Annotated in this window: 100 protein-coding genes, 3 tRNA genes, 1 pseudogene and 1 riboswitch (1 of these 105 running past the window's edge); of the genes and pseudogenes, 48 read left to right on the plus strand and 56 right to left on the minus strand. The window is 47.9% G+C overall.

What is annotated here, in order from left to right:
- Positions 1-414: 414 nt before the first annotated feature.
- On the plus strand, positions 415-909 hold the full coding sequence (locus RDN79_RS05685) for a hypothetical protein (protein ID WP_298549504.1): 495 nt from the start codon (positions 415-417) through the stop codon (positions 907-909).
- Positions 910-1,043: 134 nt separating this feature from the next.
- On the opposite strand, the gene RDN79_RS05690 is transcribed toward RDN79_RS05685, so the two are convergent.
- Positions 1,044-1,838 (minus strand): hypothetical protein, encoded by a 795-nt coding sequence (locus tag RDN79_RS05690; protein ID WP_298549503.1) that lies wholly within the window; start codon positions 1,836-1,838, stop codon positions 1,044-1,046.
- A complete protein-coding gene (locus RDN79_RS05695; protein ID WP_374044487.1) occupies positions 1,828-3,117 on the minus strand; it encodes an ATP/GTP-binding protein in 1,290 nt (429 codons plus the stop codon). The genes RDN79_RS05690 and RDN79_RS05695 overlap by 11 nt, the downstream gene beginning before the upstream one ends.
- A gap of 54 nt (positions 3,118-3,171) precedes the next feature.
- On the opposite strand from RDN79_RS05695, the gene RDN79_RS05700 reads away from it, so the two are divergent.
- Positions 3,172-3,618 (plus strand): DNA-binding protein, encoded by a 447-nt coding sequence (locus RDN79_RS05700; protein ID WP_298549502.1) that lies wholly within the window; start codon positions 3,172-3,174, stop codon positions 3,616-3,618.
- Here RDN79_RS05700 and RDN79_RS05705 read toward each other — a convergent pair.
- Positions 3,577-4,173: a TlpA disulfide reductase family protein gene (locus RDN79_RS05705; RefSeq protein WP_298549501.1), complete on the minus strand. Its 597-nt coding sequence runs from the start codon at positions 4,171-4,173 to the stop codon at positions 3,577-3,579. The two genes, RDN79_RS05700 and RDN79_RS05705, sit on opposite strands and share 42 nt — an antisense overlap.
- Positions 4,174-4,315: 142 nt before the next feature.
- Here RDN79_RS05705 and RDN79_RS05710 point away from each other — a divergent pair, with 142 nt between their 5' ends.
- Both RDN79_RS05710 and RDN79_RS05715 read left to right on the plus strand, forming a co-directional pair.
- Positions 4,316-4,696: a GtrA family protein gene (locus RDN79_RS05710; protein WP_298549500.1), complete on the plus strand. Its 381-nt coding sequence runs from the start codon at positions 4,316-4,318 to the stop codon at positions 4,694-4,696.
- 175 nt (positions 4,697-4,871) lie between these two features.
- Positions 4,872-5,630 carry a polyprenol monophosphomannose synthase gene (locus tag RDN79_RS05715; RefSeq protein ID WP_298549498.1) on the plus strand — a complete coding sequence of 253 codons (759 nt, stop codon included), beginning with the start codon at positions 4,872-4,874 and terminating at the stop codon, positions 5,628-5,630.
- 82 nt (positions 5,631-5,712) lie between these two features.
- Here RDN79_RS05715 and RDN79_RS05720 read toward each other — a convergent pair whose 3' ends face one another.
- Positions 5,713-6,831, minus strand: coding sequence for a hybrid sensor histidine kinase/response regulator (locus RDN79_RS05720; RefSeq protein ID WP_298549497.1), 1,119 nt, complete (start codon positions 6,829-6,831; stop codon positions 5,713-5,715).
- A 201-nt stretch (positions 6,832-7,032) separates the two neighbouring features.
- Here RDN79_RS05720 and RDN79_RS05725 point away from each other — a divergent pair, with 201 nt between their 5' ends.
- The gene (locus tag RDN79_RS05725) at positions 7,033-9,483 is read left to right on the plus strand and encodes an alpha-L-arabinofuranosidase C-terminal domain-containing protein (protein ID WP_298549496.1); all 2,451 of its coding nucleotides are present in this window, start codon (positions 7,033-7,035) and stop codon (positions 9,481-9,483) included.
- 166 nt (positions 9,484-9,649) lie between these two features.
- Here the strand turns inward: RDN79_RS05725 and RDN79_RS05730 are convergent, their stop codons facing one another.
- The 5 genes from RDN79_RS05730 to RDN79_RS05750 form a co-directional block, all read right to left on the minus strand.
- Complete coding sequence (locus tag RDN79_RS05730; RefSeq protein WP_298549494.1) at positions 9,650-11,998, minus strand: family 20 glycosylhydrolase; 2,349 nt, start codon at positions 11,996-11,998, stop codon at positions 9,650-9,652.
- A 60-nt stretch (positions 11,999-12,058) separates the two neighbouring features.
- Complete coding sequence (gene glyA / locus RDN79_RS05735) at positions 12,059-13,339, minus strand: serine hydroxymethyltransferase (RefSeq protein WP_298549492.1); 1,281 nt, start codon at positions 13,337-13,339, stop codon at positions 12,059-12,061.
- Between the two features lie 107 nt (positions 13,340-13,446).
- Positions 13,447-13,770 (minus strand): type II toxin-antitoxin system RelE/ParE family toxin, encoded by a 324-nt coding sequence (locus tag RDN79_RS05740; RefSeq protein WP_298549490.1) that lies wholly within the window; start codon positions 13,768-13,770, stop codon positions 13,447-13,449.
- Positions 13,764-14,018: a hypothetical protein gene (locus RDN79_RS05745; RefSeq protein WP_308572972.1), complete on the minus strand. Its 255-nt coding sequence runs from the start codon at positions 14,016-14,018 to the stop codon at positions 13,764-13,766. The genes RDN79_RS05740 and RDN79_RS05745 overlap by 7 nt, the downstream gene beginning before the upstream one ends.
- A 94-nt stretch (positions 14,019-14,112) precedes the next feature.
- Positions 14,113-15,174, minus strand: coding sequence for a Gfo/Idh/MocA family oxidoreductase (locus RDN79_RS05750; protein WP_298549487.1), 1,062 nt, complete (start codon positions 15,172-15,174; stop codon positions 14,113-14,115).
- 328 nt (positions 15,175-15,502) lie between these two features.
- On the opposite strand from RDN79_RS05750, the gene RDN79_RS05755 reads away from it, so the two are divergent.
- On the plus strand, positions 15,503-16,117 hold the full coding sequence (locus tag RDN79_RS05755; RefSeq protein WP_298549485.1) for an HU family DNA-binding protein: 615 nt from the start codon (positions 15,503-15,505) through the stop codon (positions 16,115-16,117).
- A 3-nt stretch (positions 16,118-16,120) separates the two neighbouring features.
- Here the strand turns inward: RDN79_RS05755 and thiC are convergent, their stop codons facing one another.
- From thiC to thiD, 4 genes are read right to left on the minus strand one after another with little or no spacing between them, the layout of a single operon-like run.
- A complete protein-coding gene (gene thiC, locus RDN79_RS05760; protein WP_298549483.1) occupies positions 16,121-17,827 on the minus strand; it encodes a phosphomethylpyrimidine synthase ThiC in 1,707 nt (568 codons plus the stop codon).
- A gap of 17 nt (positions 17,828-17,844) precedes the next feature.
- The gene (locus RDN79_RS05765; RefSeq protein ID WP_298549482.1) at positions 17,845-18,582 is read right to left on the minus strand and encodes a thiamine phosphate synthase; all 738 of its coding nucleotides are present in this window, start codon (positions 18,580-18,582) and stop codon (positions 17,845-17,847) included.
- Positions 18,573-19,172, minus strand: a complete 600-nt coding sequence (locus RDN79_RS05770; RefSeq protein ID WP_298549480.1) for a thiamine phosphate synthase — start codon at positions 19,170-19,172, stop codon at positions 18,573-18,575. Before RDN79_RS05770 ends, RDN79_RS05765 begins: the two co-directional genes overlap by 10 nt.
- Positions 19,169-20,008 carry a bifunctional hydroxymethylpyrimidine kinase/phosphomethylpyrimidine kinase gene (thiD, locus tag RDN79_RS05775; RefSeq protein WP_298549478.1) on the minus strand — a complete coding sequence of 280 codons (840 nt, stop codon included), beginning with the start codon at positions 20,006-20,008 and terminating at the stop codon, positions 19,169-19,171. The genes RDN79_RS05770 and thiD overlap by 4 nt, the downstream gene beginning before the upstream one ends.
- A 20-nt stretch (positions 20,009-20,028) precedes the next feature.
- Positions 20,029-20,129, minus strand: a riboswitch (TPP riboswitch).
- Between the two features lie 129 nt (positions 20,130-20,258).
- Between thiD and RDN79_RS05780 the strand changes: the two genes are divergently transcribed.
- Positions 20,259-22,814: a DUF5686 and carboxypeptidase-like regulatory domain-containing protein gene (locus tag RDN79_RS05780; RefSeq protein WP_298549477.1), complete on the plus strand. Its 2,556-nt coding sequence runs from the start codon at positions 20,259-20,261 to the stop codon at positions 22,812-22,814.
- A 30-nt stretch (positions 22,815-22,844) separates the two neighbouring features.
- Here the strand turns inward: RDN79_RS05780 and RDN79_RS05785 are convergent, their stop codons facing one another.
- Positions 22,845-24,137, minus strand: a complete 1,293-nt coding sequence (locus RDN79_RS05785) for a BamA/TamA family outer membrane protein (protein WP_298549475.1) — start codon at positions 24,135-24,137, stop codon at positions 22,845-22,847.
- Positions 24,138-24,188: 51 nt separating this feature from the next.
- Positions 24,189-25,748 carry an ATP-binding protein gene (locus RDN79_RS05790; protein WP_298549473.1) on the minus strand — a complete coding sequence of 520 codons (1,560 nt, stop codon included), beginning with the start codon at positions 25,746-25,748 and terminating at the stop codon, positions 24,189-24,191.
- A 215-nt stretch (positions 25,749-25,963) separates the two neighbouring features.
- Between RDN79_RS05790 and RDN79_RS05795 the strand changes: the two genes are divergently transcribed.
- Together RDN79_RS05795 and RDN79_RS05800 are read left to right on the plus strand one after the other, a co-directional pair.
- Positions 25,964-26,503 (plus strand): hypothetical protein, encoded by a 540-nt coding sequence (locus tag RDN79_RS05795; RefSeq protein ID WP_298549472.1) that lies wholly within the window; start codon positions 25,964-25,966, stop codon positions 26,501-26,503.
- A gap of 315 nt (positions 26,504-26,818) precedes the next feature.
- On the plus strand, positions 26,819-27,319 hold the full coding sequence (locus tag RDN79_RS05800) for a thioredoxin-like domain-containing protein (RefSeq protein ID WP_298549471.1): 501 nt from the start codon (positions 26,819-26,821) through the stop codon (positions 27,317-27,319).
- 66 nt (positions 27,320-27,385) lie between these two features.
- On the opposite strand, the gene RDN79_RS05805 is transcribed toward RDN79_RS05800, so the two are convergent.
- The 7 genes from RDN79_RS05805 to RDN79_RS05835 form a co-directional block, all read right to left on the minus strand.
- Entirely contained in the window at positions 27,386-27,850 is a 465-nt protein-coding gene (locus RDN79_RS05805; protein WP_298549469.1) for a hydrogenase maturation protease, read from the minus strand.
- Complete coding sequence (cybH, locus tag RDN79_RS05810; protein ID WP_298549467.1) at positions 27,843-28,583, minus strand: Ni/Fe-hydrogenase, b-type cytochrome subunit; 741 nt, start codon at positions 28,581-28,583, stop codon at positions 27,843-27,845. The genes RDN79_RS05805 and cybH overlap by 8 nt, the downstream gene beginning before the upstream one ends.
- A gap of 12 nt (positions 28,584-28,595) precedes the next feature.
- Positions 28,596-30,317: a nickel-dependent hydrogenase large subunit gene (locus tag RDN79_RS05815; protein WP_298549464.1), complete on the minus strand. Its 1,722-nt coding sequence runs from the start codon at positions 30,315-30,317 to the stop codon at positions 28,596-28,598.
- Positions 30,318-30,364: 47 nt separating this feature from the next.
- Entirely contained in the window at positions 30,365-31,462 is a 1,098-nt protein-coding gene (locus tag RDN79_RS05820) for a hydrogenase small subunit (RefSeq protein ID WP_298549463.1), read from the minus strand.
- 176 nt (positions 31,463-31,638) lie between these two features.
- Positions 31,639-32,679 (minus strand): hydrogenase expression/formation protein HypE, encoded by a 1,041-nt coding sequence (gene hypE, locus RDN79_RS05825; protein ID WP_298549462.1) that lies wholly within the window; start codon positions 32,677-32,679, stop codon positions 31,639-31,641.
- A gap of 11 nt (positions 32,680-32,690) precedes the next feature.
- Positions 32,691-33,824, minus strand: a complete 1,134-nt coding sequence (hypD, locus tag RDN79_RS05830; protein ID WP_298549461.1) for a hydrogenase formation protein HypD — start codon at positions 33,822-33,824, stop codon at positions 32,691-32,693.
- A gap of 24 nt (positions 33,825-33,848) precedes the next feature.
- Positions 33,849-34,079, minus strand: coding sequence for a HypC/HybG/HupF family hydrogenase formation chaperone (locus RDN79_RS05835; protein WP_298549460.1), 231 nt, complete (start codon positions 34,077-34,079; stop codon positions 33,849-33,851).
- 192 nt (positions 34,080-34,271) lie between these two features.
- On the opposite strand from RDN79_RS05835, the gene hypF reads away from it, so the two are divergent.
- The 5 genes from hypF (at position 34,272) to ppdK (ending at position 42,930) form a co-directional block, all read left to right on the plus strand.
- On the plus strand, positions 34,272-36,554 hold the full coding sequence (gene hypF / locus RDN79_RS05840; protein WP_298549509.1) for a carbamoyltransferase HypF: 2,283 nt from the start codon (positions 34,272-34,274) through the stop codon (positions 36,552-36,554).
- 116 nt (positions 36,555-36,670) lie between these two features.
- Complete coding sequence (gene hypA, locus RDN79_RS05845) at positions 36,671-37,012, plus strand: hydrogenase maturation nickel metallochaperone HypA (RefSeq protein WP_298549458.1); 342 nt, start codon at positions 36,671-36,673, stop codon at positions 37,010-37,012.
- A 14-nt stretch (positions 37,013-37,026) separates the two neighbouring features.
- Positions 37,027-37,803, plus strand: coding sequence for a hydrogenase nickel incorporation protein HypB (gene hypB, locus RDN79_RS05850; protein WP_298549456.1), 777 nt, complete (start codon positions 37,027-37,029; stop codon positions 37,801-37,803).
- A gap of 79 nt (positions 37,804-37,882) precedes the next feature.
- Complete coding sequence (locus tag RDN79_RS05855) at positions 37,883-39,943, plus strand: acetate--CoA ligase family protein (protein ID WP_298549454.1); 2,061 nt, start codon at positions 37,883-37,885, stop codon at positions 39,941-39,943.
- Positions 39,944-40,209: 266 nt separating this feature from the next.
- On the plus strand, positions 40,210-42,930 hold the full coding sequence (gene ppdK, locus RDN79_RS05860; RefSeq protein ID WP_298549453.1) for a pyruvate, phosphate dikinase: 2,721 nt from the start codon (positions 40,210-40,212) through the stop codon (positions 42,928-42,930).
- A gap of 185 nt (positions 42,931-43,115) precedes the next feature.
- Here the strand turns inward: ppdK and RDN79_RS05865 are convergent, their stop codons facing one another.
- The 3 genes from RDN79_RS05865 to RDN79_RS05875 are packed head-to-tail and all read right to left on the minus strand — an operon-like array spanning position 43,116 to position 45,559.
- Positions 43,116-43,739, minus strand: a complete 624-nt coding sequence (locus RDN79_RS05865; protein WP_298549451.1) for a PP2C family serine/threonine-protein phosphatase — start codon at positions 43,737-43,739, stop codon at positions 43,116-43,118.
- Positions 43,726-44,601, minus strand: a complete 876-nt coding sequence (locus RDN79_RS05870) for a hypothetical protein (RefSeq protein WP_298549450.1) — start codon at positions 44,599-44,601, stop codon at positions 43,726-43,728. Before RDN79_RS05870 ends, RDN79_RS05865 begins: the two co-directional genes overlap by 14 nt.
- A complete protein-coding gene (locus RDN79_RS05875) occupies positions 44,591-45,559 on the minus strand; it encodes a type IV toxin-antitoxin system AbiEi family antitoxin (protein ID WP_298549448.1) in 969 nt (322 codons plus the stop codon). The genes RDN79_RS05870 and RDN79_RS05875 overlap by 11 nt, the downstream gene beginning before the upstream one ends.
- Positions 45,560-45,869: 310 nt before the next feature.
- Between RDN79_RS05875 and RDN79_RS05880 the strand changes: the two genes are divergently transcribed.
- The 13 genes from RDN79_RS05880 (at position 45,870) to RDN79_RS05940 (ending at position 59,328) form a co-directional block, all read left to right on the plus strand.
- Positions 45,870-46,262 carry a LytTR family DNA-binding domain-containing protein gene (locus tag RDN79_RS05880; RefSeq protein ID WP_115497672.1) on the plus strand — a complete coding sequence of 131 codons (393 nt, stop codon included), beginning with the start codon at positions 45,870-45,872 and terminating at the stop codon, positions 46,260-46,262.
- Positions 46,259-46,912: an FHA domain-containing protein gene (locus RDN79_RS05885; protein WP_298549445.1), complete on the plus strand. Its 654-nt coding sequence runs from the start codon at positions 46,259-46,261 to the stop codon at positions 46,910-46,912. Before RDN79_RS05880 ends, RDN79_RS05885 begins: the two co-directional genes overlap by 4 nt.
- Positions 46,913-47,046: 134 nt before the next feature.
- Complete coding sequence (locus RDN79_RS05890) at positions 47,047-47,286, plus strand: hypothetical protein (protein WP_298549443.1); 240 nt, start codon at positions 47,047-47,049, stop codon at positions 47,284-47,286.
- Positions 47,283-47,798 carry an FHA domain-containing protein gene (locus RDN79_RS05895; protein ID WP_298549442.1) on the plus strand — a complete coding sequence of 172 codons (516 nt, stop codon included), beginning with the start codon at positions 47,283-47,285 and terminating at the stop codon, positions 47,796-47,798. Before RDN79_RS05890 ends, RDN79_RS05895 begins: the two co-directional genes overlap by 4 nt.
- 14 nt (positions 47,799-47,812) lie before the next feature.
- Positions 47,813-48,616, plus strand: a complete 804-nt coding sequence (locus RDN79_RS05900) for a PP2C family serine/threonine-protein phosphatase (RefSeq protein WP_298549441.1) — start codon at positions 47,813-47,815, stop codon at positions 48,614-48,616.
- A 44-nt stretch (positions 48,617-48,660) separates the two neighbouring features.
- Positions 48,661-50,487, plus strand: a complete 1,827-nt coding sequence (locus RDN79_RS05905) for a serine/threonine-protein kinase (protein WP_298549439.1) — start codon at positions 48,661-48,663, stop codon at positions 50,485-50,487.
- 7 nt (positions 50,488-50,494) lie between these two features.
- Positions 50,495-51,442, plus strand: a complete 948-nt coding sequence (locus RDN79_RS05910) for a hypothetical protein (protein WP_298549438.1) — start codon at positions 50,495-50,497, stop codon at positions 51,440-51,442.
- Positions 51,443-51,454: 12 nt separating this feature from the next.
- Positions 51,455-53,671 carry a hypothetical protein gene (locus tag RDN79_RS05915; RefSeq protein WP_298549436.1) on the plus strand — a complete coding sequence of 739 codons (2,217 nt, stop codon included), beginning with the start codon at positions 51,455-51,457 and terminating at the stop codon, positions 53,669-53,671.
- Positions 53,672-53,673: 2 nt separating this feature from the next.
- Positions 53,674-54,561 carry a serine O-acetyltransferase gene (locus RDN79_RS05920; protein WP_298549435.1) on the plus strand — a complete coding sequence of 296 codons (888 nt, stop codon included), beginning with the start codon at positions 53,674-53,676 and terminating at the stop codon, positions 54,559-54,561.
- A gap of 222 nt (positions 54,562-54,783) precedes the next feature.
- Positions 54,784-55,182, plus strand: a complete 399-nt coding sequence (locus RDN79_RS05925) for a ferredoxin (protein ID WP_008157757.1) — start codon at positions 54,784-54,786, stop codon at positions 55,180-55,182.
- Between the two features lie 33 nt (positions 55,183-55,215).
- Positions 55,216-57,009: an NADH-ubiquinone oxidoreductase-F iron-sulfur binding region domain-containing protein gene (locus RDN79_RS05930; RefSeq protein ID WP_298549434.1), complete on the plus strand. Its 1,794-nt coding sequence runs from the start codon at positions 55,216-55,218 to the stop codon at positions 57,007-57,009.
- 27 nt (positions 57,010-57,036) lie between these two features.
- The gene (locus tag RDN79_RS05935; protein WP_298549433.1) at positions 57,037-58,827 is read left to right on the plus strand and encodes an NADH-dependent [FeFe] hydrogenase, group A6; all 1,791 of its coding nucleotides are present in this window, start codon (positions 57,037-57,039) and stop codon (positions 58,825-58,827) included.
- Positions 58,828-58,839: 12 nt separating this feature from the next.
- Positions 58,840-59,328, plus strand: coding sequence for an NAD(P)H-dependent oxidoreductase subunit E (locus tag RDN79_RS05940; protein ID WP_186931222.1), 489 nt, complete (start codon positions 58,840-58,842; stop codon positions 59,326-59,328).
- A 98-nt stretch (positions 59,329-59,426) separates the two neighbouring features.
- On the opposite strand, the gene aldA is transcribed toward RDN79_RS05940, so the two are convergent.
- The 3 genes from aldA to gyrA all read right to left on the minus strand — a co-directional run bounded on the left by aldA (position 59,427) and on the right by gyrA (position 65,285).
- Positions 59,427-60,863, minus strand: a complete 1,437-nt coding sequence (gene aldA / locus RDN79_RS05945) for an aldehyde dehydrogenase (protein WP_298549432.1) — start codon at positions 60,861-60,863, stop codon at positions 59,427-59,429.
- Positions 60,864-61,410: 547 nt separating this feature from the next.
- Complete coding sequence (locus RDN79_RS05950; protein ID WP_298549430.1) at positions 61,411-62,637, minus strand: tetratricopeptide repeat protein; 1,227 nt, start codon at positions 62,635-62,637, stop codon at positions 61,411-61,413.
- Between the two features lie 41 nt (positions 62,638-62,678).
- Positions 62,679-65,285: a DNA gyrase subunit A gene (gyrA, locus tag RDN79_RS05955; RefSeq protein ID WP_298549428.1), complete on the minus strand. Its 2,607-nt coding sequence runs from the start codon at positions 65,283-65,285 to the stop codon at positions 62,679-62,681.
- A gap of 370 nt (positions 65,286-65,655) precedes the next feature.
- Between gyrA and RDN79_RS05960 the strand changes: the two genes are divergently transcribed.
- The 5 genes from RDN79_RS05960 to ybaK all read left to right on the plus strand — a co-directional run bounded on the left by RDN79_RS05960 (position 65,656) and on the right by ybaK (position 73,292).
- Positions 65,656-68,241, plus strand: a complete 2,586-nt coding sequence (locus RDN79_RS05960) for an ATP-dependent Clp protease ATP-binding subunit (protein ID WP_298549427.1) — start codon at positions 65,656-65,658, stop codon at positions 68,239-68,241.
- Positions 68,238-69,152, plus strand: coding sequence for an ABC transporter substrate-binding protein (locus RDN79_RS05965; protein ID WP_374044489.1), 915 nt, complete (start codon positions 68,238-68,240; stop codon positions 69,150-69,152). The genes RDN79_RS05960 and RDN79_RS05965 overlap by 4 nt, the downstream gene beginning before the upstream one ends.
- Before the next feature lie 8 nt (positions 69,153-69,160).
- Positions 69,161-70,564, plus strand: coding sequence for an ATP-binding cassette domain-containing protein (locus tag RDN79_RS05970; RefSeq protein WP_298549423.1), 1,404 nt, complete (start codon positions 69,161-69,163; stop codon positions 70,562-70,564).
- Between the two features lie 98 nt (positions 70,565-70,662).
- Positions 70,663-72,804: a Tex family protein gene (locus RDN79_RS05975; RefSeq protein WP_298549421.1), complete on the plus strand. Its 2,142-nt coding sequence runs from the start codon at positions 70,663-70,665 to the stop codon at positions 72,802-72,804.
- A gap of 5 nt (positions 72,805-72,809) precedes the next feature.
- Positions 72,810-73,292 carry a Cys-tRNA(Pro) deacylase gene (gene ybaK, locus RDN79_RS05980; RefSeq protein WP_298549419.1) on the plus strand — a complete coding sequence of 161 codons (483 nt, stop codon included), beginning with the start codon at positions 72,810-72,812 and terminating at the stop codon, positions 73,290-73,292.
- 187 nt (positions 73,293-73,479) lie between these two features.
- On the opposite strand, the pseudogene RDN79_RS05985 reads toward ybaK, so the two are convergent.
- Positions 73,480-73,569: pseudogene (locus RDN79_RS05985) on the minus strand (transcriptional regulator); the annotation flags it as partial.
- A gap of 3 nt (positions 73,570-73,572) precedes the next feature.
- Positions 73,573-73,974, minus strand: coding sequence for a lipocalin-like domain-containing protein (locus tag RDN79_RS05990; protein WP_022321933.1), 402 nt, complete (start codon positions 73,972-73,974; stop codon positions 73,573-73,575).
- A 101-nt stretch (positions 73,975-74,075) separates the two neighbouring features.
- On the opposite strand from RDN79_RS05990, the gene RDN79_RS05995 reads away from it, so the two are divergent.
- A complete protein-coding gene (locus RDN79_RS05995; protein ID WP_298549418.1) occupies positions 74,076-75,188 on the plus strand; it encodes a glycoside hydrolase family 43 protein in 1,113 nt (370 codons plus the stop codon).
- Between the two features lie 82 nt (positions 75,189-75,270).
- Here RDN79_RS05995 and hisB read toward each other — a convergent pair whose 3' ends face one another.
- The 7 genes from hisB to RDN79_RS06030 form a co-directional block, all read right to left on the minus strand.
- On the minus strand, positions 75,271-76,398 hold the full coding sequence (gene hisB, locus RDN79_RS06000) for a bifunctional histidinol-phosphatase/imidazoleglycerol-phosphate dehydratase HisB (RefSeq protein WP_298549416.1): 1,128 nt from the start codon (positions 76,396-76,398) through the stop codon (positions 75,271-75,273).
- A gap of 11 nt (positions 76,399-76,409) precedes the next feature.
- On the minus strand, positions 76,410-77,441 hold the full coding sequence (hisC, locus tag RDN79_RS06005) for a histidinol-phosphate transaminase (RefSeq protein ID WP_298549415.1): 1,032 nt from the start codon (positions 77,439-77,441) through the stop codon (positions 76,410-76,412).
- On the minus strand, positions 77,438-78,727 hold the full coding sequence (gene hisD, locus RDN79_RS06010) for a histidinol dehydrogenase (protein ID WP_298549414.1): 1,290 nt from the start codon (positions 78,725-78,727) through the stop codon (positions 77,438-77,440). The genes hisC and hisD overlap by 4 nt, the downstream gene beginning before the upstream one ends.
- A 59-nt stretch (positions 78,728-78,786) precedes the next feature.
- Positions 78,787-79,638, minus strand: a complete 852-nt coding sequence (hisG, locus tag RDN79_RS06015; protein WP_298549413.1) for an ATP phosphoribosyltransferase — start codon at positions 79,636-79,638, stop codon at positions 78,787-78,789.
- Positions 79,639-79,922: 284 nt separating this feature from the next.
- Positions 79,923-82,460: a M1 family aminopeptidase gene (locus tag RDN79_RS06020; RefSeq protein WP_298549411.1), complete on the minus strand. Its 2,538-nt coding sequence runs from the start codon at positions 82,458-82,460 to the stop codon at positions 79,923-79,925.
- Positions 82,461-82,482: 22 nt separating this feature from the next.
- Complete coding sequence (locus RDN79_RS06025) at positions 82,483-82,938, minus strand: DUF4268 domain-containing protein (protein ID WP_298549410.1); 456 nt, start codon at positions 82,936-82,938, stop codon at positions 82,483-82,485.
- On the minus strand, positions 82,939-85,827 hold the full coding sequence (locus tag RDN79_RS06030; RefSeq protein ID WP_374044490.1) for a M16 family metallopeptidase: 2,889 nt from the start codon (positions 85,825-85,827) through the stop codon (positions 82,939-82,941).
- A 113-nt stretch (positions 85,828-85,940) separates the two neighbouring features.
- On the opposite strand from RDN79_RS06030, the gene RDN79_RS06035 reads away from it, so the two are divergent.
- Both RDN79_RS06035 and RDN79_RS06040 read left to right on the plus strand, forming a co-directional pair.
- Positions 85,941-87,110 carry a mechanosensitive ion channel family protein gene (locus RDN79_RS06035; RefSeq protein ID WP_298549408.1) on the plus strand — a complete coding sequence of 390 codons (1,170 nt, stop codon included), beginning with the start codon at positions 85,941-85,943 and terminating at the stop codon, positions 87,108-87,110.
- A 290-nt stretch (positions 87,111-87,400) separates the two neighbouring features.
- The gene (locus RDN79_RS06040) at positions 87,401-88,666 is read left to right on the plus strand and encodes a mechanosensitive ion channel family protein (protein WP_298549406.1); all 1,266 of its coding nucleotides are present in this window, start codon (positions 87,401-87,403) and stop codon (positions 88,664-88,666) included.
- 456 nt (positions 88,667-89,122) lie between these two features.
- On the opposite strand, the gene RDN79_RS06045 is transcribed toward RDN79_RS06040, so the two are convergent.
- The 3 genes from RDN79_RS06045 to RDN79_RS06055 all read right to left on the minus strand — a co-directional run bounded on the left by RDN79_RS06045 (position 89,123) and on the right by RDN79_RS06055 (position 89,633).
- Positions 89,123-89,210 (minus strand) — tRNA-Ser (locus RDN79_RS06045).
- A 77-nt stretch (positions 89,211-89,287) separates the two neighbouring features.
- Positions 89,288-89,372: transfer RNA gene (locus RDN79_RS06050), tRNA-Ser, on the minus strand.
- A 186-nt stretch (positions 89,373-89,558) separates the two neighbouring features.
- Positions 89,559-89,633 (minus strand) — tRNA-Pro (locus tag RDN79_RS06055).
- A gap of 220 nt (positions 89,634-89,853) precedes the next feature.
- Here RDN79_RS06055 and RDN79_RS06060 point away from each other — a divergent pair.
- A complete protein-coding gene (locus RDN79_RS06060) occupies positions 89,854-90,483 on the plus strand; it encodes a recombinase family protein (protein WP_298549404.1) in 630 nt (209 codons plus the stop codon).
- A 79-nt stretch (positions 90,484-90,562) separates the two neighbouring features.
- Here RDN79_RS06060 and RDN79_RS06065 read toward each other — a convergent pair whose 3' ends face one another.
- On the minus strand, positions 90,563-91,090 hold the full coding sequence (locus tag RDN79_RS06065; protein WP_298549402.1) for a DJ-1/PfpI family protein: 528 nt from the start codon (positions 91,088-91,090) through the stop codon (positions 90,563-90,565).
- 166 nt (positions 91,091-91,256) lie between these two features.
- Here RDN79_RS06065 and RDN79_RS06070 point away from each other — a divergent pair, with 166 nt between their 5' ends.
- From RDN79_RS06070 to RDN79_RS06080, 3 genes are all read left to right on the plus strand, one after another.
- On the plus strand, positions 91,257-91,619 hold the full coding sequence (locus RDN79_RS06070; RefSeq protein ID WP_298549401.1) for a helix-turn-helix domain-containing protein: 363 nt from the start codon (positions 91,257-91,259) through the stop codon (positions 91,617-91,619).
- Between the two features lie 78 nt (positions 91,620-91,697).
- Positions 91,698-93,122, plus strand: a complete 1,425-nt coding sequence (gene rlmD / locus RDN79_RS06075; RefSeq protein ID WP_298549399.1) for a 23S rRNA (uracil(1939)-C(5))-methyltransferase RlmD — start codon at positions 91,698-91,700, stop codon at positions 93,120-93,122.
- 10 nt (positions 93,123-93,132) lie between these two features.
- On the plus strand, positions 93,133-94,524 hold the full coding sequence (locus tag RDN79_RS06080) for a transglycosylase SLT domain-containing protein (protein ID WP_298549398.1): 1,392 nt from the start codon (positions 93,133-93,135) through the stop codon (positions 94,522-94,524).
- Here the strand turns inward: RDN79_RS06080 and RDN79_RS06085 are convergent.
- The 6 genes from RDN79_RS06085 to RDN79_RS06110 are packed head-to-tail and all read right to left on the minus strand — an operon-like array spanning position 94,521 to position 98,274.
- Entirely contained in the window at positions 94,521-95,048 is a 528-nt protein-coding gene (locus RDN79_RS06085) for an ATP-binding protein (RefSeq protein WP_298549397.1), read from the minus strand. The two genes, RDN79_RS06080 and RDN79_RS06085, sit on opposite strands and share 4 nt — an antisense overlap.
- On the minus strand, positions 95,045-95,785 hold the full coding sequence (locus RDN79_RS06090; RefSeq protein WP_298549395.1) for a PHP domain-containing protein: 741 nt from the start codon (positions 95,783-95,785) through the stop codon (positions 95,045-95,047). Before RDN79_RS06090 ends, RDN79_RS06085 begins: the two co-directional genes overlap by 4 nt.
- Positions 95,782-96,120: a DRTGG domain-containing protein gene (locus RDN79_RS06095; RefSeq protein WP_298549394.1), complete on the minus strand. Its 339-nt coding sequence runs from the start codon at positions 96,118-96,120 to the stop codon at positions 95,782-95,784. Before RDN79_RS06095 ends, RDN79_RS06090 begins: the two co-directional genes overlap by 4 nt.
- Positions 96,107-97,483, minus strand: coding sequence for a [Fe-Fe] hydrogenase large subunit C-terminal domain-containing protein (locus RDN79_RS06100; protein ID WP_298549392.1), 1,377 nt, complete (start codon positions 97,481-97,483; stop codon positions 96,107-96,109). Before RDN79_RS06100 ends, RDN79_RS06095 begins: the two co-directional genes overlap by 14 nt.
- A gap of 2 nt (positions 97,484-97,485) precedes the next feature.
- Positions 97,486-97,911 carry an ATP-binding protein gene (locus RDN79_RS06105; RefSeq protein WP_005643243.1) on the minus strand — a complete coding sequence of 142 codons (426 nt, stop codon included), beginning with the start codon at positions 97,909-97,911 and terminating at the stop codon, positions 97,486-97,488.
- A gap of 18 nt (positions 97,912-97,929) precedes the next feature.
- The gene (locus RDN79_RS06110) at positions 97,930-98,274 is read right to left on the minus strand and encodes a DRTGG domain-containing protein (RefSeq protein WP_005637954.1); all 345 of its coding nucleotides are present in this window, start codon (positions 98,272-98,274) and stop codon (positions 97,930-97,932) included.
- A gap of 95 nt (positions 98,275-98,369) precedes the next feature.
- Between RDN79_RS06110 and coaW the strand changes: the two genes are divergently transcribed.
- The 8 genes from coaW (at position 98,370) to RDN79_RS06150 (ending at position 105,329) form a co-directional block, all read left to right on the plus strand.
- The gene (gene coaW / locus RDN79_RS06115) at positions 98,370-99,212 is read left to right on the plus strand and encodes a type II pantothenate kinase (protein WP_298549390.1); all 843 of its coding nucleotides are present in this window, start codon (positions 98,370-98,372) and stop codon (positions 99,210-99,212) included.
- A gap of 339 nt (positions 99,213-99,551) precedes the next feature.
- Positions 99,552-100,928: an aminopeptidase P family protein gene (locus RDN79_RS06120; protein ID WP_298549388.1), complete on the plus strand. Its 1,377-nt coding sequence runs from the start codon at positions 99,552-99,554 to the stop codon at positions 100,926-100,928.
- Positions 100,929-101,051: 123 nt separating this feature from the next.
- Positions 101,052-101,456, plus strand: a complete 405-nt coding sequence (locus RDN79_RS06125) for a hypothetical protein (protein ID WP_298549386.1) — start codon at positions 101,052-101,054, stop codon at positions 101,454-101,456.
- Between the two features lie 86 nt (positions 101,457-101,542).
- Positions 101,543-101,983, plus strand: a complete 441-nt coding sequence (locus RDN79_RS06130) for a LapA family protein (RefSeq protein ID WP_298549384.1) — start codon at positions 101,543-101,545, stop codon at positions 101,981-101,983.
- A gap of 17 nt (positions 101,984-102,000) precedes the next feature.
- On the plus strand, positions 102,001-103,215 hold the full coding sequence (locus tag RDN79_RS06135; RefSeq protein WP_298549383.1) for a sodium ion-translocating decarboxylase subunit beta: 1,215 nt from the start codon (positions 102,001-102,003) through the stop codon (positions 103,213-103,215).
- A 76-nt stretch (positions 103,216-103,291) separates the two neighbouring features.
- Positions 103,292-104,518 (plus strand): phosphoserine phosphatase SerB, encoded by a 1,227-nt coding sequence (gene serB, locus RDN79_RS06140; RefSeq protein WP_298549381.1) that lies wholly within the window; start codon positions 103,292-103,294, stop codon positions 104,516-104,518.
- A 20-nt stretch (positions 104,519-104,538) separates the two neighbouring features.
- On the plus strand, positions 104,539-104,841 hold the full coding sequence (locus RDN79_RS06145; protein WP_298549380.1) for a Dabb family protein: 303 nt from the start codon (positions 104,539-104,541) through the stop codon (positions 104,839-104,841).
- Positions 104,842-104,855: 14 nt separating this feature from the next.
- Positions 104,856-105,329 carry a C-GCAxxG-C-C family protein gene (locus RDN79_RS06150; protein WP_298549378.1) on the plus strand — a complete coding sequence of 158 codons (474 nt, stop codon included), beginning with the start codon at positions 104,856-104,858 and terminating at the stop codon, positions 105,327-105,329.
- Positions 105,330-105,333: 4 nt separating this feature from the next.
- On the opposite strand, the gene RDN79_RS06155 is transcribed toward RDN79_RS06150, so the two are convergent.
- From RDN79_RS06155 to RDN79_RS06185, 7 genes are all read right to left on the minus strand, one after another.
- Positions 105,334-106,038 (minus strand): MgtC/SapB family protein, encoded by a 705-nt coding sequence (locus tag RDN79_RS06155; RefSeq protein WP_298549377.1) that lies wholly within the window; start codon positions 106,036-106,038, stop codon positions 105,334-105,336.
- A gap of 42 nt (positions 106,039-106,080) precedes the next feature.
- Positions 106,081-108,240 (minus strand): alpha-galactosidase, encoded by a 2,160-nt coding sequence (locus RDN79_RS06160; RefSeq protein ID WP_298549375.1) that lies wholly within the window; start codon positions 108,238-108,240, stop codon positions 106,081-106,083.
- A 203-nt stretch (positions 108,241-108,443) separates the two neighbouring features.
- A complete protein-coding gene (locus tag RDN79_RS06165) occupies positions 108,444-109,355 on the minus strand; it encodes a dihydroorotate dehydrogenase (RefSeq protein ID WP_298549373.1) in 912 nt (303 codons plus the stop codon).
- Positions 109,343-110,122 carry a dihydroorotate dehydrogenase electron transfer subunit gene (locus tag RDN79_RS06170; protein ID WP_298549371.1) on the minus strand — a complete coding sequence of 260 codons (780 nt, stop codon included), beginning with the start codon at positions 110,120-110,122 and terminating at the stop codon, positions 109,343-109,345. The genes RDN79_RS06165 and RDN79_RS06170 overlap by 13 nt, the downstream gene beginning before the upstream one ends.
- Positions 110,123-110,183: 61 nt before the next feature.
- A complete protein-coding gene (locus RDN79_RS06175) occupies positions 110,184-110,633 on the minus strand; it encodes a helix-turn-helix domain-containing protein (RefSeq protein WP_298549369.1) in 450 nt (149 codons plus the stop codon).
- An 846-nt stretch (positions 110,634-111,479) separates the two neighbouring features.
- On the minus strand, positions 111,480-112,502 hold the full coding sequence (gene holA / locus RDN79_RS06180; protein WP_298549367.1) for a DNA polymerase III subunit delta: 1,023 nt from the start codon (positions 112,500-112,502) through the stop codon (positions 111,480-111,482).
- 24 nt (positions 112,503-112,526) lie between these two features.
- Complete coding sequence (locus RDN79_RS06185; RefSeq protein WP_298549365.1) at positions 112,527-113,303, minus strand: AMP nucleosidase; 777 nt, start codon at positions 113,301-113,303, stop codon at positions 112,527-112,529.
- 54 nt (positions 113,304-113,357) lie between these two features.
- Here RDN79_RS06185 and RDN79_RS06190 point away from each other — a divergent pair, with 54 nt between their 5' ends.
- On the plus strand, positions 113,358-113,807 hold the full coding sequence (locus tag RDN79_RS06190) for a type I restriction enzyme HsdR N-terminal domain-containing protein (protein WP_298549363.1): 450 nt from the start codon (positions 113,358-113,360) through the stop codon (positions 113,805-113,807).
- Between the two features lie 372 nt (positions 113,808-114,179).
- On the opposite strand, the gene RDN79_RS06195 is transcribed toward RDN79_RS06190, so the two are convergent.
- Together RDN79_RS06195 and nqrF are read right to left on the minus strand one after the other, a co-directional pair.
- Positions 114,180-114,365 (minus strand): hypothetical protein, encoded by a 186-nt coding sequence (locus RDN79_RS06195; protein ID WP_298549361.1) that lies wholly within the window; start codon positions 114,363-114,365, stop codon positions 114,180-114,182.
- Between the two features lie 225 nt (positions 114,366-114,590).
- A protein-coding gene (gene nqrF, locus RDN79_RS06200) for an NADH:ubiquinone reductase (Na(+)-transporting) subunit F (RefSeq protein ID WP_374044491.1) crosses the window boundary here: on the minus strand, positions 114,591-115,343 show its 3' portion. 534 nt of this gene lie beyond the right edge of the window; only the last 753 of its 1,287 coding nucleotides appear in the window; the start codon falls outside the window, past its right edge; it ends in the stop codon at positions 114,591-114,593.

Here is a 115,343-nt window from a genome sequence, read left to right on the forward strand (position 1 = left end):
TGTCAACAAATTAAAGATGATTAAAAGAATGTGTTATGGACGAGGAAGCATAGAACTACTCAAAAGAATGATGATTTGTGTATAAGGCAGCAAAAGTGAACAAGACCCATTTGAAATAGATGGGGTATAAAATCAAAATAAACGCGATGGTGTTTCGATTTAGACTAATGGGGGTTGGGGGGAATGATACAATAAGGGGGAGGATAGGGATTCGTTCCGGCAGATTCGTCGGCTGTGTATATAAAGATTTGCAAATTCCATTGAACGGACTATTAGTTGTAATATGTTAAATATAGTAAATAATCGGTTGATCATATACAAAGGACTTGTAAACCCGTAAAAAATTTTATATATTTGAACAAAATCAAGAAATATTATTGAGGGCTATTCCAACTATCTTCTGAATTAAATCCTATGTCTAAATATTATTTGTTTTTATATGTCATCATAGTTTTCCTTTCTTGCTCGAAAGATGGAGATGAATATGACACACGTAGCTGTCGGGTAGAAATAAAAGAGGGATCATCTTTTCTATTATATACTAAATTGGGAAATCCCGTTGAAGAATTGGTTTTTGAAAAAAATACAATTTTGTTTGGAAAGAAAATAGCTTTTTCAGATAAAAATCAATGCTTATATCAGATTGATCATATAAATAAATATTTTAAAAAAAGTAAGGTTGATTTCGATGATCTTAATATTACGATCGTGAATGATAGCATAAGATGGATTAACAATAGTTCTGAAGCGAATTTTTATTTTGATAATATTGATTATTTCACAGTCAATGATTCTATTTGCCATTTCAGATGTTATGGTGAAAAACGAAGCCATATCTTTTTTTATAGCGGGTATGATACAGTAATTAGAATTAAAGCAGATATAAGTATAAACCTAATTAACAATTAATCTTTTAAATTGGGTAGCATCCGGCGTGCTGATGTACAACTTGAAAATAATCATGGGAGTCTTAACTGTCTAAATGTAATTTTGAATAATGCTGGATAGAAATATATGAAACAGGCTCTCCGAAAAGTAAGCCGTTACCTGCTCTTTAAAATATCGTTCGTTTTATTGCATCCGAAATAATCCAATACATAAAGAGGAAATGCACTCAATATAGCAACTTCAGGGCATTTATGAGAAATATGTTTCTCTAATTGTTTTGAGAAAATTTTTTCTTGTGATAATAAAGAAGTTGGTAAGGTAAAGACGTCATTTAAAAGGTAATTGGCCTTACACAAATGAGCTGTGATTAATTCTTTCCAAACAGTTTTTGTATATGAATTTACATTTGATAGTTGTGGTTTGCTATCGGTGGCTACAAATCGTTTGTAATGAGGTTCTTTTAAACAATTTTCCTTGTCAGGACATTCGTCAGTATATGGACAATTCTTTCGTTTGCATTTTACAGTTAGTGTCTTGAAACTTTCCATATCCTTATAGTGGCGTATGGCTTCTACCATGGGGTAACTAATATAAAGCATTCCTTCATTTGTTTCATTATCGAAAAATGAAAGCATTTCTTTTATCTTTTCATCGCTTGCTAATGTTGAATGGGCATCGTAGTCGAAAAACAGATAGATATATGCAAAACTATCTCGACTGTAATCTTTTAGGATCTCTGCGTTTTCGACTTTCCGTTCTTTTAATAAAGAAACAATATCTATTAAACCGTCCTCCTCTTTTATAGTACGATAAAGTTGGTATATTTCAGCATCAAATATACATTTTATGGCATGCCTGTCTCCTAAAAAATTACACTCTAATTTTTCTACAAGCTTGTCTTCTGTTTTAGCACCCTCAAATATGAATAGTGTTTTTTCTTTATTCTTCATAGAATATACCTGTACGATAAATTTTTTCGATGTTATGACCAAAACGCAGCTCCTTGTCCGTACAATCAGATAAACATTTAATTTTATTGTTGTTTAAAATGAAGTTGCAATCAGGACGTAATAAGTCGTTTGTCATCAGATATGTATTATGTGAAGATGTAAATATCTGGCAATCCATATCAAACAATTGTTTGCAGACTTCAAAAGCCAAACGGAAATGATAGAAAGCATCAAATTCGTCGATAAAAACAAATGATGCCTCGCACATACGCTTCATCCAAAAATATAATAATTGCAGGGATTGCGTGCCGGTTGATGCTATTAACCGAAATGGAACTTCGCTTTCATCTACTTTACAAAGAACTTGTTTATCTGTAGAATTATGTACGATAAATTGAAATTTCTGACCACTTACTTTATGTAAAAAATCAGAGAAATCTTCCAACAGATTATTTGTGATGATAAACTCATCAAGCATTGTTATATTCGTTTCAAGTCCTATAAATTCTCGAATATCAAGATTTCGGAACCAAAGCATGGAATTAACAAAACTATTGAGTTGTATTAAATAATGTTCTGCATTCAAAGGATAGGAGGTAAGCAGGAAATTAATTATAGATACATTGTTCGCATTATTCCCTAAATTTTTTTCTATATTTTCATCCATAGGAAATTGCTGCTTGTCGATACTGAATTTTCCTTTCTTTCGCTCGAACACATTGATATTGTTGACAAATAGGCTTTCTTCAACCAAAACTCCAACGGCATTTTTTGCATATATGTATGCCACTATGTTTTCTTCAAATTTGAATGTGTATTCAAATGTGACAAGTTTATCTCGGTTTCCGGCATAAACGAAATTTGTATAGTAATCTATTTTTTTCCATTTGGGAGATAAATGATTTTCAATATCGAAGAGTGCTAAACTGAAATTCGTTTTTCCTGATCCGTTTGGACCATATATAATGCCGTTTTTGATAATGCCGTTTTTGATTACGGCTTTATTAAATTCGTAATTGGCAGGATTAGACAAATCCCACTCGATACGATTGGCAAATCCTCTATAATTTGTTACTGCAAATTTTGTTAGCATATGACATTGCTGCTTGATTAGGTTACAAAGATAATGATAACTCTTCAATGATCCGTAATTTTTTTCCGGCATTTCTGATCTGAAATCGATTGCTTTTTGCCGACATCCGCCCACACATCCCCACAAATGCCGACCGATACCGACAGATGGCGACAGGGCTGTTTTTCCGGGGAGTATCTTTGTCATGTTTTCGAGAACAAAGCATTTCAAGTTATTCACGATTAAAAAAATTAAACAGTTATGTCAGTAAAGTATCGTTTGGTAAAAAAGAAGAATTTGGGTAAGGATCAGGCAGCGGTTCCTGAAAAGGTGTATGCACAGCCGGTCTATATGGAACTGGTCAGCTTCGAATCCCTTTTGGATGAGATTGTGGAAGCGGGTATCCCGACCAACCAGGTGAAAGGGGTGATCGATCGTATGAATTACCTGATCCGTAAACATTTGTCTGCCGGACGGCGTGTGCAGTTCGGAGAGTTCGGGAATTTCCGCTACGGTGTCGGTTCGACCGGAAGCGAGACAGACGAAAAGTTCGATCCGGAGATGATCAAGACTCCGCGCATCGTGTTCAGTCCGGGTTCGTTGCTTCGTAAGGCGAAACAGGATGCCCAGTTCGAACGGATCACTCTCGTTGTCAACGGTTCCGCATCAACCGGCGGGGGCGAAGAAGAGCGGCCCGGTGAATTGTAAGGGAAGCATCATACGGGGATGAGAAAGGAGAGCGCAGGTCACGAAAGAGGTCTGCGCTCTTTGTTTGGAAATGGCTGCCTTGATTTCCTCCGTATCCACCTTTTCCGTTTGTGTCAGGATAATCGTACCGTCCTTTCCGGCGAGGAATACGCGGGGGATAGTACTGTCGGCAAAGAGGGAGTAGACTTTCCGATCCGGATCGGCGAAAAACTTCATATCGTACTGATGCTCCCGGAAGTAGGCCGTTACTTGTTCTTCGGTTTCATCGCGTGCGATCAGGAGCACACAGACGGATGGATCGTCTTTATATACATCATATAAAGTGGAAATATCAGGGAAGGCTTTCCGGCAGTCGGAACAGGTCGTGCTGAAGAAGATAATCAGCGTGGACTTATTTTCTAAATCCTTATTCGAGACCGTGCCATACGGATTGGAAATGCTGAATTCGGGAAGCACGCCGCCTTCTTCCAAAGCAAAACTACCCGCAGGCAAGTCTTCGCGGATGCAGGCAGTGAGGGATAACAGGCTGATTATGTAAAATAATAAATATTTCATGACAGCAAAGATACGGGTTGGTCGCCATACTTTGTGACTTTTTGTATGGCTATTTGCATATTATCCTGTATATTTGTCCCGGGATTTTAAATATCAAAGAACAAAACAGCAAGAAGCAGACTTGGCCTTACAATCGAAAAATATGGTACGCGTAATCCGGTTTATACTGATCGGCACGTTGAATGCGTTGATTACAGTCTTGATTGTCTGGCTGATGATGGACAAGCTCGATTGCAACTATATCGCTACCAATATCACCGCCTATGTGATTGCGCAGATCAATAACTTCTTCTGGAGCAAATATTGGATATTTTCTTCCCGCACCGGTAAGTTCCGCCGCGAGATCCCCCTTTTCCTGATCGCTTTCGGGTGTGCCTATTGCGCCCAATTCCTCGCTCTGCTTATCATGGTGGAAATTTTCGACTTGAACGAATACCTCGCCCAGTTCCTCGGACTCTTCATCTATGGCGCAGTCAACTATCTGATGAACAAGAAAATCACGTTTCAATTGACATATGATTGAAGGTTTTCAAATCACAGATGAACCGGCCGGTCACGGTCTGATCAGAGACTCTGGGACAGATGAATGGGGCAACCGGATGATAGATTTACACAGAAAAAATATGTAACTTTGGAGGGTGGTTTGCAATTAGTTTACAGTTAATATGTAAATAGTTAGAAATTAATAGATTAATTATATGTCAGACAGTATTGTTATTATTCCCACGTATAACGAGAAGGAGAATATAGAAAACATTATTCGGGTTGTATTTGGGTTGGAGAAAGAATTTCATATTTTGATTATAGATGATGGATCGCCCGATGGCACGGCAGATATCGTAAAACGGCTGCAAAAAGAGTTCCCCGAACGCCTTTTCATGGTGGAACGTAAAGGCAAGTTAGGATTGGGTACGGCTTATATCTGCGGATTCAAATGGGCTATAGAGCATAAGTATGATTTCATATTCGAAATGGATGCGGACTTCAGCCATAATCCGAATGATCTTCCCAAATTATATGCTGCTTGTACGGAACAGGGTGGGGATGTCGCAGTCGGCTCCCGCTACTGTAACGGTGTGAATGTCGTGAACTGGCCGTTAGGACGTGTGCTAATGTCTTATTATGCTTCCGTATATGTCCGTTTTGTTACCGGAATGAAAGTACAGGATACGACAGCCGGCTTCAAATGCTACCGTCGCGAGGTGCTTGAGACGATCGATTTGGACCGCATCCATTTCAAAGGGTATGCGTTCCAGATAGAAATGAAGTTTACGGCATATAAGTGTGGTTATAAAATCGTGGAAGTCCCCATTATCTTTATCAACCGCGTATTAGGCACTTCCAAGATGAACTCCTCTATCTTCGGGGAAGCGCTGTTTGGCGTATTGAAATTGAAATGGTGGAGCCTGTTCCGTAAATATCCTCAAAAAGGAAGCCGGAAAGCAATTGCCGGATAATACCATTATAAATAAAGGCAATAAAAAAGCTGCATCTTTCAAAGGTGCAGCTTTTTTATTGCCTTTATATAAATGGTATTTGTTATTCTTGATTCAAGGCTTTTAAGGAGAAATGGAAAGTAGTGCCTTTCCCTTCTTCGGAATCGAACCACAATTTGCCACCGAGTTGTTCGACAAAGTCTTTGCACAGCATTAATCCCAAGCCGGATCCCTTTTCGTTATTCGTCCCATAAGACGTAAAATGGGTGTTTTGCTTCAGCAGCTTACCCTGGTCTTCCTTTTTGATTCCTTTACCTGAATCTTTCACACTGACAATGACAAAATCTCCGTCTGTTTTGGTCGATACCGTAATCACGCCTTTCTCGTAGCTGAATTTAACAGCATTGGAAACAAGATTGCGGACGATTGTCTTTACCATATCGATGTCTATCGATCCCATCAACTCTTTATCCAAACCTTCAAGCGCGATGGATATGCCTTTCTGGGTAGCCATCGGAATAAATATTTCGGCAGTGCTGTTGACTATGCTGTTGATGTCGACTTGTTGCCTGTAAATATTCTGTTTGTTCAGGCGGTTCTTTGCCCATTTCAGGAGGTTGTCGAGAAGCTGGAATATTTCTTCCGATGTCTTGTTCATCATCTGAAGCATTTCGTACACCTCGTCGCTGACCTGATTCTTGTCGACCATCATCAGGATGGCGTTATTCATCATCTTCAAGGAACCGAGCGGAGAGCGCAAATCGTGTGCAATAACGGAATAGAGCGTGTCACGGGATTCGATCGTGTTTTCAAGTTCCTGCTTGATGCGTTTAATGCTGAACAGTTCGTAACGGTGGGCGACGCGTTTTACCAATTCTTCCCGTTGGAAAGGTTTTGTTACATATTCCGTTGCCCCCAACTGGTAACCTTTGACGATACTTTGCATATCACTCAAGGCTGACATGATAATGACGGGGATGTTGTTGGTTTCCGGATTACTTTTCAGATGCTGCAGTACCTCGTATCCGTCCATCTCCGGCATCATGATATCGAGCAGAATAAGATTGGGATGCCTTTCCTGGGCGATACGTAATGCTTTAGCTCCGCCGTCTGTCGTCAGTAGCGTATAACCTTCTTTTTTCAGTATCGCTTGCACAAGCATAACATTAGTTGGCACGTCGTCTACCACTAATACTGTATATTGTGATGCTAAGTTTTCCATTTGATTCTGTACTTTTCTTGATATTCAAATACTATCAATGATACAAATGTATTTAATTCTATTGATATAATCGCGTTTTTCCGAAAAATAAATTCTATTTCGGAAAAATATTTCTTTTGCACATTAATTATGCACGGCTAAAACCGCTTGATATAGGATGAGATAAGGCTTTTTATTGAAATTATTCTTTAAGTTTGCACCATGAAATCGAATTTAGTTCTTTTAGCGCTTATATTAGTCAGCTGCCAGCCGGAAATGCCTGTCACCTCTTCTATTCTGGTGGATAGGGATGGGTTGACAATTCCTGTAAACAAGGAACTGTATGGTTTGACCATTGAGGAAATCAATCATGCGGTGGATGGCGGTATCTATGCGGAACTGATACAAAACCGGAGTTTTGAAGATGGGGTGCCTCCCTTGAACTGCCCGTACGACCCTGTCCGCCGGGTCCTGACTACCCCGAATGGATGGAGCATTCCCTTCTTGCGACCTGATTCGGTGCCGGGATGGCGTCGGTTTTCTGCCACATCTTATCTGTATCCCGACACAAAAGAGCTGATTAATGACAAAAACCGGCGTTCCCTGCTGGTTTCCGTGTCCGCTTCAGCCGAGTCGGGAAAAGGAGGTGTCGTTGCCGAAGGGTATGGAGGAATACCGCTTCGAAAAGGAGAGAAATATGATTTGTCTTTCTACATGAAAGGAGCCTCTATGGTTCCGAAGACCGTAAGCCTGACTTTGGCCGATTCTACCGGAGAGACGGCCTTCAGCGAAGTTTACCGTATGTCACCGGACTATGAATGGAGGAAGTACAAGCATACTTTTACCGCAACCTCGAATACGAATAAAGCCGTGTTGACGATAACGACTGACAGTTCGGCTGTTTTCTGGCTGGATGTCGTTTCCCTGCTTCCGCAAAAGACATGGAAAGGCCGTCCGAACGGATTGCGTCCGGAACTGATGGAGCTCATTGCCGCATTGAAGCCTGCGTTCATTCGTTTCCCCGGCGGCAGTTTTGTAGAAGGATATACGGCCGGGACCTATCCGGTCTGGCGTGAAACCGTAGGGGACATTGCCGAACGCAAACATTTCTGGAATGTATGGGCATACGGTACGACGAACGGCATCGGCTATCATGAATATCTCCAAATGTGTGAGGACTTGGACGCCGAACCTATCTATGTGATGAATAGCGGTGTGACCAGTCAAAGCCGCCGTCCGCGTTATGAAGACATAACGGCGATGGGGAAGTTGGTACAGGACGCCTTGGATGCCATCGCCTATGCCAATGAACCGGCCGATTCCGTCATGGGCGCCTTGCGGGCCGGTCACGGACATCCGGAACCTTTCGGATTGAAATATGTGGAGATCGGCAGTGAAAATTACGGGCTGGAATATACCAAGCGTTTCGAGTTGTTGAAGAAAGCGATCCGGGAGGCTTATCCGGACGTTACGGTGATAAGCAGTTCCGACATAAGAGGAAAAAACAGGAATGAATGGTCGGATACCCATTTTTATTCGAGCGAGTCGTTTCTGATCTCCAATCACAACCGTTTTGTTGCCGGACGACATACGCGCCGGATGCCTCCTGCCTTTATCGGAGAATTCGGCTTGTCCGGCGGGGCTGCCCCCGGAAGTTTGCGGGCGGCCATCGGGGAGGCTTGTTTCCTTGCAGGAGCAGAGAACGGGCAGGACATCGTGAAGCGCCTGGCTTATGCCCCGGTTCTGGGAAATACGAAATACAAGATAGAACGTCATCCGGCCATCTCTTTTGACGGTGAACAGACCGTCCTTTCTCCCTCTTACCACCTGCTGCAAATGTTCGGCAGCAACAGAGGAGACGAAGTGCTGAAGACCGAAGTCCGCACCTATCAGAAACCCCAGGTGACCTTCGGACGCGCCGGTATCGAAATGTTCGATAACAGCTATGAATTCAAGGAGGTAAAAATAGACAATTCGCCGGTTACGGAAGGAACTGTCATGACCGGAGGCTGGACGGTCGGACAGGGTACGTTGACGCCGGTTGCAAACAGGTGGAACTATATCCTTTTAGGCGATCCGTCTGCCTATGACTATACGTTCTCGGCGGATATCAGGCGGACGAAGGGGAGCGGACAAATCCAATTCCGTGTGCGTGACAACGGGCTTCCCGGAGAGCGGAATGACTATATCGGGTTGACGATCGGTACCGGTGTCGTCGAGTTCTATCGCCAGGCGGGAGGAGTGAGGGACACGTTGCGTGCGCCTGCCCTTTATCCGTTCCAGAGCAATCGCTGGTATAACGTGAAGATCGCTTGCAAAGGCGAACAAATCGGTTGTTTCGTGAATGACACGCTGGTTCATGAGGCGATACTTCCCGGCATACCTTCATTGGTTTCTACCGCGGCGTTGGATAAGGAGACTCATTCGATTATACTGAAGGTGATCAACACGACCCGTCACGAAGAGAAGACGGAGTTGGACCTGCAAGGTGTCAGTGTCAAAAATACGGCGGAAATTATTCAGCTCACAGGAGATCCCGAAGCGCGTAACACTTACGACCACCCCGGCGTGGTCGTACCGGAGACAAAAGAAATATCCTTCTCGCTGAGCGGTCCCAAAGTGTACAATTTCCCTCCTAACTCGATTACGATAATGAAACTGAAGATCGACTGACAGGGCGACCGGCATCGGATTCAAAACCGATGCCGGTCGCGTATTCAACCGATGCCAGTCGGGCGTCCAACCGATGCCGGTCCATTGACTGCCGGATGCCTGCCGGATGAAATAAAAAAGGCTGCCTCGGTATGAAGCAGCCTTTTTCCGTTTAGTATCGCATTGATTAATGGACTAACATTTCAGGAGTGATCTTGACAAACTTGTCGGAGTCGGCTTTGCGGAGCTTCACGCTTCCGTCGTTCCAGTTGGAAGGCCAGCCGCCGATGATATGTCCCAAGAATACCACCTTGATCTCGTGCAAGCCCTTCGACAATGCAGCCGAACTGTCGTGGCGGGAGAAGCGTTTCACTTCACCGCCGTTGTTCACTAACAATTTGCCGTCGATCCATACCTCTTCGTTGTCGGAAGAAATATAGTAAACACCGTCTTCAGGGATGTTGACGTAACCGGTTGCTATGGCAGCATATTGCTTGACACCGCGCATGGATTCGCTTGTTTTCACTACGCTGGTGATTTCACGCAGGTCTTTGATCACCGATTTCTTCCATTCTTTCACATCTCCTAATTTGGAAGAATTCAGGAACATGCCGTCGGTCACCTGCATTTCCAATCCCGGAGCAGTCTGTGCTACTTCCTTGGCAGGCGCCAATGCTTGTTTTTCAACCGTGATCGTACGAGTCTTGCTCATCTTGCCGGAAGGCAATACGGAACGGATCTTCAAGACGCCCGATTCCGTGAATTCGATAGGAGCCGTATAGACCGTCGATTCCGGAGTCGGTTCGGTTCCGTCGATCGTATAAACTACCTTGACCGGACGGGTGGTCTTGAATTCCAAAGAAGCCTTGTCGGTGAATGCAACGAAATTGCATGAGCCGTTCGGTTGCTCCGGTTGCGGGATATGGTAGTTGATGTTCAGTTCGTCCAGACGGACCAAGGCATTATCCAGGCGACGTTCGAAGTCTTTATAATCCTTGCGTGCCAATGGAGTCCAGCCGATTTCAGCCAATGCCAGCACACGCGGGTAGGCGCGGTATTCCAGCAGGTCCGTGTTGTACATATATTCGGACCACAGGTTTGTTTGTACCCCCTTGATCAAGTTCGCCTTTCCGGTAGCGACCAAAGTGTCGGGCGTCGGATTGTAAGCATACACTCTCGACAGCGGATCGTAACCGCCGATAGAAACCGGTTCGATCTTCGGATCGCCCTGGAACTGGTCGATGTACATGCCGCCGCTTCCCGGAGTCATGATCGCTTCATGGCCCATGTTGGCAGCAGCGATACCGCCTTCTTCACCACGCCAAGACATGACGGTTGCGGAAGGAGCGAGGCCGCCTTCGAGGATCTCATCCCATCCGATGATCTTTTTACCATGCTTTTCGGACAGGTATTTCTCCATGCGCTGAACGAAATAGCTCTGCAGCTTTTCTTCGGCAGAATGGTTCTTGTCGGCTTTCAGACCTTCCTCGCGGATGCGCTTCTGGCAGAGCGGGCATTCTTTCCAGCTCGATTTCGGGCATTCGTCACCACCGATATGGATATATTCGCCGGGGAAAAGAGGCGCGACTTCGTCGAAAACGTCCTGCAGGAACTCGAACGGTTTTTCCTTTCCGGCACACAATACGATGTCTTCTACCCCCCAGATGATACGCGGGGTGGTCGGTTCGCCCTTGCAAGACAATTCGGGATATGCGGAGATTGCAGCCAACTCGTGTCCCGGAAGTTCGATTTCAGGAACGATCGTGATAAAACGGTCTGCTGCATATTTTACCACTTCCTTGATCTGGTCTTGCGTATAAAAACCGCCATATTCCGTTCCTTCGCCATCTATGCGTTTGGAACCGACTTCTGTCAGTTTCGGGTATTTCTTGATTTCGATACGCCAGCCCTGGTCGTCCGTCAGATGCCAATGCATGCGGTTGATCTTGAACAAAGCCAGTACGTCGAGATGTTTCTTTACGTTCTCTACCGGGATGAAATGACGGCACGGGTCGAGCATGATGCCGCGGTATTCGAAACGCGGTTCGTCCTTCACCGTCACGCAGGGTGCAGTCCAGGCGATACCGTTCACGACTGCCGGGCTCTGGATCTCGGCCGGAAGCAACTGCATGAACGTTTGCATGCCGTAGAACAAGCCTTGCGGGGTCTTAGCCTTAACCGTCACGCCTTGCGGAGTGACATCCAGCGTGTAGCCTTCGTCGTTTACATCCAGCGTCCCGTCGATCGCCAGTGCAATGCCGTTTGAGGCGGCCTTGTCACTGACCGTTATCTGGTAGCCGGTGGCAAGATTCATCTGGGCGGCAAAATATTCGGCAACTGTTTTAGCTTCCGGAGTGGAGGCGGAGAAGGCTGTGTTTTTGCTTAGTTTAAAACTACCCTCGTTCTGTACGAGGCTTACCGGCGTCGGGATTACATTGATGCCCTGGTTGTAAGGCATCTGTTTGGCAGGCCCGTCGCTGCACGACGCAAGGATACAAAATGCTGCGCCGGCACACATCGAAATGAGTTTCATCATGTTTATTTAGGTGTTTTTTGTATGAATGAAGGGGCGACCGTAAAGGCCGCCCTTTTTTATTTACCAAGCGAAGATCGGATATTCCTTCATGATGCCGTTCACTTTTTCGCGAACAGCCGTGATAGTCTTGTCGCATTCGGGTGCTGCCAGTACGGTGTCGATCAGTTCGACGATCTCGGCCATCAGCGGTTCTTTAGCGCCGCGGGTCGTGATAGCCGGAGTTCCGACACGGATGCCGGAAGTCTGGAATGCCGAACGGCTGTCGAACGGAACCATATTCTTGTTTACGGTGATATCGGCGGCTACCAATGCCTTTTCTGCCACCTTGCCGGTCAGTTCGGGGAACTTCTTGCGCAGGTCGATCAACATGCTGTGGTTGTCCGTACCGTCGGAGATGATCTTGTAACCTTTGTCCATGAATGCTTTTGCCATAGCAGCCGCATTGGCTTTTACCTGAGCCTGGTAGGTCTTGTATTCCGGTTCCAGCGCTTCGCCGAAGGCTACGGCTTTGGCGGCGATCACGTGTTCCAGCGGACCGCCCTGTATGCCTGGGAATACGGCGGAATCCAGCAGTTGGGACATCTTCTTGATCTCTCCCTTCGGTGTCTTCTTGCCCCAGGGATTCTCGAAATCCTTACCTAACAGGATGATGCCGCCACGCGGACCGCGCAAGGTCTTGTGGGTCGTGGAAGTTACGATATGAGCATATTCCAGCGGGTTGTTCAGCAGTCCGGCTGCGATCAGTCCGGCAGGGTGAGCCATGTCGATCATCAAAAGGGCGCCGACCTTGTCGGCAATCTCACGCATCCGCTTGTAGTCCCACTCGCGGGAATAAGCGGAACCGCCGCCTACGATCAATTTCGGCTTTTCACGTAAAGCGACTTCTTCCATCTGGTCGTAGTCTACACGGCCGGTATCTTCTTTTACGTTATATTCTGTCGCGCGGTATAAGATACCGGAACTGTTTACAGGAGAACCGTGGGAAAGGTGGCCGCCGTGTGCCAGGTTCAGGCCGAGGAATGTATCGCCGGGATTCAGGACTGCCAGAAATACGGCTGCATTGGCCTGTGCTCCTGAATGGGGTTGCACGTTGGCCCATTCTGCATTGAAAATCTGTTTCAACCGTTCGATAGCGATGGTTTCGCTCTGGTCCACTACTTCGCAACCTCCATAATAACGCTTGCCGGGATATCCTTCAGCGTATTTGTTGGTCAGACAGCTCCCCATGGCTTGCATCACCTGGTCGCTTACAAAGTTTTCGGAAGCGATCAGCTCGATGCCTTTCAGTTGGCGCTGATGTTCCTTCTCAATGATGTCGAAAATGATATTGTCTCTTTTCATTACATGTAAAATTGGTTATTGCAATGAGTCCCCTTTTCTTTTGTGAGGATCGCTGGCAAATTTACGATAAAAAATCGTAAGGGGGATAAAATCATATCGAAATATCCTTATAACTTCAACATTGTATATAGGTTGGACGGATTTTGGCGACAATCGAAAATGGCCGCTATTTTAATAATATCTTTTCGTATATAGTAGATGATCTTATAGTCGCCGACAACAAAACTCCGGAAAACCTGACCATTTTTTTGGTCTACTATTTCAATTTTGCCCATAAACGGCTGATGAACTAAGCTGTTTGCAGCCTCTATGATCGGATCGATTCTTTTTCGAACAACTTTCCCATTTGACATGGGCTTGTAAAAAGTGTAAATTTCTTTCAGTTGTTTTTTGGCTTGGGGTAACCATGTCGGGTTTAGAGGTTTTACCATGTTTTCATTTCTTCTTCGAGTTCTTCTGTCGAGATTCCTAAACCATTTTTATCATCTTCCAATGACTGACGAAGTATCTCCATCTGTTCTTCATGCGTGTAAACGCAAGGACGTTTTATCGGGATGACATTCATGTCCTTGAATTTATCCAAGGCCTTTCTCAGGTAATCGATCAGTCTCGGATTGTCTGTTTTCAGGATCTCTTCGATCAGAAGCTGTTTTTGTGCATTTAATTCCATAGTTGTCATAATATATAATGTATTTATCTGTCGATGCAGTTGCAAATATAGGCATATCCCATTAAAAAGCCCGCATCGAACCGGGCTTTTTAACGGGACTGTCTTATTTTTTCAATTTCACCGTTTCCCACATTTCACTGCTATCGCAGGCCGCCTCGATCAGGCGGATGACAGGCAGTACGTCGGCGGCATCCGTCAGGAGCGGTTCGCCGAAGCGGAGGTGGCGGTGGATGTTGTCGTAGAAAGCGGCATAGTTTCCGGCGAGGCTGGGATATTTGCGGCGGACGACATGGCCGTCCTTTTCCGTGTGGAGGAGGCCCCAGGTGCTCTCGTCTTCCACTCCCCATCCCGGCGTGCCGGGGAGCAGGCCGTCGTTGAGGTCGGCTTCCTGCCGGTCCAGGCCGTATTTGACAAACGAGCCTTCCGTGCCGTGCAGGACAAAACGGGGCTCCGGTTCGCACATCAGGTAGCTGGATTTGAGGGTCACCTTGATACGCGGCGCTTTTGAGGGGCGGAGCAGGTGGATCACGAAATAATCATCTACACTGCTGCCCTTACGAAGGACGTCGACATCGGCAAAAACGGCTTCCGGCATGCCGAACAGTTGAACCGCCTGGTCGATCAGGTGCGATCCCAGGTTATAGATCAGGCCGCCGCCCAGCTTTCCGGTTTCTTTCCATGTATCCGGTTTTATGAAGTTACGATAGCGGGGAAAAGTCGACTCGAACTCGACAAGACGTCCCAGCAGTCCTTTGTCCAGTATCTCCCGGACCGTCAGGAAATCCGAATCCCAGCGCCTGTTCTGATATACGCTTATGGCCAGTCCTTTGGACCGGGCGAGGTCGACCAGTTCCTGCCCCTGTTCTACTGTTGTCGTGAAAGGTTTCTCGACAATCACGTTCTTTCCGGCCTCCAGTGCCTTGCGTGCGTACTCGTAGTGCGTACTGTCCGGCGTATTGACAACGACCAGTTCCAACTCGTCCAAGGCGATGAGTTCCTCGAAACTGCGCACAATCCGGGCTGAAGGATAACGTTCTTTCGACAGTTCCTTGCTGCGTTCCGTGATTGCCGCCAGGCAGAAAGCCGGGTTCGTACTGATAAATGGGGCGTGGAATATTTGCCCTGACATGCCGAAGGCTGCCAATCCTGTTTTGATCTTCTCCATTTTTATGAAAGTTTGTTTTTGCGAAGATATGAATTTATCGGTTACAATGTCCATTAGACGCCTTTTTGATTCTTTGGACGGGAAGAAAGTTGTTGTTCCACATTATATTTCGTATATTTGATGCCAGTGTAATTTGTTTTCGACAATGCCGTGTATATATACGACAACGTCGAAGATATTCCCGACAATGCCGGAAATATGCATGACGACGTCGGAAACAAATTACACTGGCATCCGATACCGGATACATTGTCAGGAAACAGTAAGGACATCGGATGGCGACGAGCGATAGACGGGGTTTTATTATCAATCAAATTGGAAAGAGGAAATGAAACGGGTGCAATTCGGCATTTACGAAGTGCCGGCAAAAAATGAGCGGGGAGCAAGCGGGAAGCGTGCGTATGCCCGGTTGATCAGTAAAGAGACGAAGAAGATGGAGGAGATCTGCTCGTTTATCAATGAGTGCTGTTCGGTCAACTCGGCCGACATCAAAGGGGTTTTGGATGCCTTGTCAAAATATGTCGGGCGGGAACTGGCGTACGGTTCCTGCGTGGAACTGGACGGACTGGGATTCTTCTCGCCCGCATTGAAGACCTTTAAAGAAGGTGTGAACGAGAAAGGGAAGGAGGTGTATAACGTGAGGGTGGACGGCGTGAATTTCCGTTGCGCGAAGAAACTGAAAGAACAGGTATGCAAAAGCCAGCCTCAGAGGGTGAAGCGGACGAACGTGTCGAAGTTCGATTACGATGGACGTAAAGCCAAGTTGATGGCTTACCTGGAAATGCATCGGTTTATCAACCTGACCGATTACCAAAGGTTTGTGGGGTGCACGTATTATGTGGCGAAAAGCGATTTCAAGAAGTTTGAGGAGGAAAAGCTTGTACAGCGGCAAGGATATAAGACACATCGTGTGTATATCCTCGCCACGGTACAGGAGGAGTGAGCTTTATTTATCGCAGTTTTCCTTATGCAAATCCTTGCTCAACCGCATGGCACAGAAGTTCGGGCCGCACATCGTGCAATATTCGCCGTCCATCACGGCGCTGTCCAGGTAGTATTGCAGGGCGCGTTCCGGATCGAGAGACAGGTTGAACTGGTCTTTCCAGCGGAATTCGAAGCGGGCTTTGCTCAGGGCATTGTCGCGGACTTGTGCTCCGGGATGTCCCTTTGCCAGGTCGGCGGCGTGGGCGGCGATCTTATAAGCGATGACACCTGTGCGGACGTCTTCCTTGTCCGGCAAGCCGAGATGTTCTTTCGGGGTGACGTAGCAGATCATCGCCGTGCCCTGCCAGGCGATCTGGGCGGCTCCGATCGCCGATGTGATGTGGTCGTAGCCCGGAGCGATATCCGTTGTCAGCGGGCCTAAGGTGTAGAACGGGGCGTTATGGCAAGCATATTGCTGTTCCTTCATGTTCTCCTGAATCTTATTCATCGGGACATGCCCCGGACCTTCGATGATGACCTGCACGAACTGCCCCCAGGCCACCTGGGCCAGCTCGCCCATCGTATGCAGTTCGGCAAACTGGGCGGCGTCGTTCGCATCGTAGATGGAACCCGGACGAAGTCCGTCGCCGATCGAAACGGCGACATCATACATTTTCAATATCTTGCAGATCTCGGTGAAATGCGTGTACAGGAAATTCTCTTCATTATGGATCTGCATCCACTTGGCCATGATTGACCCCCCGCGTGAGACGATACCGGTCAGGCGCGTCTGCGTCAGTTCGATATGCTTTTTAAGCAGGGCGGCGTGGATGGTGAAATAGTCGACTCCCTGTTCGGCCTGTTCGATCAGCGTGTCACGGTAGATCTCCCAACTCAGGTCCTCGATCTTTCCGTCCACTTTTTCCAGAGCCTGGTAGATGGGGACCGTCCCCACCGGAACCGGGCAGTTCCGGATGATCCACTCGCGGGTTTCATGGATATTGTCTCCCGTCGAAAGGTCCATCAAGGTGTCGCCTCCCCATTTGCAGCTCCATACGGCCTTTTCGATCTCTTCGTTGATGCTGGACGAGAGGGCGGAGTTGCCGATGTTGGTATTGATCTTCACCAGGAATTTGCGGCCGATGATCATCGGTTCGGCTTCGGGGTGGTTGATGTTTGCCGGAATGATGGCACGCCCGGCAGCGATTTCTTTGCGGACAAATTCGGGAGTGATATAGGATTTCAACCCCAACGCCTCGATCTGCTGGTTTTCGCGGATGGCGACATACTCCATTTCCGGAGTGATGATGCGCCGTTTCGCATAATACAACTGTGTGATGTTTTTCCCGGCTTTGGCCCGATAGGGCAGGTAATGTTGCGGGAAACGGATGCGCTTCAGCGAAGGGTCGTCCAGGCGTTGACGGCTATACTCGGAAGTCGGTTCCTTCAGGCGGATCAGGTCCTTGCGTCCTGCGTACCAGGATTCGCGGATACGGGAAATGCCTCTTTGCGTACTGATCGGGATTCTCGGGTCCGAATAGGGGCCGCTGGTATCATACACGATGACGGGATTGTTCCTCTTGTAAACCAAATTTTCGTTCTCATCGCGTGTGACGGTATCCAGTATTTTGATCTTTCGCATACCTACGTTTATATCATGTATTTTGCCGTGTATGTAGATCTTTTCCGATGATGGATACGTGATGCGCATCTTGTTTTTTCTTGCCATAGTTATATCATTTATTTTTACATATCTGAATCATCTCTGCAAGGGTCCGGTTTATGCTTGTTGATCTCCCGGATGAAACGGCGCGTCTCTTCGACCGGATCTTCGGCGTTGATGATCGCACTCGAAACGGCGATCCCTTCTATTCCTGTTTCCATCAACGGGGCGATGTCTTCAAATTCGATCCCTCCGATGGCAAAGATAGGAATTTCGAGGCCTGCTTCCCGGTATTGTTCCATGATTTTTCGATATCCTTCCAGACCCAGCACCGGGCTCAGGTTCTTTTTGGTCTCGGTATGGCGATAAGGGCCCAGGCCGATGTAGGAAGCTCCTTCCCGGTCTGCATTCAGGATATCTTCGAACGTGTTGGCTGTTGCTCCCACAAGGAAGAGATCTTCTTTCCTTTTCTCGATGATGCGGCGCCAGGCTTCGGAGACCGGCATGTCGTTTTTACCTAAGTGGACGCAGTGGATGCCGGCTTTGAATGCCATTTCCAGATCGTCGTTCAGGCAGCAGGCGCAATCCGTGTCGCAGTTGAACAGTGTAAAATGCGAGACTGCCTTGGCTACTTCCAGGTTCAAATTCTCTTTCATGCGGAGCTGCACCCAGGTGCAACCGCCTTTGGTCACCATTTTGACCTCATCCAGTTCTGTGTATTTGTCCGTACGCTGTGTGATGAACATCAACCGGTTTGTACCGGTAAAACAGGCATACCTGCCGCAGCCTGCATTTCTATATAAGAAATCGTCTAATTCCATGCTTGTAATTTTTTATATTGATTAATAATAGAATTCTCTTTATCCGCCGAAGGGTGGTTTCCCCAAAGTGCTCCCAGCACGGCTGCTCCCCCGAAGCGGAAAGGACGTAGAAGGGGAAGGGTCGTCAGGTCTATGCCCCCTAAGGCTATGACTTTATCATGGATGATCCCGGCGTCGGAAGCCTGCCTGAGTGTTTCCGGCTCGAAGCCGTTCCCGTAGCCTTCTTTGGATATGCTTTGAAAAATCGGACTTAGAAACAGATAATCGAGTTGTCCGAACTGTCCGAGTTCCCCGATCGAATGGCACGAACGGCTGATGGCGCCTGTAAAACCGTCCGGAGCCTGCCGGTTGCGTCTGTTCAGGTGTACGCCGCCCAGGCCATACTCCACCGCCAGCCCGAAACAGTCGTGAAGCACGACTTTCGGATAGTGAACATCCGGAATCCGGTCCAGCAGCTTGCGCAATTCATTTGCATCGCTGTCCGGTTTGCGCAGATGAAGACGTTGCATCCCTTCATCAAACAGATGTGAAAGGATGGTACTTTCTCCTTGGAAAAGGCGGGGGGATGTAATGACGATCAGCTTTTTCATATTCCTATTTTTATGAGGGGGACCGGATCGAAGAAATGATTGAGAGGCCCGTGTCCATGCCCGGTCCTTACATCGGCCCCGGCATGAAGGGCTGTCGTTATGTAATCTTTTGCCGCACGTACGGCATCCGGCAGCTCTTTCCCTAAGGCCATATAGGCGGCAATGGCGGACGAGAGCGTGCAACCTGTCCCATGTGTGTTTTGAGTATGGATGGCCGGTACGGCCAACCGGAGCGGGGCTTCACCGCGTGTGAACAGGACATCGGCCATCTCTTTACCTTCCAGGTGGCCGCCCTTCATCAACACGGACCGGCATCCCGAAGCCAATAGTTGTTGTGCGGCCATTTCCATTTCTTCCTCGTTGCGTATCGGCATGCCGGAAAGAAAAGCCGCTTCGTCGATATTCGGGGTAATCAGCGTGACGCGTTGAAAAAGTTCTTTCACGATGACTTCGATGGTTTCATCTTCTATCAGCTTGCTGCCGCTTGTCGAGATCATAACCGGATCGAGAATGATGTTCGCCGGGCAAAAACGGTCGATCGAGCGGGCGACGATCCGGGCTGCTTCCCGGTTATGCAGCATCCCGATCTTAACGGCATCGACAGCCAAGTCCTCGAATACGGCATGGATTTGTCCTTCGACGATCTCCGGGGAAATGGCTTGTATCCCTCTTACCCCTTGTGTGTTCTGGGCCGTGATCGATGTGATGGCAGAGGCTCCGAAGACGCCTAAAGCCGAAAATGTTTTCAGATCCGCTTGTATCCCGGCACCGCCGCCACTGTCTGAACCGGCAATAGTAAGCGCCACCGGATAGCGAAACATCGTGTTTATATTCATTTTTACATACAAAAGGAGGGAAAAAGCCTTCTCTGTTCTTTCCTACGGCGGCATTACCCGCATCAGGTTCGCGAGGGTATAATCTCAGCCCGTTAACAGTATGGCACCCCTTTCAGGACACAAAGGTAGGAAGATTTTTTGTAATTGGAATATAATGTGCGTGTTTTGGAACACTCTGTAAAAAGAATCTGTTATACTTTTGCAGCGTTTTATTAGGGATAAAGTAAAAATAAAAGGATAAGAAGTTGTGATGGGGAAGAAGATTGTTTTTTTGCTGGCATCCTTGTTTACGGTATGGATAGCAAACGGACAGAATACGATTATAAAGGGAATTGTAACCGATTCGATTACAGGGGAGGGATTACCCTACGTTTCTCTTATATTTAAAGGGACGACAATAGGAACAGCAACTGACGGGGATGGGAACTTTTCATTCTCCGCATCGACCGGTGTCAAGAATCTGGAAGTATCTTATTTGGGATACGACACGAAAGAAGTCAAGATCATTCCGGGTAAAACGAATAATCTGAAAATAAAATTGGCTCCGAACGGGATCGCTTTGAATGAAGTCGTCGTAAAGCCCAAGAAGGAGAAATACAGCAAGAAAGAGAATCCGGCCGTTAAGTTCGTAAAGCAGGTCATCGCCTCACGGGAAAGCAATGATCCGCGTAACCACGATTACTTCCAATACGACCAGTATGAGAAGATGGTCTTTGCGATGAACGATTATCATCCCAAACCCAAAAAGAACGGAAAACCGGGCAAATTCGATTTCCTGGTCGATTTTGTCGATACGCTGGATGTCGGCACGACTATCCTTCCGGTGTCGGAAAAAGAAAAGGTGGAATCTGTCTATTACCGTAAAGAGCCGAAGTCGGAGAAGCGTATTGTGAAAGGGAACAAATCATCCGGTGTGGATGAGATATTCTCGCGTGACGGTATCCAGCAGTTTTTGAATGAGGTCTTCCGGGAAGTCGATATTTTCAAGAATGATATTCCTTTGTTTTTACAACGGTTTGTCAGCCCGCTGTCCACCATCGGGCCGAATTATTACAAATATTACTTGCTCGACACGTTGAATGTGAACGGACAGAAGTGCGTGGATTTAGGGTTTGTCCCTTTCAACTCGGAAACATTCGGTTTCACCGGCCATCTGTTTGTCACGCTCGATTCCACATTCTTTGTACAGAAGGCAATTCTGAATGTCCCTAAAGACATCAACCTGAACTTCGTTTCCGGAATGACGATCGAACAGACCTTCGAACGCACGCCCGACAGTACCCGGATCATTACGAAGGACGACATCAATGTCAACTTCAAATTGAGCGAGAAATCGAAAGGCATGTATGCGCGGCGACTGAACATCTACAGCAACCATTCTTTCGATGAACCCGATGCCGAACGGGCGCTTGTGTTTAAGGAGAGCGCCCCCGTCATCACGCTGAAGGACGCCTATCAGCAATCGGAGGATTTCTGGACAAGCAACCGTCCGGAAGAGGCGATAAAGAAAAATCCGAACTCGGTCGAAAAGCTGATGGCTAAATTCCGTTCCGTTCCGATCTTCTATATAACGGAGAAAGTCGTTTCGATCCTTGTGTCCGGCTATATCCCGACCAATAAGGACCCGCTGAAAAGCAAGTTCGAGTTCGGCCCCATGAACACGGCGATCAGCGGCAATGCGATCGAAGGGGCGCGTTTCCGCGTGGGAGGGACGACGACGACGGCGTTTAGCAAGAACCTGTTCTTTGACGGATATATGGCGTATGGGACAAAAGACGAAAAGCTGAAATATGACGCGCTTGTCGAGTATTCGTTCAATGACCGCAAAGAATACCGCAAGGAGTTCCCGCTGAACTCGATCCGCCTCGAATATATGTACGATATCAACCAGTTAGGGCAGCAATATATGTATGCCAGCAAGGATAATATGTTCCTGGCCTGGAAACGCCAGAAAGATACGCGGGCCACTTATCTGCGGCAAGCCGAACTGACCTACTACCACGAACATTATAATGGTCTGGCTTATGGGGCTGTCGTCCGTAACCGTCGCGAATATGCGACCGAATATGCGGTGTTTGACCGGATCGGGCCGGATGGGACCATCAGCCCGGTCAAGAGCTATGATATGACGGAACTGGAATTGAAGTTCCGTTATGCTAAGGATGAAAAGTTCTACCAGACACGCAACCTTCGCTACCCGATTACTTTCGATGCGCTGATCTTCAATCTCAGCCATGTAATGGCAAAGAAGGATTTGCTGGGATCGTCGTATGATTATCACCGTACGGATATCGGTATCCAGAAACGTTTCTGGTTCTCGGCTTTCGGCTACATCGACCTGATCACGAAAGCGGGAAAAGTATGGAACAAGGTTCCCTATCCTTTGCTGATCCTGCCGAATGCCAATCTTTCTTATACGATCCAGCCGGAATCTTATACGAATATGAACGCGATGGAGTTCATCAGCGACGAATATGCCTCCTGGGATCTGACGTACTACATGAACGGAAATTTGCTGAACCGCCTGCCGCTTGTCAAGAAGTTGAAATGGAGAGAGGTCTTTTGTTTCCGTGGCATGTGGGGACATCTGACCGACAAGAACAACCCTGTGAACGGGGGAGACGGCCTGTATCTTTTCCCTGACGGTTCGTACACGTTTGGCAAAGCTCCTTATATGGAAGCCAGTGTCGGCATTGAAAACATCTTTAAGTTCCTTCGTCTTGATTATGTCTGGCGTTTGAACTATCGCGACCATCCGGGTATCCAGACGAAAGGGGTTCGGTTCATGATGCGAATGTCATTCTGACATCACGGCTTTTCAGGCACGGGTTTATCCTTAAAAAGCCTCGGTCATATTCATATAGACCTGCATGCCCGGCTGGCCGGGCTCTTTGCCTATGTCCAGCCTGAAGTTCTTTCCCGGCTGCATCTGAAAGCGGAGGCCGGCTCCGAAATTGAGTTTCCATTTGTTCCAGTCGAAAGGAGTTTCCCCGATCGTCCCGGTTCCGACCCATGCCACGAACCCGCATTTCGCCCAGAAGTTCCCGCTTTTGTATTTCGCCGGGGAACCGAACATATGGCGGTATTCTACGATTCCGTAAGCCATCGACTTGTCACGGTACTTGCCCATATAATAACCGCGAAGGTCGAAAGGAGAACCGAAAGTCGGGAGTTCCGTAAAAGGAACTTCCCCTAAACCGATCTGGCTCTTGGCAATCCAGGCAAGTGTACTGCGCGGGCGGAATACGTTTTTAAACTGCCGGTATTCAAGCTCGATAATCTCGTAGTTATAAGCGCCTCCCAAATATTTGCCGAACAGTTTGAAATTGGTTCCCAACAACATGCCGCGCGTAGGTGTCGCCACATCATCGCGGGTGTCATATTGGATAAGTCCGCCGATACCGACGTTGAAGTATCTGCATTCATCCGAATCCTTGCTTTTGAATTTCTGGTAATAGGGATCATTTTTCATTACCGGATTGACATCCGAAACCTTTGTGTAGTTCAGATCAAACAAGCCGCCTAAATAGAAATGCGGACGGACTTCCCATACGAATCGCGGATACAATTGAAAATAACTTCGATGAAAGCGGGTAGTGGAATCGCCCCTTTCGAGATTCTCCGCCTTTTCAAAACCTTTCCCGTAATAGTGTGAAGGCTCGTTCCGGTAACCATAATTCATATAGATACGGAAACGGTTCTCATTGAAGAAAAACGTTCCGGCGCCTGCGACAACAATGGTCCCGTTTATAGACAGGTTCAAACCGGCAGGCAGGAAAGAGCGTTGGGAAATCGTGTCCTGTTTATTCATCCGGAAACTGGCAAGGACGGCGCCGCCCACGCCGAACGAGGCTTCCGGCGTATAGGAGGGGCCACCCAGCACGGACCACCATATAGTTTTGTGAGCCCGGATGGAATCTTTACGCAATTGACGGTAGTAGCGTTTCAATTGCTTTTCGTTCAATTCCACTCCGTCTACGATGACAGCCTCCTTTCGAGGCACGGTATCTGAAGGAGCTGTTATTTCTTCAGAGGAGAGCGCAACGGTATCGCGTTGCTCCTGAGCCTTTGCCGGCAAAGAAATTGCAAGCAAAGAGGCTCCCGCAAATACAACAAAATATTTAAGCATTGACTAATCCTATTAATGAAGGCAAAAGTATAAAAAATAATCGGATTTATTTCAGAAGGGCAAACGGAACCAGAAGGTCGACCCTTCACCTTCCTGGGAATCAGCACCGATTGTTCCCCCGAATTTGTCGACAATCATGGCGCATATAGGCAGTCCAAGCCCTGTCCCCTGCACGAAAGTGTTCAATTTGACGAAGCGTTCGAAGATCCGGTCTTTCTTGTCTGACGGTATTCCGATTCCGGTATCTTTAACAAAAAAGTAGATGTCTTTTTCGGATTTTTCATAACCGAAGGTAATGCTGCCCCGTTCTGTAAATTTCATGGCATTCGTCATAAAATTGATCATGACTTGCATGATGCGGTTACCGTCCGTATTGATGATACATTCGGGCTGCCTTTGTGTGAATTCGATTTTAACGGTATCCGGCCTTGTGTTTTTCAGCTTCATCTGCTGGCAAAGGTCTTCCATCAGCTGATTGATATCCGTGTCGGAATAAGTAAAGTCGAGGGTTTCGGATTCTATTTTGGCCATATCGATAATATCGTTGATCAGTTGCAGCAACAGTTCGTTGTTAGAGGTGATGATATGGACAAATTCCTTTTTCTCTTCCGGATCGTCCGTTTCGGCCAATAGGTTGGAAAAGCCGATGATTGCATTCAAAGGCGTACGGATTTCATGGCTCATATTGGCCAGGAAAGCCGATTTCAAACGGTTGGCTTCGTCTGCCTTTTTTATTTCGTATTGCAGGCGTTCGATACGCTTTTTATCCGAGATATCTTCGATCTTCATTAGGCCGCCTTGTATTTCGCCGGTATTTGTACAGACCGGTATGGCACTGATCTCGATGACCGTGTCTGCTTCGGTGAACTCATGGCGTACAGGTTTCCCGGTTTCTATCGCTTCGCTCAAAGCGCACTTCATACAAGGTGCTCCACGCCCCATGGCTGTCTGATAACACACTTTTCCGGCGCTATAACGCCTGCCCTTGGCGATCTCGTGCAAGTTGGCTGTCGATTCCCATTGGACGACATAGTTTTTATCGACAAAAACGAGCCCGAAATTGATGCTGTTCAGTACCAGGTTTTGGGTCTTGATCGCATTTTCCAATTCTTCTTTAGCTTGGATCAATTCTTTCTCGTACTCTTTTATCTGCGTGATGTCCCAGCGGACTACCAAAAGCCAGTGATTGTTTCCCAGTGTTATAACAGATTTGTTTACGATCGTATTGTGCAATGTTCCGTCAGGCGTGATATAATCGTCCTCTGCCTGGTACTCGACTTTGTTTTTTACCAGTTGCTCGTCTATCTGGCGATACTTGCGGCCGCGTTCTTCACCGTATATTTCAAAATCGGAATGCCCCAAAATAGCATCCCGGCTTGTCCTTGATTCTTTTTCGGCTTCTTTGTTCCAAAGTTTATACTTGAAATCGTCGTTGATGTCCTTGACAAATACGGGAAAAGGGAGATTGTCCAATATGTTCAGGCAAAACTGCTGGGAGTCTATAATTTTAGCTTCCCTGGCTTTATATGAGGTCTGCTTCCTGTTACTTCTGACCAAAAGCAATAGAAGAAAGATACAGATTATCGTTTCTATGATTAGTATTAGTTCCATAAGCAAACATTATACTTTTACCCTGATACACAATATTTAATTATTATCCATCGCAAAGGTAATATTTAAAATCAAATTCCGATAGGCAGGCCATGAATAAAAAAACGATTGTTTTGTAAACAAATCACGTGCGTTTATTGTTACTAAATTAGACACATTATATTAATAACAGAACCTGGCAACCTTAAGAAGTCCTGACTGGCAGGCACACGAAGATGAAGATTCAGTTTGAAATTAAGGAAAAATTGCCTGAGATTATTGCTGAAATTATGCATTCAGACAAATGGCAAACGAAAATCCTGGAAAAGATGCATGGACTGGAACGGGTAACGATCAAGGATCCGAACTACGATTCGGAAGCCTGTATTGAAATCTGGCAACATGAAATCCACATCCGGACGGCATGGTCCAATTACACCTATCGTATTTTTACCCGCGGAAATTCCGTTTGGTGTGAATATATCGGGGCTTATCGCGGTTTACTCGAACAGAGACTTTTGCCGTCTCTCACTCCGAAAATGAATATTTTGGATTCGGAAGTAGTGGAAAGTTCCTTAACCGGGAATAAGAGGCAGACTTTGCGTACTTATAGTTCGGAAAATCTGAAATTGAAGAACTTCCGTCGCGATAACTTCAAAGAGGAGTATAATGTTGCTTCTCCACAAGACCATCCGACAGTTGTATATGACGAATATATAAAGGAAGGGATGCCGATGCCTTCGCCGTACGGTGATGGCGGGCAGGGGAAACGATAAAATAAGTCGGCTTGACACTACCTGCTTGGGCTTATCGACGGACGAGTATATGTGAAATAAGATTAACGATATGCTGCAAAACATACTATTTTCGTTCTATTGATGCAATAAAACATATAAAAAATCTTGCTTTTGGTCTGAAAAGTGTTATATCGTTTGGTTGAATAGGGCTTTTACCCGTATATTTGCAACCGTTAAGAACAAGAAAGCGATTCCTTAGCGAAGGTGAAGCCCTTGTTTACTTCCTGAAAATCAGGAGTCGGAGAGGAATTTTCAAAATAATGCTCCGATTAAGTTTAACATAAAAATGATGATATGAAAGTAAGAGCTTATGTTCTCTTTGTTGCGGTTGCGTTGCTTGCAATGTCTGCCGGAACTAAAAACGCAAAGCCGACAGTCGGTATTAACCCTGGCGACCTTGCTCCGAGAATAGAGTCTTTAGGAAACGAGAGCAATTTCAGTTTCCAAAATCATTCGGGACGTTACACATTGCTGAATTTCTGGGCAGCTTACGATGCTGAATCGCGGGCCCGTAACGTTCAATTATGGAATGAAGTCAACAAGTTGAGTTCAGACAAGATTGCGATGTATTCGATCTCCTTGGACGAGAAAGAATCCATTTTTACCGAAACGGTAAAAGCCGACAAACTGGAAGGCACCAAGCAATTTCATGAAGAACTCGGCAGAAAGTCAGAATTGTTTGGGAAGTTTAATCTGCAGAAGGGATTCCGCAACTTCCTGATCGACGACAAGGGAGTTATTATCGCCGCCAATGTAACCCCGGAAGATCTGACAAAGGTTTTGAAGAAGAGTTAATCAGAAGATTATTAGCAAAAAAGAGCTGCTCCTGTCAAAGGGGGCAGCTCTTTTTTTTGAGGGTTCTCAGCGTTCTATGGGATCTTTTATAATCTGTTTTATCATTTCCACCACTTCGGGAACAGCCGCTTCGACCGCAGGGGTCAGTTCCATCCCGACCTCGCTGATGTCTTCGGCCGAGACGACGATCAGTTGTATATCCGGCAGCTTCTCTGTTAAAATCATCGCTTCGATCATGTCGCGGAGGCCGATTTCATGCGCACTCATCAGAGGCGGAAAGTCTGTCGCATAGCGGGGGCGGATCAGGCGGATCGTCCCCGGAGGATTCCGATCGAGAGTGGCGTCGACCATGATGATCCGATTGTAATCCTGTATCCAGCTTATCAGATGCAGCCCGCCCGTGCCGCCGTCCATCAGGGAGACGTTAGGAGGGAGTTCTTCCTTTTCGAGTGCTTTTATGACATGGATGCCGACTCCTTCGTCTTTCAACAGCAGGTTGCCGACACCCAGTACCAAGATGTCCTTATTCATTCTTGCGGGCGGATTTGGTGATGACTTCTGCATTTTCCGTTACCTCTTCCTTGTCGGCAATCTCTTCTTCGATGAACTTCCAGCCGCCGATGATGGAGGAGGTCTCACCGCGCTGTTCGATATAGTCGTGGTAGAACACCAGGTAAACATGCACGATAGCGAAAAGGATGAAGAACCACATCAGGAAATGATGGATCTCGCGAGCCATCAGGTCGCCGCCCATCAGGGGAACCGTCCAGGCGAACAACTGCGGGAAAGCCGATTCGCTCATCTTGGCATACAAGCCGAACCCGGTAATGGATTGCAGCAGGAACGCCCAGAACGTACCGAAGTAGATGACGCTTGCCAGCGCATTGTGCCCGATGCTGTCCACCGGCTTGTTCTTGATCATCAGGATGTCCACCTTGATCACTTCGAGAATCTCCTTCCACTGCGACTTTTTCAGCGGGATGAAGTTGTTCCAGCGTGCATACCGGTTCCCGACGAACCCCCAGTACAGGCGGAACACGAAGTTGAAGAAGAACACGAACGCCGCCACGAAATGGATGAAGCGCACCGTGCCGAACCAGTAGCTGAAGTTCGCCTCCGTCTCCGTCATGATGGCAGGCGGGTCGGCTATGATAAAACCGGTGATGCAGAGTATCACGATACAAAGTGCATTCAGCCAGTGGTAGATACGCACGGGAAGCTCCCATACATATACTTCTCTTAAACGTTTCTTACGACTTTTCATTGAACTGTTTTTTTAGAACGTATCCATTTGATGCACATATTTCCCCTCTTCGTCATACAGGTGCACGGCACATGCCAGACAGGGGTCGAACGAGTGGATGGTACGGAGGATTTCCAACGGCTGCTTCGGATCATGTATCGGCGTGCCGATCAAAGACGATTCATAAGCGGACAGTTTGCCTACTTCGTCGCGGGGAGAAGCGTTCCAGGTGGTCGGCACGACCATCTGGTAGTTCTTCACCTTGTTGTTCTCGATCACGATAAAATGGGCCAAAGCACCGCGGGGCGCTTCCGTCAGGCCGACGCCCTGGGCATGTTTCGGCCATGCTTCGCTTTCCCACATGTAATGGTTGACCATGCGCGAGTCGCCGTTTTCGAGGTTCTTGATCAGGCGGTCGTAAAACTCAAGCGCCCAATCGGCCGTGAGCTTCGTTTCCAATCCGCGGGCAGCCGTGCGTCCGAGGGTGGAGAAAAGCGCTTCCGCCGGCAGGTCGAGTTGCTTCAACGTGTCGTCGATCAATGATTTCTGCGGTTCCTTGCCGGCGGCATAGGCAACGATCATGCGGGCGAGCGGACCTACTTCCATCGGTTCCTCCTTCCAGCGCGGCGTCTTGATCCAGCTGTATTTATCCTCGACGTTCAGGTGCGTGTAGGGGGGGCGGGGACCTGTATAGTTCAAGTTCGTTTCGCCGTCGTACGGGTGCAGGCCGGCTTTATCTCCCTGCGTGTAGTTATACCAGGAGTGGTAGATATACTCTTTTATTTCTTCCGGAGAGTTGGCATCGACCGGATGCACCTTCGACAGGTCGCGGTCGAGGACGATCCCGCGCGGCATCTTGTAGTTGTCCGTTTCCCCGTATTCGTACATCGGGAAATCCCCGTAGGCGAGGTAGTTCTTCACGCCGCCTCCCAACTTGCTCCATTCGTCCTTGTAGACATTGGCGATCATCAGCAGGTCGGGGATATACACCTGGTCGATGAAGGTCTTCGCCTCCTGCAACTTCTGCTTGACCAGGTCCAGGCGTTCGGTGTTGATCGCGTTGGCTTCGTTCAGGTCGATGCTGCACGGCATACCGCCTACCAGGTAGTTCGGATGCGGATTCTTACCGCCGAACACGGCATGCACCTTGACGATTTCCTTCTGCCATTCGAGGGCTTCGAGATAGTGGGCGACTGCGATCAGGTTCTGTTCGGGAGTCAGCTTATAGGCCGGATGCCCCCAATACCCGTTGGCGAAGATACCAAGCTGCCCGCTTCCCACGAACTTCGTGAGCCGTTCTTTCAGCGCCGTGAAATAGCCGGTGGAGCTTTTCGGCCAGGGAGATAATTTACGGGCGAGAGCCGAAGCCTCGGCCGGATCGGCTTTGAGGGCGGAAACGACATCCACCCAGTCGAGCGCGTGCAACTGGTAGAAATGGACGACATGGTCGTGCATGTACAGCACGGCAGTCATGATGTTGCGCACCATCTGTGCGTTAGGCGGGATGACGATATCGAACGCATTCTCCACCGCCCGTACGGAACAAAGCGAATGGATGGAGGTGCACACCCCGCAAACGCGCCCTACGAACACCCAGGCGTCACGCGGGTCACGGTCTTTCACGATCGTCTCGATTCCGCGCACCATCGTGCCGGAGCTATAGGCGTCTTTGATCTTTCCGTTCTCGATATCGGCCTCGATCCGGAGATGGCCTTCTATACGGGTAAGCGGATCTACTACTATTCTTTCTGACATGGCTTTTTTGAATTAATAAGTAAGAATTAATAATTAAGAAATGGGGATCAGATGGTCGACTTGCTTTCGGGCTCGTCGTTGTCGATCAACTCTTTCTTACGGATATTGGTGGCTACGGCATGTACGGCGATACCGGCAACCGTGGCGGCACCGACAGCCAGGCCGATCTGGTCGGCAGTCGCTTCGATACCGAAACCGTGCACATCAGGCAACCGCTTGTAGAAAGGGCTCATGTCCCAGAACCCCGCTTCGCTACAGCCCAGGCAGGGATGTCCGCTCTGGATCGGGTAACTGGTGCTTTCGTTCCATTTGATGATCCCGCAGGCATTATAGGTATTCGGCCCTTTGCAACCGACCTTGTACAGGCAGTATCCCTTTTTCGCATTCTCGTCGTCGAAACTTTCGACAAACAGGCCGGCATCGAAATTGGCGCGGCGGTAACAGGTATCGTGCACGCGGCGGCTATAGAACATCTTCGGGCGTCCGAGGGCGTCGAGCTGCGGCATCCGGTCGTAGGTCAGCATATAGACAATGACGCCCGTCATGACATCGGCGATGGGAGGGCAGCCCTGCACGTTCATCAGCGGTTTGCCTTTGATCAGCTTGTGGATGGCTTTTGCCCCGGTGGGGTTCGGATTGGCAGCCTGCACGCAACCGGCGGATGCGCAGTTGCCCCACGCAATGATGGCTTTGGCCCCTTCGGCACACTCCTCGACGATCTGCATGGCGCTCTTTCCGCCGACGCAGCAATACGCCTCGTCTTTGGTCGGAATGGAACCTTCGATCATCAGGATGTATTCACCCCAATACTTCTTCATGGTCTCCTCCTTGCAGGCTTCGGCCTGGAAGCCGGAGGCGGCCATCAGCGTTTCCGTGTAGTCGAGCGAGATATTATCGAACAGCAGGTTGCCTACCGTGGGATGATAAGAGCGGATGAACGATTCGCTACAGCAGGTGCATTCCTGCAAGTGAAGCCAGATGACAGGGAGCCGGGGCTTCGTTTCCAGTGCTTTTACTACTTGTGCCACACCGCTGGATTCGAGTCCGATCAGGGCGGCGACGGTGGTACAGAATTTCAGGAAATCCCGGCGGGAGATGCCTTTCTTCAGGCATTCTTCGTAGATAGACGGTCTTTTATTTTCCATATCTTAACTTGTTAATGTTTTAACATTTATTAGTCCACATGGTGTCAAAGCCTCGGTTGATACCTGTGTCGAAGCCTCGGTTGACACTGGTAGGAGTCCCTCGGTTGACACGGGTAGGGAAGCCTCGGTTGACACAGGTGCCGATCGCCCGTTCGCTTCAGGTGTCGAAGCCGGCGTCAGCATATCCTCGGCAACTGCTCTCCGCTGAGCATATCGACAATCCGGTAGTTCCCATACTGCGTTTTCATTTTAACCAAAGGATGGCCCTTTTCCTGAATACGGCCGATGATAGCGGCGTTCTTCCCTTCCGGGCAGTTTTGCATGATGGCAAGAGCCTGTTCGGCCTTTTCTTCCGGAAGGATCACCAGCACCAGCCCTTCGTTGGCGACATAGAGCGGATCGAGCCCTAAGATCTCCGAAGCGCCGCGCACGGCATCGGGGATGGGGAGAGAGGCTTCATCCAGGACGATTTCCACACCGGCAGCCTGGGCAATCTCGTTCAACGTGCCGCTTACGCCGCCGCGTGTCGGATCGCGCAGGACATGGATTTCCTCTATATATTTTAACAACTCGCCAATCATATTGTTTAACGAAGCTGTATCACTTTTCAGATTTGTTTCAAAACCCAGACTTTCACGGGCGGAAAGGATGGTGATGCCATGCACGCCGATCGGTCCGCTACAGATGACCGCATCGCCGGGCTGCGCCCTCTCAGGAGCAATGCGGATACCTTCGGGAACGATGCCGATGCCGCTTGTGTTGATGAAGAGCTTGTCGCATTTGCCCCTTTCCACCACTTTCGTGTCGCCGGCGACGATCTGCACGCCGGCATGTTCGGCAGCCGCTTTCATCGACAAGACGATTCGCCGCAGGTCGGCGAGAGGCAAACCCTCTTCGAGTATGAACCCGGCGGTCAGGTAGAGCGGACGGGCGCCGCAACAAGCCAGGTCGTTCACCGTGCCGTTGACAGCCAGGTCGCCTATGTCGCCGCCGGGAAAGAAGACGGGGTCTACCACGAACGAATCGGTCGAGCAGGCCATCCGTCCGGCTTCTACCCGGAAGACGCATCCGTCATGGTCTTGTTCCAACAAAGGATTGCGGAAAGCAGGATAGAAGATGCTGCTTATCAGCTGGTGTGTCATCCGTCCGCCACCGCCGTGCGCCAGCAGCACGCAATCGGTATCGGATAGAGGAATGGGGCAATTTGTCGTTATCATATTCTCTGATTCTATTTATATCTATAGTAAGCTGCACAAACCCCTTCCGATGAAACCATCGGCGCACCGACCGGATGATCCGGGGTACAGAGCGTTCCGAAGAAGGGGCAGTCTTTCGTTTGTTTCGTCCCTCGCATAATAGCACCGGCGATGCACTGCCTCTTTCCCGCGCCCGACGTTTTTTTGTCATGGCGGGCTTGATCCGCCCACTCATCTCCGGTTTTACCGACCGCGCCGGGCGCGGAGAGAAGGCGTGAGGCGTCTTGCCGTGCAAAGGTCTCTTTCAACCGTAATCCGCTTTGCGGGACAATTCCGATGCCCCGCCACTCCTGGTCGCAAAGTTCCAACATCTCTTCCATCAAGGCGCGGGCCGCCGGATTCCCTTCTTCGGGTACGGCGCGCTTATAAGCATTCTCTACCTTATAGCTGCCTGCTTCCAGTTGAAGCAGGCAACGGTAAATGCCTAAAAGCAGGTCGGCCGGTTCGAATCCCGTCACGACCATCGGTGTTTTATATTTTTCGGCGAGGAGATGATACGCCCCGTTTCCGGTGATGGCGCAGACATGTCCCGCCGTCAGGAAGCCGTCGACACGCGATTCGGGATCGGACAGGATCGCTTCTATAGCGGGCGGCACAGTGAACAGGGAGGTCAGCAGGTAGAAGTTTTCCAACTTCCTCCGCATGGCCTCCTTTAATGCCATCATATGCACGGGGGCCGTCGTTTCAAAACCGATCGCAAAGAATACGATTCTCTTCTCCGGATGATTAGCTGCCAGATCGACCGCATCCAACGGAGAATAGAGCATACGGATATCCGCCCCGCGGGCCTTGACCTGCAACAGGTCTTCCCGGCTCCCCGGTACGCGCATCATATCGCCGAAAGAAGCCAGTATGACATCCGGCTGTTTGGCCAGTTCCAGTGCCCGGTCGATGATTCCGACCGGAGTGACGCAGACCGGACAGCCCGGCCCGTGAAGCAGCTTGACTTCCTCCGGCAGCATCTCCTCCAAGCGGTAGCGGGCGATGGCATGCGTCTGTCCTCCGCATATCTCCATGATATGCCAGGGCCGCGTCACTACCTGCCGGATAGCCCGGACGAGCGATTGCACTTGCTCTTTATCTCTGTATTCGTCTATGTATTTCATGGCAATGGACAATTTGATTCGTATTTAACAGTCAATTGTCAATCTCTTCAAGTCTTCCAGCGTCCCTTCCGCTTCCTCCGCATTGACGACGGAGATAGCCATACCGGCATGGGCCAGCACATAGTCGCCGATGGATACGTCGACCCACTGGACACATATATTCTTCACGATTCCGCTAAAATCCACTCTGGCCATTTTAAGCTCAGGGACGGAGTCGTCGATGCTTACTATTCTTCCGGGTATTGCAAGACACATATTAGTAAAATCTTTGTTATATTTATCTAACTTCAAAAGTAGGCAATATGTTCTGAAGAAATGTACGATATCACACATTTATATTTATCTTTCGAATAGATATAATTTATAAAGGCTATAGAAAATTGCCATCCGGCATGTTTGTGTATTCCTCGGAAAGGGATTACATTTGTCAAAACGTAAATGAAGAAGATGAAAGAAGAGGAAGTTGCCATATCGGTCCTGACCGTCCAAGGTTTAGTGCAGGGAGTAGGCTTCCGCCCGTTTATCTATCGGATAGCCAGCGAAATGGGGATATGCGGGGAAGTGGACAACCGGAATAACGGAGTCTGCATCCGGGCCGTCCTGACTTCCGGACAGCGGGATCTTTTCATCGAACGCATCCGTCGTGAACATCCGGTGGTGGCATCTATCCACCGGATAACCGTTTCGGAAAGAATCGGAACAGAAAATCCCTATACCGGCTTTCGCATTACTCCCAGCCGTTCGGAATCGGACGAAGTGACGCAGGTCGCGCCCGATATTGCCGTCTGTCCCGAATGCCTGCGTGACCGGAAGACGCAACCGCACCGCCTGCAATATCCGTTTATCAATTGTACGCACTGCGGCCCGCGCTTTTCCATCATCCGCGACCTGCCTTATGACAGGAGCCAGACGACGATGTCGGCTTTCCCGATGTGCCCGGATTGCCGGAAAGAATACACGAGGGTCAGTGACCGGCGTTTCCATGCCGAACCTGTTGCCTGCAATCGTTGCGGGCCGTCCTACTATACATTATATAATAAGGTAAAGATTACGGACTATGCGGAACTGCTCGCCCTGTCTTCCCGCCTGCTCCGGGAAGGCGAGGTGATTGCCGCGAAAGGGATAGGCGGATATCACCTGATCTGCGACGCGGAAAACGGAAAGGCGGTCGCCCGTCTCCGGGAGATCAAGATGCGGGATGGCAAACCTTTTGCCGTCATGTTCCCGGATCCGGAGAGTGCCGGCCGCTACGCTTCCTTGAATGAGGCGGAAGAAGCGTCCTTGCTTTCCTGGCGCCGCCCGATCGTCCTGGTGAAACAAATCCGGCCGTTGGCTCCGGCTGTCAATCCCGGGATGGAGACGTTGGGCTGCATGCTCCCTTATATGCCGATCCATTCCGATTGGTTCGAACAATCGGGCATACCGGCATTGGTGGTGACGAGCGGCAATATCAGCGAATGCCCGATAGCCATTACCCCCGAAGAGGCAGAAAGGCAACTGGCCGGCAAAGTCCCCCTTTTGCTCCATCATAACCGGGATATCCATAACCGCGTGGACGACTCGGTGCTACAGGTCTGCGGCGGTCAGCCCTGTTTGATACGCCGCTCACGGGGATATGTGCCGGAACCGTTCTTTGCCGATGTTCCGGTTGAAGGGATCCTGGCTTTCGGGGCCGAAAAGGTAAATACGTTTGCCTTGGGAAAGGGAGAAACGATTCTGCAAAGCCAGTATATCGGCGACCTGAAGAATTGGGAGACGTACCGGTTCTATAAGGAGTCGCTCGAACGTTTTCAGCATCTTTTCCGTTTCCGGCCGTCCCTTTTGGCCTGCGATCTGCATCCTGACTATCTTTCTTCCCGTGAAGCGGAACGCTATGCGTCGGATCTGCATCTCCCGCTGTTGCATGTGCAGCATCATCATGCGCACGCTGCCGCCTGCATGTTGGAATACGGGTTGGACGAGCCGGTAATCGCGCTTGTCCTCGACGGAACGGGATTGGGAGATGACGGCAAAGCCTGGGGCGGCGAGATTTTCCTTTGTGACCGCCGGACCTATAAACGGCTTTCGCATCTGGAATATGTACCGCTTCCCGGCGGGGATAAGGCCTCGACCGAGCCTTGGCGCATGGCGGTCGCCTGCCTGTGGCACTATTACGGAAATGAGATCCCTTTTCCTGCCGGTTTCAAGGAACGGGTAGGGGAAGCGAAGATACAAATGCTTCTGAAGATGATGGAGAAAGGGGTTAATACGCCTTATACATCCAGTGCGGGCCGGCTGTTCGATGCCGTCTCGTCCTTACTGGGTGTCTGCGATATTTCCACGCATCAGGCGGAAGCTCCCGTCAAGCTGGAACAACTGGCTTCCGATGAACATCAAAGCCGTTATTCTGTTATAATGAAAGGGGAGTCTATTTCCATGCGTCCCGTATTGGATGGGATATTGGAGGATCTTGCAGCCGGAATCCCGGTTGCGGAACTATCCGCCCGTTTCCATAATACGTTGGCATGGCTCCTGGTGGAGCAGGCTGAAACGTTCAGAAAGCAGACCGGAGCGGACAAAGTCGTGGTCTCCGGCGGCTGTTTCCAGAACAGGCGTTTGACGGAACAATTGCAGCGCATGTTTGCCGACGCCGGTATCCCGCTGTTCGTGCCGGGACGTATTCCCTGCAACGACGGAGGCATATCGGTCGGGCAACTGGCAATTGCCGCATCGCAGCCATTGGACAATTGAAAATAAATTTCCACCTTTTCCATAGGCATGAAAATTTATTTTCACCAGCATGAAACAAAAGTTTCTCCCGCATGAAAATTTATTTTCACCGGTATGAAACGATAAAAAAAACAGGTATGCATGAATTATCGATCGCTCAAAGTATTGTTCAGCTATCCGAACAACAGGCCCGCGAACATCATTCTTCGCAGATAGAAGAAGTGGAACTCGAGATTGGCCGTCTTGCCGGAGTGGAGTTGCAGACATTGGAGTTTGCTATGGAAAGTGCAGTGAAAGGCACTTTGCTCGAAAAGGCAAAGATAACCCGCCGCTATATAGACGGGGAAGGACAGTGCAGCGATTGCGAAACGGTCTTTCCTGTCGGGAATTTGTTTTCTCCCTGCCCCAATTGTGGCTCTTATCTGATAAATATCACAAAGGGGCGGGAACTTCGGATCAAATCAATTGTTATAAAATAAAAAGACAAACGCTTATGTGTGGAACTTGCGGATGCGGAGAGCATCATCATCACGAACATCATCATGACCATGATCATGAACACGGACATGAACATCATCACCATCATCACGATGAAGGAAAAGTAATAACGCTGGAACAGGATATCCTCCAGCGCAACAATCTGCTGGCCGAACGTAACAGAGGCTATTTCGAGGCGAAACATATTTTCTGCCTGAACCTGATGAGTTCGCCGGGCTCCGGCAAGACGACCTTGCTGGAAGAGACGATACGCCGGTTGAACTCCGGTGCGGTTCGCGGATTGCCCTCGCAAATCTGCGTCATCGAAGGAGACCAGCAGACCTCGAACGATGCCGACCGCATTGCCGCCCTTGACGTCCCCGTTTTCCAGGTCAATACCGGAACCGGTTGCCATCTGGAGGCCGATATGGTGAATCATGCCGTCAAGCATCTGAATCCGTCCGACGGCTCTCTCCTGTTTGTGGAAAACGTGGGCAACCTCGTCTGCCCTGCCATGTTCGATCTGGGAGAAGCGAAGAAAGTCGTTATCGTCAGTACTACCGAAGGGGACGACAAACCGTTGAAATATCCCCATATCTTTCTGGAAGCGGATATCTGCGTGATCAACAAAGTCGATCTGGCGCCTTATCTGGACACGGATGTGCAGACGCTACGGAATAATGCCTTGAAGGTAAACCATCACTTGCAAATATTCGAAGTGTCTGCGACAAAAGGCACGGGAATGGATGCCTGGTGCGATTGGTTGGTGGAAGAATGTGCAAAATGTAAATAATTTACCCCGGATTTAATGGATAAACGGATAAATAAACTATATTTGTTCCCATTCATTGAACCAAATTAATCAAAATGTCATGATTAACCGAGAATTAATTAATCCTCAGAGCATCGTTGTGGTGGGAGGATCCAATAATGTGCATAAACCGGGTGGCCGTTTGGTCCGTAATCTGCTGGACGGGAAGTATAAAGGCGATCTGTATGTCGTAAACGCCAAAGAGGACGATGTGCAGGGCCTGAAATCCTATCATTCGGTGCACGATATCCCGGAGACGGAACTGGCAGTCATCTCCATTCCCGGTCCGGCCTGCCCGGAAGCGGTGGATGTGCTTGCCAAACAGAAAAACGTTAAGGCGTTCATCGTCATTTCGGCCGGTTTCGGAGAGGAAACGCCTGAAGGGGCGGTCCTGGAAGAACAGATGCTGAAGAGTATTAACGAAGCCGGTGCTTCATTGATCGGCCCGAACTGCATCGGTTTGATGAATATGCATTATCATGGCGTCTTTACCCAGCCGATTCCCGAATTTCATGCGGACGGAGTCGATTTCGTTTCCAGTTCCGGCGGTACGGCGCTTTTCATTATCGAATCGGCATTGACGAAAGGACTTCGTTTTTCTTCGGTATGGTCTGTCGGCAACTCCAAGCAGATCGGAGTGGAAGAGGTGATCGAATATATGGACCGCAACTTCGACCCGGTCCTTGACTCTAAAATAAAGATGCTCTATATCGAGCAGATCAAAAATCCGGACAAGCTCTTGTACCATGCTTCTTCCCTGATCCGCAAAGGCTGTCATATCGCAGCCATCAAAGCGGGCAGCACGGATGTCGGCAAACGTGCCGCATCTTCCCACACGGGAGCGATCGCCAGTTCGGATTCGGCAGTGGAAGCCCTGTTCCGCAAAGCCGGCATCGTGCGTTGTTTCAGCCGTGAAGAGTTGACGACCGTTGCCAGCATCTTTACATTGAAAGAAGTGAAAGGCAAGAACTGTGCGATCATCACGCATGCCGGAGGTCCTGCCGTCATGCTGGCGGATGCCTTGGAAAAGGGACGGCTGAACGTTCCCAAACTGGACGGCCCGCTTGCCGCGGAATTGAAATCCAAGCTTTATCCGGGAGCCGCCGTCGGCAATCCGATCGATATCATCGGTACAGGTACTCCCGAACATCTTGCCACCGCTATCGATTTCTGTGAAAACCGTTTTGAAGACATCGACCTGATGATGGTTATCTTCGGCAGTCCGGGATTGGTAAAACTATACGATACTTACGAAGTGCTTCATAAGAAAATGGAAGAGTGCAAGAAACCGATTTTCCCGGTATTGCCATCCATCGTAACGGCTGGCCCGGAAGTGAAAAGCTTCGTGAAGAAAGGGCATGTGAATTTTTCGGATGAAGTGACGCTTGGGACGGCCCTTTCACGTGTGATCAATACGCCGAAACCGATGAGCACGGATATTCAGTTGTATGGCGTCGATGTTCCCGAAGTCCGCCGTATTATCGACCGTTTGCCGGGCAGCGGCTATTTGAATCCCGAAGAAGTCCGTACCTTATTGAAAGCGGCTCACATTCCTTTGGTGGAAGAATTCACATCGACCGACCGCGACGAACTGGTTGCTTTCGCCAAGAGGGTGAAGTTCCCGGTTGTAGCCAAGGTTGTCGGCCCTATACATAAGAGCGATATGGGTGGCGTCGCCCTGAATATCCGCAGTGAAGAACATCTGATTTTCGAATATGAACGGATGATGCGTTTGCCGGATGTAAAGGCCGTCATGGTACAGCCGATGTTGAAAGGGCAGGAGTTGTTCTTAGGGGCCAAGTATGAAGATCGTTTCGGTCATGTCGTGCTTTGCGGTCTGGGAGGCATTTTTGTTGAAGTGCTGAAAGACGTGTCGTATGGCCTGTCGCCTTTGTCGTATGATGAAACTTATTCCATGATCCGTTCTTTGCGCGGTTATCCTATTATAAAAGGTACGCGCGGCCAGCAGGGAGTGGATGAACAGCAATATGCGGATATCATAGTCCGCCTGTCCACCTTGCTCCGCTTTGCATCCGAAATCAAGGAGATGGACATCAATCCGCTTGTTGCCACCCAGCGCGGGCTGTTTGCCGTTGATGCGCGTATTCGGATCGAGAAGTGACGAAAACGGTGTAATGCCCTGATATTAAACAGCCTGTATTCCGAAAGTCTGACAGAATGCTTTCGGAATACAGGCTGTTTCTTTTAGGCTTTAAAAATTCCCGCACGCAAATGTAGTAATTAACCGGATATGATGGTAAAAAAGAGTTGTAAAACATCTAAAATTAATTAACCATACATGCAAATGCGATCTTTAAATAGCATATATTTGCAGCATTGCAATCTGGAGATAGCAAAACTAAAATCTAAAATTAAATACTGTCGAATATGGAAAGAAAAAGAGTTTACACGTTCGGAAATGGAAAAGCCGAAGGTAGAGCGGATATGAGAAATCTGCTGGGGGGCAAAGGTGCTAACCTTGCCGAAATGAATCTGATTGGTGTTCCGGTTCCTCCGGGATTTACCATTACCACTGAAGTATGTTCCGAATACTATGATTTAGGAAAAGACAAAGTGGTTGAACTGTTGAAATCAGACGTTGAAAAGGCAATCGCCAATATCGAGACGTTGATGAATTCAAAGTTTGGAGATGTTGCCAATCCGTTGTTGGTATCCGTCCGTTCCGGTGCACGTGCGTCTATGCCGGGTATGATGGACACGATCCTGAACTTAGGTTTGAACGATGAAGTGGTGGAAGGATTGAGCCGTAAGACGAACAATCCTCGGTTTGCATGGGATTCATATCGCCGTTTCGTACAGATGTACGGAGACGTCGTGTTGGGTATGAAACCGACCAACAAGGAAGACATCGATCCGTTTGAAGCCATCATCGAAGAAGTCAAGGAAGCGAAAGGCGTTAAGCTGGACAATGAGCTGGATGTGGAAGACCTGAAGGTACTGGTCGCTAAATTCAAAGCGGCTGTCAAGACTCAGACCGGTAAAGATTTCCCGACTTCCGCCTATGAACAGCTTTGGGGCGCCATCTGCGCTGTGTTTGACAGTTGGATGAACGAACGTGCCATCCTCTATCGTAAGATGGAAGGGATTCCTGCCGAATGGGGTACGGCTGTCAGTGTGCAGGCTATGGTGTTCGGTAATATGGGCGATACTTCCGCCACCGGTGTATGTTTCTCTCGCGATGCCGGTAACGGAGAAGACCTCTTCAATGGCGAATACTTGATCAACGCACAAGGCGAAGACGTTGTGGCTGGTATCCGTACACCGCAGCAGATCACCAAGATCGGTTCGCAGCGTTGGGCGGAACGTGCCGGTATTTCAGAAGAAGACCGCGTAGCTAAATATCCTTCGATGGAAGAAGCCATGCCGGAAATCTACAAACAACTGGACGAACTGCAGACAAAGCTGGAAAACCATTATCATGATATGCAGGATATGGAATTCACCGTGCAGGAGGGAAAACTGTGGTTCCTGCAAACCCGTAACGGAAAACGTACCGGTGCTGCAATGGTGAAGATCGCAATCGACTTGTTGCATCAGGGCATGATTGACGAGAAAACCGCATTGAAACGTATCGAACCGAACAAGCTGGACGAACTGCTCCACCCGGTATTCGACAAGGTGGCCGAAAAACAGGCGAAAGTCTGGGTGAAAGGTCTGCCCGCTTCTCCGGGAGCCGCTACGGGACAGATCGTGTTCTTTGCCGAGGATGCGGCGAAATGGCACGCTGACGGCAAAAAAGTCGTAATGGTCCGTATCGAAACATCGCCTGAAGATTTGGCAGGTATGGCCGTTGCCGAAGGTATCCTGACTGCTCGCGGCGGTATGACTTCGCACGCAGCCGTTGTTGCTCGCGGTATGGGTAAATGCTGCGTGTCCGGTGCCGGAGCTTTGGAAATCGATTATAAGAATAAGACTGTCGAAGTCGATGGCGTTAAGCTGAAAGAAGGCGACTATATCTCTATCAACGGTACGACCGGTACGGTTTATGTCGGAAAAGTAGAGACGAAGGCCGCCGAACTGTCCGGCGATTTTGCCGAGTTGATGACGCTGGCTGATAAATATACGAAGTTGCAGGTACGCACGAATGCCGATACTCCGCACGATGCCACGATTGCACGCAAATTCGGAGCCGTAGGTATCGGTTTGTGCCGCACGGAACACATGTTCTTCGAAGGTGAAAAGATCAAGGCCATGCGTGAAATGATCCTGGCGGAAGATGCGAAAGGACGCAAAGAAGCATTGGAAAAGATATTGCCTTATCAGAAAGATGATTTCAAGGGCATCTTTAAAGCAATGGCAGGTTGTCCGGTAACCGTACGTCTGCTCGATCCTCCTTTGCACGAGTTCGTCCCTCATGATCTGAAAGGCCAGGAAGAAATGGCGGAAGCAATGGGCGTATCGGTCAAAGAAATTCAGAAACGCGTGGAATCGCTTTGCGAACATAACCCGATGTTGGGACACCGTGGTTGCCGTTTAGGTAATACATATCCTGAAATCACGGAAATGCAGACACGCGCTATTTTGGGAGCCGCCCTTGAACTGAAGAAAGAAGGCATCGAAGCCAAACCTGAAATCATGGTGCCGCTGACAGGTATCTTATACGAATTCAAGGAACAGGAAAAAGTGATCCGTAAAGCTGCCGCACAGCTGTTCGAAGAAATGGGAGACAGCATCGACTTCAAGGTCGGTACGATGATCGAAATTCCGCGTGCGGCATTGACTGCCGACCGTATTGCTTCTTCTGCCGAGTTCTTCTCGTTCGGTACAAACGACTTGACACAGATGACCTTCGGCTACTCTCGCGACGATATCGCTTCCTTCCTGCCTGTTTATCTGGAAAAGAAGATCCTGAAAGTCGATCCGTTCCAGGTGCTCGATCAAAATGGAGTGGGGCAATTGGTCCGTATGGCTACCGAAAAGGGCCGTGCCATCCGTCCGGACTTGAAATGCGGTATCTGCGGCGAGCATGGCGGTGAACCTTCCTCTGTGAAGTTCTGCCACAAAGTAGGATTGAACTATGTATCCTGTTCACCGTTCCGCGTTCCGATCGCACGTATCGCGGCTGCACAGGCAGCGATAGAGGAATAACGGTAGTTTCGACTTAGTTATTGAATTAGGCTGTAATAACTTGAAAATAAGGCATTACAGCCTAATCTGTTTTCAGGCGGTTCGTTCATTTGATCGCATAAGAAGTGCGATAGCGGAATATAATGATGAAGAGCGTGACATAGCATTGAAGAAAATATAAACAGCAGCCTATACTTGGCATGCCATTATAAGACTATCTTTATGAGAGAAGCATCGTCTTCATATTCCTTGTTTATAAGAAATGTTGTGTCTGACATTTGATTGACTTCTGTTTGCTTGTAGAATCCGTCAGTGCAAAGAAGAAGTACATTTCCTGCATCAACTTCCCTGCATTGATAGGGTATATCTGCTCTTATGCCTGCGCCTTTTATACATCTGGTAAGCAGATACTTGCCATATCCAGCATCCAAGATATGGTCTGTGGTTAATTGTTCTGCTTTATCGTGATCGAAAAGGTTGATTCTGACATTACCTTGCCAAGTATAGTGAATGTTATTGCCATCAATGAAGGCTATAGCAACAGCTGCTCCCATTTTGCTGTGAGTTTCCATGCTCTTTTGACAAATAACTTCATCGGCATATTCCAACGCTTTGCCTAACAAATCTTGAACAGGCAATTTTTCTACATGCTCACAAATAAAGGCAGTGATTGCATTTACAATCAGATCTGCCACTTCCCTGCCAAAGGTTAAGCCACCCATACCGTCTGCCAATACTGCTACAGCCTTATTGGGGGTTAATTGGTGGACAGACAAACTATCTTCATTAGAATAATGTATACCTTCTATTGAAAAACTATCTATCTTCATCGCTTTCTCCTTTCTTTAATACTTCAACCATTCCAATAAGTGCATTTCTGACAATTTGATGCGCACCGCTTCCGGAGTATCTGCTACTCATAGAGTTGATTAATGGGCTACTTTCATCCAACTCAATCTGTTCTTGTAGTTGGTCGGTATAGAATCGAAGATGTTCTTTAGTAAGAAAATCTCTCATTTCACAGGCAATCCATCTGGCTCCACCAGTCAAGAGGTCAAAGTTTTCACTTGTATCTTGAACTTCGTTAGGAATGGGTTGCTTGAATGAAACATATGCCAAATAGAAGTTATCAATTATATAGAGCATATCGGCAACATCTTTGTCAGTAAGCAAATGCCTATCGAGCCAAGTGTCAAACTTTATTAGAAATTGTCCGGACAAAGGAGCCATCTTTATAGTAATAGCATCATCGATTATAACTGTATCGGCTATGCTCATTACATCTTTGAAGCATTTGACCGACATTTCCGGATTGCCTTCAGGTGGCCATGCCACTTTCTCGTCAGCTTCCAATTCTCCAAAAGGTACGATGTCGATTTCATAATCATTGTTACCAGCTGCTTCTATGTAATAAAATCGCTGTTTGGGTTTCCCTTTAATGAAATGGTTTCCCAGTAAATGTTTCTTCAATAAATCAAACTGGCTCCAATCTTTCAATGCGATTGCCACATCAAGGTCGACCGTTCTTCGAGGCGAAGGCGGCATTTTAAGAATTTCCATAGCAATGTCTCTTGCCAATGCACCTACAACATACACATCCAGTTGAAGCCCTTTCATCACTCTGCTCAATGCCTCAAGGGTGTCATAAAGCAGATTATTTTGTAATGTGTCTCGCGTAATTTTATATTCCATTTTCTTTGATTCTTAAAGCGGCTTCATGGCATCGACTATCACCGGTGCCCATCAAGTCTGCATATATAACTAAGGTAGGGGCAAGATTTTCTTTGTCATTTCCTATCCAAAATTTCTTGTAAATACGTATTTCTCCATTAGGGTCAGGCATCACCGCACCAGTCCGAAGAAGTAATGAACTCACAACCTCGGAATAAATTTCAAATTCGCCCGGAATCAAATACTTGTCCACTAAATTGGCACCGCAATCGCCTCCCCAATACATTCCTTCGGGAAGTATCATTTCTTTCCATTTCTTTCTGGCGTCCGGAGTACGGAAGCTCATCCGATTAATGAGTAATTTAGGCTTCAAGAACTCATTGTACTGTTGTTGCCACCACTCAATAAGCTCTTCACGCTTAGCAATCCGTCTTCCCTTATCGGTTTGCACTAAGTATCGCTTCGTCTTCAACAGGTCAAAAGCTTTTGTGATAGTACCAAGAGATAATCCGACTTTTTCCTGAATTTCACGATATGACCAGTTTATGCTTTCGGGATTCTGCAGGAAGAACAAGATAAGTTTGATGTTTGTCTCACTTATTTTGGAAACAGTGCTTGCACTACCAGAGGTTGTATTTTTTTGTCCGGCAATCTTGATGGTTAGATTTTCATGCCTGATGTCACAATTACCTGCCTTGTCTATCCAGTTTATGTGATTATCCGCAAGAGTATTGGCTAACTTAGGGTAGAGTTTGTTGGTTATTAAAATCATAGGCATACCTTCATCGTTCTTGATACCATCTATGACAGAAAAGATATTGGCGTTGCTTATGGTTTTCTTGATTTCACAACAAAATCCTATGCCATTAATGCAAACGGATTTATCCATTTTATCATTAATGGCAATATTGTTATTTCCTGTTGCTACTTTCAAGTTATTAATAGCTTCATGAAATAATTCCATATAGTCAGTTCCCATATTTATATTCTTTTGTTCATTGTTTATACACTGTTCATAAATTCGTGAACAGTGCAAATTTAATGAACATTTCTTGTTTGAGCAAGTCTTGCGTTCACTAAATATTGCTTGTAGAAGTGTCCGGCAAACCACTTGGAAGCAGAATTGTAAATCAGTTCTGTTTCAAGCCCAAATCATGGGCATGGAATTCTTATTTTATCATAGCATCCGATGGCTTTCGAAAATAATTTATGTGAAAAAGTACCGAAGGAATCACAAAATAGTGTACATTTGTTTTTTGATGATGAACGAATATAAACAATATCTACGTATGGAGCGGTATTTAATAATTAAGACAAGAGATGAATTATTGCGTATCAAAATAGGGCAGATCCTCTATTTTGAAGCAGATAGAAATTACACCAAATTACTATTATCCAACGGAATTCAATTCACATTTGCAATCAATATAGGAAAAATTGAAGAAATATTGGAGAAACAGGTGGCTGGCTGTAACGCAATCTTGATGCGTGTAGGCAAAAGCCATATTATCAATAAAAATCACATCCTGCAGATAAACTTGCCTAAGCAGAAGCTTTTATTGCTGACGCAGGATGGCAAACCGAGAGAACTGGTGATATCCAAAGATCCTTTGAAGGTGCTGAAAGATACGCTCGAAAAGGAAATGGGAAAACCTGAAGAACCAAAAGCTGTTACGGAATGATCATTAAGATTGGAAAAGCGAACGATAATGATTTTGTAATAAACGACCCTCATGTGAGCCGGTATCATGCAAAACTGGTCCGTGAAGAGGGGGGATGTTGGCTGCTTGAAGATTTGGGGTCGACAAACGGGACATTTGTCAATGGTGCCCAGATCGTTAAGAAACATGTTACTCCCAGCGATACGATCAAGCTGGGAGATAATTATGTGTTAAACATATCCGAAGCCTTGAAGTCCAACAATGATTATAGCGAGGAATTTGCAGCGTTGAAGCAGGTTTACGATCATTACATTCAAGCAAAGGTTAAGATTCAGTCTTCTAATCAATTTAAAACCAGGCTGTTCCAATCCCTTCCGTTTGCTCTTCCCGGTGTAGTGGGAGTTGTGATCGGTTTTCTTGGAAAAGGAAGTCCGGAATTGTTCGGATTGAGCCTGTTCATCACGATCTGCGCCCCGACGGTAGGGATCTATCTGGGTGCGAAGCAGTCGGCCAAGATCCCGCAACTGCTGCAAGATTTGACCAATCAATTCAAAATCGACTATGTTTGTCCCAAGTGCGGAACGTTTTTAGGTGAAATACCCTGGGAATCATTACGCAACAAAAAACAATGCCCGATGCCCTCTTGTAAGGCAAAATGGGTAAGCGAATAGGATTCCGTTTCATATACTAAAAGTAACACTTTCGTACAGTAAACCCAAACATTTGATTATAAGGCACTATTTTATGTTCGGATGTCAACCGGTTTCCTTACTTTTGTTTCCAGAAAATTTAATTATAACATTTTATGCAAGAAGAGGATTACACATTCGTGACTTTAGACAGCGACGAGGCAATGCTGACCGACGCTGTTATCGTGGATGTGGACGGGGGAAACGACTTGTCGGATGTTGTAATGATTGACGAAAGTATTGATGCTTCCGATTTTATTACATTATCTGACGACACTGTTATGTTGTCCGATGCAGACATGCTGGACACATATTCAACCGATATTGACGGATCTGATATATCGTTTATTTTATGATTTCCGTTAAATGTCCACATTGCCATGTTGGGTTAAAGGTAGACGAGGGGAAAATTCCCCTCGATATCACCTCTTTCAAATGCCCGAAGTGCAAACAACCGATTCCTGTCTCTTTGCTGTCGATGGAGAAAGGAAGTGTCGCATCCGAATCGGAAACGGTTCTGATACAGCCTCTTCGTATGACAACCGGACGTCTCTCTGTAATTGCAAATGCTGATACGCCGGAGCAAACCTTCCCCCTTCAGGAAGGTGTCTATGTCATCGGACGAAAATCCAATGCATCCACTGCTACGATCGGTATTGTGACGGCCGATAAATCAATGAGCCGTGAACATATTCGGATTGAAGTAAAAAAAGATGCCAAAGGAGGCTATAAACATTATCTTTCTGACAATAATAGTAAAAATCATACGTTATATAATAGCAATTACTTAGAGAATGGAGAAATTGTCATACTCAATAATAATGATGAAATTATTATCGGTCGTACAGTTCTCCGGTTTAATGAATAAAAATAGTCTATGCTATGAATATAACGATCGGCAAACCTTGGGCAGTCAGCGAAAAAGGAGGCAGGTTGAATAACGAAGATTCCATCTATCCTCTGCCGGAAACGGCAAACTCCAATCAAAATTTATTTTTGGTGTGTGATGGTGTCGGCGGCGCTGAAAAAGGGGAGATTGCAAGCTCGTTGGCCTGCGAGTCTTTCCAGACTTTTTTCTCGACTTTTCGTGAAGGTGAGCCGAGTGCCGGTTTCATAAATAAAGCTATTCGTTATACCGAAGCACGTTTTGATGACTATGTGGCGATTCATCCGGAAGCCAAAGGAATGGCTACCACTCTGACCATGACCTTTTTGGGCACGACCGGTATAACCTTGGCGCATGTGGGGGACAGCCGGATTTACCATTTCCGGAAGGGAGAAATCTTGTTCCGGACGAAAGATCATTCATTGGTCAATTCGTTGGTGGAATTAGGAAAAATCACCCGCGAAGAGGCTGCACACCACCCGCAGCGTAATGTGATCATACGGGCTATTCAAGGAACGAACCATCCTACGGAGGCCGATGTCGTGCTTTTGGACGATATCAAGGCAGGTGATTATTTGTTCATGTGCTCGGATGGCGTACTCGAACGTCTGAGCAATGAAGAACTTTCTGATATATTCAAGTATTCGGGCAGCCCGGAAGAAATTAAAAATGCAATCATGTCCGCTTGTAGCGGCAAAACACGCGATAACTTTTCTTTTTACATCATACCGATACAAAATGTGTTAGATTCGGCAGGAATTAAGCAAAATATTCTTTCTTTCCTTTATTCTTTTATATAAATAACGTAATTTTGGCAGATTAATAGAATTCGCATAGTATAGTTATGAATTTGCCAAACGGACATGTTCTTCAGAATGGAAAATATCGGATCACTCATGTAATTGGTCAGGGCGGCTTTGGTATAACATACAAAGGCGTCTGGTATACGGAAGTGAAGGGCTCGTTAGGAACTGTGCAAACAGAGGTGCCTATTTGTATAAAAGAATACTTCTTTAAAGACTATTGTTACAGGGAAGCAGCATCATTCGCTGTCAAGGTGCATTCTGAGACAGGGAGGGTTCTTTTCGATAAATTCAAGGAGAAACTTATCAAGGAAGCCAAGATACTTTCAGAAGTCCATCATCCCCATATAGTGAATGTGCTGGAAGTTTTCGAAGAAAACGACACGGCTTATATCGCTATGGAATATATTTCCGGCTGTTCGCTCAAATATATGATGGACAGGGAAGGCGTATTGCCGGAAACGAAAGTGCTCAGATATGTTCGCCAGATTGGAAAAGCACTCCAGTTTGTACACGAAAAGAACATTCTTCACTTGGATATCAAACCCAGCAATATCCTGATCGACTCGTCAGGGAAAGCGCGGCTGATCGATTTCGGCGTAAGCAAGCGGTACGACATCGAGCAGCAGGAGACAAGTACGACCATGCTTACCTTGTCAAAAGGATTCGCCTCGATCGAACAATATGATAACGAAGGGACACAGAGCTTTTCTCCCTGTCCTGACATCTATTCGCTTGGCGCTACCATGTATAACCTTTTGACAGGAAAGATTCCGACCGAATCCATTTTGCGGGCAACACGTCCTTTGCAGAATCCGTCGGAGCTGAATAAGGATATATCTCCTAAGACGGAATCCGCCATAATCAAGGCAATGCAGATCATTCCGGCCGATCGTTTCCAAACGGTAGACGAAATGATGGATGCATTAGATTTTCCTGCAGAAGAGGAAACACCCGCGAATGAATTACAGAATACAGACGGACAGGAAGCGGATGATGAGACAACGGTGATACATCACAATGAGCAATCGCCTCAGAATGAGGATGACGAAGATCGTACGATTGTAAACAGCGAAGAAATTCTTACTCAGCCTCGTAAGAAAAAGAGAAATGGGGTGCTGATATCCGTGGTTATTGCTATATTTGCCTGCGTAGGATCTGCAGTCGCTTTCTTGGTGCAGGGGAACAAGGCTTCTACAAAACCGGATGGAACGGAGTTGATTCGTCCGGTCGAAGAGGAGAAAGATTCGGTAGACATCCTTCAAGGCACGACTGTTTCGGAGGTGAAAGAAGAATCTATGCTTGGCGAGGATGATAAGAAAACGGAGACAGCCATGCCCCGACAACCGGAAACGGTTAGGCCCATTGGTGTTGATGAACCCCGGAAACAACCGGAGACAAAGCAGGTCCCGGCTGAAGAGAATAGAATAACAATACAGCCCGCGCAGCCTACTGTGGAAGAGATTGATGCGGAATATGCCGCTTTAATAGCTTCCGGCAAGGAGAAGATGGGAAAAGCGGACTTTACGAATGCAAAGATAGATTTCACAGAAGCGAAAGAAACCAAGTTGACGGAAGAGGTCGTACGACTTTTGATTTCTTGTGACGAAAAGGAAGCCGCCAAACTTTTGGCCGACAGGAAAGCCCAGTATGAGATGAAGAAGACTTTCGGGAACTTTACAATTGTACGAAAGAAATCGACCATGTTATACGGGGCGATCGATGCGGATGCCAACGAACGCATTCCATGTAAATACCGGAATGTCGGAATTGCAGAAAATGGCCGTGCCTTCGAACGTAAAGATGGTTTGTTCGATATCTATAATGCTGATGGCGTATTGGTAAATGAAGGATCAACGTATTATTAACGTGTTTATGAAAAGACTTTGGATTTTAACTCTTTTTGTTGTGTTGCCGATGTGCTTGCCGGCCCAACAAAAAACAGAATATAACAGAAAAGGTGACGAGGCGATGAAACGCCTGGACTATAGCGATGCAAGGATGTGGTATGAAGAAGGTGTCGTGCAATGCGACCCTTACAGTATCGGGCAGCTCACGTCGATTTGGTTAGCCAACCAGCGGATGCGTCCTTCGATGCACAGTCTGATGAACAAGTGCCGGGCTTGCTTGGAACTGATGGCCAATAATGAAGATACGACAGCTATTTCGCGGTTGATAGTCTATTATACCGAAGGCATAGGAACTTCCAAGAATGAGACTTTGGCAAAATCCTGGCAAGACCGTCTGGAAACACTCCGCAAACCGGTGGAGCCTGTCTTTTATCCCTCTGCCAACCCAACAAAGCCGGACAAGCCCAAAGAACCGATGAAGTTCTTTGTGGGTTATGCCTATTCCATAGAGGCTCCTTATGGCCTGACAGTGGGAGGCGTGAAATCCCGTTTGGGCTGGTTCCTGCGTTTTAAAACCAATCTGGGTTTTAAGGATTATGACGGGGAATGCCGGGGAACAGATGAGTATGTCGGTTCCGCACCCGATCATTCCTTTCATTTCACGAACAGGAAAAAGGTGAATAGCTATGCCGGGACGGCTGGTTTGGTCGTTAAATGTACTTCCTGGTTATATACATCCGTAGGTTTGGGATATGGCAGTCGGGAATTATTATGCGAATACATCACAATCGACAATTCGGATTATAGAATAGAAAAATCCTTTTGGGCGAAGAATTTGGATTATTCTTATAGCGGGTTGGCTGCTGATCTGGATGTAATGGTCAAATTCGGTCCTGTGTTTGTAAGTGCAGGGTGCAATACGTTGAATTTTAAATATGTTGATTTGAATGCCGGTGTCGGTCTGTTTTTCTAATAAGAATAATTTATGAAATACATATACTTGATCTTTTTATCAGCAGTTTCCTTTTTATGGATGTTTTCCGGATGTGTGGAAGATCCGGATATGGATACGCGCTTGCAGAATGCAAAGGCGCCGGAGGTTTCCGAGACTTCAATGGAAGGAGAAGCATATGCTTCTTCGATCACGTTAAAGGCTCAAATAATGAAAGAAAACGGTTTGCCAATAAAAGAATGCGGGGTGTGTTGGAGTACCCGGAAAGGGACGGAACCGCTTGATAACATGCGTAACCAACGATATGCAAAAGCTGATAAAATCGAAAATCATAATTTTACAGCTACCATGTCCAATTTGAAAGATAGTACAAAATATTATGTATATGCCTATGCCATTAATGATGTAGATACTGCATTTTCAAAGACAGAAGGAGCATATACGACAATCAATGGTATTGGAGAAGTTGCGACTCTGGAAGTGGATAGTGCTACAATAAAAGCAACATCCACCTGGGTGAAAGGAAAAGTCAAGCACAAGGGAGTCGGCATTGAAAAATTAGGTTTCTACTACAAGAAAAAGGAACAAGCCGGAGATATCGAACCTTCGGATCAAGATTCCGTCATCACATACGAAGGGAGTGACTTGGCAACTGTCGATACTTTCTCCTGCCAGATTACGAATCTGGAGCCGGAGACTTGGTATTACGTCCGTGCTTTTGCCAAAAATCAGTTTGGCGAGTTCGCTTTTAATGTGGATTCTTTTAGGACTACGGATGGCAAACCTTTGGTGGGTAACTTGAATCTGATAAAAGACAGTACGACTTTCACCACGGCCGATCTGTCGGCTTTCTTGATCAATGAGGGAGATGCGCCTGTCAGTGCCTATGGCTTTTGCTGGAGCGTAGAGGAAGGGCCGACGATAGAAGCCGACACGATCACTTGTACGAATCTCGCGGATGATGGTAAGTTTACCGGAAGGATCCGGGGATTGGAATCAGCCAAAAAATATTATGCACGGGCTTATGCCGTGAATGACTTCGGCACGGTATATAGCGAAGAAGAAATTACGATTTCGACAAAAAGCGAGAAACCGAATATTATAACATTCCCCATCACCTCTGATTCAATCAAAAGCGACGGAACGGTTCATATTGGCGGGGAGTTGCAGAATGGAGGAAACAGTGCTGCCACCGAGTGGGGAATTTGCTGGTCTTCAAGCAATAAGGAACCGAGTATCAAGGATAATCATGTGATTGTAGAAGATACGCTTTTCATGTATGCATTACCTTCATTAAAGGGGGCTACGGTCTATTATGCCAGAACTTATGCTACTAATAAAAGCGGTTTGACCGGCTATGGAGAGGTTAAATCTTTTACTACTCCGGATATTTTTGAAAGTAAAAATATTTATCCGGGGGCTAATAGACAATTTTCTGCCGGGTTTGTCCTTGAGGATCAAAACTCAGTTCCTCGTATCTATGTCATAGGGGGAGATTTAGGCGGCGAACGGAGTAAAGAGATGTTCGGATATAATGTAGAGGCCGATGAATGGATTCCTATGGCTGAGTGTCCGAATGCCTACTCTCAAATGAGTGCAGCCGTGTATAAAAACCAGGCATATCTCTTCGGTGGTATAGACAAACAAACAATAGGGAAAAATTGCCAGATTTACAATTTGGACAACAATTGGTCGGAACCTGCCCAATTTTCGCTACCGGGAGGCCGTTTCGGTTCTGTCAGCTTCGTCTATCGGGACTCTTTGTATGTTCTGGGGGGATCGGATGGAAGCAATAATATGAATGAGATATTGCGCTACGACCTGTCATTGCAAGAAGGAAGTTGGGATGTAATCGCTGAATTCCCGGCTCGTCAGCGCGGTGGTATTGTCCAGGTTGTGGGAGATAAGGTTTATGCCGGATTGGGAGAAGGCGGAAGTGGCATAAGGAACGGTTTTTGGGAATCTTCCGATAGTTTGAAGTTATGGACCCCGATCTCTATTCCTGACAAAATAGGAAGTGTCTCATCCGGTGTCTATGATGAACAGCGAAACAGCTTTTTTATGATTGATAATAACGGGAAGATATGGGAATATAATTTGTCAAGTCGTGAATGGACAGCTCGTTCATTATTGGGTTATCGCATGAACAATTACCATATGTTTATGTTGAATGGCATAATCTATATTTTGGGACAGGATCTATATTATGCCAACAAGTTTATCATGTATAATCCGATATGGGATAATTAATCATGAACAGGACAAAGATATTAGAAGAGATTCAAAAAAACGTAGAGCTTTTATCGACTACAGGTGTAGCGGAGTATAAATACATTCCGCTACACCAGAAACCCTCACCGTCGGTGACGGCGCTCAGGGAGATCATGAGTTTGCTCCGCAAGGTTATTTTCCCCGGTTTCTTCGGGACGGAACAGGAGGCGCAGACGGATTCCATACAATATTATACAGGCGTATATCTGGAGCAGGCCTACGACCTGTTGCAGGAACAAATCTATAACGGCCTGTGCTTCGAGGTCGAACGTTGTTGCGACTCCAAGGATCGTGCTTCTGAAATAGCGATTGCTTTTATCAATAAGATCCCGCATATCAAATACCTGTTATCGACGGATGTGAAAGCAATCTTGGATGGCGATCCGGCAGCCAAAAGCCCCAGCGAGATTATTTTCTGCTATCCGGCCATTCATGCCATTCTTTATCAGCGGGTAGCGCATGAACTATTGAAACTCGGCGTACCTGTGATTCCGCGTATTATAACGGAAATGGCTCATTCGGACACGGGAATAGACATTCATCCGGGAGCGCAAATCGGAGAATATTTCAGTATCGATCACGGTACGGGTGTCGTGATCGGACAGACGGCCGTAATCGGGAATCATGTCCGCCTCTACCAAGGTGTGACATTGGGAGCGAAGAGCTTTACCCTGGACGCCGAAGGGTTGCCTCTGGACGTGCCGCGGCATCCGATTATCGAAGACTATGTTACGATCTATTCCAACGCCTCTATTTTAGGAAGGATCACCATTGGCCACGGCTCCGTGATCGGTGGGAACATCTGGCTTACCCATAGCGTTCCGCCTAATTCCAAAGTATTGCAGACACGTGCTGTCGAAGATAAATAGCAGAGGGCGGCATATTGTTTTCACTTTCATTTCAAAACCCATAGCTTTAGACTCCCTAACTCATAGCTTTAGGGTCTCTAAAGCTATGCATTAGGGGTCCCCTGACTTTTTTTATACAATAGCCTTGGGATAAAAGAGAAAAGATGGGCTTTATTCCGGAAAAATATGTATGTTTGCGATATAGCTTTTTAGAGCGTAGAATACCTTAAAATAGTGTAGACCATGAATAAAGTGAAAACATTAGATGACCTTCGGAAGATGCGTGAAACCTTGCGCTCGACCCTGGACATTAGAGAGAAAAGTAATCATCCTGAACAAATGGTGCAGATCCGGGTATCTATGGCTACTTGCGGGATTGCCGCCGGAGCCAAAGAGATCATGAATTATTTCATTGAAGCGCTGGATCGTGAAAAAGTAGATGCATTGGTGACACAAACCGGATGCATGGGATATTGCTATGCCGAACCGACTGTCGAAGTTACCCTGCCGGGTAAAGAACCTCTTGTTTTCGGACATGTGAAGAAAGCGAAGGTGGATGAAATCATCGACCGGTATATCCGGCACGGAGAATTGCTGGACGATATCATCCCGGTCACTTACACGGCTGTTAAACCGGAATAACGAAAACTTCCTTAAACATTTAATACTTACATAATGGCACAGTACAGTAGTTATATACTGGTGTGTGGCGGTACCGGCTGCCGTGCATCGCAGAGTGAACTTATACTTCAAAATCTGAAAGAGGCCGTCGAACGACATGGGTTGCAGGAGACCGTACAGGTGATCCGCACCGGTTGCTTCGGCTTTTGTGAAAAAGGGCCGGTGGTTAAGATGGTCCCCGACAATACGTTTTATGTCCAGGTAAAACCGACGGATGCCGAAGACATTGTCCGGGAGCATTTGGTGAAAGGACGCAAGGTGGAACGGCTTCTTTACGTCAACCCCGAAACGAACGAGCAAGTGCCCGATTCCAAGCATATCAATTTTTACAAGAAACAGCTCCGCATCGCTCTAAGGAATTGCGGTTTTATCAATCCCGAAAATATAGACGAATATATCGCCCGCGACGGTTATGTGGCTTTAGGTAGAGCCTTGACCGAGATGACGCCCGAATCGGTGATCAAAGAGATCATGGACAGTGGCTTGCGTGGCAGGGGAGGAGGCGGTTTCCCTACCGGCTTGAAATGGCAGATAACCCGTAAAGTGAAAGCTCCCCAGAAATATGTCGTCTGTAATGCGGATGAAGGTGATCCGGGGGCATTCATGGACCGTTCCATCCTGGAAGGTGACCCGCATTCCATCGTTGAAGCGATGGCGATCAACGGATATTGTACGGGAGCCACGAAAGGGCTGGTTTATATCCGGGCCGAATATCCGTTGGCCGTAGAGAGGTTGAAGATTGCAATCCGGCAAGCCAAAGAATATGGCCTGCTGGGTGAAAACATCTTCGGGACGGATTTCTCTTTCGATATCGAGATACGCTATGGGGCAGGGGCATTCGTTTGTGGTGAAGAAACGGCTTTGATACATAGTATGGAGGGACTTCGCGGAGAAGCGACCGTTAAACCTCCTTTCCCAAGCGAACAGGGCTACAAGGGATGTCCGACCAATGTGAACAATGTGGAAACATATGCCAATGTGCCGGTTATCCTGTTAAAGGGCGCCGAATGGTTCAGCAGCATAGGTACGGAGAAAAGCAAAGGGACGAAAGTCTTTGCCCTTGCGGGAAAAGTAAACAACGTCGGGCTGATAGAGGTCCCGATGGGAACGACCCTACGCGAAGTGATCTTTGGCATCGGGGGAGGCATAAAGGATGGAAAGAAGTTTAAGGCTGTGCAGACTGGAGGACCTTCGGGGGGCTGCCTGACCGAGAAGCATCTGGATTTGCCGATCGATTATGACAATCTTTTAGCCGCCGGTTCGATGATGGGATCGGGCGGTATGATCGTGATGGATGAAGACGATTGCATGGTGGCTATGGCCAAATTCTATCTGGATTTCACGGTCGAGGAATCATGCGGCAAATGTGCTCCCTGCCGGATTGGCAACAAACGCTTGCACGAGATGTTGCAAAAGATTACGTCCGGCAACGGAACGATCGAGGACCTGAACCGGCTTCGCAACTTGGCCGGCGTGATCAAAGACACGGCCTTATGCGGCCTGGGGCAGACATCGCCCAACCCGGTTTTGTCTACGATGGATAACTTCTATGATGAATATCTGGCCCACGTAAAGGAAAAACGTTGTCCGTCCCATCAGTGTCGCGAACTGACGCAATATTTCATCAATCCGGAGAAATGCAAGGGATGTACGCTTTGTGCCCGCATGTGCCCGGTGAATGCGATCACGGGAGACAAGAAAGTTCCGCATGTGATCGACCCGCAGACTTGTATCCGGTGCGGTTCATGTATAGAGAGATGTAAGTTCGGAGCCATTTATGTGCACTAAAACAAGGGACAATTGTCAATTAAAATTATGGAAACAGTAAAACTTATTATAGATAGAAGACCCGTGGAAGTCCCCAAAGGAACCACGATCCTGGATGCCGCAAAAGGAATGGGCATCCGCATTCCGACTCTTTGTTACATGAAGTTGGAAGATTTGCATTATGAAAATAACCCGGGTGCCTGCCGTATCTGCGTGGTCGAAATAGAAGGCCGCCGTAATCTGGCTCCTTCTTGTAAAACGGAGTGCACGGAAGGGATGGTCGTACAGACACACAGTCCGCGTGTGATGAATGCCCGGAAAACCGTGATGGAACTGATCCTGTCCAACCATCCGGCAGAATGCCTGACTTGCAGCAGTAACGGGCATTGTGAACTACAAACCATCGCCCATGACTTGGGGATACGCGAGATTCGCTATAAAGGCGAGATGTCTACGTTCCAGATAGACCGTTCACCCTCTATCGTGCGCAACATGAACAAATGCATCATGTGCCGCCGTTGCGAGACTATGTGTAATAATATCCAGACCGTCGGGGCTTTGACTGCTGTCAATCGGGGCTTTAACGCCGCCGTCTCTACGGCTTTCGAACGGGATATTGCCGGTAGTACGTGTTCCTATTGCGGCCAGTGCGTATCGGTTTGTCCGGTAAACGCGTTGAGCGGACGGAATACGCAACAGCCGGTATTGGATGCGCTGGCCGATCCGGACAAGATCGTGATAGCCCAGACAGCTCCGGCCGTGCGTACGGCTTTAGGACGCGATTTCGGGTATGAGCCGGGCACGCTGGTGACTGGCAAGATGGTTTCCGCCCTCCGCGGGTTGGGCTTCGATTATGTTTTCGATACGGATTTCGCCGCCGACCTGACTATTATGGAAGAAGGGACGGAACTGTTGCAACGGATCGGGAAATACCTGAAAGGCGATCAGGAAGTAAAAATGCCGTTGATGACGAGTTGCTGTCCGGGGTGGGTCAGCTTTGTCGAGCAGCATTTCCCGGAATTATTAGACAACCTGTCGACGGCTAAGAGCCCGCAGCAGATGTTCGGCGCGATTGCCAAAAGCTATTTTGCCGAAAAATTGGGAGTAGACCGGAAGCGGATCGTTGTCGTCTCGATCATGCCTTGCCTGGCAAAGAAATATGAAGCCAGCCGTCCGGAATTTGCGGTCGATGGCAATCCGGATGTCGATATTTCGATCTATACGCGCGAATTGGCCCGCCTGATCCGTTATGCAAACATAAACTTCGCGGAACTGCCGGATAGTGATTTCGATCGTCCGTTAGGCGAATCGACAGGAGCCGGCGTTATCTTCGGAACAACCGGAGGTGTGATAGAAGCGGCTTGTCGTACGGCGTACGAGCTATATACGAAAAAAACTCTTCCTAAAATTGATTTTGAAGAACTTCGCGGGTTAGAAGGCATTCGCAGTGCAACAATAGACTTCGATGGGACACCGATAAAAATAGGAATTGCACATGGTTTGGGCAATGCCCGCAGATTGGTTGAAGAAGTCAAAAACGGCACGTCGCCCTATCATGCCATCGAAGTTATGGCATGTCCGGGCGGTTGTATCGGTGGTGGCGGTCAACCGTTCCACAGGGGCAGGATGGAGGTACTGCGCAAACGTGCGGCGGCTCTCTATCAGGAGGATCGCGGCAAGACGCTTCGCAAGAGCCATGAGAATCCTTATATTCAAGCTCTTTATGCCGACTATCTGGGAGAACCGTGCGGACCGCGTGCCCACAAGTTGTTGCATACGCACTATTTCGACCGTAAGGAAGCCATTAATATGTTTACGCAAGAAAATCAGGAGGGATAAACGATGGATAAGATGAAAATACATTTGATTCAGATAAAGATCAATGAATTGTTGGCTGTCTGTGATGAACATAATAACGATCCGGGAGAGTTGATCAACATATTGCATGCCGCCCAGGGCATATTCGGTTATCTGCCTCGCGAAGTGCAGGAGATCATTGCCGGCCGGTTGCATATCCCGGTTTCCAGGGTGTACGGGGTGGTCACGTTCTATTCGTTCTTTACCATGACTCCGAAGGGGAAATATCCAATTTCCGTCTGTCTGGGAACGGCCTGCTATGTGCGGGGAGCCGAGAAAGTCTTGGATGAATTCCAGCGCCAGCTGGAGATCAAAGTAGGAGAGACTACACCCGACGGCTTGTTCTCATTGGATTGCTTGCGTTGTGTGGGTGCTTGCGGACTGGCTCCGGTCGTTACGATTGCCGGAAAAGTCTATGGACGCCTGACTCCGGAGAAAGTGCGGGATATCCTTTCCGAATACTACCTGCTGGAACAGGTATAATCTATTTTTCTTTTGTGCCAATGCAGTGACACGACAGTGCCATCGCATTGGCACAATTGTGTCACAACGATGGCACGGGTCATATAATGGCGATTCTTCTATTCCTTGGTTTCTATATAAACGACATGCGTCTGTAAATATTCTTCAAGACCGTGTTTTCCATCTGCACCGCCGATTCCGGACTTACGCCAACCTGCATGGAAACCTTGCATAGCCTCAAAGTTCTCACGATTGATATATGTTTCGCCAAACTTCAGCGAGCGCATGATCTTGAATGCGTGGTCCAGATTTTGGGTATAGACGGAAGATGTCAATCCGTAGTCACAGTCATTTGCCCATGCAATCGCATCGTTGATATCCGTATATTCGACAACGGGCAGGATAGGACCGAAGGTCTCTTCCCGTATGATATCCATTTCTTGTGTGGCGCAATCCAGTACTGTCGGTTCGAAGAAATATCCTTTTGTTCCGATCCGATGACCGCCGCACAGAAGTCGGGCTCCCTGCTGAACCGCCTTCTCAACTTTTTGTTCCATGGCAGCCAAGGCATTTGCTTCGATCAGCGGTCCCATATCCAAGTCGGCGATCTCGTTCGGGTTGCCGACTTTCACCTGCTTCATGCCGGCCACAAGTTTTTCCATAAAGAGATCTTTGATCTTTTTATCTACATAAACACGTTCCGCACAGTTACATACTTGTCCTGTATTGATCACGCGTGAAGCGATAATCGACTTCACCGCCAAATCCATATCCGCGTCTTCCATCACGATTGCCGGAGCTTTTCCACCTAATTCCAAAGACACTTTTGTTATGTTAGGAGCAGCTGCCGCCATTGTCTGTTGTCCGGCACTCACACTTCCCGTAAGGCTGACCATGCCGACTTTCGGATTCGCTGCCAGCTCATGGCCAATCACCGAGCCGCGCCCGTTCACCAGATTGAAAACTCCGGCCGGCAAACCGGCTTCTTCTACAATTTGTGCAAAAACGTATGCATTTTCAGGTGTAAGCTGACTCGGTTTTACCACGATCGTATTACCGGTAATCAAAGCCGGAGCAGCCTTGCGTGCAACCAGGAAGAAGGGGAAGTTCCAGGGGAGAATACCGGTCGTTACACCAATTGCTTTCTTGAACAGGAATATGCTTTCACGCGGACGGTCGCTGGGGATGATTTCACCTTCATACCGGCGGGCCCATCCAGCCATATAATCGATATAGTCTGCCGTAAAAAGGACTTCCACATTAGCCAGGCCTTGCGTCTTTCCACCTTCACGAACAATTATATCAGTCAGTTCCTTTTCTCTTTTACGGATACCTTCTGCAATTTTGGTCAGATAAGCGGCCCTTTCTATAGAAGGTGTTCTTTCCCATTGATCCTGAGCTTTTTCTGCAGCATCGATCGCTCTTTTAGCATCTTCGACCGTACCGTCCGGCATTAACGAGATCACTTCTTCGGTAGAAGGATTCAATACCTTAATCCATTTTCCAGATTCGTTTTCTATGAATCTGCCATCAATAAACATTTTCAATTCCTTCATGGTAATATCTTTTTAGGTTGAATTTTGATTTTAAAAGTACATGAAAGAAAAGAGGATCATGTTTTAAAAATGATATTAGTTATTTCATAAATGATATATTTCTGTAATACAGGATTATATGGCTTATGATGCATATTTAAGCTTACCGGAAGTGAATTTTTTTTCATTATTTCTGAACCAAACTGAATTGCGTGCTGTTATATGATAAAATGAGTTAGGAATTACATCCAAAGAAATTCCCGACATGATTAAGTTAGTAGTATTTGTTTTTTCATATAAGTAGAGTTTGTTATTTGTTTGGTCCGTATGTAACTGTGAAGTTGGATACGGGCTTTTTTTGTGTTCCTTATATATAACCCATCTATGCCTCAGATGTTTACTTTAGATAATTACGATTATGTTTAATAGTATTATTGGAATTCTTTGCCGAACCCGTCTGATCCCGGTAACAGCCTGTCTTTTCTCTCTATGAACAAGAGCTTCTTAAAATAAAAAGGAGCTCTCCGATTCAGAGAACTCCTTTTTTGATTAAATCTTATCCGATCTATTATTTATTCATTTCAGCTTCGATGGCTTCCAGTTCCGGACCCATGTTCAAATTGTAATAGATACCTCTCAAAGCGATCATGTTGTCCATTTTTTCAGGTTCTGCTTCATGAGCTTTTTTATAATAAGGCAGCGCTTTTTTGAACAATTCTTTTGCCAGGGCTAATTCTTCCTGATATTTCTTGCTATCATTGATCATATTAGCCTCGCTTAATTTGTTTACGCCCTGGTTGTAGTAGATACGACCGATATTAGAAAGTGCATCTGTCAGATTCGGGTCTTTTTCCAAAGCGATTTTGAAATACTTTTCAGCATTGGCATTATCTTTCAATCCGGTTTCATAAACACGTCCCATTACGTTGTAAAGGTTGGCATCATTCGGATTTTTCTGGATTGCGACATTCAACATTTCCAATGCTTTTTCATTTCTATTGGAATAGATGTATGTATTGATCAAGTTGTTCAGGAAGAAAGCCGAATCCGGGAACACCTGCATACCTTCTTCAAATGTCTTTTCCAACATGACAGAGTCCTGAGCCGTTCTTGCTTCACCGTATTCATAGCAAAGATACTGGAAAACATCATATTGACGATAAGGAGTATTCTTGGCACGTTCCAAAGCGGCGATAGCCAATTTGGAATCTTTGGCTAAGGAAGCCGCTGCGGCTGCATAGAACTGGACCGTCATGAATGTAGAGTCTTTTTCAGCAGTCTGAGTCCCTGCGAACATCGGCAGTTCGGATATTTCCACATACTGGTTGAAGAAATCGTATGCTTTCTTATACTCTTGTTTATCAAAATAATAGGCACCACCGTTGAACAGGTACACATGATTTGCACTCAAGATACTTTTGATATCTTTTGAATATTTAGGTTTTACTTTGCCTTTTTCATTCGGCAACTGATCCAGTTCGTAGGCTTTCTGGAAATAAGGTAAAATACCATACAAAGCTTCGTACATAACCGGTTCGTTAGGCTGCTGTCCCAAGATTTGTTTAGCTCTTTCGGCATTGAACTGCTGATCTTCAATAAAACCTGCTACATACCAAGTTTTAGCGTCGTCTTTGGTTTCCGGATTTTCCAACGCACCTTTGATCAAGGTTCTGGCTTCTCCGAAATCTGCGTTACTTCCTTTCGCAATACTCTGCGCCTCGTTCACAACTTTTTTCTGTGCGAAAGAGGCAGATGCTGCAACACATAGTGCAACTGTCAATAATACTCGTTTCATTTGTGATAGTGATTTGAGATTAATATTTCTATTTGTTTAAATTATTCCTCCGTTGTTTCTTCTGTATCGTCCGCATTTTCATTGCTTTCGACATCATCAGAGACATCTTCGAAATCGGTATTCCCTATTGGATGTTCATGGATTGCCGCATCTTCTAAAGCTTCACGCTGTGCTTTTTCTTCAGCGATCTCTTCTTCAGTCTGTGACAGCACTTTACATACAGAGGCGATTTCGTCATTACGTTTCCCCAAATTGATCAGGCGTACCCCTTGTGTTGCACGTCCGATGACATTCAGGTCAGATACCTTCATACGGATCGCGATACCGGATTTATTAATGATCATAATATCGTTTTCCTCCGTAACATTCTTGATAGCTACCAGTTTACCGGTCTTTTCCGTAATATTGATGGTTTTGACGCCTTTACCTCCACGGTTCGTAATACGATAATCTTCGATGTTGGAACGTTTGCCGTAACCTTGTTCGGACACCACCAGTACAGTTTCCTTTTCTTTGTCCTTGATGCAAACCATTCCTATCACTTCATCGTTGGAATCGTCGAGTGTCATCCCTCTCACACCGGATGCCGTACGGCCCATGACACGTACTGCACTCTCATGGAAACGGATGGCGCGTCCGTTGCGGTTTGCAATCAGAACCTCGTTATTGCCATTTGTCATACACACTTCGATCAGGCCGTCGTCTTCCCGTAATGTGATGGCATTCACACCATTCTGACGAGGACGGGAATATGCTTCCAGCAGGGTCTTCTTGATCACCCCTTTCTTTGTGCAGAACAAGAGGTAATGGGAATTGATAAACTCCGTATCTGTCGTCAGTTTCTTGACGCGGATGAAAGCGTTGACCTTGTCGTCCGGTTCGATGTTCAACAAGTTCTGGATCGCTCTACCCTTCGAGTTCTTCGCCCCTTCCGGAATTTCGAATACTTTCAGCCAATAACATTTTCCTTTTGCCGTAAAGATCAGCAAGGTGGCATGCATGGAGGCCGGATAGATGTATTCCACAAAATCTTCATCACGCGTTTCGGAACCTTTGGCCCCTACTCCGCCACGTCCCTGTGCACGGAATTCACTTAACGGCGTACGTTTGATGTATCCCATGTGGGAGATGGTAATGATCATCTCGTCATCTGCATAGAAGTCTTCCGGATTAAGCTCTTCGGAGGCATAGACGATGTCTGTTTTACGTTCGTCTCCGTACTTGTCCTTGATTTCCTGCAATTCGTCTTTGATGACTTTCATACAAAGATCGTCATTTTCCAGAATTTCCTTCAAATATGCGATCAATTTTTCGATTTCTTCATACTCTGCACGGAGTTTATCCTGTTCCAGGCCCGTCAATTGGCGAAGTCTCATTTCTACGATGGCGCGAGATTGTATATCCGACAGGGAGAAACGTTCCATCAAACGTTCGATGGCTTCGGCCGGGCTTTTGGACGACTTGATGATTGCAATGACTTCATCGATATTGTCGGAAGCTATAATCAGGCCTTCCAGGATATGGGCACGCTCTTCGGCCTTACGCAATTCGTATTTGGTACGGCGGATCACGACTTCATGGCGGTGATCGACGAATGCCTTGATCAGGTCTTTCAGGTTAAGCTGGCGCGGACGCCCGTTCACCAATGCAATGTTATTGACACTGAAAGAAGACTGCAAAGCCGTCAACTTATAGAGTTTGTTCAGCACTACGCTCGAATTGGCATCTCTTTTGACATCCACGACGATACGCATACCGGTACGGTCCGACTCGTCGTTTACATTGGAAATGCCTTCGATACGTTTTTCATTTACCAGATCAGCGATATATTTGATCAATTCCGCCTTATTGACAAGGTAAGGAATCTCGGTGATAATGATCTTCTCATGATTGCCCTCCGTTTCGATTTCTGCTTTTCCGCGCAGGATGATCCGTCCCCTGCCTGTCTCAAAAGCATCTTTAACACCGGCATATCCATAGATAGTCGCGCCGGTCGGGAAATCCGGAGCTTTGATATATTGCATCAAATCAGCCACTTCCATTTCCCCATGGGCATCGATGAAGGCCATACAGCCGTCCAGCACCTCGCTAAGGTTATGTGTAGGCATGTTTGTCGCCATCCCGACGGCAATACCGGAAGCGCCGTTTACCAGCAGATTCGGAATACGAGTCGGCAATACGGTCGGTTCTTTCAGCGTATCGTCAAAGTTCAGCTGGAAATCAACCGTATCTTTGTCGATATCGCGCAGCATTTCTTCGGCAAGTTTGCTCAATCTTGCTTCCGTATAACGCATGGCGGCAGGGCTGTCGCCGTCCACCGAACCGAAGTTTCCTTGTCCATCCACCAGCGTGTAACGCATAGACCATGTCTGTGCCATACGAACCATTGCGAAATAAACGGACGAGTCGCCGTGTGGATGATATTTACCTAAAACTTCACCAACAATTCTCGCAGATTTTTTATAAGGTTTGTCGGATGTGTTACCCAATTCATTCATTCCGAACAAAATACGACGATGAACCGGTTTGAAACCATCCCTAACATCCGGAAGGGCGCGTGAAACGATGACAGACATTGAATAGTCAATGTATGCCGATTTCATTTCCTCCTCGATGTTAATCTTAATAATTCTGTCTTGATCAACCATTTAGTTTTATATTAATTACACTCAATATCTCACCTTTCAAAAAGTGCACTAAGGTAAGGCTTTTCCGTGTATCACGAAAGTTTTTGGCTCGAAATTTTAGAATTTACTTGTCGGGAGGCATCCGGTTCCGAACTATCAAAATGAAACCACCACCCCATGAAAATGGGATTAATAGGGCGTGTATTTTGAATTACACTTGCGGGTAATATTTTTTAACATTCCTATATGACAGGATTAAGCCGTTTTTCGTACCAATATGACAACTCCGTATTTGATACTTTATTTTCTTTTAAGGAATAATGGCATGGATTTTGTTAGATATATAACGAGAGTTTATTACATTTGCATGATCACAGTACATTATTATAATATGAAAAATAACTATTCAAAGAGATTAATGGACGTTATTGAATATAGCCGCGAAGAAGCTGTAAGGCTTCAGAACGGTTATATCGGACCGGAACACTTAATGCTTGGAATTATCCGCGACGGCGAAGGGAAAGCCGTGCAGGCCCTGCGCGAACTGAATGTCGACGAATGGGATATCAAAAGAAAGATCGAACGAGAAATTAAGAATACAATCGATGCCGAGGAGGCTGTCCAGCATGATATCGCAATCAGTAAAACAACCGAGCGCGTACTGCGCATGAGCATGCTTGAATCGCGCTTGTTCAAGAAAGAAGAAACCGGAACGGAACACCTGCTTCTGGCCATTCTGAAAGAAGAGTTCAATATTGCGGCAAAGGTGCTGAACGAAATCGGCATAACGTACCGCAGTATATACAACTACCTGGTGAGCGGTACCGGCTTGAAGCGCATGGATGATTTTGCCGGAGAAGAAGACGCCGGACATTTCGAAGGGATCAGCGATGGCTATACCGACGACGATGAAGACGAAGACGATGATTTCTCTTCCCGCCGGGAGTCTCCCCGCTCCTCTTCCGGAGCCGGCTCCGCACAGCCCAAATCGCCCAACGACACGCCTGTATTGGATAACTTCGGTACGGATATGACGCGTGCGGCCGCTGAAAACCGTCTCGATCCGATTGTCGGGCGCGAGAAGGAGATCGAACGCCTGGCGCAGATACTGAGCCGCCGCAAGAAAAACAATCCTGTCCTGATCGGCGAACCGGGTGTCGGCAAATCGGCGATCGTGGAAGGCTTGGCCTTGCGTATCATCCAGCGCAAAGTTTCCCGCGTTTTGTTCGACAAGCGTGTGATCAGCCTGGATATGGCATCTATCGTGGCGGGCACCAAATATCGCGGCCAGTTTGAAGAACGTATCAAGGCGATTCTGAACGAGCTGTCGAAGAACCCGAATATCATCCTGTTCATCGATGAGATCCATACGATCGTCGGTGCCGGTTCGGCCTCCGGTTCAATGGATGCCGCCAACATGCTGAAGCCGGCCCTGGCCCGTGGTGAAATACAATGCATCGGCGCTACGACCCTGGATGAATATCGTAAGAACATCGAGAAAGACGGAGCTTTGGAACGTCGTTTCCAGAAAGTGATCGTCGATCCGACAACTGCGGAAGAGACGTTGCAGATCCTGCAGAATATCAAGGCCCGCTACGAAGAACATCACAACGTGATCTATACGCCCGAAGCCCTGCAGGCTTGTGTGAAACTGACGGAACGTTACATCAGCGACCGCAACTTCCCGGACAAGGCAATCGATGCGTTGGACGAAGCCGGTTCTCGCGTACATATATCTAACATAACGGTTCCGAAGAGCATCGAAGAACTGGAGGCGAAGATCGAGGCGACCAAAACAGAGAAGTTCGCTGCCGTCAAGTCGCAAAACTTCGAGCTGGCCGCCAGCTTCCGCGACAAGGAACGTCAGTACCTCTTGCAGTTGGAAGCCGCCAAAGCCAAATGGGAACAGGAATTGCAGGAGCATCGCGAAACGGTGGACGAAGATAAGGTGGCAGAAGTCGTAGCCATGATGTCAGGTGTCCCTGTTCAGCGTATCGCCAAAGCAGAAAACCTGAAACTGCTCGAAATGGCCGAGAACCTGAAGAAGAAAGTGGTCGGCCAGGATGATGCCGTCCAGAAGATCGTAAAAGCAATCCAGCGTAACCGCGTCGGCCTGAAAGACCCGAACAAACCGATCGGGACCTTCATGTTCTTGGGACCGACAGGTGTCGGCAAGACTCACTTGGCCAAGAAACTGGCGGAATATCTGTTTGACTCGGCCGACGCCCTGGTCCGTATCGATATGAGCGAGTACCTCGAAAAGTTTGCGGTGTCCCGCCTGATCGGTGCGCCTCCGGGATATGTCGGTTATGAAGAGGGCGGCCAGCTGACCGAGAAAGTTCGTCGCAAGCCCTACTCTGTCGTCCTGTTGGATGAGATCGAGAAAGCGCATCCGGACGTGTTCAACCTGCTGCTGCAAGTCTTGGACGAAGGACGTCTGACTGACAGCCTCGGCAGACGGATCGACTTTAAGAACACGATTCTGATCATGACGTCCAATATCGGTACACGCCAGTTGAAAGACTTCGGCCGTGGTGTCGGTTTCAGTTCGCAGGCTGCCGGCGAACCGGATAAGGACTTCTCCCGCAGCGTTATCCAGAAAGCGTTGAATAAGGCGTTCGCTCCGGAGTTCCTGAACCGTGTGGACGACATCATCATGTTCGACCAGCTGGACAAGGAAGCGATCCATAAGATCATCGATATCGAGTTGCAAGGTCTTTACAAACGTGTGGCAGGCCTGGGGTATTCCCTGGAACTGACAGACGCCGCCAAGGATTTTGTTGCCACCAAAGGCTATGACATCCAGTTCGGTGCACGTCCGCTGAAACGCGCCATCCAGAAATATCTGGAAGACGAGATGGCGGAAATGATCATCCGCGCCTCTGTCGGAGAAGGAGATACGATCGTTGTCGACTTCGATAAGGACAAACAGGAGATTGTCACGAATGTAAAGAAAAGCGAGCCGGCTGCCGAATGACATTTTTCAGATGCTTTTGCATGCTACTTATTTTATGCTGCTGCAATAGTAAACCGAATACAGAAGCGGAAGCGATACACGTAGCTGTTTTACGTGGTCCTTCCGCTATTGTCTTTGCACACTGGATGGAAGAAGCGCCCGTTATCGACGGCAAGCCGCTATCCGTCCGGATAATCGATTCTCCCGACTTGATGCAGGCCGCCCTGATAAAGGGCGAAGCGGATATAGCCGTTTTGCCGATGATCAGTGCTGCCAACCTGTATAATAAAGGCATCCGGTACCATCTGGCAGGTTGTCCGATATGGGGAACCCTCTATTTGGCCGGTAGAAACGATAAAGGACTTTCCGGTGCTGCCAAGCCGGTTTTACATATTTTCGGAGCCGGAACGACACCTGACATTCTGACCCGTCATTATCTCCGGCAACACAAACCCGATTACACGCTGAATTATTCATTTACTACCGCACGGGAGATCATGCAGGGGCTGTTGGCCGGGAAAGTCGATCATGCCGTTTTGGGAGAACCGTTCCTGAGTATCGCGTTGCGGAAAGACAGCACGTTGCACCTATTGGCAGACCTGAACAGTCCCGATTCAACCTCTTTGGGATTTGCCCAGACAGCCATACTCTATGCACCCGCTTTGGAAAAAAGCCGGGAAACGATCGACAGCCTCTTGGATCTTTCTTGCCGCTTTGCCGTGGAGCAGCCGGAACAGGCGATCCGCATATTGGAAAAAGAAAACATTTTTGCATCCGGCATGTTGACGCCCGAAAGTATCGAACGCTGCAAGATCGACTACAAAACGGCATCCGAAGCCCAAGAGAACATACTCCGCTTCTTGCAACTGATCGGGCAGTATGAACCGAAGGCATTGGGAGGAAAGATGCCCGACGAGCAATTCTATAAATGACCCGGAAAATGAAGAAGAGCATCTTTACCCTCCTGTCGATAACCTTCCTCTTGCTGGCCTGGCAACTATTGTCGATGCTGGTACGTTTGCCGGATTTGGTTCCGTCCGTACCCCGGCTGTCAAGCACGCTCGCCGCACTTTTCACATCCGGCTCATTCTATCGATCAGTCATGGCGACAGTGTTGCGCGGAACCATCGGGATGTCCGTCTCGCTAATGGCGGCCGTGGGAGTCTCTTTCCTTTTCGACAAATGCGGGTGGATGTATGAACTTTTCCGTCCGTTACTGGCAATCATGCGTTCCATTCCGGTCATTTCATTCATACTCCTGGCTTTGATTTTCCTGAATGCGGAAAGTATTCCTTTGATAATCGCTTTCCTGACCATGTTCCCTCTCCTTACGGAAAACCTGACGAAAGGAATACGGAGCCGGCGGAAAGGGCTCTCGATAATGGCCCGCCAATTCAGGATCGGACGTTGGAACAGGCTGGCACAAGTGACCTATCCGCAATTGAAGCCATTCCTGTACAGCGGTCTTGCATCCGCAGCGGGCTTCGGTTGGCGGGCTATCATCATGGGAGAGGTTCTGGCGCAATGTTCGCCCGGCATCGGCGGGGAAATGAAGCAGGCACAAGTTTTTATAGCCGTTCCCGAATTGATCGCATGGACAATTGTCGCGATCCTGATCAGCTATCTTTTTGACAGAGGGATCAACCGGTTGGCAAGGCAACGATTCCCGATACATTTTAATGAGCATTCCAGCAAATTGCCTGCGCCAAAAGGAAATTGCGACATACGGATCCGCGATGTTTCATACCGGTATGGCTCGGATACGGTCCTATCCCGCTTCAGCTATACTTTCGAAAAAGGATTCATATATGGCATAACCGCTCCGTCGGGAACCGGCAAAACGACCTTGTTGAACCTGATCGGGAATATTTTAAAGCCTGTGCAAGGAGAGATCGAGACAGACTGTAAAACCGGAATCGCTTATGTATTCCAGGAACCCGAATTGCTCAGCCAGTTGACGATTGCCGAAAATATCGCCCTCCCCTTGGCGGCCTGCCTGAAAAAAGAGATTGCTTTCGAACGGGCGGCCTCAGTATTGCGAAAGATGGAGTTGGGAGACTTTGCGAATCGTTTCCCTGATGAACTGAGTTTCGGACAGCAACAACGGGTCGCGATTGCACGTGCCCTGGCCTATCCTTCGCCGCTCCTGCTTATGGACGAACCTTTTAAAGGTTTGGACGAGGCTTTAAGCCGCCGAATTATCGAGCGTATCCGCGAACGGCAAGCAGAAAGCGGACAGACGATTCTCTTCACCTCCCATCATCCCGAAGAACTGCGTTTGTTCGCAGATAAGACAGTCCGTTTGGATCAAACCGGCCGTCAGGAGACTCTTACCGGTGTGTAAGGAATTGCAAGTATTTGGATAAAGAACTCGTCGGCTGAAGCAAAATAAAAGCCAAACTATTATCTTTGTGACTCGAATATAAAGAAACGACCCATATTATGGTAACATCATTTCATACGCTGATTTCCCGTATCCTGGACATTCCCGCCGGACAGGTGGAACGAACCGTCGGGCTGTTAGGAGAAGGAGCGACAATCCCCTTCATCAGCCGGTACCGCAAAGAGGTGACCGGAGGGCTGGATGAAGTCCAGATCGGCAACATCAAAGACCAGTTGGACAAGTTGACCGAACTGAAGAAGAGAAAAGAAAGTATCTTATCCTCCATAGAAGAACAAGGCAAACTGACTCCCGAACTGAAAAAGAGGATCGAGGATTCGTGGGACAGTACCGAGATAGAAGACATTTATCTGCCTTACAAACCCAAACGGGTCACCAAAGCGGAGATCGCCCGCAAGAAAGGGCTCGAACCTCTTGCCAAAGTCGTGATGATGCAGAACGAAAGAGACCTGTCCGCCCGTGTGGCAGCTTTTGTCAAAGGGGAAGTGAAGGACGCGGAAGAAGCGTTGCAAGGGGCGCGTGACATCATCGCCGAATGGGTGAATGAGAACGAAGAGGCCCGGGGCGCCGTCCGTAATTCTTTCTCGCACACGGCGGTTATCACGTCCAAAGTCATCAAAGGAAAAGAGGAAGAAGGCGCCAAGTACCGCGATTATTTCGAATTCAGCGAGCCTTTGAACCGTACGAGTTCACACCGCCTGTTGGCCCTGCGCCGAGGGGAAGCGGAAGGTATCCTGCGCGTAGGCATTTCGCCCGACACGACGGGCTGCCTGGACCGTCTGAAACGCCGTTTCGTGAAAGGACGGGGCGAAGCATCCGAACAGGTATCGATGGCCGTGGACGACTCTTTCAAGCGTTTGTTGAAACCCTCCATCGAAACCGAATTTGCCAACCTGAGCAAGGCGAAAGCCGACGAAGAGGCGATCCGTGTATTTGCCGAGAACCTGCGCCAGTTGTTGCTGGCTCCGCCATTGGGACAGAAGCGCGTGTTGGGTGTCGATCCCGGCTACCGCACGGGTTGCAAGCTGGTTTGCCTCGATGCGCAAGGGACATTGTTGCATAACGAAGCGATCTATCCCCACCCGCCCAAGAACGAGAAGAGCAAAGCGGCTGCCAAAGTGGCACAATTGGTAGCGACCTATGCTATCGACGCCATCGCAATAGGAAACGGGACGGCCAGCCGGGAGACGGAACAGTTCATTACCAATATCCGCTACGACCGTAAGGTTCAGGTGTTCGTGGTCAGTGAAAACGGTGCTTCCATTTATTCGGCTTCCAAGATCGCCCGCGATGAATTTCCGGAGTACGATGTGACGGTCCGTGGCGCCGTCAGCATCGGCCGTCGCCTGATGGACCCGCTTGCCGAGTTGGTCAAGATCGATCCGAAAAGCATCGGTGTCGGGCAATACCAGCATGACGTCGAGCAGGGCGCCCTGAAAAAGAGCCTCGACCAGACGGTGGAAAGCTGCGTGAACCTGGTTGGCGTGAACGTCAATACGGCAAGCAAACATCTGCTTACCTATATTTCCGGATTGGGCCCGGCACTGGCACAGAACATTGTCGACTACCGTACCGAACACGGGCCTTTCCAGTCCCGCCGCGAGCTGCTGAAAGTGCCCCGCATGGGAGAAAAGGCTTTTGAACAAAGTGCTGGTTTCCTTCGTATCCAAGATGGTGAGAACCCATTGGACAACTCGGCCGTCCATCCGGAAAGTTATCCGATCGTCGAACTGATGGCAAAGGACTTGAAATGTACTGTCACCGAACTGATCAGCCATAAAGAACTGAAGAAAAAGCTCGACTTGAAGAAATATGTCACGGATAAAGTCGGAATGCCGACTTTGTTGGATATCATGGAAGAGCTGGACAAGCCGGGACGCGATCCTCGCCAGACCATCCAAGTATTTTCTTTCGATCCAACGGTGAAGACGATCGAAGACCTGAAAGAAGGGCAAGTGCTGCCGGGTATCGTCACCAATATAACGAATTTCGGCTGTTTCGTCGACGTCGGCATCAAGGAGAACGGGCTGGTTCATATTTCCGAACTGGCAGACCGTTTTATCAGTGATCCGACACAAGTCGTCTCGATCCATCAACATGTGAAAGTAAAAGTGTTAAGCGTCGACCTCGTTCGCAAACGGGTTCAGCTTTCTATGAAAGGAATAGAAGAAACAATTTCTTAATAGCGATGAAAATCAACAAAACAAACGTAGCACGCCTGCTGGACAAAGCCAAAGTGGCTTACCAGCTGGTTCCATATGAAGTAGATGAAAACGATCTGAGCGCAACGCACGTTGCCGACCAGTTAGGCGAGAATGTCGCGCAGGTATTCAAGACGCTTGTCCTCCACGGCGACAAAAGCGGCTATTTCGTCTGTGTCATTCCCGGCGCCGACGAGGTCGATCTGAAAAAGGCCGCCAAAGTCTCCGGCAACAAAAGCTGTGAAATGATACCAGTCAAGGAACTTCTGCCTCTCACCGGCTACATCCGTGGCGGCTGCTCCCCCATCGGCATGAAAAAGCATTTCCCGACCTACATCCACCACACCGCCGGACAATTCGACCATATCTATGTAAGCGCCGGACAACGGGGCTTGCAGATCCGGATCACACCGGGGGATTTGATCCGGGAGGCACGGGCGGAGGTGGCGGATGTCATACGTGAAATATGAATCAATACTGTAAATTATCGAAGGTGTGTCAAAAGAAAATCCTGCTTACAATAGACATAATTTAGGCACGGATTTCACGGATTTACACGGATAAATTTATCATCTTTCCGTGTAATCCGCGTAATCCGTGCTAAAGATCGTGATAAAGGAGTTTTGACACACCGCCTCTTTTCTTCTTTCTTTAATTTTATACACCTAAGACGATATCAGCATCGATATTCAATTTCCGGCTGATCTCACGAACAACTTTCAAAGTCGGCTCGCATTTCTTATTTAATCTTTAGAACTTCCGGAACGTATATGTTTTCCCCTCGCGGCTTAAGATCAGTTGCTTGGATTCCAGTTTATCGATTGTATAGGTTTGTTTGGAAGAATTCCAATCGGTATAGGGCAGGAATTTACTGATCGGCCCCGGATTGTTCTCCAATTCCAGCAGCAATGTTTTTTCACCTTCCAACGTGTTGTAGCCATATTGATGGCGGAAAGAGTCGATTTCCGTAACGTACACCTGGTACATAAACAAAGAATGTTCAAAATTAAAATAAACCGTATCGACATTCTGCACGTCACCGCTTGCTTCTACCTTCTGTAATTGCCATTTACCGAACAACTTGGATTCCGTGTCCTTGCTGCACGAGACGAACAGGATCACACAAAATGCTATCAATATATTTCTAACCATACTCTTTTTCTGCTTAAATCGGACATCAAAGGAAAGGAAATAATTTCAAATTTGTATATTTGCTGTCATTTATTATGTGTTTTTAATTTTATAGACAATCTATGAGACAAATGAAACAATTTGTAGTACTGCTTTCAGCGGTATTTACTTTTTCTTCCTGCGTACACAAAGTGCAGAAGGAACAACAGGAAAAAAGTATCGTGCATACCAATCCCCTTCCCGTACAGTTTGGTGATCCGTATGTATTGCTGGCTTCGGACGGCATATACTATATGTATGGAACAGGCGGAGGCGCCGTCGACGGCTTCAGTGTGTATTCCTCTCCCGACTTGGCCAACTGGAAAGCCGAAGGACAGGTATTCCGGGGTAACGTTCCGGGATCATGGGGAGTCGCCAACTTCTGGGCCCCGGAGGTGTATGAACGGGGTGGCAAGTTCTATATGCTGTACAGTGCCGACTGGAAAGAAAATCCGACAAATGAACTGGAAAATTTCCGTATCGGAGTGGCTGTTGCCGACAAGCCGACAGGACCTTTCAAGGAATTATCCGACAAACCTTTGTTTGATCCGGGCTATCCGGTTATCGACGGGAACCTGATCGACGATGAGGATGGACGGACCTATCTGTATTTTTCCCGTTGTTGCTACAAACATCCGGTGGAAAGCGAAATTGCCGAACAGGCTAAAAAAGAAGGGAAGTTCGACGAGATAGAGGAAAGCTGGATATATGGCATCGAGGTAAAGCCGGATTTGACAGAAGTGATCGGTGAACCGGTCCTGCTGCTCCGTCCGCCAGTAAAACTGGACGACACGCAATCCGAATGGGAAAGCCGCTCCGTTACTTCCGGTGAGATCAACCGCCGTTGGACGGAAGGCCCTTATACATTGAAAAAGGGCGATACCTACTATATGATGTATTCGGCCAATTATTACAAAGGCAAGAATTATGCTGTCGGCTATGCAACGGCAAAAAGTCCGCTCGGCCCGTTTGTCAAATCGAACGACAACCCGGTACTTCAAAAGAATGTGGAGCAGGGAGGCATCGTTACCGGTACGGGGCATAACAGCGTGACCTGGTCGAAAGACGGCAAGCAGATGTATTGCGTTTACCACGGCTACACCCAGAAAACAGGAAACGAGCGGGTTGTCTTTATCGACAAGATGGGAATCGATGAGAACGGCAAGCTCTATGTGGAAGGACCGAACGCGGAGTAAATTAAAAATTAAGAATTAAGAATTAAGAATTAAAAAATTACGGTCGATGATATTTTTTAATTCTTAATTCTTAATTTTTAATTTACAAAGCCCCCTTTGTACTCGGCAGTTCAAACCTGTAGATGTCGCGGCGGATAGCCATCTTGATGGAGCGGGCCAAAGCCTTGAAGATTCCTTCGATCTTATGGTGCTCGTTTGTGCCTTCCGCTTTAATGTTCAGGTTCATGCGGGCGGCATCGCTCAGGCTTTTAAAGAAATGCAGGAACATTTCGGTCGGCATATCCCCTACTTTCTCACGGTGAAAGGCTGCATCCCAGACTAACCAGGGACGTCCGCCGAAATCAAGCGCCACACTGCACAGGCAATCGTCCATCGGCAGGCAGTAACCGTAGCGTTCGATCCCCCTCTTGTCGCCTAAAGCCTTTAACAAAGCTTCTCCAAGCGCAATAGCCGTATCCTCTATCGTATGATGTTCGTCTACTTCCAGATCCCCTTTCACCCGTACCGTCAAATCGATACCCGAATGTTTTCCGATCTGGTCGAGCATATGGTCGAAGAAGCCGAGACCGGTGGAAATCTCCGTCCGTCCATGTCCGTCCAGATTCACTTCCACTAAAATATCCGTCTCCTTTGTCGTACGTCGGATAGTGGCCCGGCGTTCTCCGGCAAAAAGATATTCCGTGATCCGGTCCCAATCATCTGTAATCAGGACGGGAGAAATAGCCGTATTCTCCGTGAGCAACTGTCGCGCCTCGTCGTCATCCGGACGAAGCCATATCCCTTTTGCCCCTAAATTGGCCGCCAGCTGCATATCCGTCAGCCGGTCACCTATCACGTAACTGTTTGCCAGGTCATATTCGCCGGACAGATAGCGGCCTAACATACCTGTACGGGGTTTCCGGTTCGGAGAGTTTTCTTCCGGAAAAGAACGGTCGATCAGGATATCGTCGAAACGGATCCCCTCGCCTTCCAAGGTCTTCAACATCTTGTCGTGTGCCGGCCAGAAAGTGTCTTCCGGAAAGGAATCCGTACCCAAACCGTCCTGGTTCGTCACCATCACAAACTCGAAATCCAACTGTTTACGGATAAAGTACAGGTTACGGAACACCTTCGGATAAAACACTAACTTCTCCAGGCTGTCCAGCTGATAGTCCACCGGCGGCTCTATCACAAGCGTTCCGTCCCGGTCTATAAATAAGGCTCTTTTCATTTCATAAATCTTTACATTTTTTTAAGCGCTTCGAGCAAAGCATCGTTTTCATCCGGCTTGCCGACCGTGATGCGAAGGCAGCCATTACACATGGTCACATTTGTCCGGTTACGGACGATAATACCCTGTCTGACCAGATTTTTATAGATCGTATCGGCATTCGTCACTTCGACCAGGACAAAATTTGCATCCGTAGGATAAATCTTGCGCACGCAGTTCAACTCCGGCAGTACGGCCTGCAGACGAATCCGCTCGGAAAGGATCGAACGAAGCTGTTTTTCCATCTGTTCCTTGTTTTCAAGTACATACAAGGCACGTTCCTGAGTCAGCAGATTTACATTGTACGGGTATTTGATCTTATTGAGGATCGCAATGATTTCGGGAGAAGCAAAAGCCATTCCCAGCCGGATTCCGGCAGCCCCCCACGCTTTGGACATGGTTTGCAGGACGATCAGATTCGGGAATTTATCCAACTCGCCTAAGAAAGAAGGCTCGATGGAGAAATCGACATAAGCCTCGTCAATCACAACGATCCCCTGGAAAGTATTCAATACTTTGTAAAGGCGGTCACGGCTCAGGTTATTTCCTGTCGGGTTGTTGGGAGAACACAGGAATATCACCTTCACCCAGTCGTTTGCCGCTTCCAGAAGGCTGTCGGTATCCAGGTCGAACTTTTCGTCCAGCTTGATCTTCCGGAACTCTACGTTATTGACATTGGCCGCGACTTCATACATGCCGTAGGAAGGCGCGATGCTTACGATGCTGTCGATAGACGGTTCGCAAAACGCACGGATAATCAGATCGATCGGTTCGTCACTTCCGTTCCCCAGAAAGATAGACTCGCGTTTCACCCCTTTGATCTCCGCAATCTTCTTCTTCAGTTCCCATTGCAAAGGATCGGGATAGCGGTTGTACGGTCTGTTAAACGGGTTTTCGTTTGCATCCAGGAAAACGGAGGCATTACCTTGAAACTCATCTCTGGCAGACGAGTAGGGCTTCATGTTCCAGACATTGGGTCTGACTAAATCTTTTAAGTCTTTCATAATGTGTTCAATCTGATTGTTACTGCATTCTTGTGCGCATCCAGCTGCTCGTTGGCCGCCATTGTCCGGATCGTCCCGCCCAACAGCCGGATGCCGTCGGCCGTGATCTCCTGGAACGTGATCTTCTTGATGAAGCTGTCCAGGTTCACGCCACTGTAGGCTTTTGCATATCCGTTGGTCGGCAACGTATGGTTCGTACCGGAAGCGTAGTCGCCAGCGCTTTCCGGCGTATAGGGTCCCATGAAGACACTGCCTGCATTTTCGACCTGCCCGGCAATATCTGCATAATCGGTCGTCTGGATAATCAGATGCTCCGGAGCGTACAGGTTGGTGAAGTCGATCACTTCCTGTTTATCCTTCAGCACGATAAGACGGCTGTGGCTCAACGATTTTTCCGTGATCTCCTTACGGGGCAGCCGGTCCAGCTGTTCCCGGATCGCTTGCATGACCGGTTCGACGATGCTTTCGGATGCCGTCACCAGCATGGCCTGGCTGTCCACTCCATGTTCCGCCTGGGAAAGGAAATCCGCGGCGATAAAGGCGGGATTGGCCGATTCGTCCGCAATCACTTCCACTTCGGAAGGACCGGCAGGCATGTCGATGGCCACCTCTTTCAGGCTGACCAACTGTTTGGCCGCCGTCACATACTGGTTACCGGGACCGAATATCTTATAGACCTTCGGAACCGATTCCGTTCCGTAGGCCATCGCCGCTATGGCCTGGATACCTCCTGCCTTGAATATCTTGCTGACGCCTGCCGTTTCCGCGGCAAACAGGATGGCGGGGTGTACCTTTCCATCCCTGCCCGGAGGCGTACAAAGCACGATTTCCTTACAGCCGGCAATACGTGCCGGGACAGCCAACATCAGGACGGTAGAGAAAAGAGGAGCCGTTCCGCCGGGAATGTATAAACCGACTTTTTCTATCGCTACCGCTTTCTGCCAGCAGGTGACACCGGGTGTCGTCTCTACCTTCTTTCCCGTAAAACGCTGTGAGGCGTGAAATATCTCTATATTGTTCTTTGCTTGACAGATAGCCTGCTTCAGGTCTTCGGGCACGAGCTCCTTTGCTTCCGCTAATTCCTGTTCTGAAACCTGCAACCTTTTGAAGGTAGCGGGATCTATCTTGTCGAACTTCTCCTCATACCGGATAACGGCGGCATCTCCTCCCTCCCGGACTTCATCCAGCACCGTGCGAACCGTATCGAACAGTGTCGTGACATCCAGCGCCGGACGCTGGGCCAATGAGGCCCATTTTTCTCTTGACGGATATTTGATTACTTCCACTTTATAAATTAAAAATTAAGAATTAAGAATTAAAAAATTAAGAGGTAATACTTATTAATTTACAAAATCATTTTCTCGATCGGCAGCACCAATATGCCTTCCGCTCCCAACGATTTCAGTTTACCGATGATTTCCCAGAAATGTTTCTCCGCTATGACAGATTGGACAGACACCCAGTTCCCGTCGGCAAGCGGCGTGATGGTCGGGCTCTTCATGCCCGGCAGCACTTCTATGATCTCGTCCATCTTGTCTTTCGGAGCGTTCAGCAATACATATTTCTTGCCTTCCGCTACCTGGATCGCTTCGAAACGGAACAAGAGTTCGTCCAGGATAGCCTGTTTTTCATCCGACAGATTGTTGTTGGCAATCAACAGGGCTTCGCTCTGCATGATGACTTCCACTTCTTTGAGCTGATTGCTCACCAGTGTGCTGCCGGAGCTGACGATATCGAAAATCGCATCCGCGAGGCCGATACCCGGCGCAATTTCCACAGACCCGCTGATTACGTGAAGGTCTGCTTTCACTCCCTTTTCAGCCAGATAAGCCTTCAGTATTTCCGGATAGGAAGTTGCGATCGTTTTTCCGGCGAACCATTCCACCCCCTGATAATCTTCATCTTTCGGAATGGCGAGTGAAAGACGGCATTTGCTGAATCCTAAACGTTTGATCAGCTTGGCCTCCTGCCCTTTCTCCACATATTCGTTTTCGCCTACGATACCGACGTCGGCAACGCCATTGGCAACTGATTGCGGGATATCGTCATCGCGCAGGAATAAGACTTCTACCGGGAATCCTTTTGCCGACAACAGCAAAATACGTTTTCCCCTGTTCAGTTTGATACCGGCTTCTTCCAAGAGAAGCATTGTTTCATCGTAAAGACGACCTTTAGATTGTACTGCAATTCGTAACATGTTTATTTTGTTTGTATATATTTTTCCAAAAACAAAATAAGGCCTACCGTAAACGGCAAGCCTTATTCATTTATATTAATATGTTCCTACATACCACACAGCCCACCGAACTATTGCCCGTTGTAATGATGATGGTGGAGATGCAGAACTGTACTTTTCATTTGTTATTATTTTTACGCTGCAAAGTTACAATAATAATTGAATTAGCAAATAAAACTTACAAAAGATTAGCCAAACAGGGCGATTTTTTTATAATAAAGCCAATTTCAACCCGATAAATCCGGTTATCTGTACAAATGATCCGCCTGCTGACGGATTTTATTTGAGAGCAGGACCGGATAGTCCGGGTGGGCGGCAAAGAAATCGTCCACCTCCTTCTTAGCCTCCGGCGAAGTATGTCCGCTCAATAAAGCCCGTACCCAATCACGCGGAAAAAAGATGTCCCCCGTACGCTGTACTTCCTGCAAGGCTTCCAGAGCCGGACGGATATAACCGACCGCTTCTTTCTGGCGCAACTGGCAGTTCAGGTTCGACAAGGCGGCCGAAGCCCACGGCTCGACGCGACGATTTCCGGCCACGAGCAGAGAGGCAAACACACTGTCGCGTACTTCCTTGCGCGGAGAAACGGATGGCGAGATGAACGCATATTGCCGTTTGCGGTCCGGATTGGTGATCCGGGCTTGCTGGGTCGCTACGATTTCATCGGCTTTGTCGGGCATTTGGATTGCCAGGCCGTACGACAGGCTGATATAATCGTTTTCGCTCAGCGAACAGCCGGCAGGCGCTTTCCGGTCTTTCCAGAGCGCATACAGTTTGCCGACCGCTTCCCGCGTGCGGGCGATGGAGCGATACAGGCGGAACGCCTGCAAACGCCGCTGGGGTTGTTCTGCCGTCGTCACGATCTTCCAGAGTACCTGTTCCGTTTTTTCCGGATCAGCGGGATACAGACGTTGGCAATTGCCGATATATCCGAGGGCGGCCGAGAACAACAGGGAATTGGTTTCCCCCGGCAGATAATCCAACATAGCTTCCATATACGATTCCGAAGAGATCGTCCGGTTCAATAAATTCTCATACAAGGTGATCAGCAAGGAACCTCTCAACACTTCATCCTTGCAATCGGGAAGGTAGGACAAACAAGCCTTCGCATCTTTTTCAAACAGGCGGAAGAAACCATATCCTTTGCCGTCGGCATTGGGTATGACGAAACTGCCTGTGCCCGCCTTCCTTTTCAAATCCACAAACCTCAACCTCTTGCCTTTTGCAAATTTAACTTGAACTTCTTCTGTCTCCTTATCCGGATGAACGATAAGAAAAGACAAATCCTGTTCCCACAGAAGTCCGCGGCCGAAAGGGTCAGACTGTTCGACATACAATTTTTTACCTGCTTCGCAAGAGATTTCAGGCATCCCCTTCTCGTTCACCCAGACATGGCTCCAGGCCGACAGGTCGTCGTCCGTATATTTGTCCAGGATGCCGATCAACCCTTCCCAGGTCGCATTCCCGTATGCATACGTCTTCAGATATTCCCGTATCCCTTCCCGGAAAGGCTCCTTCCCTATTTTCTTCACCAGCATTTCCAGGATAATCGGAGACTTATCATAGATGATATTGCCGTACATCAATCCGGCATCCCGCATATTCGACAGTTGCTGCTTCACCGGATTGGCGCCGGCGGTACGGTCTTCGGAATAGGCCGCCGGGATATAGTCGAGCATGAAGTTCAGGGAATGGTTCACCTCCGGAAACAGAGGTTCGATCATCCGGGAGGCATAATAATTGGCGAAAACCTCTTTTGTCCAGACATCATTGAACCATTCCATCGTCACGAAGTCTCCGAACCACATATGCGAAGTCTCGTGCGCAATCAGGGAACTGCGTGCCAGACGCTCGTTCAATGTCGGGTTCTCGTTCAGGAACATCCGCCCGTCCGTATATAAGGTCGCTCCCGTATGTTCCATCCCGCCGAACTGGAATCCCGGCAAAATGATCAGGTCGTACTTGGCGAAAGGATACGGTATCCGGGTATATTCCTCCTGCCATTCGAGCGCATCGAACACTTCGGAGGCAATATCGGGACACTGTGCCACCTTCTTCGGGTCGGTCTCGCGATGGTAAATCGAAATATTCCGTCCGTCGCGCGAATACGTTTCCCGTGTCAGCTTACCGGCGACGAAAGAGAAAAGATAGGTGCTGAGCGGTTCCGTTTCCCGGAAAGAAATCCGCCTGCGCCCGGCGACGGATGTCGAATCCACCTGCTCGACCGCCCCGTTGGCGACCGCCTGCCAGGAAGACGGGACCTCCAACGACAGGGTGAAAAGCGATTTCATATCCGGCTGGTCGAAACAGGGGAAGAGCGTACGCGCCCGGTCGGGAACCAGCAACGTATAGAGGAACTCGTCCCGGCGGTTCAGCGACTGGTCGTTTGCCGTAAATTCGACGGTTACGCGGTTCTCTCCGTCTGCCGCCTCTCTTGCGCCGATCACGATATGTTCGTCCTTAACCGTATAAGGGACTTTCCTGCCATTCAACAAAACCGAGGCAACCTGTTCCGGTTCTCCCCGGAAATCGATGATAACCGGTTGCTTTTCACGGACGGCAAGCGTTATTTCCGCTTTGCCGGTGACGGCCTCCCCCCGGTTTTCCGGGATGGAGAAAAAGAGGTGGTAACGTACCCCCTCGAAATGTTCTTTCCTGAACCGGGCCAATTCCCGGCTGACTCCCGGTTGCAACAGCGCCGCATCCGGCGCAGGACTACCGCAGGCACTTAAGAATGCGATAGAAACTATCCCTATAAAATGTTTAAACATGACATCAATCATAATTCGAAAATCATAAATCTCCCTATTCCCTCAAATACTCAGCTATGGACATGAAGTTCCGTTCCAACAGATACATCCGGCTTGCCATAAAGGAGAAAAACTCTCCCCAGTCCTGACGGCGATGGAAGTCGATCCCGAACTTGGAGGTATAAATACGGGCCACCTGCTTTCCGGTATCGCGCACGAAACAAATGTCCCAGGTCAACCCCTCCGGAAAATCCGTTTCCAGCGTATCCTTATACCACGTCAGGCGTTCGAACATCTCCAGCCGGGCCTCTTCGCTCCTATGGTTCACTTCGAGGATGACAAACGCACCCTCTCTTGTCGCATCGAATTTGAGTTCGACCCCTTTCACTTTCGTATCATATAGAACCCACGTTTTCTTGCGTCCTCTCAGATACGGCTGTACTTCACAAAATGAGGCGAAACTTTCCCAAAATTCAAGTTTCAGGTTCTTGAGTTCGTCTTTACTATACATTTATTTATATATGTCTTTCTTTTTCACTTTTACTATCGTACCGTATTCGGCCAGCTTCTTCATATCGATACGTTTCCGGTTCCCGGCAATCACGTAAACGACCGGGCGGCCACTGATCTGCTCCCGGTAGAAACGGGAAATATCCTGCATGTCCATCGTTGCGATATCCCGCAGGAATTCTTCAGCCGGATCACGGTCGAAACCTTCCATACGCGCACTCGCCACTTTCTCGGACAGGCTGCGGAAAGGCGGATAATCGTTATTGATGCGGTTCACCAACGTCTGCTTGACCGCCTCCACCCTTTCCGGCTTCAACGGCATTTCCCGGATCAGCGAATCCAGTACGCCCAGCGCATCCGGCGTCTTGTCGCTCTGGGTGGACAGCATCGCCGTAAAAGATCCGGCAGTCCCCTTATGTGCATGGTTCGGCAACTGGTAACGACCGCTTGTCCGGTAGGCAAAAGAGCGGAACTCCCTTATCTCCTGGAACATCAGCGACGACATATCGCCCCCGAAGTAGACGGAGAACAGCCGGGAGGCATGGCGGGAAGCCTTGTCATCGACCGGATCGCCCTTGACATAGCCGTAAACGATGCTCTGCGCCATATCCGGCATATCGATAAAAAAGACGGTCGGCCGGTCGTATTGTTTCAACTCGCGGTAATAGGGAGAATTGGAGAGCACGGTCGTCCGTTCCAACGGGATATGCCGGCGGATCGTCCCGATCACCTTCTCCACAGGCAAAGTGCCGCAGTAGTGAAGGTCGCACTCTACGCTCCGCACCTTGTCGTAGACCGCCAACAGGTCTTTTCCCTTCAATTTCTTGATCTGCGAGAGTGAAAGCTTACGCAGGTAACGGGACTGGTCGCCGTATTTCACCTGTTCCAGCAAAGCCGATGCCACATTGTCGCCCGACTTGAAAAAGGCTTTCTCCGAGACTTTGGCATCGTCCACTACCTGGCGGAGCTTCTTGTCGTCTGCCTTTGCATGGCGGATAAAGTCGCCCACAAGTTCCATCGTCTCGTCGATATGGTTGTCGAAACCGGTCACCTTCATGACAAAAGCATCGGGCGTCACATCGAAGGCAAGCGTGCTCCCGATCGACTGCAAGCGGCCGCGGAACTGCTCGAAGGGCAAGGAATCGGTTCCTAACAATTGCAGGTAGTTGACGAGCTGCATCAACTCCGGTTGCTCCAAAGCGCCGATTCCATAGGAGATATTGAAGGTGAAAATATCGTTCAGCGGATTAGGAGTCGTGTACAACGTCACCAAAGGAGCCAGCTTTGATGTCTTCACATCCTTCTCGAAATCGATGATACGAGGCGGCACTTGCTGTTCCGGTATCTTCTCCAACTGTTCGGCGTAGGCAGACGAAGCGTCTGCATGGCGGGGGACGACGGGGGCAAAAGCCGGTTTCGGCAGATTGTCCTTCGGATATTTCCCCGTGCTCTTGGTTACGCACAGATAGTTATCGCTGAAATATTTTCGGGCGACCCGCACGACATCCTCTTTCGTGATAGACTCGATCCGCGCCACCTCGTCCAGGTAATCGTTCCAACTCTTTCCCTGCGAGAACAGTTTCATCATGACCGTCGCACGCGAGTCGATATTCTCCAACGCGGACGCATACTGCCGTTTCTGTTCCAGTTTCAGGCTGTTGAACACTTCGTCGCTGAAGTCTCCGTTTTTCACCCGGTTGATCTCGTTCCAGACCATCTTCTCGGCCGAGCTGTACGATTGGATCAACAACTTCGGCATAATGGCGACCGCCAGGATGCCCGCCTCATTCATGCTCTCGTTGATGGCAAGGGCTCCCATCAGCTTATGCTCCACCATCAGTTTGTCCAGATAGCCCGTGCCGTTGGCGTTGTTCAGCAGGTTGACCGCTATATTCAGGGCAACCTGGTCTTCATGGTTGGCCGAAACGCCCCGGAACCCCAGCCCCATCGCCTTAATAAAAGGGATCGGGAACTTCACCTTCATTTTCTCACGTCCGTTGAACGGCGGGAGCGTCACCTTCTCCGGCGCCGGCACATTGCCCGGACGGATGCGTGAAAAGGTCTTTTCGAGGACAGGCATAACCTGACGCGTATCGAAATCGCCGCTAAGGATCAGCGCCATATTGGATGCCACATAATAGTCCTCGAAGAACTTGCGCATCTCCGTCAGCCGCGGGTTCTTGAGGTTCTTCGTGCTGCCGATAATCGGGTAAGCATACGGGTGCGGGCCGAAATAACGCGCCATCAGCGTGTCCATCACCTGGCCGCCGATGAAGTCGCCGTACATGTTCTTCTCCTCATAGACCGTTTCCAGTTCGCTTTGGAAAAGACGGAAGACGGGGTTGATCAGGCGTTCGCTGTTGATCTCCGCCCATTGGACCATATATTGCGGTGAAAAGGTATTGAAATAGATCGTTGCGTCGTATGAGGTCGCCGCGTTCAGGCCGGAACCGCCGAACCGGCTGATGAGCCGGTTGAACTCGTTGGGGATGACATATTCGGAAGAGCGGATACTCAGCTCGTTGATCTCCTTTTGCAGGCGGGCACGTTCTGCGGCATCCTCCGTCATGGCCAGTTCGTCGTATTTCAGGACGATGGAGTCCAGCAGGACCTTCTCCGACTCGTAATCGAGCGTCCCGATACGGTCCGTCCCCTTAAACATCATGTGCTCGAAATAGTGGGCGATCCCTGTGTCCGGGCAATCCTTCGACCCTGCCTTCACGACGACGGCGCCGAAGACCTTCGGCTGGCTGTGATCCTCGTTCAGCCAAACGGTCAGCCCGTTATCCAGTTTATATTCCTTTACTTTGAGAGCGTTCAAGTCCGCTGCTTGCGATTGATAAGAACAACATGCGAATGCCATCATCACTACTTTTAATTTCACGGTCATGTTACAGATTTGCAATATTAGCGTCAAAGATAAAAAATTAATCCGACAATAGTGATCGATGCGATAAACCAAACGAATATTTAATTGTTATCCCAATAAAAGGCCAATACGATATGATAAACTTAGGCAGCTGGATGAACGGTATCCTGATCGGTTGGGGCGTGGACCCTAAAATTGCAAATACTTTCGATGAAATGATCATCGCCGCATTGCTGGTCATACTGGCAGTCGGGCTGGATTACCTGTGCCAGGCGATTTTTGTCGGCAGCATGAAAAAGCTGGCGCAGCATACGCATTACCAGTGGGACTCGTTGCTCCTCAAACGTAAGGTCGTCCACCACTTGGTCCACACGATACCGGGCATCCTGGTCTACGCCCTGTTGCCTTTGGCGTTCATACGGGGAAAAGGCTTGTTGCTGTGGTCGCAGAAAATATGTGCCGTGTATATCGTGTTCGCCTTGTTGCTGGCCATAAACGGTTTCATATTGGTATTTCTGGATATGTATAACACGCGGCAGGTGAGTAGGAACCGTCCGATCAAAGGGTTCATGCAGGTGCTTCAAGTCTTGCTGTTCTTCATCGGCGGGATCGTCATCGTCGCCATCCTGATCGGGAAATCTCCGGCCAGCCTGTTTGCCGGCTTGGGCGCTTCGGCGGCGATCCTGATGCTGGTATTCAAAGATACGATCTTGGGATTCGTGGCGGGCATCCAGCTTTCCGCCAACGATATGCTGCGGCCGGGCGACTGGATCACGGTTCCCGGCTCGAACGCGAACGGTACTGTCATGGAAATCACGCTGAATACCGTCAAGATACAAAACTTCGACAATACGATCTCCACCATCCCGCCTTATACGCTGGTGAACGGTTCGTTCCAGAACTGGCGGGGCATGGTCGAATCGGGCGGCCGCCGTGTGATGAAGTCCATCTTTCTCGACCTCAATACCATCAAGTTCTGTACGCCGGACATGCTCGACACGTTCCGCAAGGAGATCCCGTTGCTTGCCGACTACAAGCCCGACGAAGGCGTGACGCCCACCAATTCGCAGATGTTCCGTGTCTATGTGGAGAAATACCTGACAAGCCTTCCGGTCGTCAACACCGACCTCGATTTAATCATCAGCCAGTTGCAATCGACTGAATATGGCGTGCCTATCCAGATCTATTTCTTCTCCCGCAATAAAATATGGAAGGAATACGAACGTATCCAGTCGGACATCTTCGACCATTTCTTCGCAATGGTCCCCAAATTCGATTTGAAGGTTTACCAGTATTCGGAGTAAGAGCCATGAAAAAGGCAGAGGCCCTTATTGTCAAATTTGTAGAAATACCCATTGGTCCAAATCGAAACACACGGGCATGAAAATCGGTTTTCATACCCATGAAAATAAAATTTCCCGCAAGGGTAATATTTTTTAACAAACTGATATTTTTACAATCGCCTATATCTCAGAAGGATGACCTTTTTGCCGCTTTTTATGGGGAATATTGTATTTTTCAGTTAGTTTTTTAGTTAGTTTTGTCTACAAATTGGAGGTTCTCGCAAGTACACTTGATTAAACATTTAAAGGATATGCACGCAATACAAGAATGGATTAACAATCATCTGATCGAATGGGGTATTATCAGCAGTTCGGCAACCGAACTGGACAATACGATCGTCCTGCTGCTGATCATCGCCGTAACGGTCGGCATCGACTACGCTTGCCGCTATATTTTCCTGAATATGTTCAAACGGCTTGCGAAGAGAACCCGCAACCAATGGGACGACTTGATCGTCGAGCGCAAGATTATCAACAAGCTGATGCACATGATCCCTGCCATCCTGGTGTATGTGCTGCTGCCGCTGGCTTTCCCGGTTGATGAGGCGCCCAAGATATTGGGAATCCTGCAAATGATATGCAAGATCTACATCATTGCCGTTTCACTTCGTTTCATCAGTGCCTCCCTGAACGTCGTGCATGAAATATACAACCGGAAGGAATCGCTCAAGAACAAGCCGCTGAAAGGTTTCATCCAACTATTGCAGGTAGCCGTTTTCTTTATCGGTTTTATACTGATCATCAGTATTCTGATCGGCAAATCACCGACGACGCTGTTCGCCGGACTGGGAGCTTCGGCCGCGATCCTGATGCTGGTGTTCAAGGATACGATCTTGGGATTCGTGGCCGGCATACAGCTTTCCGCCAACGATATGCTGCGGCCGGGCGACTGGATCACGATGGAGAAATACGGGGCGAACGGGACGGTTACCGAAGTCACGCTGAACGCGGTCAAAGTCAAGAACTTCGACAATACGATCACGACGATTCCCCCTTATGCCCTGGTGAGCGATGCTTTCCAAAACTGGCGCGGGATGTCGGAATCTCCCGGACGGCGGATCAAGCGCTCCATCAATATCGATATGAACAGCGTGAGTTTCTGCACGCCTGAGATGTTGGCCAAATTCCGCAAAATCTCCTTGCTGACAGACTATATCGACGAGAAGGAAAAAGAGCTGAACGCCTATAACGAGGCGCACCGGATCGACGGTTCCATCCGTGTAAACGGTCGTCGGCAAACGAATATCGGCGTGTTTCGCGCCTACCTGGTCAATTACCTGAAAAGCCTCCCGGAGGTCAGCAAGGAACTGACCTGCATGGTCCGCCAGTTGCAACCGACGGAAACCGGTATTCCGATCGAACTCTATTTCTTCTCCTCCGTGAAAGACTGGGTTCCCTACGAAGGCATTCAGTCCGACGTATTCGACCATGTGCTGGCCGTAATCCCGGAATTCGGACTCAGCATCTTCCAGAATGTCTCCGGAAGCGATTTGAGAAGCCTGAATGCCAAACACTAAACAAGTTTGGTAAATCGTTTTTTCAACTCATGTTTTAAATATAAATATTGCAACCACGAAAGAGTACGCAAGAAAAGTACCAACAATATAATAACTAACAAAATATAACGCACAAGAGGATTTGTCATATAAAACTCTCCGCCTAAAATTTCTTCCCAGTTCTTTATCTGGAATAATGATAAATCTAAATGCATACTTTTCGCTGTCATTTTGTATGATCATAATTTAGTCTTAACGTCACAAAAATAACAGGCATAAAAAAGAAATTACATACGAATATTAATAATTTACTTGTATATTCTGACAACCGGATCGATAAATTTCAAAGGTTTGATATTGCGATTAGGGAATAAATCCCGACTTTAAGGCAGACACAAGGGAATAAAAAAAGTCCCACAAATCGTTAAATTCGTGGGACTTGTCTGTTCTTTGTCCGGTATTGTCCGCTTAATTCAGCGGAGAGAGCGGGATTCGAACCCGCGAAACCCTTTAGGGGTTTACACGCTTTCCAGGCGTGCCTCTTCAACCACTCGAGCATCTCTCCTTTTTCGGTTGAAATTATGTATATCAGGAAGCGACCAGCCTCCATAAAACGTAAAAAGCAGCTTTTGCTGCTTTCAGCGGAGAAAGAGGGATTCGAACCCCCGGAACCTCTCAGTTCAACGGTTTTCAAGACCGCCGCAATCGACCACTCTGCCATCTCTCCTTGTCTCTAAGACGGGTGCAAAAGTAGATGGTTTATTTGAATTATGCAAGCTTTTCGTTTTATTTCTTTTTACTTTTTTGGCTTTTCAATTCTCTATTTCTGATTTTCAGACATATAAATATATATGGGTAGTTCATATACGAAAAGACACAAAAAAAGAGTTGCTTGATCAAGCAACTCTTATCGTCGGGGTACCAGGATTCGAACCTGGGACCCCCTGCTCCCAAAGCAGGTGCGCTAACCGGACTGCGCTACACCCCGTTTTTTGCAATCCCTTTATTTTTGATTGCGGTGCAAAGGTAGATATTTATTTTTAACTACCAAATATTTCATTGTTTTTTTTATTTGCGTACATTCGCATCAGTTTAGGAGATCATTGCAACAATATGTATCCCCCTTTTATTAATTTTCAGAATGAACATATTGCAAACCAATCTGTTATATATCAAATGATGAAACAACATTTAAATAATTAAGAAATATGACAATCGCTTATATACGTACATATTCAAATAAACAGCAAACAGAGAGTCAGAAAAATGCAATCGAACAATTTGCAAAAGCAAAAAAAATCGAGATTGACAAGTGGCTGAAAGATGCTAAAAACTCTTCCAAAGGGAAAAACCGGCTCGAAGACGTGATAAAGAATTTGCAGGAAGGCGATATTCTTATCGTCGCCGATGTCACCCGGCTCAGCCGGAAGCTGATGGAGATAATGCATTTGATCTTGTTGTGTATTGAAAAGAAAGTGACGCTTTACTGCATCAAGGAAGGCTATTCATTTGAAAATAACGTGGACAGCAAGACGTTGGCATTCACATTCGGGCTTGTTTCCGAAATAGAAAGCAAACTTATTTCCGCCCGTACGAAAGAAGCACTGACGGCCAGCAAGAACAAGGGAACGAAATTAGGACGCCCTTTGGGAAGCCCCAAAACCGAATTTCTCCTTTCCCAGAAAAGCCAGATTGAAAGAGAACTGAAAGAAGAAAACGCGACATATGCCGAATTAGCCGATTATTATAAGGTCTCTTTGAGCGGTTTCAAGCGCTTCGTCCGGGAAAACATACCGAACCCGCCTTCGAGAAGGAAAAAGAAAAGCGATGCCGAATAATATAAAAAGAGCGGTACGGACCTGAAGTTGATAAATCTTCCGGAAGCGCCGCTCTTCTTAATAATAGACAATCTGATTTTTATTTCAAGTCATCGAGCATCTGCGGCATCATCGTCCAGATGCTGTTTTCATCTTGGGCCGTATAAATATTTCCATCGACTTCGGATTTGTTGTCTGTTGCCTTTCCCTTTTGTATGGCCGGCTTTGCAAGCGGATGGACAGCCACCGTCTTTCCATCGATGACACCTGCCATATCGAACAACATGGCTCCGGCACAATGGCCGATCATGATTTTCCCTTTCTGTCCGAATGCCGCAATAACAGCCATCAGATCCTGGTTGTACGGCTCCCCTGCATGTTGGGCAAACTGAGGTATGGCATCTCCGCATGCGAATACCATCGCATCAAAGTCCTTTTCATGTCCTTTCAGATTTGCAATAACATCATCCACAATTAAAGCGATGCCGGAATTCGTGCGAATCTCCTTCGAATTGCTGACGGCAAACACCTTATAAGGAATACCATTTTCAAAAAATGCTTCCAGATACTGGAACAATCCACATCCGTTTACCGGATTCACTGCCAAAACCGCTACTTTCTTTGCCATGATAATAATAATTTTAGTGATACAATAGTTCTTTTTAGTAAGTTTATTACCTTTGTGCAGCAAAGATAAGTAGTCTGATTCGGTAAAACAAGAACGCACCTATGAATAAGCTACTTACATGAATGTAACTATTGTTGAGACACAAGGCACTACTAAGACAAAAAAAATGAAAAATTTTCATCCTACAGGAAATTGTCCCATCCGGGACATCTTATGCAGGCTCGGTGACAAGTGGTCAATGCTTGTTATGATCACCCTGAATGCAAACGGCACGATGCGCTTCAGCGACATCCAAAAAACAATTTCCGACATTTCCCAGCGTATGCTGACTGTCACGCTCCGGATACTGGAGACCGACGGGCTTGTTTCGAGAACGGTCTACGCCGAAGTCCCGCCCAGAGTCGAATACCAGCTTACGGAAACCGGCAAAACGCTGATTCCACATATAGAAAATCTTGTCGGCTGGGCCTTGGAGCACATGACGGTTATATTCGAGAGCCGGGAAAAGGCCGGACAGCCATGCGGATAGTCAAAATCTTTTACACAGAAGTATTTTACGATATATTTTTATCTCTATCTTTGCGCCATAAATTAAAAATTAATCATCTTGGCAAGAAATAAGAAGCAGTTGCCTTTATTGGAAAAGGTAACAATAACAGATGTAGCCGCAGAAGGAAAGGCTATCGCACGTGTAAATGACATGGTCGTATTCGTACCTTTTGTCGCTCCCGGAGATGTCATAGACATACAATTGACACGCAAGAAACATAGTTATGCGGAAGGGAAAGCTGTACTTTTCCATGAATATTCGACCCGACGTGCCGAGCCGTTCTGTGAACATTTCGGCGTATGCGGCGGCTGTAAATGGCAACATCTGCCCTATGAAGAACAGATTCGCTACAAACACAAGCAGGTGATCGACAACCTGACCCGGATCGGTAAGATCGAAATGGAAGAGATACTCCCGATCAAGGGTTCCAAACATACGACATTCTATCGCAATAAACTCGAATTCACGTTTTCCAACAAGAAATGGCTGACGGAAGAAGAGGTGAAAACCGGAGCCAAATTCGATTGCATGAATGCAGTCGGTTTCCATATTCCTGGAATGTTCGACAAGGTGCTCGACATTCACAAATGCTGGTTGCAGAACGATATATCAAACCGTATCCGTCTGGCGGTCAAAGAATACTGCCTGACACATGAAGGCTATCCCTTCTTCGACCTTCGCAATCAGGAAGGATTTGTGCGTACGTTGATGATCCGCACGGCCTCGACTGGCGACCTGATGGTAGTGCTGGTATTTTTTCACGAAGATACGGAACGCCGCGAAGCGCTCCTCTCCTATGTTGCCGAACAGTTCCCGGAGATCACTTCACTGATGTACGTCATCAACGAAAAATGCAACGATACGATTACCGACCAAGACGTTCTTGTGTTCCGCGGAAAAGATCATATCATCGAGGAAATGGAAGGGCTTCAGTTCAAAGTAGGGCCGAAATCGTTCTACCAGACCAACAGTGATCAGGCTTACGAACTGTATAAAGTCGCCCGCGAGTTTGCCGGACTGACCGGAAACGAGATGGTTTACGACTTGTACACCGGAACCGGCACGATCGCCAACTTCGTCTCCCGCCAGGCAAAGAAAGTGATCGGCATCGAATATGTGCCCGAAGCGATCGAGGACGCCAAAGTCAACTCCGCCCTGAACAAGATCGAAAACACATTGTTCTACGCCGGTGACATGAAAGACATCCTGACACAGGATTTCATCAACCAACACGGCCGTCCGGATGTTATTATCACAGACCCGCCCCGTGCCGGTATGCATGACGATGTGATCAACACGATCCTCTTTGCCGAACCGGAACGTATCGTTTATGTAAGCTGTAACCCGGCGACACAGGCACGCGACCTGAGCTTGCTCTCCGTAAAATATGCCGTCAAGAAAGTGCAGCCGGTAGATATGTTCCCGCATACGCATCACGTGGAGAATGTCGTTCTCTTGGAGAAATTAAAAAATAAGAATTAATAATTAAGAAATGAAGAAGGTCATCCTCTTGTTTTTTGTGGCGCTGTTGTTGTCCGGCTGCAATCGTGCGGGAAAGGAACAGGAGGATGACGATGTGACAGTCGACCTGCCGCAACTGAAGGCGCAGGGCGAAATAACCGCCGTCACGCTATACAGCTCGACTTCCTATTTCCAGTATAAGATGCAGCCGATGGGGTACGAATACGAGCTGATCAAGGATTTCGCCCGCTCGGAAGGACTGAAACTGAACATCAAGGTTGCAGAAAGCCCTACGAAGTTGATCGAGATGCTGGAAGCTGGCGAGGCGGATGTAGTCGCCTACCCGATCCAGATCAGCAACCGTATGAAAGAGAAGCTGATCTATTGCGGAAGGGAAGAACAAGACTGCCAAGTACTGGTCCAGCGGACCAACAAGGGCGACAAGGTGATCACCGACGTGACGGAACTGCTCGGGAAAGACGTCTATGTAAAACCGGGGACCAAATATTTCGAACGGCTGAAAAACCTCGATGTCGAACTGGGCGGCGGTATCCGGATTCATGAAGCGGATGCCGACACGGTGACAACGGAAGATCTGATCGGCATGGTTTCGCAAGGGGAAATTCCTTACACCGTAAGCGACGAGAATATAGCCCGCCTGAACAAAACTTATTTCTGGAACCTGAACGTTTCGCTGAAGATCAGTTTCATGCAACGTTCCTCATGGGTCGTGCGCAAAAGCAGCCCGGAACTGGCTAAAGCCATCGACGCGTGGGCATCCGACAAAGCGGGAACGCACGTCTACAAGGCTTTGACGAAGCGTTATTTCGAACTGAGCAAACAACCCGTTACCGCCGAACTGCCGGAAGTCAGGAACGGCCATGTTTCACCTTACGACGAACTCTTCCGCAAACATGCCAAAAACATCGGATGGGACTGGCAACTGCTTGCCTCGATCGGTTATCAGGAGTCCCGCTTCAATCCGAACGTCGTCTCATGGGCCGGCGCGGAAGGACTGATGGGGATCATGCCGAATACGGCTAAGGCTTTGGGCGTGACGCCTCACGAACTGAAAGACCCCGATACGGGCATCCGTACAGGCGTGGATTGCCTGCGCCGTTTCCGTCAGGGATTCGGGAAGGTGGCCGATCCGGTCGAAAAGATCAAGTTTACATTGGCCGCCTACAATGCAGGAATCGGGCATATTTACGATGCGCAGCGGCTGGCGGAGAAATATGGCAAGAACCCCTACGTTTGGGATGATAATGTGGCCGAATATATCCGTTTGAAGAACGATCCGGAATACTATAACGATCCGGTCTGCAAACACGGTTACCTGCGTGGTTCGGAAACCTTCAACTATGTGCGCGAAGTGATGGAGCGTTACAACTACTACCTGACAAAAACCGGTCAAAAAGGTTAGGGCCTGATATTCTCTTTGATCATCTCTTTTACCAACAGCATCACTTTCGGATGGCTGAGCGGGATGCCGTCCAAAATCTCTTTTATCTCATTCGTGCTGACAGAGAATATGGTTTCTCCTGCCTGATATTCAAAACGGACATTGATATCCGGATTGCCGGTGACCAACATGGCGACCGTTCCCGGAAGATCCCCCCAGGGCGGGCAGTCGATATGGTCGGAATGGAAAGAGGCGGTCACCTCCGTCCCCTTTCCCGGCTCGGATGTTATGGACACAGCTCCGCCGGTCTGCTCTGCATTCTGGATCAGGAAGGGTATGCCGAGACCCACTTTGCGGGTCGTACGGGTGGTGTAGAACGGGTTTGTGACGCGGGCAATCGTCCCGGCATCCATTCCTGAGCCGTTGTCCGTAATGCGGATCATGATCCGGCCCTCCCGTTGTTCTATAAACAGACCTATCTCCGAAGCATTCGCCCGGATGCTGTTTGCCGTGATATCGGTGATATGGAAAGATAGATTATTCATGCTGTTACAATCGTATGACCGTTTTCCTTCCGGAAAGCCATCGCTAAATGTTCAAAATCAAGCAGGTCGGCTCTTAGCAGGGAATATCTCGTACCGATCTGTTCGGGATAATGCGCATCGGAAGCGCTGTAACTCGTGTAACGTTTCAAATAGGCATGTACCGCCGACAGCCTTTCATAGCGGGCAGCCTCCTTGAACTCGATCGCATCCAAAGGCAGGGAAGGATCAATGAATCCCAACTGGCTGATCAGGCTGAACGAAGGACGTTCGACATGGGCCGCAATGAACAACCCGCCCAGACGGTGCACTTCTGCGGCAATCTGTTCCACACTCCGGTCGAGGGCGGAAATCAGCAGATAGGGAGCCTCCCCCACGATCTCGTTCCGGCCGTTCACCCATACCTGGTCGCCGAAACGTTCGGGATCGTTCGGAACAGGCGGCAGATGAACTTCCAGATACGTCTGAAAAGCGGCACGGGCACGGTCATCTGCAAAAAGCGCCACGCAGTGTGCCTCTTCGCGTGTCGTCACCTCCGCACCGGCAAAGACCATGAGTCCCCGCTCCTCTCCCAAAGCCCGGATTTCGGGACATTGCAGCGTGCTGTTATGATCCGTCACAGCAATGGCATCCAATCCCCGTTCGAGGGCCGTTTCCACAATCCGTTGCGGACTCATCTCCAGGCTTCCGCAAGGCGAAAGGCAAGAGTGCAGGTGTAGATCTACCCGGAATTCCTTCATGCCTGTTGCAAAAGCCGGTAGATTTTTCCCGTTACTTCGAATGCGGAAAGCGGCGTTCCGAGCAAAGGCACGTTTTCCTCTTTTCCTTTATCGAGCGTTTCCTCGTCCGGCGAAGCCCCGTTCACGATCAGGACGGCCGCCGCATCTTTCAGGGTGGCGACGGCCACGATGTTCTGGTGCGTCTGCATCGTGATCCACAACATTCCTTCATCGATATGCCCCATTACGTCACTCAACAGGTCGCTGGTGTAACCGCCGGAAATCTCCGCGTCCAGCCCTGCTTCCCCGCAAAAAACGGTTAAGTCCAATTCTCTCACTAAATCACTGACCTTCATATTTGGCTCCTTTCTTATAACAATCTTTATTCAACCGGTCTTTCCCCCAGGTCTTTTCGATCAGACGGAAAGCATGTTCCTTGTCCAGCTTCCCGTGCTTCTCCATATTACGCTGCATAAAAACACAATCGCTGAACTGCGCCTCATGGCGGACGATGTCTTCCGCCAACGCCTGGCAGTTGGGCGAACCACAGGCCCCGCAATCGATGCCGGGCAGGTAGCACATCAACTTGCGCACCTGCTCCATCTTCTTCAGGACTTCTTCTATATTTCCTTCGTATCGCAACTTCGGGTTGGGTTGAAGCGGACGAATGGTGATGTGTTGTTTCAAATAGGACAACGCCTCCAACCGGTCGGAATAGATCAGCGGAGCTTTGTCGCGTTTCACCGAACGCTTCATCACCCGCTCGGCCGTCAGGAAACGGTTCGCGACTGCCAGCACGCCGCCGGCACAACTCCGGTCGCAGGCACGCAGTTCGAGAAAGTCCACATTGCGGACTTCGGTGGTCGATTCCATCCGCTCCAAGAACTCGATGACATTGTGTATCTCGTCGATCGCCAGGCAGCGGCCGGAGAAATGCTTGGCTTCGCCTCCCGTCTGGCTCCAACGCATCTCCTTCTTGGTCAGGGAGGGCGGAAGGACGCATTCGGGCGTGTAGTTCTTCGGGCGGTTTTTCAGGATATGATATACCTTATTATATAGCGTGTCCATATTGATCACGCCCTTGATCGTGGACGAATATCCCTCCGCACCTTTCAAGGAGGCGATCTTGGCCGCACAAGGCGTCACATAAAAAATACCGATCTCTTCGGACGAGAAACCGTCTTCCTCCAATACCTTATGATAGTAAGTAGCAGTCGCATTGACCGGCGGCTTCACCAACAAGATGTTATCGACCAGGGCCGGAAAGCGCACCTGTATCAGCCGGACGATAGCCGGGCAGAACGAACTGATGACAGGCTTATCCTCCGCCGACTCCATCTGCCTGAGCATCTCGCGGTGGATCATGTCTGCCGTAAACTCGACCTGGAACACATGCGTGAACCCCAATTCGTACAGCGCACTGAAAATCTCCTCTTCCGTCGTATATTTGGAGAACTGCCCGATAAAGACCGTCGGGACCAGCACGACACGGGCTTTGTAGTCGAAGATCTTCTGGAAGTCGTCCTGCTCCACATAGATGGCTTCCGTAGGGCAGGCTTTCAGACATTCGCCGCAGTCCACACACCAGCCTTTGCGGATGGAGGCTTTCCCCTCGCGGATACGGATCGCGCCGGTGGGGCACTTCGTCATGCAGTGGGTACAGCCGACACAACGGTCATTGTCTATTTTCAATGCGTGGTAAAACTTTGTCTCTTCCATGGCTATCTGTCGTTTGCGGAGAAGTAGGTCAGCATACGGACAACCGTGCCCTCTCCTACTTTGCTCTCGATCGTTAATTCATCTACATTCTTCTTCATATTGGGCAACCCCATGCCTGCACCGAACCCCATCTCGCGGACGGCAGCCGATGCGGTGGAGAAACCTTCCTGCATGGCCTGTCCGATATCGGGGATGCCGGGACCTTCGTCTTGCAACAGGAGGCTGATCCTGTCGGCTTCGATATCGGCCAGAACCGTCCCCCGCCAGGCATGTGCCACGACGTTGACCTCGGCTTCATAAAGAGCGACGACCACCCGCTTGATGATGCGAGGATCGACGGACAGTTGCTTCAGCACCTTCTTTATCTGGCTCGAAGCATAGCCGGCTTTTGAGAAGTTGCCTCCTTCCAGTTCAAATCTGAATTGCATATCTTCACCTCCTTTTGCTTAATAGATCGGCGGAAGGCCGTTACAATAAAGTTCGCCGACCGTATGGTACATCGAGTGGTCCGTTTCCATCAGGATCATCTCGTTTTCCGCCGCCAGTTGCAAAATATCGGGCGTCGCTTTCTTTCCCCTGACGAACAGGATGCAGGAAACATCCGCCATCTCCGCCGTCCGGATCGTCTGCATGTTGCACAAGCCCGTGACGAGGAGCACGCCGTTACAATCCAATGTCAGGACATCGCTCATCAGGTCGCTGGCGAAGGCGCACTGCACTTCGTGGTCTTCCCGGCCGTTACCACACACGACTGTCGCGCCGGTAAGTGCCATTATCTGCCGTATCTTCATATTACATAAAGGTTATATTTGCCGGGGCAATGTAAGAAATAGTTATAACTTTGCAAGCGAAAAGATACAGAAAGTTACAACTAAATCATGAAAATATGGGCGTAGTAATAGGTATTGACGTAGGTGGAAGCACAACCAAGATTATCGGAGTGGAAAACAAGAGCATCCAGTCGCCGATGTTCGTCAAGGCGACAGATCCGGTCACCTCGCTCTTCGGAGCTTTCGGCAAGTATCTCTATGACAACGGGATCACCTTGCCGGAGATCGAGATGGTGATGCTGACGGGCGTGGGAAGCGCTTTCATCGACCAGCCGCTATACGGCTTGCCGACAGCTAAGACCGATGAATTTCTGGCCAACGGCCTCGGAGCCAAATATGCCGCTTCGCTGGAAAACCTGATTGTCGTAAGCATGGGGACGGGAACTTCTTTCGTAAAGGTGGAAGGGCCGCATATCCAGCATATCGGCGGGATCGGCGTCGGTGGCGGAACCTTGCTCGGACTCTCCCGTCTGCTCCTGAAAACGCAGGACATCCATCTGATCGCTGAAATGGCCCGGAAAGGGACCCTGACGAACATCGACCTTCAGATACAGGACATCTGCAACCGTCCCCTGCCCGACCTGCCGCTGGACGCCACCGCCTCCAACTTCGGAAAGGCGGACGGCAACGCCTCTCCCGAAGACATTGCTTCCGGGATTATCCACATGGTCTTGCAATCGATCGGCCAGGCTGCCATCCTGTCGGCTCTCAACAGCCCGATCCGCGATTTCGTCCTGATCGGCAACCTGACGCAACTCCCCCAATGCAAGGAGATCTTCCCCAAGCTGGAAGAGATGTACGGCGTCCGTTTCCTGATCCCCAAGTATTCGGAATACAGGACGGCCATAGGCGCCGCCCTTACTTACATGGACGGGGCGACGGTTCATCCGATCTGTTAATATTCCCGGTTCTTTCATTTAAAAAATCAGCTGAGGGTATGCACGGCGATATAAAAACGCCTCCTCGGCCGGGTTATCATTTTATCATCTTTATACGGGTAAAACATTACATTATGAAATGTTAAAAAATATTACCCGCAATACTAATTCCAAATACATGCACTACTAATTCGATTTAGACGGGGTGGTAGTGACATTTTGATAAAACCGGAATCCGGATTTCGGTTCAATTTTAAATGTAAAAGACGTGGGGACATTAAAAAAAATAATGTTTCCCAAATATGCATGGATTCCAATTTATGCTTATCTTTGGTAGCATTAAATCAAATTTATAATATCATGTTCGCAAAAGAAACTTATATCGCCCGCAGGGCTAAATTAAAACAGACGATAGGTTCCGGCCTGTTGTTATTTTTAGGTAACGATGAGTCCGGTATGAACTATGCCGATAACACATACCACTTCCGCCAGGATTCCACTTTTCTGTATTTCTTCGGACTTCCCTATGCCGGGCTGTCCGCCATCATCGACATAGACAACAACCGCGAGATCATTTTCGGCGACGAACTGACGATCGACGCAATCGTCTGGATGGGAACACAGCCGACGCTGAAGGAAAAGAGCGAAGCCGCCGGTATCACCGAAGTCCGTCCGTTCAAGGAAATCGAAACCTATCTGAAGAACGCGCAGCAGAAAGGCCAGCCGATCCATTACCTGCCGACTTACCGCGCCGAACACCAGATCAAGCTGTTCCAGTGGTTAGGCGTCGTTCCGGGAGCCGAAAAACCTTCCGTACCTTTTATTATGGGCGTTGTCAACCAGCGTAACTATAAGAGCGAAGAAGAAATTGCCGAAATAGAAAAAGCTTGTATCGTGACAGCCGACATGCATCTGGCCGCCATGCGCACCGTTCGTCCGGGCATCCGCGAAAGCGAAGTGGCCGCCGCCGTTGCCGAAGTGGCTTATGCCAACAATTACGAACTCTCCTTCCCCATCATCGCGACGATCAACGGACAGACGTTGCACAACCACGACCATAGCAACAGGATCAAGAGCGGCGACATGCTCCTGCTCGATGCCGGCGCCGAAACCGAAATGGGATATGCCGGCGACATGTCGTCAACGATTCCTGCCGATGCCAAATTCACCACTCGCCAACGTGAGATCTATGATATCCAAGTGGCTGCCCACGAAGCGGCTGTTGCGGCTTTGTGCCCGGGCATCCCGTTTGTCGATGTATATGAATTGTCCTGCAAAGTGATCATGGAAGGTCTGAAAGAGTTGGGCTTCGTGAAAGGCGATCCGATGGAAGCGGTCAAAGCCGGCGCTCATGCCATGTTCATGCCTTGCGGCCTGGGACACATGATGGGACTGGATGTCCACGATATGGAAAACTTAGGCGAAGTCTACGTCGGATATGACGGCCAGCCGAAGAGCACGGAGTTCGGGCGCAAATCTCTCCGCCTCGGCCGTAAGTTGGAACCGGGCTTTGTCCTGACCATCGAACCGGGCGTTTACTTCATCCCCGAACTGATGGATCTCTGGAGAAGCCAGAACAAGTTCACTGAATTTATCAACTACGACAAGCTGTTCACATATAAAGATTTCAGCGGTATCCGCAACGAAGAGGACTATCTGATCACCGAAAACGGCGCCCGCCTGTTAGGTAAAAAGATCCCCGTTCGTGCTGAAGAGGTCGAAGCGATAAGGAAATAAAAACAAGACTTGCATAACGAGGGAGGTGTTTCGACGCACCTCCCTCGTTTTTTATCTGATTTTGCACAACTTTTATCCCGCCACGGAAGTTATATATCCGAGAACTATTTCCATATTCGCGCCATGATAAAGAAGATGCTGTTCATATTATCCCTGATCTGCCTGTTCGCGTCGGACGGAAAGATTGCAACCGACGAAAATAGTATCTCCGCCCTATCTCCCACTGCCGCGACAATCCTTGATGAACTACCGGATTCCGGTGCCGGGCAGAAACAGATAGACTACAAAAAATTATCCCAGTTCAAATGCACCGGTCTTTGCGTGACGCCGCGTTCACCGGTCTTGCAGGAAAGCTACGAACGACAGGTGAAAGTAGTGTCCAGACAGTTTGAAGTGTTTTTGCAAAAAGGACAAAACCTGCTCAACAAGACTTCTGAGACTTTACGAATCGTACAATCCATAAAATTCTCTTCTCTTCGCATACGTGCAGGCCATTGGGCCTACGTACTCCGGAAAATAATTATTTAGCAGTCTCCAGGGATTTAGTGATTTTAAATTACTTCCGGTATCGCATCGGAAGCGGAATCGTTATTCATATAAATTAGTTAAGAAATATGTTAAGTCTATTCATTTCTACCCTGGAGATGATGGGCCTTACCTTTGTCATCGGCTTTTTTGTCGCCGGTGTCATCAAAGGTATCGCTTTCTGGGCCGACTCCCTGGAATATCATCACTCGCATGCAGCTGAACTGGCGCAGTTCAACAGAATAAATAAAGTCCGGGCCAAAATAAGTGAACTGTTAGGCCTTGTTCCTCCCGAAGGGATGGAGCAACTCAATGACGAACGCGAAGACTTCGCCAAAGGTGAAAATCCCGATCTTGCCAATAGGAAGCCCGGCGGATACTATCACGGTGTCAGCCACGGGGCATCGCAACTCGACCTGATCGACTATTACTACCCCCGTGACACGCGCTTCATGTATCTGAAAAAGAAAGAACAGATCATGAAGAAACGAAACTCAAATAAAAACAAACCTCTTTCTCCGGAAGAATAAAAAACGTAACTGACAATATGGAAAATATAGATTTCTTAGGACTGTTCCAAGGTTTTGGGACAATGGTGGCCGGTGGCTGGTTATTGGCCGCGGCCCGTATATTTTTGATCCTCTTAGGTGGACTGCTGGTTTATCTGGGCTGGAAAGGGGTGCTCGAACCGATGGTTATGATCCCGATGGGACTGGGTATGATCGCAATCAATTGCGGTACGCTGATTATGCCGGGCGGCGTATTGGGCAACCTCTTCCTGGACCCGATGCTTTCCGATACGGACGAACTGATGAACGTCATGCAGATCGACTTCCTGCAACCGGTCTATACGCTGACGTTCAGTAACGGATTGATTGCCTGCTTTGTGTTCATGGGGATCGGCACGCTGCTGGATGTCGGCTTCCTGCTGCAGAAACCGTTTGCCAGCTTGTTCCTGGCACTGTGTGCCGAACTCGGAACATTCCTGACTCTCCCGATCGCTTCGGCCCTCGGTTTGAATTTAGGAGAAAGCGCTTCTGTGGCTATGGTGGGCGGGGCCGACGGGCCGATGGTATTGTTTACTTCGTTGATGCTGGCCAAGCATTTGTTCGTTCCGATCACGGTAGTTGCCTATCTGTATCTCGGACTTACCTATGGAGGCTATCCGTATCTGGTAAAGCTCCTGATCCCGAAACGCCTGCGTGCAATCAAGATGACGACTAAAAAGCCGCCTAAAACCTATGATGCCAAAGTCAAACTGGCTTTTTCCGTAATCTTATGTGCCGTGCTGTGTTTTCTGTTCCCGGTGGCTTCCCCGCTGTTCTTCTCCCTGTTCCTGGGGGTTGCGATCCGCGAATCCGGCATGAAGCATATTTATGATTTCGTCAGCGGTCCGCTCCTGTATGGTTCGACTTTCATGTTGGGCCTGCTGTTGGGAGTCCTTTGCGACGCCAAGCTATTGCTCGATCCGAAAATCCTGAAGCTCCTGGTCTTGGGTATTGCTGCTTTATTATTGTCCGGAATCGGTGGGATCATCGGCGGATATATCATGTACTTCATCAAGAAAGGTAATTATAACCCGGTGATCGGAATCGCAGCCGTAAGTTGCGTACCGACCACGGCCAAGGTGGCGCAGAAGTTGGTCAGCAAAGAGAATCCCGAATCTTTCATTTTGGGAGATGCCTTGGGCGCTAACATCTCCGGTGTAATCACTTCGGCCATCATCACAGGTATTTATATAACGATTGTTCCATATCTCTGATAAAGCGGCATTATTTTAAGAAAACACTTTTTACTTAAAAGAATTATTCGTTTCTTCGCCTTACAATTATAATAGTATGGAACAAAAAGACGAAATAATACTGATAAATATAAATGGTGCGGATCGTCCGGGAGTGACTGCTGCCCTTTCCGAGATACTGGCCAAGAATAACGCGGTTATCCTGGACATCGGCCAAGCCGACATCCATAACAACCTCTCTTTAGGCATCTTGTTCCAAAGTAGCGAAGGCAATTCGGGAGATATTCTGAAAGAGCTGCTCTTCAAGAGCTATGAGCTCGATGTGAACATCCGTTTCAACCCGATCACCGAAGAGGCCTACAACCAATGGGTTTCCATGCAGGGCAAGAACCGGTATATCATAACGATCTTAGGACGGAAACTGACTGCCCGGCAAATCGCCGGCGTCACACGCATCGTTGCCGACCAGGATATGAACATCGACGACATCAAGCGCCTGACCGGACGTATTCCTTTGGACGAGAATGCCCGTACGCCGAAAGCCAGCGTGGAATTTTCCGTGCGCGGTACGCCGAGGGATAAGGAGCAGATGAAGGCCGATTTCATGAAACTCTCCGCCGAGCAGGAAATGGATATATCCTTTCAGGAAGAAAGCATGTATCGCCGTATGCGCCGCCTGATCTGTTTCGATATGGATTCGACGCTGATCGAAACGGAAGTGATCGACGAACTGGCTATCCGGGCCGGTGTCGGCGATCAGGTGAAAGCCATTACCGAAGCGGCCATGCGGGGAGAAATCGACTTCTGCGAAAGTTTCCGCCAGCGTTGCGCCTTGCTGAAGGGCTTGGATGTTTCCGTCATGCAGGAAATTGCCGAGAACCTGCCGATTACCGAAGGGGTGGACCGCCTGATGCGTATCTTGAAAAAGGTGGGCTTCAAGATTGCGATCCTCTCCGGAGGATTTACCTATTTCGGCAACTATCTGAAGCAGAAATACAACATCGACTATGTCTATGCCAACGAACTTGAAGTGGAGAACGGAAAACTGACCGGACGCTATGTCGGTGACATTGTAGACGGAAAACGCAAAGCAGAGTTGCTCCGCCTCATTGCACAAGTCGAGAATGTGGATATTCGCCAGACGGTCGCTGTCGGAGACGGCGCCAATGACTTGCCTATGATCAGCATTGCAGGTCTTGGCATTGCTTTCCATGCCAAACCTAAAGTGAAGGCTACAGCCAAACAATCTATTTCGACGATCGGACTGGATGGCATCCTCTACTTCTTGGGCTATAAAGATTCTTATCTGGATGAACAAATGTAACTACAAATAATAAGAGAAAAATGATCAGACACATCGTAATGTTTAAATTGAAGGAGTTTGCTACTCCGGCCGACAAGCAGGCCAAAATGCAGGAAATCAAAACAGGATTGGAAGCATTGATCGATAAAATCGATGTTTTGCGTATCATCCGTGTCGACTTTAATGTCAATCCGGCAGAGACATGGGATATCATCCTGACTACGGAACTGGATACCCTCGAAGATGTCAGCACGTATGCCAACCACCCCGAACATGTAGCCGTATCCAAAGGCATCATCGGCCCTGTCAAGGCAGACAGAGCCTGTGTAGATTATGAATACTAACAGACGAATGTATCATGAAAGACTTTGATATTGAAGAGCGTGTAGATCGTGCGGTCCGGAACTTCGAAGCGGGTTACAACTGTGCGCAGTCTGTCTTTCTGGCCTATTCGGATGTTTTTGAGCTGGATATGGAAACAGCCAAGAATGTATCTGTCTCTTTTGGGGGAGGCGTAGGCCGTATGCGTGAAATCTGCGGAACAGTCAGTGCAATGGCCATGTTGGCCGGTTTCAAATATCCGGTTCTGGACATTACCGATCAGGAAGCCCGCACGAAGAACTATGCGATGGTACAGAAAATGGCTGATATATTCAAGGAAAAGAATGGAACGATTATTTGCCGCCGGCTCTTGCCTCCTGAAGATGCAGCGGCAACAACACCGGCACCGGCCGCGCGTACAAAAGAATATTATCAGAAGCGCCCCTGCGGAAGATTCGTAGAAGATTCAGCTCGCATTGCAGGGAAAATGCTGAAAGGGGAATTGGATTGATGGCTTATGCCATCAATCTGATTTGTGTGACAATGCCTAAACTCCGTATATCGTTGAACAAGTTCATATAAGAGGAAATCGCCTTGACATTCACCTTGTAGGTAATAACGGACCTATCCTCTTTATAGAATGTTTCAAAAGAAACACTTACTATAAAAACTCCTTTTTCTTCCAATATTTTACGGACAGCTTTCAAATCCGGTGTCGCCGTAGAGCAAGTTATCGTCAATATCTTATTGACGCCGTTCAGGAACATCCTTCTCTCCAAACGTTCCAAGCTGACCAATATAAAAAGCGTTATGACAGTTGCAATAGCAGCCGGAATATACATTCCGGCTCCCACTGCCAAACCTATTACCGCCATCACCCAGATACAGGCTGCCGTCGTCAGTCCATGCACACTCCCGTGACTTTGGATAATCGCTCCTGCTCCCAGGAAACCGATGCCCGAAAGCACTTGCGCCGCAATACGTCCCGGATCACCGTTCAGGAAATTAGGATAGCATTGCGGAATCCAGATCGAGACCAGCATAGCAGCAGTCGAACCCATACAGATCAATGTAAAGGTACGCATACCCGCCTCCCGTCTCCTGAACTGGCGCTCAATCCCGATGAGAGCTCCTAAGAAGAAACTGACCAACAGTTTTACGGCTGCCGTATAAGGAGTAATAGCTGTATTTTGTAATATGTCGTTTATCTGTTCTAACATGCTTATTGCATTAGTAACACGCAAACATAAGTATTTGTTTGATTACTTGACCTCCGTGATTTCAATCACATGGCTGTTCGTCGGCCGGCTTGAAAACACAGGAATACCGACATTCATCAGGAACTCTCCGGAGAATGTTTTACCGTTGCAGGCCAATCTGGATTGCGTACCCGGAACCAGATTGATTTCCTTCAGTTCGTAACGAGCCTCCTTCTTCAATCCCTGTAAACGAAGGGGTTGCATCGACTCTGCATATCTCGGATGGATATCGAAAGCAAACAGGACAGCCTTGTCTGCACTGCCATTGGCATACATAACGGCAGCGTGCTGGCTTTCATAAGGCGACTGCAAACGGTACTGGTCACCATCCAGAATAACATCATTCAAACGTTTGAAGTTGGCCACTGCTTCCTTGCAATACTGCTGGTCTGCCTGGCTCATTTCGTGGACACGGATATCAAAACCTAACTTACACATGCTGGCTACGTCCGTACGGAACTTGACCGGCTGTTTTCCCCAGCTTGTCACATGGGCCGCCATGCTCTTTGTCGGGAAGAAATGCGAATATCCCCACTGGATAAAGATACGTTCAACAGCATCCGTATTATCACTCGGCCAGAATTCGGTGAAATATTTCAATGCTTCATAGTCACAACGACCACCGCCGCCGGAACATAACATCATCGGCAGATTCGGATATTTCTGTTTGATCCGTTCCAGGATATTGTATAAACCGCGTACGTGCTCAATATATAAATGGGACTGCTGATCCTTCAAATACGGAGAATAAATATTCGTAATCGGGCTGTTGCAATCCCATTTGAAATAGGCGATCCCCGGATATTTAGTCATCAAATTATCGACAACGCCATAGACATAATCTTGTACTTTCGGATTACTCAAATCCAAAACCATCTGATTTCTAAAGTAATATTCGTCGCGATTCGGCAGATGGATCACCCAATCCTTATGCTTTTCATACAATTCACTTTTCGGATTTACCATTTCCGGTTCGATCCACAAACCGAACTTAATGCCTTTATTTGTTGCTTCTTTCACCAGTTTGCCGATGCCGTTAGGCAACTTGGTTACGGTTTCTTCCCAGTCTCCTAATCCTTGATGGTCGCTGCTGCGGGGATATTTATTTGCAAACCAGCCATCGTCAAGCAGGAACATATCGACTCCAAGTGTAGCCGCTTCATCCATGATTTCCACTAACTTGTCTTCATTAAAGTCAAAATAGGTCGCTTCCCAGTTGTTCAACAATGTCATACGGGATTTTTCACCGTCTTTCAACTGATACTTACGCGCCCAACGTTGAAAATCGCGGCTTGCTTTCCCTTTTCCTTCCGTACTGTAGGTGAAAATAAACTCCGGCGTACGGAACACTTCGTTCGGTTTCAGCGAGTATTCCGAGGCATACGGATTGATACCGGAAAGTACACGCAGCCCATTTTCATTATCCACTTCGAATGTAAAACGGTAATTGCCTGTCCATCCGATCGTTCCGAATAATACGTTTCCTGCATTCTCTTCCGCTTTCTTATCCAGGGCAAGCAAAAAGAACGGGGAACAGAACATGTTGGCACGACTTCCCAACTTGGTGTCCAACATCTTCTTGCCAAAAGCCAGCTCGGTTTCCTTCATATTGACTTCATGCGCCCAATCTCCTGCAAATTCGGTCAGGAAATACTTGCTGCCGTTCAGATGCAGTAAAGAGGAAGCATAGTTATAAAGGGTCACAGGCTTCTTCTCCTGATGTGAAATCTCCGCATACTCCTTGATGATGTTTTCTTTCGGATAAGCGATGAAATGCAGTTTCACTTCGACAGGATATTTGTCATCTTTCAAAAGAATTACCGTCTCGTTTGCACCCGGCTGAAGCTGTTTGCTTTCGTGGGAGACATATTTCAGGAGCAGGGACGGATTGCCGTCATTATGCAAAACACGGATAGCCGGCTCGAAATAATCTTCCATACCATGTGTCAGATAGGCCTCATTTCCGAGGGGTAATTGTGCAATATCCGAATCAAATGACAGTTTTTGTCCCAGATAGGATTGATACAGGCGACCATTTTTATCATCAACCTTATAAATAAGGCTAATGTTATCGGTCGTAATTGAAATTACAGTTTTTCCACTTGCACTCAGCGTCGCTGATATAGCTATTAGACATAGCCAAAAAAGGTGTCTGATCTTCATGTTTTTCTTCTATTAATTATTAATTAGATATTACAAATCCAAGGTTTAATTTATTTACGAACAAAGATATCATAATTATTGGAATAATCATGTTCCATACCAATAAAAATTAAAAGAAAAAGTCGGTAAAACGACCTATTTCATGCGTTTTACCGACTTTTCTATCCTTTATTATTCCGAAAAGGATTATTTCATCCTGTTTTTTATACTTCCAAAGCCCCGATCAGGTCGCGGACAGACGAAAACCCATGCCTGTCGCAATAGTCTTCCATTCCTTCGATAACCTTTATACCGACGGCTGGATCTACGAAATTGTAGGTTCCGATCTGGATTGCCGTAGCTCCGGCCAGCATGAATTCCACCGCATCTTTCCAGTTTGAAATACCGCCCAGGCCGACAATAGGAATCTTGACTGCCTTATAAGTCTGCCATACCATCCGCAAGGCAACCGGCTTCACACAAGGACCGGAAAGACCGCCGGTTATTGTAGATAATACCGGTTTACGTCTCTCCGCGTCAATGGCCATACCCAGCATGGTATTAATCAATGAAACGGAATCTGCCCCCTCGGCTTCGACCGCCCTGGCAATCTCCGTAATGTCGGTCACATTAGGGGAAAGTTTTACAATAAGGGTCTTCGGATAAACCCTGCGGACAGCCTTCACGACTTCACTTGCCCCGCAAGTTGTCACTCCAAAAGCCATGCCTCCCTGCTTTACATTCGGGCAGGAAATATTCAGTTCGATAGCCGGTATCTTGTCCAAATCCGCTATCTTTTCGGCACATTCCACATACGTTTCCACAGAGGAACCGCTCACGTTAACAATCATGTTCGTGTCGATATCCTTGATCTCCGGATAGATATGATCGACAAAATATTGTGCACCTTTATTCTGCAGACCTACAGCATTCAACATTCCCGAAGGGGTCTCCGCCATACGGGGATACAAGTTCCCTTCGCGCGGCTGGATCGTTGTCCCTTTCACAAAAATACCGCCCAAGCGGGAGATATCCATAAAGTCCGAATATTCAATGCCATATCCGAAAGTACCCGACGCCGTCATTACCGGGTTCTTCAATTGTAAATTACCGATGTTTACGTTTAATTCAGCCATGTCAAATTTTCAATATTAAATACAGGTCCTTCAGTACATACACACACATGATGTTCATCCTTAGTCTTCTCCACACAGCATAAGCAAGCACCTATACCACAAGCCATTGTGTTTTCAAGAGATACTTCGCATGCAATAGAGCTTGCATGAGCATATTTGGCGACAGCCACCATCATAGGTTTGGGTCCACAAGTGTAAATCCGGTCGAAATGTACATCTTTCAAGATGGAATGATTGGTTACATATCCCTTTTCGCCCAATGAACCGTCTTCAGTTGTAACATACACGGTTCCCAACTGTTCGAACTGTTCCAATTGTAACACATCCTCTTTCGAACGAGCTCCTAAAAGGAATGCAGGCGTATAACCGGCCTCTTTCAGGATTGCACCTAAAAACAACATCGGAGCCGTCCCGACACCACCACCGATCAGCAGTAGTTTTTGCCCTTTATCGGCAGGAAGCGTGAAACCGTTCCCTAAAGGCAACATGATATTCACAATATCACCCGGTTTATACTCAGCCATCCGGCGCGTTCCGTCACCGACCAGCTGAATGAGCAACCACAGTTCATTAGTCGTTCTGTCAACATAATTAACCGAGATCGGACGACGAAGAAATGTTGTAGGAGAGTTATCCACACGTACCTGTACGAACTGTCCCGGCAACATTTCCGGCAGGATCTGATCAGATGTTAGTTTAAGCAGGCAGTAATTTTTGTGAAGGCGGCTGTTCTCAGTCACCTTCATGTCAAGCATATACTTCTTCATAAATATGATTAGTCTAATTCTATACAAAGATACATGAATATGGTATATAAACCAAAACAAGCTATTCTTTCTTGTTTTTTTCAGAAACAAAAGTGTCAAATGTATTATCAGAATAGAATACCATTATTTTACTCACTTTCCTGACAGTCGTTTCTTGTTGTATAATCTGCTCAACAACAGGAGATTTTACACTGTTTACAGGTGTGTCAACCCTCATTTCCTTGCGATATTCAAGAGCGACTTGCCCTTCGGACGGATTTATTGCCGTATTTGAGAACAAATCGGGCTGTGTCGACACATGATCTCGCACCATTTTACCCTTCCCGAAAAGGAGCCAGTCGGAATCCACATAAGTGAATCGATCCAGAATTTTAATCAGGACATCCAGACTTACATTATTTCTTCCGTTCAGAATATGCGACATTGCTGAACGCTGGATACCGATTGCTTCTGCAAATTTAGAAGGAGTCAAGCCTTCACGCTCCATTATTTGGGTAATACGTCCTATCATTTTTGTAAATCCTCATTTATTTATAGAAATACTGCCATTATGTCTGTTTACATAGGATAAATGTACATAAATCAATGACGACACAAATATACACTATAATTCTCAATTGTGCAATTTAATTATATAAACTTAAATCGTTACATTTGTATTGCGTAGGTAACAATTCTGCTCGTTATAATTGTAAACAGGTTGTTTTAGTGCAAGAGATTATATAAAGTATCACTTCGTATATATCACCTATATTATTGATAATATTTATATTATAGATAAATAATACAGAGGAAATATCCCTGTTTGGACCCGTTTGTACACATATGTAGCACAATAATTAATGCAATGGATTAATAATTCTGTATAATTCGATGGTTTACGACTACTTATGTTGAAAATACAAAGCAGAGATGAAAGTGCTATTTTTATCGGTTTAAGATACTAATGTAAATAGAGACAAATGTTACATTCTCGTCACTTGTGTACAAGACTAAATTGTAAACAGCTATCTTTTATCTAAAAAGGGTTGTTTATATTTGTAACATGTACCTATTCTGTTTACAATTCAACACTACACTAAAAGGATCTGGTTCTACCGACTGACAAAGTGTCCCTATTTACGTTTATCTGATTTATGGACGAATACACTTTTATATAATCAGGACCTTAACCTCTCCATTTTGGTAATATTTGTGAACAGATATTCGGGAAAAGGCAAATATTTAAATCTCAGAAGGGTAAAATCGAAGATAAGAGATTGAAAAACAAAAAGAAAAGGCTTTTTATCCGGTTCAACTTTTTTGTTGTTCCAGAGAAAAAGCCTCTTCTTTAGGTCGATTGGGTATAAAAAGTCGTTTAGTGCAGAATTTTGTAAAGCAGTTCCTTTAAAAGCTCGGCATCAGATACGGAAGAATTTTCCACCCCTTTCGAACGGGCATCCGTCATACGGATGTCGCCGATCAGGTTGAACACTTTCATCGCCGAGTAGTTTCGCATTCCTAAAAGGTAATCCTTCACCTGGAATGTCCCTCGAAGTCCGAGTGCCGTCATCAGGCCGGTTTCGGAACGGTCCTTCGTATAGTAGCAAATGAGGAGGTTCGAGAAATAGTTAAATAATACAGGAAGGGTCATCTGTATCGGATTGCTTTTCGGATTCTTCTCGAAGTACCGGGCGATCCGGTTCGCCTTCAGGACATCTTTCATGGCAAGTGCCTTGATCAGCTCGAAGTTATTGTATTCTTTGCTGATTCCGATATTCTGTTCCACCAATTCCGGCGTGATACGTTTTGCGCCTTTTTCAGGCAGGATCAATGCCAGTTTATCCAATTCCTTGCTCAAGCGGCTTAAATCGTTTCCAAGGAAATCGGAAAGCATCTGAGCCGCTTTCCCATCTATTCCTACCGAGCGCAATTGCATAAAGGATGTGATAAAGGCCGGCATCTTATAATCGGGAATCTTTTTGGACTCGAACAGCACGCCGATCTTGTCGGTCGCAGCAGCCAAAGCCTTACGGCGATCCAGGGTTTTATATTTGTAATTGATGACCAGAACGGTCGACATTAACGGGTTCTTAACGTAGTTAGACAGAAGCTCGATATCACGAATTAATTGCGCTTCCCGGACAACCACTAACTGATATTTCGACATCATCGGGAAGCGGCGGGCGGCATTAATTACCGATGCAGCATCCGTATCGGCTCCATACATGATAATCTGGTTGAAATCACGTTCGGATTCTTCCAATACATTTTCAAGCAGCAAGTCCGTTATCCGGTCCATAAAAAAAGGTTCGTCACCCATCATTATATAGACAGGAGAGAACTTTTTAGCAACGATATCCCGGCATATTTCCTCGTATGTATATTCTTTTTTTGCCATATTTGCGTTCGATCTCAATCAAAATTACCAACTGAAACGGATGTGGCGGATCGTCTTCTTTCCATCAATAATCTGGCGAAGCGCTTCCACTCCCAACATCACATGCTCTTCCGCAAAGTTGCGGGTCACCTCGCGGTCGCTGGCTTCCGTCTTCACCCCGGCTTCTTCCATCGGTTTGTCGGAAATCATCAATAAGGCGCCTGTCGGGATCTCGTTTGCAAAGCCTGCCGTGAACAAGGTTGCCGTCTCCATGTCGATACCGGTGGCGTGCGTGCGGCGAAGGTAGTTTTTGAAATCGTTGTCATACTCCCATACCCGTCGGTTCGTCGTGTAGACGGTCCCCGTCCAATAGTCTTTCCCGCAGTCACGTATGGCGGACGAGATGGCACGCATCATCGAGAAAGCCGGGAGCGACGGCACCTCTGCCGGCAGGTATTCGTTGGAAGTCCCTTCCCCCCGGATGGCCGCAATCGGCATGACATAATCTCCCAGGCTGTTCGCCTTCTTCAATCCTCCGCATTTTCCTAAGAAGAGCACGGCCGTCGGCCTTATCGCCGATAGCAAATCCATGATTGTCGCCGCGTTCGCGCTCCCCATCCCGAAGTTAATAATCGTGATGCCATTGGCCGAGGCGTTCGGCATGGAGTTTTTCAGTCCCAGGATCGGCACGTTAAAATGGTCGGCAAACAGCTCCACATACTTCGTAAAGTTGGTGAGCAGGATATATTTATCGAAGTCTTCCAGCTTCCGCTCCGTATAGCGCGGCAACCAATTCTCGACAATTTCTTGTTTTGTTTTCATAAATCACTACCTTTGATGGTCTATTTTTACAGAATAAAAGAACAAATATAATAAATGCTTGCATTAAACTTACCCGGTTTCGCGCCTAAAGTAGCAGAAAAAGATGGAAAACGTACGATCTTCGATCCTGTGCGGCAAAAATACGTGGCCCTGACTCCCGAAGAATGGGTACGCCAGCATTTTGTCAATTACCTGATCACCCGGAAGAGCTATCCGAAAGAACTGTTGGCAAACGAAGTGCTGGTCAGGCTGAACGGGACCTCCAAACGCTGCGACACGGTCGCTTACAACCGTTTCCTGGAGCCTTTGGTCATCGTCGAGTATAAAGCTCCTCATATCAACATTACCAATGCTGTTTTCGACCAGATAGCCCGTTACAACATGGTGCTGCGTGTCGAATACCTGATCGTCAGCAACGGCTTGAACCACTATTGCTGCAAAATCGACTATGACAACCGGGCTTACGCCTTTTTGGAAGGAATACCCGCATACAACGAGCTATAATTCCCGCTTTTACCGATATTAACGCCCGATATACAAACTTTTACATCCAAATATCCCCATCTTCACGCCTGTACACCCGGGTGCAGGTCCGGTGAACATCCGGATGTCCATCTTGCCGACATCCGGATGTACGCGGATAAAGGTAATCGGTTCATTGAATATAAGACTGTTAACGAGACAAATAGGTCACTGCATTTCTTCTGATAAAGAAACAGACGTTTTGTGATAGAGCGTGATAGAAGTGTGATAGAGAAAACAGGATAGTATCACTTGTCAACGTCATTGAAAGACAAAGGCTACACCGGATCGGTGTGATAGAGTGATACTAAAAAGACAAAAAAACACAGGTAAACAACAAACTCTAACTAAAATTTACAGAACGGCTGCAGTCCGATCCTTGTATATCACGATGGAATCGGAGATTTGCTGATCGACCGGTCTGTCGACATAAACGGAATTACTATCCTTTATGACAGGCCGGCCACTTGTCTTCTTCTCATTGAAGAGAAGTGAATAGCCCAAGATTACTGCAAAAAAAGATAATATCAACGCTTTCATATTCTATTACTATTTTAATATCATATACAAGTATGATGTATTCAAAACGCAAAACGCTGCACTATATTACAAAAGAAATGTTTTTTCTTTCTTATTCTTTTGTAACGGATCGCCCTCCTCCCTTGATTTTGAAAAGAAACAAAGTAATGTACAGAATAGTTCAAAAAAAATCGGGGAAAGAATAGATTTCCTCCCCCGATTCTGTCATCGTTATGTTCTGATCGCCTATGCGCCGAAGTCGTCGAAATGCAACATCTCACGCGGCACGCCCAGATTGTCCAGCATATTTTCCACTGCTTTCGACATCGGGCCCGGACCACACATGTAGTATTCGATATCTTCCGGAGCTTCGTGATCTTTCAGATACGTATCGTAGATTACCTGATGAACGAACCCGGCCGTATATTTCACGCCTGCTGCATCGGCTACAGGATCCGGACGGTCGAGCGCCAGATGGAATGTGAAGTTCGGGAACTCCTTTTCGATCGCCAGGAAGTCTTCCAGATAGAACACTTCGTTCAGGGCACGGGCGCCGTAGAAGTAGGACATCTTGCGGTCCGTAGTCTTGAGTGTCTTCGTCATGTGCATGATCTGCGCACGAAGCGGAGCCATACCGGCACCACCGCCGACCCACATCATTTCTCTCTTCGAGTCGAAGATCGGATGGAAATCACCGTAAGGACCGCTCATCGTTACCTTGTCGCCCGGTTTCAGGGTAAAGATATAGGAAGAAGCGATACCCGGCATTACATCCTGGAAGCCCACTTCGGGTTTCGGCTTGAACGGCGGAGTGGCGATACGGACCGTCAACATGATGCGGTCGCCTTCAGCAGGATAGTTGGCCATGGAATAGGCACGGATGGTCGGCGTGTCGTTCTTGCATTTCAGCGTGAACAAACCGAACTTTTCCCATGCCGGCAGATATTCATCGCCGATCAGGGCTTTATCGATATCCTTGTTGTAGTCCATCGAGTAGGC

Source organism: uncultured Parabacteroides sp., assembly GCF_902493135.1.
GTDB lineage: Bacteria > Bacteroidota > Bacteroidia > Bacteroidales > Tannerellaceae > Parabacteroides.

Bases quoted from the DNA above. Each gene is read 5' to 3' on its own strand.
- RDN79_RS05685 (WP_298549504.1), top strand. From the start codon at position 415: ATGTCTAAATATTATTTGTTTTTATATGTCATCATAGTTTTCCTTTCT.
- RDN79_RS05690 (WP_298549503.1), bottom strand. From the start codon at position 1,838: ATGAAGAATAAAGAAAAAACACTATTCATATTTGAGGGTGCTAAAACA.
- RDN79_RS05695 (WP_374044487.1), bottom strand. From the start codon at position 3,117: ATGACAAAGATACTCCCCGGAAAAACAGCCCTGTCGCCATCTGTCGGT.
- RDN79_RS05700 (WP_298549502.1), top strand. From the start codon at position 3,172: ATGTCAGTAAAGTATCGTTTGGTAAAAAAGAAGAATTTGGGTAAGGAT.
- RDN79_RS05705 (WP_298549501.1), bottom strand. From the start codon at position 4,173: ATGAAATATTTATTATTTTACATAATCAGCCTGTTATCCCTCACTGCC.
- RDN79_RS05710 (WP_298549500.1), top strand. From the start codon at position 4,316: ATGGTACGCGTAATCCGGTTTATACTGATCGGCACGTTGAATGCGTTG.
- RDN79_RS05715 (WP_298549498.1), top strand. From the start codon at position 4,872: ATGTCAGACAGTATTGTTATTATTCCCACGTATAACGAGAAGGAGAAT.
- RDN79_RS05720 (WP_298549497.1), bottom strand. From the start codon at position 6,831: ATGGAAAACTTAGCATCACAATATACAGTATTAGTGGTAGACGACGTG.
- RDN79_RS05725 (WP_298549496.1), top strand. From the start codon at position 7,033: ATGAAATCGAATTTAGTTCTTTTAGCGCTTATATTAGTCAGCTGCCAG.
- RDN79_RS05730 (WP_298549494.1), bottom strand. From the start codon at position 11,998: ATGATGAAACTCATTTCGATGTGTGCCGGCGCAGCATTTTGTATCCTT.
- glyA (WP_298549492.1), bottom strand. From the start codon at position 13,339: ATGAAAAGAGACAATATCATTTTCGACATCATTGAGAAGGAACATCAG.
- RDN79_RS05740 (WP_298549490.1), bottom strand. From the start codon at position 13,770: ATGGTAAAACCTCTAAACCCGACATGGTTACCCCAAGCCAAAAAACAA.
- RDN79_RS05745 (WP_308572972.1), bottom strand. From the start codon at position 14,018: ATGACAACTATGGAATTAAATGCACAAAAACAGCTTCTGATCGAAGAG.
- RDN79_RS05750 (WP_298549487.1), bottom strand. From the start codon at position 15,174: ATGGAGAAGATCAAAACAGGATTGGCAGCCTTCGGCATGTCAGGGCAA.
- RDN79_RS05755 (WP_298549485.1), top strand. From the start codon at position 15,503: ATGAAACGGGTGCAATTCGGCATTTACGAAGTGCCGGCAAAAAATGAG.
- thiC (WP_298549483.1), bottom strand. From the start codon at position 17,827: ATGGCAAGAAAAAACAAGATGCGCATCACGTATCCATCATCGGAAAAG.
- RDN79_RS05765 (WP_298549482.1), bottom strand. From the start codon at position 18,582: ATGGAATTAGACGATTTCTTATATAGAAATGCAGGCTGCGGCAGGTAT.
- RDN79_RS05770 (WP_298549480.1), bottom strand. From the start codon at position 19,172: ATGAAAAAGCTGATCGTCATTACATCCCCCCGCCTTTTCCAAGGAGAA.
- thiD (WP_298549478.1), bottom strand. From the start codon at position 20,008: ATGAATATAAACACGATGTTTCGCTATCCGGTGGCGCTTACTATTGCC.
- RDN79_RS05780 (WP_298549477.1), top strand. From the start codon at position 20,259: ATGGGGAAGAAGATTGTTTTTTTGCTGGCATCCTTGTTTACGGTATGG.
- RDN79_RS05785 (WP_298549475.1), bottom strand. From the start codon at position 24,137: ATGCTTAAATATTTTGTTGTATTTGCGGGAGCCTCTTTGCTTGCAATT.
- RDN79_RS05790 (WP_298549473.1), bottom strand. From the start codon at position 25,748: ATGGAACTAATACTAATCATAGAAACGATAATCTGTATCTTTCTTCTA.
- RDN79_RS05795 (WP_298549472.1), top strand. From the start codon at position 25,964: ATGAAGATTCAGTTTGAAATTAAGGAAAAATTGCCTGAGATTATTGCT.
- RDN79_RS05800 (WP_298549471.1), top strand. From the start codon at position 26,819: ATGAAAGTAAGAGCTTATGTTCTCTTTGTTGCGGTTGCGTTGCTTGCA.
- RDN79_RS05805 (WP_298549469.1), bottom strand. From the start codon at position 27,850: ATGAATAAGGACATCTTGGTACTGGGTGTCGGCAACCTGCTGTTGAAA.
- cybH (WP_298549467.1), bottom strand. From the start codon at position 28,583: ATGAAAAGTCGTAAGAAACGTTTAAGAGAAGTATATGTATGGGAGCTT.
- RDN79_RS05815 (WP_298549464.1), bottom strand. From the start codon at position 30,317: ATGTCAGAAAGAATAGTAGTAGATCCGCTTACCCGTATAGAAGGCCAT.
- RDN79_RS05820 (WP_298549463.1), bottom strand. From the start codon at position 31,462: ATGGAAAATAAAAGACCGTCTATCTACGAAGAATGCCTGAAGAAAGGC.
- hypE (WP_298549462.1), bottom strand. From the start codon at position 32,679: ATGATAACGACAAATTGCCCCATTCCTCTATCCGATACCGATTGCGTG.
- hypD (WP_298549461.1), bottom strand. From the start codon at position 33,824: ATGAAATACATAGACGAATACAGAGATAAAGAGCAAGTGCAATCGCTC.
- RDN79_RS05835 (WP_298549460.1), bottom strand. From the start codon at position 34,079: ATGTGTCTTGCAATACCCGGAAGAATAGTAAGCATCGACGACTCCGTC.
- hypF (WP_298549509.1), top strand. From the start codon at position 34,272: ATGAAAGAAGAGGAAGTTGCCATATCGGTCCTGACCGTCCAAGGTTTA.
- hypA (WP_298549458.1), top strand. From the start codon at position 36,671: ATGCATGAATTATCGATCGCTCAAAGTATTGTTCAGCTATCCGAACAA.
- hypB (WP_298549456.1), top strand. From the start codon at position 37,027: ATGTGTGGAACTTGCGGATGCGGAGAGCATCATCATCACGAACATCAT.
- RDN79_RS05855 (WP_298549454.1), top strand. From the start codon at position 37,883: ATGATTAACCGAGAATTAATTAATCCTCAGAGCATCGTTGTGGTGGGA.
- ppdK (WP_298549453.1), top strand. From the start codon at position 40,210: ATGGAAAGAAAAAGAGTTTACACGTTCGGAAATGGAAAAGCCGAAGGT.
- RDN79_RS05865 (WP_298549451.1), bottom strand. From the start codon at position 43,739: ATGAAGATAGATAGTTTTTCAATAGAAGGTATACATTATTCTAATGAA.
- RDN79_RS05870 (WP_298549450.1), bottom strand. From the start codon at position 44,601: ATGGAATATAAAATTACGCGAGACACATTACAAAATAATCTGCTTTAT.
- RDN79_RS05875 (WP_298549448.1), bottom strand. From the start codon at position 45,559: ATGGGAACTGACTATATGGAATTATTTCATGAAGCTATTAATAACTTG.
- RDN79_RS05880 (WP_115497672.1), top strand. From the start codon at position 45,870: ATGGAGCGGTATTTAATAATTAAGACAAGAGATGAATTATTGCGTATC.
- RDN79_RS05885 (WP_298549445.1), top strand. From the start codon at position 46,259: ATGATCATTAAGATTGGAAAAGCGAACGATAATGATTTTGTAATAAAC.
- RDN79_RS05890 (WP_298549443.1), top strand. From the start codon at position 47,047: ATGCAAGAAGAGGATTACACATTCGTGACTTTAGACAGCGACGAGGCA.
- RDN79_RS05895 (WP_298549442.1), top strand. From the start codon at position 47,283: ATGATTTCCGTTAAATGTCCACATTGCCATGTTGGGTTAAAGGTAGAC.
- RDN79_RS05900 (WP_298549441.1), top strand. From the start codon at position 47,813: ATGAATATAACGATCGGCAAACCTTGGGCAGTCAGCGAAAAAGGAGGC.
- RDN79_RS05905 (WP_298549439.1), top strand. From the start codon at position 48,661: ATGAATTTGCCAAACGGACATGTTCTTCAGAATGGAAAATATCGGATC.
- RDN79_RS05910 (WP_298549438.1), top strand. From the start codon at position 50,495: ATGAAAAGACTTTGGATTTTAACTCTTTTTGTTGTGTTGCCGATGTGC.
- RDN79_RS05915 (WP_298549436.1), top strand. From the start codon at position 51,455: ATGAAATACATATACTTGATCTTTTTATCAGCAGTTTCCTTTTTATGG.
- RDN79_RS05920 (WP_298549435.1), top strand. From the start codon at position 53,674: ATGAACAGGACAAAGATATTAGAAGAGATTCAAAAAAACGTAGAGCTT.
- RDN79_RS05925 (WP_008157757.1), top strand. From the start codon at position 54,784: ATGAATAAAGTGAAAACATTAGATGACCTTCGGAAGATGCGTGAAACC.
- RDN79_RS05930 (WP_298549434.1), top strand. From the start codon at position 55,216: ATGGCACAGTACAGTAGTTATATACTGGTGTGTGGCGGTACCGGCTGC.
- RDN79_RS05935 (WP_298549433.1), top strand. From the start codon at position 57,037: ATGGAAACAGTAAAACTTATTATAGATAGAAGACCCGTGGAAGTCCCC.
- RDN79_RS05940 (WP_186931222.1), top strand. From the start codon at position 58,840: ATGAAAATACATTTGATTCAGATAAAGATCAATGAATTGTTGGCTGTC.
- aldA (WP_298549432.1), bottom strand. From the start codon at position 60,863: ATGAAGGAATTGAAAATGTTTATTGATGGCAGATTCATAGAAAACGAA.
- RDN79_RS05950 (WP_298549430.1), bottom strand. From the start codon at position 62,637: ATGAAACGAGTATTATTGACAGTTGCACTATGTGTTGCAGCATCTGCC.
- gyrA (WP_298549428.1), bottom strand. From the start codon at position 65,285: ATGGTTGATCAAGACAGAATTATTAAGATTAACATCGAGGAGGAAATG.
- RDN79_RS05960 (WP_298549427.1), top strand. From the start codon at position 65,656: ATGAAAAATAACTATTCAAAGAGATTAATGGACGTTATTGAATATAGC.
- RDN79_RS05965 (WP_374044489.1), top strand. From the start codon at position 68,238: ATGACATTTTTCAGATGCTTTTGCATGCTACTTATTTTATGCTGCTGC.
- RDN79_RS05970 (WP_298549423.1), top strand. From the start codon at position 69,161: ATGAAGAAGAGCATCTTTACCCTCCTGTCGATAACCTTCCTCTTGCTG.
- RDN79_RS05975 (WP_298549421.1), top strand. From the start codon at position 70,663: ATGGTAACATCATTTCATACGCTGATTTCCCGTATCCTGGACATTCCC.
- ybaK (WP_298549419.1), top strand. From the start codon at position 72,810: ATGAAAATCAACAAAACAAACGTAGCACGCCTGCTGGACAAAGCCAAA.
- RDN79_RS05990 (WP_022321933.1), bottom strand. From the start codon at position 73,974: ATGGTTAGAAATATATTGATAGCATTTTGTGTGATCCTGTTCGTCTCG.
- RDN79_RS05995 (WP_298549418.1), top strand. From the start codon at position 74,076: ATGAGACAAATGAAACAATTTGTAGTACTGCTTTCAGCGGTATTTACT.
- hisB (WP_298549416.1), bottom strand. From the start codon at position 76,398: ATGAAAAGAGCCTTATTTATAGACCGGGACGGAACGCTTGTGATAGAG.
- hisC (WP_298549415.1), bottom strand. From the start codon at position 77,441: ATGAAAGACTTAAAAGATTTAGTCAGACCCAATGTCTGGAACATGAAG.
- hisG (WP_298549413.1), bottom strand. From the start codon at position 79,638: ATGTTACGAATTGCAGTACAATCTAAAGGTCGTCTTTACGATGAAACA.
- RDN79_RS06020 (WP_298549411.1), bottom strand. From the start codon at position 82,460: ATGATTGATGTCATGTTTAAACATTTTATAGGGATAGTTTCTATCGCA.
- RDN79_RS06025 (WP_298549410.1), bottom strand. From the start codon at position 82,938: ATGTATAGTAAAGACGAACTCAAGAACCTGAAACTTGAATTTTGGGAA.
- RDN79_RS06030 (WP_374044490.1), bottom strand. From the start codon at position 85,827: ATGACCGTGAAATTAAAAGTAGTGATGATGGCATTCGCATGTTGTTCT.
- RDN79_RS06035 (WP_298549408.1), top strand. From the start codon at position 85,941: ATGATAAACTTAGGCAGCTGGATGAACGGTATCCTGATCGGTTGGGGC.
- RDN79_RS06040 (WP_298549406.1), top strand. From the start codon at position 87,401: ATGCACGCAATACAAGAATGGATTAACAATCATCTGATCGAATGGGGT.
- RDN79_RS06060 (WP_298549404.1), top strand. From the start codon at position 89,854: ATGACAATCGCTTATATACGTACATATTCAAATAAACAGCAAACAGAG.
- RDN79_RS06065 (WP_298549402.1), bottom strand. From the start codon at position 91,090: ATGGCAAAGAAAGTAGCGGTTTTGGCAGTGAATCCGGTAAACGGATGT.
- RDN79_RS06070 (WP_298549401.1), top strand. From the start codon at position 91,257: ATGAAAAATTTTCATCCTACAGGAAATTGTCCCATCCGGGACATCTTA.
- RDN79_RS06080 (WP_298549398.1), top strand. From the start codon at position 93,133: ATGAAGAAGGTCATCCTCTTGTTTTTTGTGGCGCTGTTGTTGTCCGGC.
- RDN79_RS06085 (WP_298549397.1), bottom strand. From the start codon at position 95,048: ATGAATAATCTATCTTTCCATATCACCGATATCACGGCAAACAGCATC.
- RDN79_RS06090 (WP_298549395.1), bottom strand. From the start codon at position 95,785: ATGAAGGAATTCCGGGTAGATCTACACCTGCACTCTTGCCTTTCGCCT.
- RDN79_RS06095 (WP_298549394.1), bottom strand. From the start codon at position 96,120: ATGAAGGTCAGTGATTTAGTGAGAGAATTGGACTTAACCGTTTTTTGC.
- RDN79_RS06100 (WP_298549392.1), bottom strand. From the start codon at position 97,483: ATGGAAGAGACAAAGTTTTACCACGCATTGAAAATAGACAATGACCGT.
- RDN79_RS06105 (WP_005643243.1), bottom strand. From the start codon at position 97,911: ATGCAATTCAGATTTGAACTGGAAGGAGGCAACTTCTCAAAAGCCGGC.
- RDN79_RS06110 (WP_005637954.1), bottom strand. From the start codon at position 98,274: ATGAAGATACGGCAGATAATGGCACTTACCGGCGCGACAGTCGTGTGT.
- coaW (WP_298549390.1), top strand. From the start codon at position 98,370: ATGGGCGTAGTAATAGGTATTGACGTAGGTGGAAGCACAACCAAGATT.
- RDN79_RS06120 (WP_298549388.1), top strand. From the start codon at position 99,552: ATGTTCGCAAAAGAAACTTATATCGCCCGCAGGGCTAAATTAAAACAG.
- RDN79_RS06125 (WP_298549386.1), top strand. From the start codon at position 101,052: ATGATAAAGAAGATGCTGTTCATATTATCCCTGATCTGCCTGTTCGCG.
- RDN79_RS06130 (WP_298549384.1), top strand. From the start codon at position 101,543: ATGTTAAGTCTATTCATTTCTACCCTGGAGATGATGGGCCTTACCTTT.
- RDN79_RS06135 (WP_298549383.1), top strand. From the start codon at position 102,001: ATGGAAAATATAGATTTCTTAGGACTGTTCCAAGGTTTTGGGACAATG.
- serB (WP_298549381.1), top strand. From the start codon at position 103,292: ATGGAACAAAAAGACGAAATAATACTGATAAATATAAATGGTGCGGAT.
- RDN79_RS06145 (WP_298549380.1), top strand. From the start codon at position 104,539: ATGATCAGACACATCGTAATGTTTAAATTGAAGGAGTTTGCTACTCCG.
- RDN79_RS06150 (WP_298549378.1), top strand. From the start codon at position 104,856: ATGAAAGACTTTGATATTGAAGAGCGTGTAGATCGTGCGGTCCGGAAC.
- RDN79_RS06155 (WP_298549377.1), bottom strand. From the start codon at position 106,038: ATGTTAGAACAGATAAACGACATATTACAAAATACAGCTATTACTCCT.
- RDN79_RS06160 (WP_298549375.1), bottom strand. From the start codon at position 108,240: ATGAAGATCAGACACCTTTTTTGGCTATGTCTAATAGCTATATCAGCG.
- RDN79_RS06165 (WP_298549373.1), bottom strand. From the start codon at position 109,355: ATGGCTGAATTAAACGTAAACATCGGTAATTTACAATTGAAGAACCCG.
- RDN79_RS06170 (WP_298549371.1), bottom strand. From the start codon at position 110,122: ATGAAGAAGTATATGCTTGACATGAAGGTGACTGAGAACAGCCGCCTT.
- RDN79_RS06175 (WP_298549369.1), bottom strand. From the start codon at position 110,633: ATGATAGGACGTATTACCCAAATAATGGAGCGTGAAGGCTTGACTCCT.
- holA (WP_298549367.1), bottom strand. From the start codon at position 112,502: ATGGCAAAAAAAGAATATACATACGAGGAAATATGCCGGGATATCGTT.
- RDN79_RS06185 (WP_298549365.1), bottom strand. From the start codon at position 113,303: ATGAAAACAAAACAAGAAATTGTCGAGAATTGGTTGCCGCGCTATACG.
- RDN79_RS06190 (WP_298549363.1), top strand. From the start codon at position 113,358: ATGCTTGCATTAAACTTACCCGGTTTCGCGCCTAAAGTAGCAGAAAAA.
- RDN79_RS06195 (WP_298549361.1), bottom strand. From the start codon at position 114,365: ATGAAAGCGTTGATATTATCTTTTTTTGCAGTAATCTTGGGCTATTCA.